Here is a 110,683-nt window from a genome sequence, read left to right on the forward strand (position 1 = left end):
TTTGCAAGGACTAAACCCTAGGCTATTTGCAACTTCTAGTGTATCTGGTGAAAAATACTGCCTATTCTTTTTTTCAACATTGTAGATATTGCATTCTTTTTGCTTGCAAGCTAGGTGATGTACAATTTTCAAATTCGTATCTCCTAAATAACCTGCTATTTTATTCCAACTCCAAAATTTTATGGCACATCATACATTCACGCTTGTTCATTAATTCAGGCATCTTTGCTGATATTGGATGCTGGCAAGTTTCTTGATTTAATTCCCAATATACCAAATTTATTTCTCCAAACGATTGTTAGATTTTTTGTGTTTTCTTTCATGCTGTAATATTTTAAAAAATGTATTGGGTTGCCCTTCCCAACTAAAGGAGCATTCTCTACAAGAATATTTCATTTCAGCCCTCTAAAAACGAATGGCCCTTGTTCGTTTTCATTAATTTTTTCTTTCGCATATCTCTTTCGTGAAAAGAGGATTTTATAGAATAATCATAACTTGGAAAGAGATGCTCAAATCTCTCTTCAATAATCTCATTATCCTGTATTGTTTCTGACAATAATTTTACCATCCTTGTGTTGGGTGACAATCACAAACGCACCCATTAGTACAATGCATCCTGGAACAATCCTCACATCTTTTACTTATTGTATAACTTCTTTTTTCCATCTGACTTTTTCTGTTAGGATTAGATAAATCATAAAGAAAAACAATGAGGAACTTGATTTTATCTAAAATAAAGTCAACTCATTAATGTCTTAAATAGCTAAAATTAATCGCTTTATTATGAAATGTCAGTGTACCTCTAATGTGTTATGTATGTTCCATTATATTCTGGCAAACCCTGATTCTATCAAGCCTAAAAATTGAAAATGATTCATGTTAGTCCTTTTATTCACTAAATCAAATGTTTTCAATATCTTAAAAACTCTAGTATGCGGTAACTACAAGTCTATATTGTGATTAAAGACGGAAAAATGACGTTTTTACAGTTATTAAAGGGGATTTTACTATGCCCGATATGCCTAGTCGTCAAGACCAAATATGGATCAGACTTTGGAAAGAGAATGCTCCAGAACTACGTGAACGTATTGTTGGCTGGCGTAAACAAAATGCAATTACTCGTATTGACAAGCCTAGTAGATTACAGAGGGCAAGACGTTTAGGGTACAAAGCAAAACAAGGCATTGTTGTTGTTAGAATGAGAGTAGGTACTGGTGGTATGAGAAAACAAAGACCTACTGGTGGAAGACGTCCAAAACATCTTGGTGTTACAAGAATCAAGGCAGATGACAATATGAAGACTGTTGCAGAGAGAAGAGTTTGTGAAAGATATCCAAACTTGAAACTTTTAGGTTCATACTTTATCTACAAAGACGGAAAACATTATTGGTTTGAAGTAATCTTGGCAGACCCAGATCATCCAAGAATTGCACAAGATAAAGAATTAACTAAACGAATATCTCAAACAGCATAAATTGAAAATAACATTATTCATTCCAATACTCTTACTTTTGATAGTATCTCCTGTGTTTGGTCAATTATCTGATAAAACAGGATTGCTTACTAGACTTGATGTTGATGTCAGTGGTCACACTTTTGAAGTTGTCACTGTCTCAAACTTTAAGATTTTAGATCATGAATTTGACAAAGATGAAAAACGTCTAACCATATTTGCAAACAGTGGTCTTGAAAACAATTTGGGCGAAGTAACAATTCCTAAAAATTTACTTGGTGGAAATTTTACTTTTTATCTTAATGATGTACAAGTTACTCAAGAATCAAAATCTAATAACAGAATCTCGTTTATCACTTTGAATTTTACTGGAACCGGTGATAATAAAATCGATATTATTGGAACTAATGCCTTGATTGGTGTAAAAGAGATTGAAATTACACTAACTGATAATGAGCAAGATAATTCTGATGATAATGCTGGTGGTGGTTGCTTAATTGCAACTGCAACATTTGGATCTGAGCTTGCACCTAAAGTACAAAAATTGCGAGAATTAAGAGATAACAAACTAATGCAAACAGAATCAGGTAAAAATTTTATGAATTCATTTAACCACTTTTACTATTCATTTAGCCCACAAATAGCAGACTATCAAAGGCAAAATCCAACATTCAATGAACTAGTCAAGGTGGGAATTACTCCTATGCTCAACTCTTTGTCTCTTCTAAATTATGCTGAAACAGAATCTGAGGTTCTAACTATTGGGTTATCATTAATCATACTCAATACTGGAGTGTATTTTGCATTACCTGCAATTGTAATTGTAGGAATCAAAAATCTATTTTTTAAACATAATCCATAATCTGGTTCCTACAAAAATCCCTACTGCTAATGCAATTAACAATGGAACAATTATCTGCCCTTCTTCCACATTTTATAATATTTTTGATTTGACTTAATACTTTTTACAAATCCTTAAAATTTAGATTTCAAAAATGACTTTTGTGGATAACTCAAAAATTGCAATTATTGGGGGATTCATTATAGTTGTTGTTCTTTCAATTACTGTTGTTTTATTCAGATAATCTAATCTTCTCTAAGTAACTTTTGAATCATTGATTCTGTTTGCCCGACTTGTCCAAATGAAACATCTCTGAGAATTCCTTTTCTATCCACTAAAATGGTAGAAGGTGTTCCTTGTAGTGCAAATTTCTCAAAGGTCTCAGCAGAATATTCTTTTGATTTCATATAGTCTTTGACTCTTTGAATTATTTGATTTTTGTATTCTTCAGGTTGCGAATCAAACTCTGGAATCTGTGGATAAATAAACTGCATAATTTTTTCTTGACTTATTTCACCTGTTGTCTTTACCAAATTATCCATTGCTAAAGGAAATGGAATTTTGTATGGTAGCTTGTTTCCCTCTTGTAATTGACCACTCATTTGAAATGCGCTTCTAGTTTCCCCTATTATCTCTCCGGTCTCTGCAAGCATCTTCAAATTATCCAGAGTGTTTTTATCAAAATCTTCAAAGGCAGTTGCAATTCCAATCACTCTAACACCTTCGTCTTTGTACTTGTTGTAAATCTCAATTGCTTCAGGTAGTGCATGCATAAAACATCCAGGACAATTTACTTGAAATACCTCAACTAAAACAATGTGGTCTTTTTCTTGGTCAAAATTTGTTGGTGCTCCTTGTACCCATTCTGATACTCCAAAATTTGGTGCTTTTTGACCAATTACAGCGCTCATGAGACGTTATCGTATTTTTTCCATTAAATACATACCTCAAGAAATTTTGAATTTTTCCTGATTAACTAAATATAGGAGCCAGAAATCTCAAAAAACGTTGCAAGTAGTTACTAATGATCGATTAACACTTTTTGCTGAAATGGAAAAAAAATATGAGCAAAAAGATACTGAATATTTTGTAAGCCTTTTAGATCATCCTGATTATGTAATACGAACAAGAGCTACATGTATCTTAGTTGATTTTGGTGGAGAAGACAAGGTACCATATATTGCCAAAGTTTTGAAAAATGATGATAATGAATTGGTAAGACATGAAGCTGCCTTCTCTCTAGGACAGATGTGTTATTCTAGTTCAGTTGCACCTCTAACTGATGCAACTCTAAATGATCCAAGTCTGTTTGTAAGACACGAGGCTGCAATAGCATTAGGTGTTGTTGGAAATAAAGATGCAAAAGATGCCCTAGAAAAGGCATTAAATGATCCAGAAAAACCAGTCGTCGAATCTGCAGTTGTAGCATTATCTAATATTGAATTTATGGAAAAGTTAAGTAAGAACGAAAAGTTTGCAAAGTTAACAGGTGGATGAGATGAATTTTTCTTATGGAATTATAGCTGTAGTTGGGGTTCTTGTAGCAATATCTCTTGGATTTATTGCAATGTCTCCAGATCAAATTATTCAGCCAAGAATAGTCGAAGACAAACCCACTATCTGCACCATGGAATGGGCTCCTGTTTGTGGTATTGATGGTGAGACTTATGGTAACCTCTGTATGTTGAATGCAGCTGGTGTAAAATTAGTTCATAAAGGCGAATGCAGCGTTGATGATCCTATAGTCAAACCTAGAGTTGAACCTAAACCCGAACCTGTTATGGAATCTAAAACAGAGCCAAAACCTGTAACATCAGCAGTTCCCGCATCTCCTCAAACTCATATTGTTGAAACTGCACAAGGTTCAGGAGGTCCAGGATGTGAGGAGACTAACGAATGTTATTTACCATATTCTATAGAAATTTTTGTTGGTGATACTGTCCAATGGGATAATGTTGATACTGCAGCTCACACTGTAACAAGTGGCACTATCCAAGATGGTGCTTCTGGAATGTTTGATTCAAGTTTGTTTATGGCAGGTGGTTCTTTTGACTTTACATTTAATGAAGCAGGAGCTTTTGATTATTTCTGTATGGTTCATCCTTGGATGACAGGTCAAGTAATTGTTTATGAAGCAAAAGAAATGGTAGTATTTGAAGAACCAACAGACGAACCAGTAATGATGGAACCAGAACCATTACCTGAACCAGAACCTCAATCTGAATCACCAATGTCCCTAACAATTTCAACTCCTGATGGAGTAGGAGTTCCTGGATGTGAAGATACTAACGAATGCTACTTGCCTTATGAGGTAACTGTAGCTGTTGGTACGACAGTTACTTGGAGTAATGATGATACTGCAGCTCATACCGTAACAAGTGGTAATGTGAATTCAGGACCAACAGGTGTATTTGATTCAGGATTGTTTATGTCTGGTGCAACTTTTGACTTTACATTTAATGAAGCAGGAGCTTTTGATTATTTCTGTATGGTTCATCCTTGGATGACTGGAATAGTTCACGTAAAGTAATTTCTGAAATTAACTCAATTTAACAATGCCACTTTACTTCCTTCTGTAGATGATTCAAACTTGTAAATTTGTTCTACTGTAGAGTCTTCAAAAATTTCTGCGTCATGTGTAATTATGATAAATTGCATAGGTGTCTCAGAATTTGAAATATTTGATAACTGAGATAGCACTCCTACCAAGGATTTCTTTCTTTCTGCATCTAGATGTGTTGTAGGCTCATCTAGTATCATCAAGTTGAGATTTGATGCACCAAGTAGACTCGCCATGCCCAATCTTAAGGCTAATGCCACGCTAACTTTTTCACCGCCACTTAATGACTCTAAATCTAGTTCTTCTGTTTTTGAATTACAAATAATTGAAATGTCTCTAGCTTTTTCTGTCAATTGGATTCTCTGAATTTTTGTGTTAAGTACTGCTAGATATTCTGATGCTTTGACTGAAATTGCATTTAATGCCCATGATCTTAGGCTTGTAGCAACAGGACCGTCTCTGCTAAAAATATTATTTTGAATTTGATCAAGATTTGTTACATATTCTTTAACAATCTTCAATTCTGTAATTGCGTTTTCAATAACTATGATCTGTTCCTTTCCTTTTGATATTTTCTCTAATATTGCCCCTATTTGTTGGTCAATACTTGATAATTCCATCTGTTTTTGATTAACTAATTTTTTCAAATCCAAAAATTCTTGCTCATCAAAACCCCTAGTCTCTGATTCTAATTTTGAAATGTTTTCAAAAATTGTTTTTGCATGAGAATCAATTTGTGAGATTTCAACTAAATTACCGTTACTTAGTGCTGGAATTTTTTGTATGTTTTGCTTTTTTGTTTCCATCTCTTCTTGAATTTTTTCTAATTGGTTTTTTGATGTAATGGAATGTGCTCTAAGTGTTGCCTCGGCATCTCTTGCAGCTTGTAGTTTTTCCGAAAAGTCTCTTCTTTTTTGATTATACATTTGATGTTCTTTTTCTTTTTGAATAATTTGTTCCTCTAAAGAGGATAATTCCTGTTTTAGGTGTTCTTCTTGGAATAATGGATTTAATTTTTCTACACTGGAATCACAAACTGGGCATTTGTTATTTTTTAATTGGAGTTTTGATGCAAGAAGTTGTTTTTCTTTAAGAGATGCAGTCAGGCTTTTCATCTCTTGAATTTTTTTTAATGTATCCTCAACTGCTTGCTCTATTTTTTGAATTTTAGATTCTAAATCCTCTTTTAGGCTTGCAGACTCAAAACATGCCTCACAATCTCGTATTTTACGCTCTTTTTCATTAATTTCTGACTGAATTTCATGAATTGCATTCTTTGCATATTCTACCAGTTCTTTTTTCCTTAATTCTAGTTGATTGATTTTGTCAATTTTTGGCGCTTCAATTTCAACTTTCTCTCTCAGGTTTTTAACTCCTATTTGTAATGTCTCTTGTTTTGCTTGTAATTGGTTTTTCTGTGGTTCTGACTCTGAAATTTCTTTTTGGTATCTCTCTAAATCTCTTGATAAAATTTCAATATGTGTATCATCATATCCAATTTTTTCCCTAATGTTTTGACGAAATTTCTTGTTTACTGCTTTCATTGACTCTGATGCAACATCAAGTTTGTCAATACCTATTATTGCGTTAAGCAACTCTTTGAATTCTTTTGGTTTTGCATTGATAATTGCATTAAGTTCACCTTGTTGAACAATTGATGCCACTTTTAATTTCTCAAAATCAAGACCGATTGCTTTTTCAACCTCATGAGTCATTGATTCTCCAAATTGTTTTCTTTCTCCTGCTGCTATCTCTACTCTTTTATCATTAATAATCTCAGTAAATTTTGCTGAAAGAGTACCTTTACTATCAATTTTTCTTGCAGCTTCAAAACTTCTTCCATTCACTGAAAAATTTATTTTTGCAAATCCCTGGTTTGAACCTCGTTTGATTAATCCTTTGTTTGATTTTCTTGTATGTTGACCAAACAACGCAAATGTTATTGCGTCGATGATACTTGACTTTCCTGCACCATTATGACCTACAAAAACTGTAACTCCATTATCAAAATCTAATTTTGTTTCTGAATGAGCTAAAAATTCCCCCAATTCAATTGATGTGATCATTGTTTTTTCTCCTTTTTGAATTTCTCAAAATTTTCAATTATTATTTGTGATGCTTCCTGAATCTCCCCTACTGATAGTGCTGGAAGAAGCTCTTTGATTGCAAAACTAGCAGATTTCTCTGAGCCAAGAACGTCAACTGAAAGTCTGAACATCTCATCATCAATCACATTTGGTCTGTCTAGAAAAACTGAAGAATCTGAAACTTTCTTTGTACTAATTCTCCAAAAACACCTCAAAACCATGGAATTTAGCCTTGAAATTTGTGTCTGAATGTGGTCTGTCTCTACCTTTTCTCCCTGAATATTTACCTCTATGATGGGCTTTTTTCTCAAATCTGTAATTTTTTCAGAAATTTCATCTATGATTTTTGGCAATTCTTGATACTGTGCTTTAAACGAAAATTGTGGTCTTGTGTCAAGTTCTATCCAATTTGGGATTGCTTCTTTTCCTGAAATGTCTACTTCAAAAAACCCTTTCTTTGCTTCTTTGATTCCTTCACTAGTTGTTAATTCAATTGAACCTGGATATGCAATTGGTCCATTCAGATGATTAAATTTTTTAATGTCAGTATCATGAAGATGACCCATTGCATAATATGTAAAATTTTTTGGGAGATCTGTTGATTGTAATTCTCCTGCAAATTTGTTAAACTCTGTTATTCCTTGATGTAACACCAAAATTTTATGACCTGAAAAGTTTTGTGCCCCTCTATCAACTTCGGTAAACTTTTCTTCATATTGTGGAATCTCAGTCTTTCTAATTTTGTCAAATCCTGCAAGAAGCACTCCTTTGTATTCAATAGGTTTTCCTTGGCCAATGTATTTTGAGAATTCTAAATTATGATAAACGTATGGAATTGGTGTTGTTCTAATTCTACTAATGTCATGTTCTCCTAGAATAAAAAACGAATCAATATTGTTTTGTTTTAGTCGTTTTAGTCCATTTCCCATCTGAACAATTGCTGTTCCATTTGGATTTGGTACATGAAAAATATCTCCTGCAAAAATAACAAAATCCATATGGTCTTTAATTGATGTGTCGATTGATTGATTAAACACATCATAAACATCTTGTGCACGTTCTTCTGAACCATATTGTACTAATCCTAAATGTGTGTCTGAAATATGAGAAAATTGCATTAGTCTAACAACAAATCTTTTTGAACAAGTCCTTGTGTTGATTCCACTGCAACCTCTTTCATTTTTTCTGCATTGGCCCATGCATTGACTGCACTTTGATCTGCCCCCATAATCTTCTCTTTGACTTCTTCAACATGTACAAGTGATGGCAAATTTGTCCATTGTCCGACCAGAACTGCATCTCCAACATTAAGTGACGTTAATTGGGCAATCAATTCACGGCTCGTTGATTCTGTTGCAGAGGCTATTTGGCGTTGATCGTCTTCTTGAATTATCTTCATTATTGCAAATGAGCCCATTTGGCTTAGAACATTAAGGTCTACGCTTCTTGGTCTCTGAGATACAACTCCTAATCCTAGTCCAAACTTTCTTCCCTCCCTGGCAATTTTTGCTGCCCAATATTTTGCACTTGTATCATGATCCTTTGGAATGAAGACATGTGCTTCTTCTATTATTACAAAAATTGGTGAATTGAATTTGTAATTTCGCTCTCTCTTACTTTTGCCGTGTCTTGCAATACTTGCATCTTTTCTGTCTTTGAGTAATTGCTGCAAGTAAAATGCTACTGCAACATTTGCTTGTTTTTCTGATAGTTCTGAAATGTTTAAGATATTTGTACGTCCTTCTTTGATAAAACTAATGGGATCTCCCATGTCTGGATCTAAAATATCTTCAAATCTCCTTTGTGCTTCTTCAATAATATCCTGAACTCTATATGCAGACGTTCTGATTTCTTTGAGCTTTTTATCTTCTGAATTTACAATAAAATCTATCTCATTTTCTAATTTGCTCCAAAACTCTTTTGATTCTTTGACATGTTTTGTGAATGCCATTCTTAAGACTCGTTGTTGTACATTTGCACCATCTCTTATTTCTAAAACTTCTGAGAGTTGGTCTGCATCAAGTAATCTTGGATTGATCTTTGCGTCTATCACGTTGATTCTTGGAATATTCAATGTTGTGTAATCATTATGATAATCAAAAATTATTACTGTCCCCTTTAATTTTGAAATTTGTTTTGTAACTAGTGATACAAGATTACTTTTACCCATTCCAGTCATTGCTAAAATTCCTAAGTGCCTTGAAACAATTTTATCCAAATTTACTTTGGCATCAATTGTTTTATTTCTCAAAAGATTTCCAATTTTTACCCAACCATCATTTTTTGGACTGAATATTTCTTCAAGATCTTGTTTGCTTGGTTGGGTGATTTCTGTGCCTGGAATTGGTGGTATTGCAGGTATGATTGATTGACCTTTTCTTAAATTTTCCAAAAATCCTAAAATTCCAATATGTGCAGTAAATGTTTTGTCTCTTTTGTTAATCTCTGCAATTTCTGTACTTTCAGATGCCTCATCAAAATTCTTGACATCTGCAAATGCTGCACTAGAGACTGATGATTTCTCCACTAGTCCTAAAATTTCTCCTTCATCTGTTCCAATTTTGATATATTCTCCAACTGATAACGCTCTTTGAGTGATTGCAGTTACAAATGTTGGTTTGGATTCTCCAACAACAAAACCTAGACTCAACCTAATACCTCACGTGAACCGATCTCATTACTTAGTCCTAACAAACTAACCATCTTCCCAAGTTCTTTATCAGATATTTTACAGTTATTATGTGCAAGCTTTAGTGCGTATGGGTATCCACCAATACTTGTTTTGTATAGTTTGTTCATGATTGATTTTATCTCAGCTTCATCATGTTGTTCTCCAAGAAATTCTAATTTAATAATTGGAGTAGAATCACTTAATCTTACAAATGTAGATGATATTACTTTGTCAGATCCATATTTTTTTTCTACAAATAACTTACTAAAACCAGAGCCATTTGTGACATGGTTATAATAAAAAATATCTCCTGCTAGAGAACCTAATTTTTCAAATTGTTTTTTTGTGTTTGATGTTTTTGCAATGAAAATTACATTGTTCTTTTTTCTCATAGTCCTAACCACTTGTGCATCTAACGTTGATTGTCTGGTCATAAACTGAGAATGTAGAGAACCATCCATCAATACCAAATCAACTTGATCTACCGTTTTTTCACAAGCATCAATTTCCATCTTACTTGCAATTCTGGAAAGATCCGTATCTGAGCCTAGCCCTGACTCATGTAAATCTACTAACACCTCTCCATCTGCTTTGATGGAAACTGCAGTAGTTGCCCATAACTCAATTCCTTGAAATTTTGTATTGTTAAAACTTGAATCAATTCCTGCTGTAACAACCTCTTCTTTTACAGGCGTAAATTCTACCCAATTCTCTCTTGCTTTTTGTAAAATTTGCTCAAATTTTGGACCTTTTAGAATAGACAACATCTTGTCTCTGTTAATGATGGCATCTTTGTATACTGTATTGAGCACAACAATAGTTCGTTGATTTGAATAAAATCTTTAGGTTATACTGAACTTTGACAAAACTGATCCATCTATCCAATCCTTCCTTTGAAAATCACTTTCTCTTCTGTTCCAGAAGGTGTACTTCTGTCAATGTATCTTATCTCATATTTGTCCCCGATGTGAATTGTTTTTCCATCTATCTCTCTTGGGATCTTTATCTTCACCTCAAATGTACTTGTGTTTGGACCCGTCTCAATTAATGAACCAGAGTTTGCATCAAATTTTGGGTTTGCAAGTGTAGTTCTAATCCCGCCATCTCCTCTATACTCAAACAAACTAAGTGGAATCTTGTCTTCATCTTTAGAATCTCTGTTTGCATCTGGTTCATAGATTCTTAATGTAAACTCATGGCCAATCCTGTGGCCCCCTCCAGATGTTTCAACTTTTGCAAATGTCTTACTTAGTGTAATTGATTTTGTTACTACTCTTTTTTCACCTGCAGCATCTGTTTCATCTAAATATCGAATTAAAATAACATCATCTTGACTGATAGGTTGTCCATTGATTGTATTTGGTAAATCTAATTTCAAATAAAACTTACCTGTATCTGTTCCAGTTTCAATCATAGTTTTTGGTCCCTGAATTGGAATGCCGTTAATTGTGAATTCAAAAAGCCCTTCAGTACTGATTGTATCTACTCCATTATGACTAGTATTTAGATCATCATCTGTAATGTAGAAATTTACCCTAGATCCTTGTGATGCAGGTATGGTTTCAATCTCTCTTTCCGCTTTTTCAAATTTCTGAATAATTTGTTTCCATCCTCTTTCTTCTAATCTCTCAGCAGAGGTTGGTTTTAGACATGCAGGCATCCCTGATGCCCTTAACATCAAAACAAAACCCTCCTCGCAAGTTATTTTTTCAGGCGAAATTCCAAATTTGATTTGTTTTCTAGGCGATTCTATATCTGCAAACACTGGTTGAATCAAAATTAAAAGAAAAACAATACTTGCTCCAAAAACTTGAAATAAATTCAATGATAATTTTTAGATTCTTTAACATAAATAATTTGATAATAAATTATCATTGTTAATATCAACTCAGAAAATCAATGACGAAAATTTAGAAATTAATTATATTCTATGACATGTTGACTCCATTATGATTAACTATTTTTTCATTCTTGGAGCAATTTTGTCTTTGTTAGTTTTGGTTCCAGTAAATGCATATGCAGAACATGTCTTAGACATTGAGGTATTTGGGCAATATCTTGATATCTCACAATTAGAATCTGAGAAAGTTACATTTGTGTTTGATGATAAATCATATGATCTCTACTATGGATATCATGGAAGTCTTGATGCTATTGGTTCTGAAAATACATTTCCAATTTTATCTTCAATGAATATCAATGAAGAAAACAAATCCATTGAAATTGTAATGGAAATGGTACCTGAAAAAACTGATTTTTGGGTTAGGATGCCTGATGATGTAATTTATGCTGAAAATGAAAAGTTCACTGTATTAGTTGATGGAATAGATACAAGATATGATTTGATGAAGTTTCCAAACGATCATGTGATTGGATTCTTAATTGATAAAGATACCAAAAATATTGCAATTATTGGTACTCAAGTGATACCTGAATTTGGAGCCTACTCTGTTCTAATTTTAGTAGTTTCTATTGTTGGGCTGGTACTTTTTACTAGGAAATACTCTTTTGGAAGCAATTTACCTAGAATTAATTAAGTCATATTTCCTAGTGATATTGTTTGAAACGAATAGCACTTTTGGGATGTGGTTCCATGGGAACTCAAATTGCTTTGACAATTGATTCTAATGATTTTCCTGCAGTTCTTACTCATGTATATGATGCATCAAAAGCAGCATCTTCATCTCTTGTAGAAAAATTGAACAACAAACCTGAAATTGTTGAAAATTCTCATCTGCTATCTTCTCAGCATATAGATATTGTTGTAGAGGCAGCATCTCAAGATGCAGTAAAAGATGTGGCGCTAAGTGTTTTACAAAACAAGAAGGATCTGATGATCATGAGTGTTGGTGCGTTACTTGATGAATCAATCTATGATATTTTATCTGATGCTTGCAAAGATTTTAAGAAAACAATCTATCTTCCTTCAGGTGCTATTGCAGGACTAGATGGAATAAAATCAGTCAAATCTGAACTAGAATCTCTTTCTATTACAACAACAAAACATCCTCGTTCTCTAAAAGGTGCAAAGTTTTTTGAAAATTCTGATATTAATTTAGATAAGATTGATTCTATCACTACTATCTTTGATGGAACTGCAAAAGAAGCTGTATCACTATTTCCTGCAAACATCAACGTTGCAGCGCTTTTATCATTAACAGGAATTGGCAGTAAACAAACTAAAGTTAGAATTCTTGCAGATCCTAATACTGACAAAAACACTCATCATATTGAGGCCTCAGGAAAATTTGGTAAAATGACATTCACGATTGAGAATTTTCCAGATAAAAATAACCCTAAAACTAGCAGATTGGCAATTCTTTCAGCCATTGAGACATTGAAGAAATATTGCTCAGATGAAATACAAATTGGCACGTAACATGGCAATTATTGCCACTATTGTTCACATGTATGAAAATTCTAGGCGAGATCCCATTCTTTAAATCCCCACAACTCAAATTTTCAATGGTTTATGCTCGTACAACAAACCTCTAAACTAAAAGAAGAGATACTTCGACTCAAAAAGGAAAAAGATGTGGTAATCCTTGCTCATAATTATCAGGTACCTGAAGTTCAAGATGTGGCTGATTTTACAGGAGATTCGTTAGGGTTATCCCGGCAAGCTGCTAAGGTTCCACAAAAGACAATTCTTTTTTGTGGTGTAAACTTTATGGCAGAAACGGCCGCAATTATCAGTCCCCAAAAAAAAGTAATCTTACCAGATTTGGAAGCAGGATGCTCGTTATCTGATTCTATTACTGTTGATGAATTAAGAGATTGGAAGAAACAACATCCAGGTGCTATTGCAGTGGGGTATGTTAACACAACTGCAGAAATTAAAGCAGAACTTGATTATTGCTGCACTTCATCAAATGCAGTAAATGTTGTTAAAGCAATTCCTGAAGACAACGAAATTTTATTTTTACCTGACATGTTCTTGGGTTCATATGTTGCAAAAATGACTGGAAGAAAAAATATGCACATATGGGCTGGTGAGTGCCATGTCCATGCAGGAATCACACCTGAAGATGTAACTAAAAAATTGGATTCAATGAAGGATGCAGAATTTGTAATTCATCCTGAATGTAGTTGTACCACTCCAATGATGTATGATGTTGCAGATGGAAGTTTTGATGATCAAAAAGTCTCGATTCTTTCTACAGAAGGAATGTTAAATCATGTAAAAGAATCAAAAGCTAAAAACTTTGTTGTTGCAACTGAAACAGGAATTTTGTATAGGATGAGGCAACAAAACCCTGGAAAAACATTCATTCCTGCTTCTGAAAAAGCTGAATGCCAATACATGAAAATGATTACTCTTGAAAAAGTGTATGATGCACTTGTTGATGAAAAAAATGTTGTGACTGTTCCAAAAGAGATTGCAGATAAGGCACGTTTGGCAATTAATAGAATGCTTACAATAAGCTAGTTTGAGTGATTATTTTGGTAGGGTTGTTTAGTAGGACTCCAAAGGACCCTAATCAAAAACGAAATGCTGAAAAGTTCAAAGAATTCAAAAAACTTGCAAAACAGAAAAAATATGATGAGGCCTTAAAATCAGGTACAGAATACCTTAGGATGGTCCCAAACAATCATGATGCATTGTTTACTGTTGGCGGAATTTATTATCTGAAAAAAAAATACAAAACTGCCATTTCTTACTTTGAGAAAGCACTTGATGTTGCTGAATTTGATGTCGATGTTTTGCTCCTGAAGGCATATTCTCATCAAAAACTAGGTGAAAACAAGCGTGCAATTCAATGCTGTGAAAAAATCAAAGAGGTTGATCCAAAAAACAAGGCTGTATCTGCATTGCTACCTGAACTAAAAATGAAAAAACAAGATTAATGATAATTAAAACTTGCTATTTCATAACAAGTATCTGGTAAATAGTTTAGACAATTTTTTACCATATGATGGAGCAAAAAACTACCATTTCACTATTATCTGTGTTATCTGTGGTGATTCTATTCTCAGGAAACACTGTATTTGCACAAAATGACGTATCTGAATTCGAATCTACAACTATTTCTGGAGATGAAATAAAGACTAGTTCTGTAGCAAAACAAATGCTTGAAAAAATCAAACAATCTAAAAAAATTCTCAAAGAACTTCAAGCTGGAACCCAACTAACAAAAACCCCTGAACAACTAGCAATTGATGAGCAAAGAAAACTTTCACAAGAACTTCTTCAAAAACAGCTTGATAGAATGAATAAAGATTATGAACCATATACTCCAAGAAATACATTTGCTACTTTTCTTACTGGGGTAAATGCCACTCATCATGGAATTTATTGGGATCAATTCAATTATGTTGAAAAAAAGATTCATCTTGGACGTGCAGCAAAACAAATGGTTCTTGATAATGGTGGAACATACCAAGAAGCACTAAAGGAATATGTAAAATTTGCATCTCTTACACGTGTAGAGATGATTCAATTCAATGAGGAACTCAATGTGAAATATGGATTTGCAGATGCAAAAACTCAACAAAATTTTGATATATATGGAAAGTTGCCTAGGTATGATTAGATTCTAAACTCAAATTTCTAAACTCATGTCAATTCCTTTAACAGAGTTTGTAATGCTGCCCACTGAAATAATATCTACCCCTGTTTTCCCATATTTAGAAATATTTTTAGAATTTATCCCTCCTGATGCTTCAAGTAAAACTTTATTTCGTAATTTTTGATTTTTGAGAACTTGTATTGTCTTTTTGATTTGATTTGGAGTAAAGTTGTCTAGCATGATAATTGTTGCACCTTCTTTTGCAACAAGTAATGCATCTGCAGTATTTTCAACTTCAACTTCAAATTTCTTGTGTTTTTTCTTTGCTTTTTTGATTAATGATTCTAATGAATTACTAACTGCAATATGGTTGTCTTTAATCATAACCATTTCATCTAGTCTTAGTCTGTGTTTTTTACCTCCTCCTATCTCTACTGCCTGTTTGTCAAAGTATCGTAGCCCTGGCGCTGTCTTTCTTGTAGCATAGATTTTTGTTTTTTTTGGAATTTTTTTTACTAACTCTTGTGTCTGAGTTGCAATTCCACTCATTCTTGTTAAAAGATTAAGTGCTGTTCTCTCACACGTCAAAATTTTTCCAGCATTACCTGAAATGGTCATCACTGTTTGATTTGGTTGTATTTTTGAGCCATCTTTTTTTAAAATTTTTACATTACATCCTTTAATCTTAAAAATTTCTTTTGCATGTGTTACTCCTCCTATAATTGCAGGTTCGCGTGAAATTATTTTAGCTGTGATTTTTTTCTTTGGTAAAAGCAAACTGGTGATATCCCCTTTGCCTATGTCTTCTGCTAGAAATTGTGCTAACTGCTTTTTTGAATTAAATGACAACATTATGGTAAAACATAAGTTTGATTTTAAAGATTTAGAAATTTTATGTTACCTTAATTGCATACTTGCCTTTTTGAGTAATACCTAAAGTTTTTGAAATCTCAGAATTTGTTGGATCAACTACTAGTACTACTCCATTCCAGTCTGGTGTCAAATCTGATGATTTGCATACTGGACAAACTTTTCCAACAGTTACATATTTGCATTTTCTGCATGCCATCTCTCGTGCCATCTTAACTTGCCTCTACTTTAGCTTCTTCTGCTTCACCAGAAGATTTCTTAATCTCTTCTTCAATCCATTCATCTGCACCAAGGAATGGCTGTCGGCATGTGATTCCAATCTTTCCCATTGCAGCTGCCTTACCTAATGATACCGCAGTAATTCTTGCACGAAGTGTTGAACCAACTTTTAATGTTCTACCACTTTGATTAGCTAAAATCATTCCTGATTTTACATCACTCTTAAGATAATCATCCATCACTTGTGATAAGTGAAGTAATGCATCAGTAGGACCAATTCTTACAAATGCCCCAAAGTCTGTAATATCTACAATTTCTCCTTGCACAATTTCTTGTAACTTTGGATAAAATGTCAATGCTTCAAATTGAACTCTGTGGAATGTTCCACCATCACCTGCAATCATCTTTCCCATTTCATCAACTTTAGCATCTAAAATCATAATGATGTAACCTAAATCTGCATTAATCATACTCTCGTACTTTTCTTTGAGAATATTCACTGCTGCCTTTTTGAGTGTAGTTCCAAACAAGCTTGGAGGAATCCTCACAACGTCAACTAGGGTAGATATAGAAAACAACTGTGCTGTTTTTCTTGAATTTCAATTTATGAATCTTTGGGTAATTTGGGCATGTTTTTCTAAAGATTTTGCTAATTTTTGAAAATATTGACAATTTCTTATGGCCTCCGACTTATGTTTAAATAATGTAGACGGGTTTTTTGACGCAATGGTTGGAATAGATCAAGTTCTTGAAAAACTCAGTACTGTCATTGATCCTGATTTGAAAAAAGATATTGTATCAATGGGAATGATTAAAGATTTAGAACTTAATGATGGAAATTTGAAATTTACCTTAGAATTAACTACTCCTGCTTGTCCTTTCAACGTGGAAATTGAGGATGATGTAAGAAAAGCAATTGGTGAACTTACTGAACTGAAAAATTTTGACATGAATGTAACTGCAAAAGTGATGGAAGGTCGTTCACTTGATGCAGATACTGGAATGGCTACAGTCAAGAACATTATTGGGGTTGCAAGTGGAAAAGGCGGTGTAGGAAAATCAACAGTCTCATTGAATTTAGCTTTGGCATTACAGCAAACAGGTGCTAAAGTTGGATTGCTAGATGCTGACATCTATGGTCCAAGCATTCCTTTGATGTTAGGAATGAAGGATGGTTATATGGAGGTTGAAGAGAATAAACTTCAACCCGCAGAAGCAAACGGTCTCAAAGTTGTTTCCTTTGGCTTCTTTGCAGAGCAAGCACATCAAGCCGCAATTTATCGTGGCCCAATTATTTCAGGCATCCTTAAACAATTTCTAGTTGATACAAACTGGTCTGACTTGGACTATCTTATTGTAGATCTTCCACCTGGAACTGGTGATATCCCATTAACACTTGCACAAACAATTCCTATTACAGGAATCTTAGTTGTTACTACTCCTCAAGATGTTGCAAGTAATGTTGCAGTAAAGGCCATTGGAATGTTTGAGAAACTAAATGTTCCAATTATTGGAGTTGTTGAAAACATGAGTCATTTCATATGTCCTAACTGTGATGAAAAACATTACATCTTTGGTGATGGTGGTGCAAAGAAAATTAGTGAACAATTTAAAATGCCTTTCTTAGGTGAAATTCCATTAAACTCTGGAATCATGTCTGGTTCAGATGTAGGAAAACCAATCATGATTACAAACCCTGATTCTCCAAGTGCTAAAGCATTTAGAATTGCTGCAAAAAATATTGCTGCACAATGTAGTATTCTTGCAGCAAAACTTCAAGAAGAGGTGGCATCAGAGGGCTCGAGCGAAGAATCTGCTCCAGAGGCAAGTTCAAACTAGAATCGATTTTTGTGAAGTTACCTAACGCTCTAAGAGAACAAATGAAAAATCCTTTAGGTTTACTTTTACCTGAAAATCAAACTGACAAGGAAAATATTCTCAAGCACCTTAATGAAAACACGTATCTCATCACTGTTGGTGATAGAACTACTGAAAAGATGATAAAATATGATTTGATTCCTTCTTTACAAATTGTAGATGGAATTGAGAAAAGAGAAAAAAGAGAACCCCCAAAACTTGCAAATGCAACTGAAATTACAGTGGATAATCCAGCATCCGAGATAACTTCTCAAAGTATTGATTTAATTAAAAAAGCATTCTCAATGGAATCTCCAGTAAGGATTCTTGTAAATGGTGAAGAAGACCTCTTAGTTTTACCAGTTTGTGTTTACGCTCCAAAAAATTCTGTTGTAATGTATGGACAGCCAAATGAGGGTCTAGTTATAGTCAAAATCACCTCAGAAATTAGAAATAAAGCACAAAGTCTACTTGATTTAATGGAATAACGGGGTATGATGAGACGGTGGCTGTATGATTTATGATTACACTACTAAAACCTCTGACCCTATTAATTCATAATTTTGAATAATGAAAATCAACTAACTTTCTTACAACAATTGACATTCCAAGATAAACACAGATTGCATGACTGGATTATGTGAAACTTGATCCTGAACTGAAATTGCAAATTCTAGAAAAAGTTGGGATTTACTCTAATAGATTTTCCATTTCTGAACCTACAATTCTATTAACCACGAAAGAGGTTCTAGATGCGCCAAAGGAGATGACAGAAGGAAGACGTACATCTGCTTACAAGTACTATGGAGTTTCTTACCTTCAGCACAATCTAGTTTTTATTAACGTGAGAAAAATTCCTGATGAGAAGACTCTTGAAAATACAATTGTTCATGAATTGATCCATATGAGATTCCCATATCTTGCACATGGTAAGAGATTCAACAAGCTTGTAAGGCAAGGCTTACGTGGTAAATCATTTTTGCCATATAGAAAAAGAAGCAAGATCTCTGCTATTTGATTTATATTTCCCAGATATGGGCAAGCGAGTATAACATGGAAATCTCTGAGATTCTGCCATTTATCGCAGGAATTGCATCATTTTTAGTCGCTGGATGTTTAGTTGCTTGGATTTCAAAGCAACCTTCCGGAACAAAAGAGATGATGGATATCTCAAATGCTGTTAAAGTTGGTGCTGCAGCATTTCTAAAAAGAGAAATGAAAATTATCATTCCTGTTGCAATTGCATTAACAGTAATTATTGGAGCATTTCTTACTCCCTCAAATGGTCTTGCATTTGCAGTTGGTGCAGCATTATCTGCAGTTGCAGGAATCATATCATTAAAAATTACAGTAAAAGCAGCAGTAAGGGCTGCACATCTAAGTAGTGATGGTTTAGGAAAAACATTTGCTATGGCCTTTAGAGGTGGCGCAACTGTAGGGCTTGCAGTACCTGCAATGGCATTAATGGCAATTGCTGGTTTATATGTCATTTTCCCTGATCCAATCACAATTGCTGGTGTAGGAATTGGTGCAAGTCTAATTGCATTATTCATTAGAATTGGTGGTGGTATTTTCACAAAGGCTGCTGATATGGGTGCTGACTTGGTAGGAAAAGTTGAGGCAAATATTCCTGAAGATGATCCTAGAAACCCTGCAACTATTGCAGATAACGTAGGAGACAATGTTGGAGATGCAGCAGGAATGGGCTCTGATGTTTACGAGTCTTATATTGTTACAATTTTAGCAGCATTACTAATTGCAGCATTAATTGGTGCACCAAACTATTTCCTTTATCCAATTCTTATTGGTTCATCTGGAATGATTGCATCAATCATTGGAGTTGTAATTGTTGGTTCAAAAGGAGTAACTGATGTAATGAAACCGCTTAATCGTTCATTTTATGTTTCAGCTGCAATTGCAATTGCATTAAACTATGTATTTATCACACAATTTATTGAACAATCTACAGCAGGAATTGCTTTATTCGGCACTACTGTGATTGGTGTTATTTTGGTTCCAGTAATTCAAAAAATTACAGACCAGTATACTAGTTACAAGCATGGCCCAGTAAATGAAATTGCAGATTCTGCAAAGTGGGGATATGCATCATTAACATTAATGGGTATCATCAAAGGAATGCAATCAACAGGACCATTCATGATTGCACTAGTTGTTGCAATTATCATCTCATACAGCATTTCAGCAGCTGCTGCACCTGAAGGCACAGACCCTGTATTGTATGGAATATTTGGAACTTCTCTTACTGCAATGGCGATGCTTAGTCTTGCAGGTATAGTACTAAGCATTGATGCATTTGGCCCAATTGCAGATAATGCAGGTGGAATTGTTGAGATGACTGGAATGGGAGAGGAAAACCGTAAAGTCACAGATGAAATTGATGCAGTTGGAAATACCACTAAAGCAGTTACAAAGGGATTTGCCATTGCAAGTGCTGCATTAGCTGCGTTAGCCATGATTCAGGCATTCCAGTTTGAAGCAGCTCATATCTTTGAAGGTGTTTTAGATTTAGATTATAGTTTAACAAACCCTGCAATTATTGTAGGTCTTTTAATTGGTGGTTTGATTCCATTTATCATCACAGGCCAACTAATCAATGGTGTATCTCGTGCTGCTGGAAAGATGGTTGATGAGGTTAGAAGACAATTCAAATCCGATCCAGAAATCCTTACTGGTAAATCTAAACCTGATTATGCAAAATGTGTAGACATTGCAACTGTTGCCTCTATTAGAGAACTTTGGAAACCTGCAATTGTTGCAATCATTGCCCCAATCATTCTAGGTGTATTGTTAGGTCCAACTGCAGTAGCTGGCTTGCTAATGGGTGCTGTAGTTACTGGAATTCTACTTGCATATCACTTGGCAAACACTGGTGGTGCATGGGATAATGCTAAGAAACTTGTTGAGATGAAAGGTGAAAAAGGTTCTGAAGTTCACAAAGTAGCAGTTGTTGGTGATATTATTGGTGACCCTTACAAAGACACTGCAGGTCCAGCACTTAACACTGTAATCAAATTGCTAAACACAATTGCAATTGTATTTGTCTCAGCATTTGTTGCAATTATCGCACTTTAATTTTCTTCAACAACTAGAGTCATATCTAATTCATCAATCTGAGCTTGAATTGCTTTTTTCAAAGTTTCATTATGTGCATCACAGAATTTGAAATAATTGTCTGCGGTTTGAAAACATCCGCAAATCCATCTTGTTTTTTTATCTCCTTCTACAGTCCACTTTGAATATTTTTGTTCATTCATACACAACAAATACTTGTTAATCTAAAAAATGTGTCTTATAGAAAAAGGAAAAAATGTTTAAGGACAGCCTTCCATTTTTTGGATAAAGTAGCCGTTTTCCTTAATTGCCTGTTCAACAGGCTCTGGTGCGCCTTGGGAGTGGCAGAATTGACATTCATTTTGTGTCATCACTGCGTTCTCTTCACCAATTGACTTTAACCACTCTTTACCATATGCTATGGCTTTTTCGTGATCTTTTTCACCAGTAATTACATCAAAGTGCATGGTATGACCGTCTGCTGCTTTGACATAAGTGTCGTATACGTGAATTTCCATAAATTTAATCAAAAAAAGGCATATTTAATTCAAAATGAATCTGTTAATTATTATCTGATCTTTATGGAGCGTCCAATTGCTTTTTTTGGAATTTTGATCTCTAGTATGCCTTTTTGAAATTTTGCAGTTGTTTTCTTAATGTCAATTTTACCTGGTAATGAAATTGATTTTTTAAAATACTCAAATTTTGTAACTTTGCCCAGTTTTTCTTCAGAGTACTTTTGTTTGAGTTTTGCTTCAACACTGATCGTATTTCCGTCAAAAGTGACCTTGATATCTTTCTTACTGACCATTGGAAGATCAAACTCTACTAACCAATAATTGTCAAATTCCTTTAGATATGATAACGGGGATAGAATTTTGTGTTCAATATCGTCAATTAGTGAATTGATGGTTGGAAATAATGTTCTAATCTCAAAACTGTCTTCCATATTATTACCTGTATATTTGCGGTGTATTTCCTTGTTTTTCTTGTTGTTGTCTTTGCAGAGTTCGTAAAGTTTCTTCCATTAACTTTCTGTGTTGAATACGTAATTTGTCAATTCTATTTTTAATATCTTTAATGTCAACTTTAACATCTAAAACTTTTGCTAGCGTTTCTATTGCCACAATTGAAGCTTCAGGATCCGGAAAGAATGGGTGACACTCTGCGTATAGTACAAGTGCTGGAATCTTTGTCTTTCTAAAAATTGAAATTATTGCAGCATCTGTTCCAAATATTGAACCCTCTAAGAATTTTGGAATTTGATTTTTGTAAAGTATGCTATCTAACACTGAATGTGTAATAAGCCCAAAAATCTTTGAACCATTTTTTTCTTTATTTACCGTTTCCATGCCACTAACAATAATGATCTTCTTTATGCTATTTTTTTTACAGAATTCATGTACTGCATGTGCAAAACTTTGTGCTAATAATTGGTTTAACGGAACATCTGAAATTATTACAAAAATATTTTTCTTCTGATATACTCTAATTGGAGTAAGAATTTCTCCATTTTCTATGAACAAACTTGATGGCAAGTCTGATATTTCAATTTCTCCAACCTGTCTCATTTTTAGGGAATGAATTAGATATGAAATTGCAAATGTTCCCACAAGTCCGTTACTTGGAAATCCGACAAGCAATGTTTTCTCTTGTATATTTGGTTTTACTATCTTCAAATCATCATCTCCTCAAACATTAAATTATTTTGTAATTAATACTGGTTTCTTTGATTTGTGGAGTACATAATTTGATGTACTTCCCAAGAACATCTCTTTTGCAGCTCCCATACCCCTTGAACCAATAACTATAAGATCAAACCCTTTCTTTTCAGCAATTTCCACTATTCGTTTTCCCTCATCTCCATATGAAATTCTTTCAAAAAATAAAATTCCTTTCTTAGCTGCATTTAGCTTTGCTTTTTTCATAATTTTTTGTGCATGTTTTAACAGAATTTTTTCTACAGGTGAGATTGGATCATTTGTTCTAGGTTTTGTAATTCCAAGTACATATAGGCCTGTAATTGTGGCATGACTTTCTCTTGCCATGTGAATTGCCATGTCTAAACCTCTAAAAGAATTTGAGGATCCATCAAGTGGAACAAGAATGCTCGAGATTTTATTTGTCATAATAATCTGTCTATGATTTTAAATTTAAAATAAATCATGATTATCTTTAATGATTTTCACTCTTGATATTCTAGAAGAGTCTAAAATAATGAATTGATGTAATGAATCTACAACATGACTGATGGGAAGAACATGACTATAGCAGATATTATGACAAAATCTGTAATCTCCGTAGATTCATCTATGAGTGTAAATGATGCAGCAAAAATGATGGAAGATGCAAAGGTTGGTGCAATAATTGTGATGGAAAACAATACTCCTGTCGGAATTGTTACTGACAGGGATTTTTCAGCCAAAATTGTTGCTCATGCTTATCCTATCACTACACCTGTAAAGCAGATAATGTCTTCCCCCATGTTTTCTGTTAGTTCTGGCGAATCTGTAAGATCTGCTGCTGATTTAATGCATGAAAGAGGGATTAGAAAATTACCTGTAATTGATAATGATACTGTAGTGGGAATTGTCACTGCCTCTGACATTGTTAATTTACTTGCAATCTCTACTGAGGATGATATCAAAGACATTTACTTTCATTCTGTTGCAAAGATTTTTACAAATTACAGTCCCTATAATTAACTAGAAATGGTTCTTCCAATTATAATACTCGTTGTAATACCTATATTTTTGGGACTCACGTATGTTGCTCCATTTGATCCTCCTGAAGAATTTGACGAACCGCCAATTCCTGAAAACTCTGGTGCAGGAATACTTTATTTTCTCCTAATGGGAATTTGGATTATATTTTTACTAAGAATCGTAATATTGATGAAACGAGGTACATACAAAATTACTCAGAGGTATTAACGTGAACACAGCACCATATTGGGACAAAAACATATGTTCTGATTGCAAACGAATGAAATGTCAAAAAGGTTGCATCTGTGATTGCCATAAATTACGAGATAGACTAAATTGAGTATTCTTATGTATGTCAAACCATTTACAACATTATGAAACATACAATTCATGTTGATGTAGAATCATCACAAATAATCTTAGAACTAGATGACACCCTTTCTCCAAAAACTGTAAATGAATTTCTTGAAAAATTACCCTTTACTGTAGATCTTAATGTTTGGGGTGATGAAATCTATTCATCAAAATCTCCAATCCATCAACCTGAAGAAAACGCAAAGTCGCCTGTTCAATTAAATGATGTTGCATATTGGCCAACAGGAAAAGCTATCTGTCTATTTTATGGTCCTACACCAATAGGAAAACCTGGGAAAATAACCCCTGCCTCTCCTGTGAATGTTCTTGGCAAAATAATTTCTCCAGACAAGTCTGTTTTGAATATGGCTGATGGAACAAAGGCCACTTTTAGAAAGGCTTGATTATTTTTCCTCAATTGGGATTTCTTTAATTTCTGACTCTAGAATATATGCTCTAAAATCCTTGTTTGCCCCTGAGTAAATTACCCATGCAACAGGATTGCTCTGCATGAATTTTTTATCTGTGTTTGAGGGATATGCCTCTGAATTTGGGTGTGAGTGAAAAATACCTATTACATCTACTCCTTTCTCTTCTGCAATCTTGTATCCTTCAATGAGTTGTTCATTTGAAATGGTAAAATTCACCGGAGATTCTTCAATATTTTTTGTCAAAAATATCTCTGATATTGCGTCATCTTTGCCAAATAATATGGCACATGATTCAATTGGCTTTTCATTTTCAGCATGTTCTGTTAGAATTTTTTTATCTGACCTTGATAAGATAATTTTCTGCAAATCTATTCTACGTTAACAGTTCCTACCATCCATGGATGGAATGTACAGTAATAATCATAACTTCCTGCTTCTGTAAATGTAAATTCGAAACTATCTCCTGCTGACATCATCTCAGAATCAAACAATCCTGTTGCATCTGTAGGTGGCATACCTGATGTTACAGTATGTACTGTGTTATCTGCATTATCCCACAGAACAGTGTCTCCTACAGATACTGTAATTACTTCAGGATCATAATAGATCTGACCTTCATCTAGAATTGCTGCCCCTTCTGGCATTACTACTTTGATTGGTTCTTTTGCACCTTCAATAGTTAATGTTGCAACCATCCAAGGATGCACTATACAGTAATATTCATACTCTCCAATTTCTAAATTAGTTGTATCAAGTGTGTATGATTCACCAGCTCCTAACAGTCCGGTATCAAATGTTTCCCCAAAGTCTGCAGCACTAGTTGCAGTATGTGCAACAGAGTCTGCATTTGTCCATTCAACAACATGTCCTTGTTGAACAATTGCTGCATCAGGTTCATAATCTGGATTTCCTTCTTCAACTGAGCCTTCTAGAATTTGTATTGCAAAGATAGGTCCTGTTGGTGCAACTTCTTCGGGACTTGGTTCTTCAACTGCAACTTCTTGAGGAATCATGTATGTATCAGGACTGACAAATCCAAATGCAACCCATGCAATAATTCCCGCAGCTGATGCCATTGCTACAATGGAACCAACTGGTTTCAAGTATACTGGATGTTTCATTGCAAGATATGCTATAATGATTGCTGGAAATGCAATTCCCATCAAAATTCCAGCTATTGTAACGGTATAAGCAGAAGTATTCATTGTAAATGCATATGCGCCAAATCCTAATGAAATAGAGGCAATTACCAAAACAGTTGCTTTTGCTCTATTACTGGTTGAAATACCTCCATCTAAAATTCCTGCAGCTAAGAAGATTAATCCCACAAACATGGTCAGGCCAGTCAAGGCATGCATTCCATCAATGAATGTATGTGCTATTCCTGCATACGATAAGACAATTCCCGCCAATCCTATGGATGTGAGTCCCATTCCTGGCATCATGAGGTCCCAATTACTCATTTAACGTAGCTGGTAGGACTGAGATACTTATTCCTTTTGAAATCATATGGATCAATAGACGAAGAAATTAAATGGCTTTGGACTAGGATAGAATGAGATTGGGATTTAATGAAATAATGGAAATATCCAAACCAAGGATAGTTGTTCTTCTAGTGATCACTGCAGTTACCTCCATGTATGCTGCAAGTAAATTAGTTCCAGGTACTCCTGAACTTGATTACTGGTCGTATCTGCATATTATAATTGCAGGAGCATTGGCTTCTGCAGGATCTAGTGCATTGAATCACTACTATGACAAAGACATTGATCCAAAAATGGAACGAACAAGTAAAAGACCTATTCCATCTGGGCGAATGGCAGCATCTCATGTTTTGATATATGGTTTAGCCGTTAGCTGTGTCTCTGTGATTTACGGATTTTTTGCATTAAATGCAGTCTCTGCATTCTTTATTGCAGTTGGAATTTTCTCTTATGTTATAATTTACACTGCTTGGCTCAAACGCCTAAACACCTCAAACATTGTAATTGGTGGTATTGCCGGTAGTGCAGCTGCATGGGCTGGATGGTCAGCAGCTACTGGGAGTATGGATCTTTTAGGATTCTTAGTTGGCTTCCTTGTATTTGTTTGGACCCCTTCACACTTTTGGTGTCTTGCAATGAAAATCAAAGACGAGTATGCTCAAGCCAAAGTTCCAATGTTGCCTGTTGTAATTGGAATGCAAAAAACGTCAAAGTATATTTTAGGAAACACAATAATTCTATTACCTTACTCTTTAATTCTCTCTTTTATACCTGATGGAATGGGTACTGTTTACACTGTAATTGCAGTTGTGTCTGGTGGATTGATGTTGGCATATCATTACAAACTAACAAAGACTCCAACGTCTGAATTTGCTTGGAAAGCATACAAAGTTACTGCGCCTTATCTTACAATAATATTTGTGGCAGTTGCATTAGATGCAGCATTTCATATTCCTTTATTTTAGGAATTATTTTTCAAAACCTGGAAAACTTGCTTCATAATCTTTTTCTATCATTTCTTTATTTTGTTCATCAACTTCGTCTACTTCCTCTTTAACTATGAAAACTTCTATTCTGCGTTCATCTTTTGTAATCCAAGAAACTTTGATGAGGCCTAGAATCTCTAAATCCAACAGTATTTTGTTGAATTTGTCTTCTGGCATACCAAAACCCTCTTTTGTTAAAATTTTGTAAAGTTCAATATCTGTTAATGAACCTGCTTCTTTTATTTTGTCAAATACTGTGTTTCTAATTGGTATTGTCATTTTTATCCGTAGAATGTTTTATCCCCTGTCTTTGGTACCACGTTAGATATACTTTCCTTAACTGATTTGTACCATTGATCTACTTCTTTAGTAATTGATGGTCTAACATGCTTTAGACTGTTTGCGAAGTCTTGACTGGAAATCTTTGTTGCATTATTTTGCATGGCTTGAACTGCTGCTTCTCTACATAATGCAGCCAAATCTGCACCAGTGTAATTTTGAGTTGCAACAGCAATCTCTTGTAGTTTTACATCATTTGTTAATGGCATTTTTTTTGTCAAAATTTTAATAATTTCTAATCTACCTTTTTCATCTGGAGGAGACACATACAAAACTAAATCCAATCTTCCAGTTCTTAATAATGAATTATCTACTACATCTGGTCTATTTGTTATTCCGATAACTACAACACGTGATGAAATTCCCTCTTCAATCTCTGTAAGTAATTGACTAAGTATATTCTCCCCTACTCCGCCTTCACCTGATTTGCTTCGTGCCAGCGAATCTAACTCATCAAAAATAACTACACATGGAGATGATGCTTTTGCTTTTCTAAAAATCTCTCTTACAGCTTTTTCAGATTCTCCAACCCATTTTGAAAGAATTTCAGGTCCTCTTACTAAAATCATGTTTGCACCTGTCTCTGTTGCAAGAGCCCTGCCAAGCAAAGTCTTTCCACAACCAGGTGGACCGTAAATTAACGCTCCTTTTGGGGGTTTGATTCCCATCTTTGTAAATTTGCTTGGCTCATTCATTGCTAAAATTAGATTATCTGTAAGTGCTTTTTTGATTTCATCTAATCCTCCAACATCTTGCCACCAAACTTTAGGTCGTTCAACATAGAACTCCCTCATTGCAGTGGGGACTACCTCGTGCATTGCATCATAAAAGTCAATTAACTTTATCTTCATTGATTGTAATACTTCTGAAGGAATCTTTTCTGTTTCAAGATCTATTTCTGGCAAATACCTTCTAATTGATTTCATTGCAGCTTCTCTACATAATGATTTGATGTCTGCTCCTGTGTAACCATGTAATTCTGATGCCAAATCTTTTAGATCTACATCATCATCAATCGGCATTCCTCGTGTGTGAATTTGAAGAATCTCTATTCTTCCATCCTCGTTTGGAACTGAAATCTCAAATTCTCTATCAAATCTACCTGGTCTTCTAAGTGCAGGATCAACACTATCTGGTCTGTTTGTTGCACCAAGTACAATTACATTTCCTCTGTCATTTAGACCATCCATTAAAGCCAAAAGTTGTGCGACCACTCTTTTTTCAACATCTCCATATGCTTCTTCTCTTTTTGGAGCAATAGCATCAATTTCATCAATGAAAATAATACTTGGAGAGTTGTCTTTTGCTTCTTTGAAAATGTCTCTTAACTTTGCTTCTGTTTCTCCATAGTATTTGTTCATAATTTCTGGACCGTTAATTGGAAACATGTTAGCTTCTGATTCGCTTGCTAAAACTTTTGCAAGCAAAGTCTTTCCACAACCAGGTGGACCGTAAAGCAAAATTCCACTGTGAGGTTCAATTCCTAATCTAGCAAATAATTCTGGATGTTTTAGTGGAAGCTCAACAATCTCTCTCATTGCTTTTACTTTTTCTCTGAGTCCACCAACTTCTTCATATGTTACCCTGACTTTTCTATCTACTGCAGTTTCAGTTGAAATGTTAAGTGTAGTTGAGCGATCAATCTTTACTACTCCTTTTGGTGTAGTTTTTGTAATTTTAAAATCCATTGAATTTCCTAAAATCATTACAGAAATTTCATCACCATGTGTGATTGGCAATCCTTTCAATCTGTTTTTAACAAAATCTGTAAATTCTTTGTCAACTGTAACAGTGTCGTTTACCGGAGTTAATGAAACTGATTTTGCAATCTTTGATGTCACCTTTCTAATCTTTACGATGTCATTAAGTGATGCTCCAACATTTTTCCTTGTTTGACCATCAACTCTTATGATATCTGGAAATTTTTCATCTTCATCAACTGGCCAAATTACTGCGCAACTGGTTCTTGAACCCATTACTTCGACAATATCTCCTGGAGTTACTTTGAGAAAGTCCATGGCCTCAGGACCAATTCTAGCTCGTTTTTTACCTACATCCCTTTGTTTTGCTTCTCCAATTCGCATTTGCAAAGGTTCTTCTTTGCGTACCAAAAGATCACCTATTTCATGTCAACTGACATTCGGCTCATATTTAGGACCTCGAATTCACTAACGCCCTCTATATTTTTAACAGCATTTTCTAAGGCATCGCTTTGACCTTCTTTGTCTTCTAATACAAATTCTGCTTTCAAAAATTCTAAACCAAATGCTAATGGTTCCTTTGCATGCCTTTTCATCACAATCCCTTCTGGCAGTGAAGTTTTGAGTGTCTCTGCTAGTTTGTCAAGATTAACATCGGTTCCTTGTGGGAGAATTTTTGTGATAAATAGTAACTGTGCCATTTTCTTAAGGTCCCTGTGTATTACATGAAGAACAAGTGTAGTTTCTTGCTGCCTCTCTGCAACTTTGACATCTCCAAATTAAATCTGCACCACAATTTGGGCAATTGAATTTTACACATTTATCATTAGGCATTATATGTCTGTGGCAACAACTACATGTTGGTAATGATATTGTTGATGATGACATATCACGATTTTCTGTAAACATCATTTATACCTTCCTTGAAATTTAGGCGTGTTTTATCCAAGTAATTTTTTGAATTCTCCGCCGATTAGAGTTTGAGCTGTTTTAATTGATCCTCTAAGCCCTAATAATTTTACAATAGAACCTGTATGAAAATCAAAATCATCTTTTTCTGAAATATCTTTGAGTATTTCTGGTGTAATCGATTCAAATAATTTGTTGATAGTGTTGTTGTCTAGTCTTTCTAAAATTTTTCTTGCCAAAATTTGCTTTTCAAACTCTTTTCCAAATCTATCTGTCCACTTGGTTTGATATTCTTCTAATCTTGATTTATCATTTGTTTTTAGAAATTCTACTATTGCTTGCCCTGCATAAATTCCTCCCATGCCGCTAGTAAAAATTCCGCCTGCTGTAGTTGGCTTTGCTTGCCCTGCAGCATCTCCTACAATCACTATGTTGTTTTCTACAAATTTTTCAATTGGACCTTTTATCCAAATTGGCGCAAAAATCTTTCTTATTGTAGAATAATTTCCCCTTTCTTCAAGAATTTTGTCTAGTGTTTCGGCAACATTGATTCCTTTTCCTGCGACTCCAACTTTTCCTTTTCCTTCATTAGATGGAATTATCCATGCAAAGAATCCTGGATACTTTTCTTGATCAAAAATCACTTCGACTTTTCCTTTTTTTATCCAATCTGCATAGATTTCATATTGTGCAGATGATAAAATGCCTGTTCTGTCTTTATGAATCAAAGATGACACTCCTCTTGCATCTACAAAAATCTTGCAATCCACATTTTCTTTATTTGTTCTAATTCCAGTGTCAGTAGTTTCCTGAAAACTAGTTCTGACTTTGATTATAGCTCCATTCTTTTGGGCTTGAAAAGCAATCTGTTTATCTAATTCTCTTCTACTGATTTCAATTACTTTTTGCTTCTTTGAATTAATCACAAAACTCTTTCCATTAGGACCGGTGATCTCAGCTGATTCTATCATATGATCAAATGTTTTTCTAAAAGGAACTATTCCTAACTCTTCTAATCCAGAAATACTTACTAGTCCTCCACAATGCTCTGGTGTTCCAATCTCGTAATCTTCTTCAATAACTAATACTGAGAAACCATTTGTAGCAATCTCTCTTGCACAAAGTAATCCTGCAACACTGCCACCTGCAACTACCACGTCAAAGTACACAGTTTTTGTTTCTTTGTCAATTATTTAATTCAATTATTTAGTGCACGAAGGGAATATAGTCGATTCATTACCATACTAAACATGAAAGAAAGGTCAATCCTCCACTTTGAGCATGGAATAAAGTCTCGCCAGACACTAAACAATTATTGCAACCATTTAAAAAATTTTAGAAACTTTGCAAAGTTTGATACATTCGACAAACTTGTCGCAAAGCCAGTTGAGGAAATCCAGACTCTTGTAAAAGATTACCTAATCCACCTAAAGGAGAACAGCCATCCAAACTCCATTCCAATACTGTTCCTTGGGGTGAGGCACTTTTTTGTTATGAACTTTTGTCATTACTGTGGCAAAAAGATAGAGTGTGAGGAGTACTCAAAATGAGATTTTTTACAAACAAGGTTCGATACAGCATTCTTGCAGGACTTGCAGCATATGGTACATACAAACTGGTCTTTGATGTTATTGGAATTGCTTCAACCTTGCAGAACTGCCATCTGTCTTCAGAAGGAACCATCTCCATACTTTGCTATCTTTTTGGAATGGGGTAAAAAATGAAAACTAGAATCCTGATAATTGTTGGAATAACTCTTCTGATATTGGGAATGATCTTGCTAAATTTTGTTTTAATACAACCGCCGTTTGGTTCTGAGCATTGCCCTGGATTGGAATTGCGTAAATCTTTGGGCTTGGTTGATCCTACATCTGCATGTCTTTAGATTTGTGCAAAAAACATTGTTCAAACATATGATAATCTGAACAAAGATTCGAAGTACTTATGAATATCATAATTTTAGCTTGAGTAGTTGAAAACAAGTGTTTTGATAGTCTTTGCAATGGTGCTGTTTTCTTTGTTTGGTACTGTCCAATACATACATGCCGAAGACTGTTTTTATGTGACTCGATACACCCCGTGCATCGATTCTAAATATTCCGATTATTTTACCACTACTTTTTCTGGCATTGATCCAAGTTTCACCCTTGCCAAACTGGACTGGAAAGAGGCTAGTTTTCCAATAAAGAACGGAACTGGTTTTGTAACTGTAATTCTAAAAGATCCTGATTTGAACCGTGATGTAAGCTACAAAGAAACAGCAAATGTGTTAGTATATTCTGACAGTGACTCTGAATTTCATGTTATTGAGCTACGCGAGACAGAATCTAATTCGGGGAAATTTGAGAGAACGTTTGGAATAAGCGACTCACGTTCTGCACCCAGTGTGATTTTAACTCGTGACGGTGACACAATTGGAGTGGTGTATGTTGATACGACAATGCCTCCTGATCATTTTGGCTCTGATGCTTATTTGATGTCTACTGCACTAATTGGAAGCACCGGCCCTCCACTTGAGCGAGCACCTGCATCAGATCCAAAAATTCTAGATGTATCTGGAAACTTGATTGACTCTACTGCAGTTGGAGAGCAGATACAGATTACATCTGACATTACAAACGAACAGAACAGGGAGCAAAAATTTGCATATATTGTAATGATTCATGATGACACTGAGACTGTTGTGTACTTGGCATGGATTGACGGGACCTTGAATTCCGAGTCTTCATTTAGCCCTTCTGCATCTTGGATTCCACAAAATGCAGGCAACTATGTGGCAACGATGTTTGTATGGGAGAGTATTACCAACCCCACTGCTTTGTCTCCTCCTATTCATATTGATTTTACGGTATCTGATGAAAATACAACTCATTCACTTCCTGATGATAAAATTATGTGCAGCGGTACTGCACTGTGCTTAACGGAAAAAATCTTGCGGATTGTAGATGGTGACACGATATATCTTAGCGGTGGTTATGAGGTACGACTCTCACTTACAAACACACCTGAAAGACACCAGATTGGATTCTATGATGCAAGCAGATTTACTGCAGAAATGTGTCCTGTAACAAGTACTGTAACAGTAGACCAAGATGACCTGCAGCCATACGACGCATATGACAGGCTACTTGGCAAAGTGACATGTGACCACAAAACACTCAACGCAGAATTGCTTTATGCGGGACATGCAAACATACTGACACAGTTCTGCTTCACAAGCGAATTTTCATCCGAGTTATGGGCACAGGAATTTGGATGCTGAAAGTTTTTCTGCAATGGTTTATGAATGTGAGCATGTAATGATTTTTTGATTTCTTATGTCTATTCAAAATAAAAAACTAAAACAGTTCATGGATGAATTGGTTGCACAACTTGTTGCAAAGTTTCCTGACGAGGTGATTTCATTTGTACTGTTTGGATCTGCAACAACTGGGGAATGGATTCGCGGAAAGTCTGACATTGATTGCATTGTCATCATCAAAAACAAAAAACTCTGCAGCCAAGTAACAGAATGCCTGAACAAACTCTTGCTGGAACTTGATTCAAAATATAACCTAAAGTTATCTGAGACGTGTACCTCGTACAAAAAGACGGACAATTTTGCACTTGACTTGATATTCAAGACCGAAAACAAGATGATGTTCGGACAGCCGTTTTACGTGGTGGCCTCAGATCAGCTAGACCTGAAGGGATTCAAAATAAGAAATGACATAAAAATTGAGATTGGCACAAGAACCATTGCGTCACTGGGACTGTTTCTGCAGAGAATAAAAAACACTGGAATTATCCTGTATGGAAAGGACATACGAAAGGAAATTCCAACCACGGTTCCTGCAATTGAGAAACTAAAGGCGTCATTTAATGCGATGCTACTGTTGATGATGAGCTTTGTGATATTTCCATTCAGCCCAAAGTCTGCATTCTCACATGCAATAAAGGCAAACTTTTGGGCATGCGATGACGTGTTGTTTGCATTAGACAAACCGCTGTCCACGACAAAACAGGAAGTAAAGGAAATCTGCAACCTGTTTAACAAAAAGATTGACTCTGATCATCTGTACCAGTCGCTTGATTTCAAAAAAACCAAGGACACCATGAATGCAGACAAGTGGTTTGTTTTGCAGTATGTGCTGAAAAGCACGCGATTTGTTTACGGACTGTACGGAATTGCTTTGAAAAAACTCTTCAAGTTTTGATTTTGTTTTAGAGTAAAAATAATGATGCCTTTATTTTTAGAGAGGCATTTTTGACTTTCCATCTGTAATCAGGTATGATTCGCCCCTGTTGGTCTTGTAGCTTCCTGATGAACCGCTGGTCTCATATGATCTGAGATGTGCAGGATCTATTCCCGTCTGACCCTGAGTTTTGTCTCTTTTTAGCTTTTTATTGCTTAGTACAAACATAGCTACAGCTCCAATTACTCCCAACATTGCCATGCCGTACAATGCAACTACAAGAAACTGATCTTCTCTGAATGCTTCATTTTCCCCTAATTTCTTAAGGCTTGTATGAAATACCTCTAGTTCTCCCACGTATGTAGAGTCCACATACCCTTCAATGGCAATAACTGCATCATCTCTGGACTCGATTATTCTGATTGTGTACTGTTTGTCAAGATCAACTTCTTCCATCCACTCTCTGTCATTGCATACGCCAATGATTATGGTACATTCGCCCATAGAATAATGAGTAATTACATTTTTGCCCGTATACTTGTACTCTATGGCCCCTGGCAATATTGCAGTGTTGTCAAAAAGAGAGTGCCACCTTGAGAGTGGAAGTTCCTTGATGCCGCCTGCATCTATCAATGGGATCTCCAAAATTTCTACTCCTTGAAGTTTCTCTGAAATATCTGGAATCATCAATTCAAGTGCAGATCTTGGATTGTTGATGTCAAATTCTCCGTATTGCGTTTGTATGATTGCTGGCCCCTCTATCAAAATTCCACGCCAGTTTGCATCAATTGTACTCTTTTGGTCTTCCTGATGGAATATGTGATTTGTAATTGTTGGAACAATTTGCAATTTGTATTCTATTACTGCAGAACTTGGATTGCCATGAAGCGTTGCCTGATACTTTAATTTTGCATCAGTAACTTTTGCATTGCTTGGAATTGATTCCAAGTTTTCATTGAGCAATGTCACAAGTTTTATTGTATCATCACCTTCTGCATCAAATGATATTGTGTCCATATCTCCCCGCAGTTGCTGTGCAATTTCCCCACCTTCTGGATATTCTATGTAAATTATTCTAAGAAATTCAAAGGATGGCTCTACAACTTGATCTTCATACAATATGGATGCGTCAAGCTGTGCAGCTGATGCAAATGGGACCAGTCCCGTTACAAAAATTATTCCCAATAGGAGATGTTTCATACATATATATCCATAGAAATGGATATATCCATTATTATCATATACATAAAGTATGTCGGATATATCCAGCTCTGCCCAGACCAGTTTGGATATATTCAGAGCAATAATGGACAATGGTCCTTTGACATTATACTCTGCAAACAGTAAGACTCGAATGTCGATTGGGACAATTCACAGGCATTTCAAACAGTTATCAGAAACAGGCAAGATACGGGTCTACGAGTCAAACAAAACGGGGAGAAAAAAGATAGAGTATGGTCCAACCCTTTCTGGAATGATCACATGTTATAGAAAAGACAAAGAGTTTGCAAAAAAGACTGAAAACTATTTTTTGATATGGATTGAAAACAAAGAGTTTCAAAAAGAACTCCTGTCTGAGGGATTTGACATATCTTTGGATAATCTTAGAAAATCAAAACACATCTTTAGAAAATACATGGATTACTTTAGCGCAGTAGAGGAGCAGATAGACAAAATAAGAAAAGGAGAAGACATTATCTCTCACAACATTCAGGTGTTTCTTGGAACCATCTTACTTTCATCAGAACCATACTATCAGAAACTTTGGACAGAACTGTACAACGAATTACCTGGAATGCAGTCAAGTCTTGATGAATACATGCAAAACATGATAAAGTCATACAGGAAATTCAAAAAGATCCGGTCACATACAAGATAGCAAGAGAGACTAGTATCACAGCAACTGGAATCAGGTAATAGAACCTGTTAATCTGCCGTGTCTTGTTTTTGAATGCAAGATAGACAATCATTCCGACTGCCACTGCCATGATCACGTTTAGTACATCATGTGTATCATTGATGATGCTACATTGTCTAATTCCCAACACGCAGTAAATGATCAGAAATGAAAAGTTCCAGCCAGAATGAAATGCGATTGCAAACCATCCCTTGCCGCTAATCCATGTCCTTATACTAAAAAATATGTGGGGAATACTGAGAAGAAATCCCCCATATGCTAATGTCTCAACGGAATAGACCCCGTAACTAAACAGATGTAGTGATGACCAAACCATCCCAGCTCCAAAAAGAATAACAGGATTTCCTGTCATAAAATACGGGATTCCAAAGAATACAGATTCCTCTAGCAGTCCTGCACTGAGAGCAAGTGCAACAGACACTGGAAAATCTGGTGTCTCGTAACCTGCAATAGTGCTTTTTGCCAAAAATGATCCCGTGTACATCAACGCCATGCTCAAAGCATGGTAGAATAATGCCATCATTGACAGATGCAAAATGTTGTTTCTCTTGTAGGGTTTTAGCCATGTTCGGGGATTAAAATCAGAAATTTCTACTTTCAACGATATATTTCAGTGAGTGTTGCCGTTTATGCATTGTTTTTCTATTCACTATGAAAATTATAGCCTTCTTAATTTCCTCTATCACAATAATTCTAATTCTGATTTGGAATAAAAGAAGATGAAAACTAGGAGAAAACAATAATGTTAAAAAAATTGTTTCATACATTATGTCAATTAAGATTGTTTCATGATTATCAACAAAATGAAAAAGGTGAAGAACGTTGTACATTTTGTAATAAAGAAAGAAATTATGACAATGTTGGAGGATTTTTACCCTGATGAAAACTAGATTTCTGATCAGATCGCTAAAATAAATAAGCTCGGAAAGTACAACACTTTAATTCAAAAGTTTTTCATTATGCCTATTTTTGATAATATCATGGGTGATATCAAACAGGTAATAGTTGTTAGAACTGACCTTGAAATGGGGAAAGGAAAGATTGCTGCACAAGTAGGACATGCTTGCGTTCTTGGAGCAGAACATGTGAGAAAATCCCATCCTGAATGGTATGAACAATGGTGGAGTGGACAAGAAAAAGTAGTGGTCAAAGTTTCTGGTATCAAAGATTTGCAAGAAGTAAAGAGACACGCAATTGATTTGAATTTACCTTGGTCTGAAGTTACTGACGCAGGACATACTCAAATTGCACCTGGAACCACTACGTGTATTTCAATTGGTCCTGCCCCTGAAAGTCTTATTGACAAAGTGACTGGAGATTTGAAGTTACTCTAGATATTTTGGAATAAGATATAACAAGGAAAATATTATTTTTATACAGTGAAAAAGCGAACTAAAGGAATTCTTGCATTTGCATTTTTAGGTGGAATTATGGTTACTTCAGGTGTTACAATTGCAATTCCTGGACTTGATCCTGGGGAAAACACTCCTGAGATAACAATTACTGGAACTCCTGCAGATAATTTCCCTGATGCAGATCGTCCCAGATTTTGTGGCTCAGGTAATGCAAAGTCTACTGATTTTGTAACAGAGTACTCGATTCCAACAGAATGTACTAATCCTCTGGCAATTGTTACTGATTATGATGGAAATGTTTGGTTTACACAAACAAATACTGGTAAACTAGCAAAATTTGATCCTAACACTGAAACATTTACTGAATATGATAATCCTACATGGCCAAAAAATGGCCGTTCAATGATGTGGGGAATTGATTATGCACCTGATGGCTCTGTATGGTTTACTGATGAAACATTTGACTCTGTATGGAAATTCTCAACATTTGATGAAAAGTATGATAGACTTGGATATCCTTCTGAAGGTGATTCTTTGCCTCAAAGGCTACAAGTTGATGGCTCTAAAATTATAATTAATGATTTTACAGGAAACAAGATTACCTTTTTGGATCCAAACCAATCAAGTGAGGATGTAAATTATCTTAGCATTCCTTCTCCAGTAGATGATTCTGTTACTGCTGATTTTGCAGTAGATGCAGAAAATAATGTCTGGTTTACAAACTGGTTATTCCAACAAGGTGGCATTCTAGTAAAATTTAATCAAAATGGATATTTTGATTCTGTTGCAAATTCTAATGAGCAACTTTTACCTTTACTTGACTTTATTGAAATCTATCAACTGCCTGTACAATTGCTAACACCAAATGGGGCTGTTGTATCTGATGATGGAAAAATTTGGTTAGCTGACACCACTTCATCTTCTTTCTTTAGTTTTGATCCAATAACAGAAGAATTTACACAATACTCTACTGCAGATCCACTGCTAAGCACATATGGAAATCAAACAGGAGTTATCAAAAGTCCTATCTCTAGACCTTATTGGATTGATACTGATAATCAAGGTAGAATTATTTTTAATGAACAAAATGCAAATAACATATCTGTGTTTGATCCAAAATCACAATCTCTTGTAGCATACCATGTTCCATCTAAGAATCCTTACTGGGGTGATTGTGATCCTGGAACTGGTATGATGCTTGCTGATTGTGGTCTTGCTCAAATCTTTGATTTTACTGTGCATGGGGAACAAATTTGGTTTACAGAGTGGGTGGAAAACAACATTGGAGTAGTTGATACATCTATCCCATTACCCTTAGAATTACAATTGGGCTCAGAAACATTGTCCCTTTCTAGTGGAGAAGTAGAACATGTCACTGCCTTGGTATATCCTAAAACAACTGCCTCTATTGGTGCCTCTGTAATTTTGGCTCCTACTCATGATTTCATAAAAACAGTTCTAACTCATGATAGTACTGAGACATTTCAATTAAATTCTAATGGGTCACAAACAATCCATTTTGATATAATTGCTACAGATGGTGCAGTCTCTGGAACCTACAAGATCTTAGTTGGTGTCCAGACATCTGATGTTGCTATTGGAAAATTCATTACAGTGACAATAGAGTGATACCTGATTTAGATTACCAAATAGGCATTTCTGTTTATAGCACAAAGTTTGATGGTATTGGAGGAAAAATACGTATTATTCCAGAAGATTTTGAAGTATCTGAAAAAATTTTAGAGAAAACTCAAAATGCAATTAACCAAGAAGAAGGCTATGCAGTTTACAAACTAAAAAAGAAAAGAATCGATACTAATCATGCATTATCTGATATATTTAGAAAGAAAGGTATCCGACTAAAATCTCTAGGATTAAAAGACGCATCAGCAATCACTGAACAATTTGTTTGCGCTGGAAACAAAGGAAAAGCAATTGAAAACTTTTCAACTGAAAAATATTCTTTGGAAAAAGTAGGTTTTGTAAAAAAACCCCTATCAAAAAAAGACATGATTGGAAATCATTTTAAAATTAAAATCTCTGAATGTGGTGATGGACTATCTTCTTTTGCAGAGTCTTATAAGGTTCTAAATTTTTATGGCTATCAGCGCTTTGGCTCAAAACGACCTGTAACCCATCTTATAGGAAAAGCAATTCTACAAAGAAATTTTGAGAAGGCAGTTGAATTGATTTTGTCTTTTACTTCTTCATATGATTCAAAAGAAAACAATGAAATTCGCCAAAAACTTGCTGACAAGCAAAATTACAAACAATACTTTGATCAGGTTCCTTCACAGATGGATATTGAAAGAATTGTTCTAAAAGAAATGATTGAACATAATGATTATTTTCGTGCAGTACGAGCAATCCCCTTATCCTTACGAAGATTTTACATCCAAGCATATCAATCATTTATCTTCAATCAATCCCTAAGTGCTGCATTTACTGATGGTGAAAATCTCTTTGAAGCAGAATCTGGCGATGTGTGCTTTGATTTTAAGGGAATTATCGGTAAATTTGTCAAAGGATTGGATCAAAATTTGGCACTACCTTTTGTTGGTTATTCGTATTACAAAAAAACCAGATTTGATTATCAAATATCTCAAATATTAAAACAAGAGGGGATAACTCCTAAAGATTTTTTCATAAAGGAGATGCAAGAAGTAAGTAATGAAGGTGGCTTTAGACAAGCAGCAATACATTGTACTGATTACTCCTCAAATGAAAATTCAGTAGAGTTTACCTTGTCCAGAGGCTCTTTTGCAACAATTCTATTGCGGGAGATAATGAAACCCTCTGATCCTATTTCAGCAGGCTTTTGAGATCTAATAGGTATATTTTCTTAGGTGTGTTTAAGTTGATGTATTTTTGAAATATTTTTAGTCATGGAGAAATCCTACATGCTAATTAGTTGTGAAATCGGAGAGGAGCAATCACTATTATCTCAACTAAAAGATATTCCCGAAGTCAAAGACTGTTTGGTAACTTTTGGTAGCTATGATGTGGTAGTTGAATTTGAAACTGAATCTCAGTCACAAATGAATGATGTAATCACTTCTAAAATTAGGAAATTAAAAAATATTCGGAGTACTATCACACTTCGTGCAATGAGCTAATCTCTCTTTATTATCCTAATAATTCCTCCTACTATTGCAACGACTACGCCAACAATTGCTGTTTGCATTCCATATGTTATCCAATCTGGATTTGAATACATGAATGACGATTGAGGTCCAACAATTGATTGCCCTTGAAGATGAAAAATTATTCCTAGTATTGCTATGATTCCCCCAATTATTACTAAAATTATGCCTCCTCTCATAACGTGATATCCTAAATTACCCTAAAAAGGGTAAAGAGAATTGATAATTTGACCAAATGATTTTTGGATTTGATCTTTAATGACTTTTTTTTGATTCAATCAAGTGTATAACTGGACAAATTCTTATGAATCAAATGAGCACAAATATCTGGGTCTGATTCTATTTGGAGGCTCAGCATCTTTAGCAGTAATACTATTCTTAATCTTTCATCCTCAAATTGATGAAATTAATCGACAATCTCCAATTATTATCAATATAATGTTCATCCCTGCAATGGCTGTTGGTTTTCTATATGGTGTAAAAATTACCGAGCGTGCAGTAAAGCCTTCTGAAATACGCAGTCCTCTAAAACGCTCAATTGTAAAAATTTTCTTGTTTTTCTTTGTAATTGGTGGAATGTTTAGTTCTGTAAACTTTGCAATCAATGGAGGTAGCATAATGCCAGAGGTTTCAATTTTCGAAGATGGATTACTAACCTGGCTCAACAGCTTTATTATTGCAAATGGCGGTGCCACATTTCTAATTATAACCAGTATTGCATTAATGGCAGCAGCTACTAAAAGAATAGTTGGCATGAATTCTGGATTCTTAAATAGAATGGTAACTTCAGTTGGAACTTTTATTTTCTTTACGATGTTAGTTCTTAGCTTTACAAAATCAGATCCTACTTCGTCAGGTGTCTTTTTGTATACTTTTTATCAAGCAGGAATTGTTGGTGGTGCATTTTTTGCAATGAATAGACTAACAAAGAACCAAAACATGTTAGAAGACTTTTCAAACGGATTTTAGAAATTATTCATCTAGATCTACATAAATTCCTGAGATTGGATTGTTAATTCTGTCCCAGTATTTTTCACAACCATTTGTCTTGAAATCATTTGCCTTGCATTCGTTAAAATGTGCTGTATTTGCTCTTTGCATATTGTCTGCAATTAACACGTCGTCTGCCATAAAAAGTCCCATTATTCCAATTACTGCTAGTGAAGCTGCAACTGCAATCATGGCATATCCTACTTGTGCATGATTGTGGGGATCTTTCATTTACAAAAAATCAATTACCCTTGAATTTAATCTTTTCAAGTTCATATTTTGCGATCAATTTTATATCACTAGGTAATTTTTTTGGAAAAGCTGAAAAGATAGTTCAACAAAATATCCTCATTGAGCATTCAAATTCTACAATATGAGTTCCTAGGCCCTATTCCACTTGATGAGTGGGGACCCCCTATGGAAAAATTGGTGTTTCTAGTAATGTCTAGAGATAAGGATAGATTCAATATTCTCTATGTTGATGACTGTGAAAAGACTAGTGATAAATCATTTTTTGTTCAGCACTCAGGATTTAAATGCTGGATTGAAAAATCTGGCTCTGAAAAATTACTTTATCTTGCAATATTGCCTTTGTTTGAGGCAAGTAGGGAGCACCGAGAAAACGTTCTAAATAAGATCAAAATGCATTATAACCCTCCTTGTAATGCTGGCGAAATTGTTGAACCAAAACCTGATTATGTTGTAAGGAAATCAAAAGACTCTACTGAAAAATTTTCTTGCCCTTGTTGTGGCTCTGACATGAAGGCAGAACAATTCTTAGAAAAATCTACACTGTATAGGTGCAGCAGCTGTGGAATTAGTGACACCAAACTTAACTCTTGACTTTATTTTGAACATCAAACAATTGAAGTGTTAACAAATCAATTGCTTTTTTCAAGTGCCCAAACTCGTTAATTGAGTGAATTTGACCTTCAACTAGTGCTCTCATGATTTTGATCGAATTTTTTTGAAAGTCATCTGACGCAACAATTTCCATGGCATTAATTTTTGATAATAAATTGTCTAATTCTTTTATCATCTCGTCAGATGGTTTGTGTTTTTCCATGAGTATTTGAAATTATTTTGATATATGAATCGTTACAATAACTCTTCATCAATTTCTTGTATTGGATCCAAATACTGCTGACAAGTACATGTGGGAATCTGACATTTTCCCATTTTAATTAATGAATTGCTTTGATCATTTGGAATATGTGCCTCATCTGTATGGTGACATCTCTTACAATTCATATCAACAACTCCCCGTTTTGATATTTAACTGTCTAAGGGATTAAAACTGCTCTAGCTTCAATTTTTGAATCTTTTAATTTTTTGAGAACTTCATTTGCCTTCTCTAAAGGAAATATTTCTGTAATAACTTCAATATTTTCTTCATCACATACCTTGATTACTTCTTCCATGTCTGCAGTTGAACCAATCAACGTCCCCCTGATGGTTTTTTCTTCAAATGCCATGAATGCAGGATTTTTGCCCACTGTTGCAATAACAATTAGTCCTCCTTTCTTTACTGACTTGATTGCAGTATCTGTAACCGCATCTGCAGGTGCAAAAACAATTGCTGCATCAAGCATTCCATGTTTCTCTTTTAATTTTTCTAAAAATCCCTCTTGATTTTCAGAAAATGTCATGGCATCAATTGCGCCCAATCTTTTTGCAATATCAAGGTGGTTTTGTGTTCTTGAAACTGCTATTACATCGCAATCTTTTATCTTTGCAAATTGCACTGCCATGTGCCCTACTCCCCCAATTCCAAAAATTCCAATTTTTTTATGAGATTCAGGCTCTGCAGCTTTTACTGCTTTGTATGCTGTGATTCCTGCACAAAATAATGGTGCCGCATATTCTGGTTTCATATTTTCAGGAACTTTTGTTGCAAAATCTTCGGTGACTGTAATGTATTCAGTATACCCTCCTTTGAAGGATTCACCCGTAATTGTTGATGATTCGCAAAGATACTCTTTTCCTTCTTTACAATACTGACATTTTCTACATGCTTCTAATAATGGGGTTATTCCTGCTCTGTCCCCCACTTTAAATTTTGTAACATTCTCTCCAATCTCTATTACTTTGCCTACAACTTCATGTCCTGGGACTGTTGGTAGTTGTGGGGGAATACCAATATCTTGCCAATCCCCTTCTATTCCATGAAGTTGTGAATGACAAACTCCACACGCTTCAATCTTTAATAAAATCTCATTTGGTCTTTGAATCTCATGTCTGTCAATTTGCGTTAATTTTAGAGGATTTTCCTCAATTACTCCGCACTTTTCAAGCACCATCGCCCGCATTGTATCCATAGAATTCTGATTTTTTTAAAGAATTTTAAGATTAGCTCTATTCATTAGAAAAATAAAGGACATTAGTTATCTATTTTTATGCCTAAAATCAGTGATGAGGATAGGGAAAGAGTAGAATTACTTCGTCTTGTGTCAAGTTCAAAAAATGAATTCAAAGAACTTACTCTTGAACAACTTAAACGATTACAAGAATTAGTTGAAAAGAAAGATTACAGCCATGATAAAAAAGCCCATAAATCCAAAGTAAAACTATTGGGAAAAATTAATGTCAGAATTTATGAATTAACAGAAGGAAGAGGAATTTGGGGTTGACCAATTAACTACAAATATCAAAACAAATCTGAAAAACCGTGGTAGAAAATAATTTAATTCATGAAACCAGTCCTTATCTTCTTCAACATGCCCGTAATCCTGTTGATTGGTATGGTTGGAATGATGATGCATTAAAAAAAGCCAAAGATGAGAACAAACCCATCTTTCTTAGTATTGGTTATAGCTCTTGTCATTGGTGCCACGTTATGGCTCATGAATCATTTGAAAATGAAGAAGTTGCACAATTTATGAATGAGAATTTTGTAAACATAAAGGTAGATAGAGAAGAACGTCCGGACATTGATGATATTTATCAAAAAGTTTGTCAGATTGCAACTGGTCAGGGAGGATGGCCTTTGAGTATTTTTCTAACTCCTGATCAAAAGCCATTTTATGTTGGGACATATTTTCCTGTATTGGATTCATATGGTCGTCCTGGATTTGGAAGCATTTGCAGACAACTTGCACAAGCTTGGAAAGAAAAACCAAAAGATATTGAAAAATCCGCTGACAATTTTCTTGATGCACTAAATAAAACTGAAAAAGTTTCACTCCCTTCAAAATTAGAGAGAACCACTCTTGATGAGGCCGCAATGAATCTATTCCAATTAGGAGATTCTACATATGGGGGATTTGGGTCTGCACCAAAATTTCCAAACGCTGCAAATGTTTCATTCTTGTTTCGTTATGCAAAACTGTCTGGGCTATCCAAATTTACAGAATTTGGGCTCAAAACTCTCAAAAAAATGGCAAATGGAGGAATATTTGATCAAATTGGGGGTGGTTTTCATAGGTATGCTACTGATACAAAATGGCTTGTACCTCATTTTGAAAAGATGCTTTATGACAATGCCTTAATTCCTGTAAATTATGCCGAAGCATATCAAATCACAAAGGATCCATTTTATCTAGATGTTTTGAAAAAAACTTTGGATTTTGTATTGCGTGAAATGACTTCTCCTGAAGGTGGATTTTATTCTGCATATGATGCAGACTCTGAAGGCGTAGAAGGAAAATTCTATGTATGGAAGAAAAGTGAAATTAAAGAAATTCTTGGTGATGATGCAGATATTTTTTGCCTTTATTATGATGTCACTGACGGTGGAAACTGGGAAGGGAATAGTATTTTGTGTAATAACTTGAACATTTCTACGGTTGCTTTTAATTTTGGAACTACCGAAGAAAAGGTTAGGGAAATTCTTCAATCGTGTTCTAAAAAATTACTTGATGTACGTTCCAAGCGAACTGCCCCTGGTTTAGATGACAAAATCCTTGTTTCGTGGAACTCTTTAATGATTACCGCATTTGCAAAAGGATATCGTGTAACAAACGATTCTAGATACCTTGATGCTGCAAAAACTTGTATTTCATTTATTGAAAATAACATGTTTTCAGGAGACAAGTTACTAAGAACATACAAAAACAAAACTGCAAAAATTGATGGTTACCTAGAAGATTATTCTTATTTTGTTAATTGTCTTTTGGATGTATTTGAAATTGATCCTGACCCAAAATATCTGAAACTTTCTATCAAATTAGGCCATCATTTAGTGAATCACTTTTGGGATCCCGAAAACAATAGCTTCTTTATGACATCTGATAACCATGAAAAACTAATCATTCGACCAAAGAGTAATTATGACTTGTCTTTGCCCTCTGGAAATTCTGTTTCTGCATTTATTATGTTGCGATTATACCATCTGTCTCAAGAACAAAAATTCTTAGAAATTACTACAAAGATTTTGGAATCTCAGGCACAAATGGCTGCTGAAAACCCATTTGGATTTGGATATTTACTAAACACACTTTCTATTTATTTAGAAAAACCAGTTGAAATCACAATTATTAACACTGAAAATTCTCAATTGTACCAATCAATTCTTTTAGAATATTTACCAAATTCTATTATTGTTGCAATACCAAATTCTAACCAATTATCTGCACTATCTCAATATCCTTTCTTTGCTGGAAAATCTTTTGAGGATGAAACTTCTGTATTTGTTTGCAAAAACTTTACTTGTTCATTACCACTGCACACAATTGATGAGATAAATTCACATCTTTAGATTTTTTTCAAATTCACTTCAATTGTATTTCCGACTTGAGGTCTTCCCATTCCTTCATATCTTGATTTTGGCATTGCAATTGTGATTTGGGTCTGTTGATATGATTTGATATTCACAGTTGGTTGTGCTTGTAATATTGCTTCTAACAATGGCATTACTTGCTCTTTTGTTTCTGAATCAAGCTTTTTTGAAACATTTTCAATGATCATTTGTTTTTGTGATATTGGTTCAGTTGAAACATTCTCAATTAATGTTAACTGTACTACTTGACCATTATCTACTATCTGTGTGATTCTAAATTCATTTGTTGCTGACAACACATTGCTAGATTTTCTTTGTGATTTATCTTTAACGAATTGAAAAATATAGTGCTACAACTGCCGTAATTACTGCCGAAGCTGTGCCTATCCAAAAAATTAACTTACTCCCATCTACTTTCATATTTCTGCAATTAGTACTCAGAATTAAATTGTATTGTTTTTTTAAAATATTTTTTTATAATCCTTAATCTTCATCTTTTAATGACTCTTCTTCACTAGTTTCTGCTTTTTTGGGCTCAATTATTGCCTTTTTTATTAATGCAGCTCGATTTTTCATAATCTCGTTAAATTCCCTCATGTCTTCCAAACTTGGTGTCTGTTGTTGGTTTTGATATGCTTGTAGAAATCCCGAGTATACGCACCCTGTGATGATTCCAAAAGATGTATCTGGTATAGATTCTACTTCGGGAACAAAATTTTCTGCAATCTGTGTATATGCTTCTGATTCACTAATGTAGTAATCAATTAGGCTGTCAATGAAATCTCTGTTCTCTTTTGAGATTGCCATGCTATTCTTTATCTCCTGTTTATTTAACTGTCGTTGGTTAATCGTTTATTTATTCATGGATTAATTTTTAGATGTTGTGGAATCTAGAACTAGATGAAGAATATTTTCGCATATACGATTCTAAAAAATTGATTGCTGGATATTTCGATCCTGACTATGGTGATATTTTTCCAAAAGAAAATTCTGAACAAATAATTTCAACAATGCTAAAAAACCATGACAAGATTTGCAGAGGCATGATGATGGTTCCTTTTGTAAAATTTGGATTGTTTGATAGAGATTTAGATACTAGTCTTTCAAATGTTCAAGAAAATGTCGATAGAGTGAATCAGCATTTACAAAAATGGAATGCTACTTTATCTGAACTAAACTGTAAATTTCATTCCGTCAGAATATCTCATACTGATCAAGATATGCTTACTATAACTTTTCCAATTTTGTTCTCACAACCAACTCCTCTCAAAAAAGAGGAATTAATCAAAGAACTCTTCCCTACTTTAGATTTGTTGCAGAAAAAAGGTTTGTTATAATTCTGCCTGAATATCTGGTAATTCCAATATATGCTGATAATGTAAGAATTAACAAAATAACTGTACCTATAGGAAACTCTGGCACTGCTGCATATTCTTCAGATTCTGCAATCAATGTATAATCATTGATTCCGTTAGTTTGAATTTTGTCTGGAACTGATAATAAAAAGAATGCACTATCTTCTGCTCGTAGATAATCTGGTTCGGGATTAACTTTTGATACTGCAACAACATTTCCCTGTTTGTCATAAAGTGTTGCAATCACAGAAATTGTGTTTGCTGTAATCTCTCCATTATTTGCAACAATTCCAGTAATCATGATATTATTATGATTGTCCCTTGTTAGCTTTGATTCAGTAATGTCGATGACCTGACTTTTTGGATGGCTAATCTCATAGTCTAATTCCAAAGAATAGGACTTCGTATTTTTTGCTTCATTGTTTGTTAAAATCAGATCAAATGGCCCTTTCATTCCTGGCATTACCGTATTTACCAACGACTTTGTCTCCTTTTTTTGAATTATCTTCTGGTTTTCATCAAACAAAGAAATTTGTACGTTAATTTGATTTAGAGGCACTTCTAAATTATTTACAATTTCTCCTACTATGTGAAATGAACCATCATCTCCAATGTATTGCTGGTCATTTTGTATGTAGACATCTGCAAACGCTAGTGGTATTATACTTGCAAAAATAATCCCAGTCATGAGAATTTTTTCCATAACTATTCTTTGTATAGTTCTTTAAAGTAGTTTTTGTGATTTTGATTTTTATCTAAGGAAGGTGGTCTATTTTCCACTTTTTAGCCTCGTTTATGCAGTTAAACCACTCTACTTCTGTTTCATCTGAATCAAATTCTCCTAAATCATTTTTGAATTCTTCATCACATTTACTTGCCATATTTTCTGCTACTTGGATGACCTTTTGTGTCAATCCACTTTGAGGGGCTTCAAACTTTGCATCTTCATCATAATTTTTGATACCTGTTTTTGCTGAATAAAATTCCACTAAACCTTGTAATTCATATTCAACTGACTCTTGGAACTGTGTATCTGATCTTACTTTAGCTGATTCATCCCCTGTTTCTATCCATTTGATATATTCTGAATCACTTGATAGTTGTGTTTCTGATGAAATCTTTAGTAATTCTACTGAACTCTCAAACAATTCTGGAGGTGAAAGTTCATCGTATTTTGAAATTATTTCCTTGAATTCTTTCAAGTGTTTATCATAAAACTCTAGCAACTCTTCTTTTGTTATGTCTCCTTCTTCCCATTTTGTTTTTTCAGAATAAAATTTAATTTGTAAATCTTTTACATCTTGTTGAATTTGTTCTAATTCTATTCCAAATTGTAATCCTTTTTGTTTATTCTGCTCAACTGAATAATTGTATCCTGCTATTGCACCAATAATGCTAATTGCAATTATGCCAATTATGATATTTTGAATTTTCTTTTTTTTCAAAGATAGTCTACATAATTTCCATTTTCGTCTAATTTTAACTCAATCGTAAATTCTGTGCCACTGATAAAAGAGTCATTACGAGTTGATCTTACCCGTCCTATCACTAATTCGTAAGGCCAAATCTCTACTACAATTGAGCCTATTTTTGCAGTTGGCGTCTCTGTTATTTCCATATCTTCTCGTTTTACTCCATGTCTTTCTAGCATGTGGATGGCATGGTCTAAAAGTGGTTTAGGATTATTGTAATTTAGAACCCATACTGGTGCCTTGTAATCAATTTTCTGCAATTTTAAACAATCCTGAATTATCTCATATAACAATTAATCGCCCATAGGTTTTTGATGAATTCTTTGCACAACCTAATCAAAATAAATCTTAGATTGATAAAAATATTTTCAAATTTCCCACAACAAAATAAACTATCAAAAAGTCTTGGAAATTTTGATAAAAACTAAATTTTATTTATTTAAAACACATAAAATCATCATGTTTAAAATTCGAGATTTACAATCAAAAAAATACATCTTGCTTGAAACATACAGAAAAAATGCTCAACCTGTAAGAACTCCTGTTTGGTTTGTTATTCAAAATGACTTGGTTTATGTGATAACCCGAGAAGATACAGGAAAGGTAAAACGCATTAGGCAAAACCCAAAGGTCAAACTTACCCTGTGTACCTTTAAAGGCAATCCCATTGGAGAGTGGATTTCAGGGGATGCAACTAAAGTAACTGGTGAAGAGGCACAGGTTGCCATTAATCTTAGAAAGAAAAAATATGGATTTATGGCTATAATTGCAGGTTTTGTAAGCCGAGGAAAAGGAGATTTGGTTGTTTTTTCTATAAAATTAGATTTATGATTTTTTGAAACCTTCTTAAGATAAAAAACAAAAACTGTCTATGATGGAAGAGAATCCCAAAGATTTTGTCCCTCGCTTTTTTAATCACACGTCAGGTTCCTACGATAAGATGGTGCATTGGACAACATTTGGAAAGGACATCTTATGGAAAAACAAGATCCTGGAACAGATATCTTCTGAAAAATCAGTGCTAGATCTTGCCTGTGGAACCGGAATTCTTACAAGACAAATAGCTGCTAAAATTCCACAAGCCAAAATAATTGGAGTTGACATCACCTCAACCTATCTACAGGTTGCAAGACAAAAATCAATTTCAAATAAAAACATCTCCTTTATAGATGGGGATGCTGAAAAACTGTCCTTAGATAGAAAATTTGATTGTATCACTTCATCATATCTTCCAAAATACTGTTCCTCTGAAATCTTGGTCAAGATCTGTTTTGATCACCTAAATGATGGAGGAAAGATTGTGTTACATGACTTTATTTATCCTACAAACAAATTTGTACAAAAACTCTGGAATTTGTACTTCAAAGTTCTACTTATGGTGGGAATTTTTATTCCAAGTTGGAATGATGTCTTTGAAAAATTGCCTTGTTTGATTAGGTCTTCGAACTGGGTAAAAGAGTGTGAAAGGGCCATGAAAAACTATGGCTTGAAAACTAATGTACAAAAATTAACGTGGGGTTGTTCCTCTATTGTCACTGGAACCAAGACTGTCTAGTCTAATCTCTTCAGAAATTATAAACCACACTGTTCCATCTACTGATATTTGATATTCTCTTGTAGTCTTGTTCTGACCATACTCCTTATCCAAAGATAATATCTTTCTTGTTGCACTAATATTATTTTGAATTAGAATTGAGCCTATTCCTTGCTTTTTTTTCAAAAGCTCATCTAGGATAACTTTTGGAAGTTGTCTTGAATCAAATTTTACCTGTGCTTTAATGACCGGCAATTGATTGGAAGAAATTGTTACTTTTCTCTCAAAATGGTGGGGAGCAACTGCAGATTGCTCTACTACTTGCAATTGGATATTGCTATCTAGAACTTTTCCTAAAACATTTACCACTTGACCTACGGGTGCTGCCAAAATTTTATTTAACAACTTCTCGGAACTCAACTAACTAATTTAATCTCTAAAGATGTATTAAAACAAAAAAGAAAATAGTACCTGCCATTACTGATAAGCTGGTAATTTTAAGAATTGTCTCCTTGCTATGAACTATTTTATGTTGTGTACCTTTCTGTTTGAGGGCTTTATACTTTCGCGATGTAGTGATCAAAATATAGCTTACAAATCCTGCAATTGCAGATAATATCACAGTCTCAAAAGATACACTGTTTGAGTGAATTGCAGCACCTGCAAAAACCGGTAATATCCCCCAAGATATCACAAATGATACATTATTGTGGAATTTTCCACCAAATAACTCTAGATTGTATACAAAAAGAAAAAACCCTTCAATTATCCCTATTGGGAATAGTAACCAAGAATCCAAAAATGCAAAATACAAACCAATTGAAAAAGACACACTCAACGAAATTATTGCAGCTGCCCACAGTTTAGTTTTAGATAACTGTCCCCAAGGTTTTTTCTTACTTCCCTGGGCATCAAGACAATGAGCCGCCACCCCAATTGCTAAAAAATAGAGCAGGGCAACTGATCCAAGCCTATCCAAGGTAAAATCAACTGAGAGTGATCCCCAAATAGCAAATGATATTACCATTCCAGTATATGGCAAAAACAAGATTCCCACAGATAATCTAAAATTTCTAGAGCCAAACTTTGGAACAAACCATTCAGACATCCTGTCGTTTTGCATTTAGATTACTAATGCAGTCTTACCTAATTAAGCTAAAAAGAAATAGTTTGAAAAAATCCTTCTTTACAAAAATAACTTCAAATCCTATTTAGGAGACCCAAACTTTTGTCCAAAAATGGTTCCTTTCATCGGTGGTTTTATAATGAGTGCTATGATACTGTTTCGCCACTATGAGAGAATTAGAGGTGAAAAAAGATTTTACAAATATTTACACTCGAAAATTTCCAAATTCATATTTAAAAGAAATGAAACGATTAGAGTATCGTATTCCTGATAAGACAAAACCACTGTATCTTTCAATTGCAAAACAGCTTTACAACAAACTTTCAAAAAAAATTAGTGTTATTGATATTGGAAGCTCTTATGGAATAAACTCTGCATTAATGAAATACGATCTTACTATGTCTGATCTTGATGATTTCTTTTTAAAAGAACCTTCGATAGAACAATCAAAACAATTCTTTGAACAACTCCCATCAGATGATTCACTTGACTTTTACCAAATAGATATTTCACAGCCTGCATTACGATTCTCTGAAAATGTAAATTTATGTAAAAAAGGAATTTGTGTAAATCTTGAGACTGGAAACCTACCATTACGAGAACTACCTAAATCTGATATGGTGATTGCTACTGGTTGTATTGGTTATATTGGTTATAAGGCATTTTCAAATATCTTTGAATTAATAAAAAAACAAAACTCTGAGGAGAACTTGGAAAATCCTAACAGAGATCCAGTATTTGCTTTCTCTGTTTTGAGGATTTTTGATATGACAGAGATTAAGAAAACTTTTGATCATTATGGCTATTCACTTGTAAAATCAGACGTTCACCCAATTCGTCAGAGACGATTCTCTGATTTGGAAGAAAAACACAAGACAATATCTCTTTTAAATGATAATGGAATTGATACAAAATGGCTTGAAGATGATGGTTACTTTTATGCTGATTTTTACATTGCTAGCCCCAAGAAACTTGAAAACCAACTTGTTATAATGTCTAAAGACCTGAAAAGACATGCAAGAAATTAAGTACTAGTATTTTCTGATTATACAATGGGTATGACTAATACTTGCTACACATATCTTGGTATGTAAATCATGTATAATTTTGATAGTTTTTACAAAACAATAACTGACAATCTAGATTAGATCAATTATTCGGGACGAATTACATTAAGTGTCATTGTACTCACAACTCTAGATAATTTTCTAATTGTCGCAATTGCTTTTTCAAATCCTTCTTGATTCTCTGTTTCTATTTCTGCAATTACATCATATGCCCCAAAAGTTAGATATGCATTGCTTACATCTTGCATCTGATTTAATTCATCTGCAATGTATTCTTCGGCCCCCAGATCACAATTTAATAAAATGAATCCTTTGTGCATTACTTTACCTTAAAATAATTACGTAGTTCAGGTCTTTAAGTATTACAGTTACCATTTACTGCGGCCGCCGTAACTATTTCGACTGCCTCCTCTATCATTGAATCTTCTTCTTCCACCTCTGTCATCTCTAGAATCTCGTCTGCCACCTGAACTGCCGTATCCTCCGGAGCGACCTCCTCTTGAATAGTTTGATCTTGATTGACCTCCATATCTTCTTGATGGCATTTGTCTTTTTAATGGATCTGGAATCGCAATTTCAATTCCCATCTCTTCATTCAAATCTTTGATGGGAACTTTGATTTGACGCTTAATTAAATTCCAATCTCCTACTGAAGAATACGAAACAAATGTAATTGCTTTACCTTTTGCACCTGCTCTTGCAGTCCTTCCGATTCTGTGGAAATATGCCATTTCTTGGTTTGGAACATCATAATTGATTACTAGTTCTACTCTTGGAACGTCAATTCCTCTTGATGCAACATCAGTTGCTACAAGAATATCTGCCTTACCGCTACGAAACTTTCCCATAGATTGCTCTCTTCTATGTTGTGACATGTCTCCTTCTATTGCAACTGCATCAAATTTTTCTTGATGTAAGAATTTAGCAACATCTCTGGTTCTATATTTTGTTGAACAAAACACAATAGATTGACCCTTTATTGGTTTGATAAAATCAATTAGATACTTGAATTTATCTCTGTCTTTAATGACTAGATAAGATTGGTCAATACCTTCTCCACTAAGGTCATCTGCATCCAGCAAGAATTGTTTTGGGTTTTTCAAGTATTCTTCAGATAATCTGAGAATCTCAGTTGGCATTGTTGCTGAAAACAATGACATGACTCTGTCTTCTGGTGCTAAATCTAAAATAAATGAAATATCGTCAACAAATCCCATGTCTAACATTGTATCTGCTTCATCAAGAACAATATGGGTGACATCTCTAAGTTCTATCGAACCTCTTTTGAGATGATCAATCAGTCTACCTGGTGTTGCAACAACAATTTCTACTCCCCTTTCAAGAGCATCTAATTGAAGCCCCATTCCTTGTCCTCCATAAACTGTTGCCACTCTGATTCCTGTATATTTTCCAAATTTCTTTATCTCATCTGTAATCTGCATGGCAAGTTCTCTTGTTGGTGCCATGATCAAACCTTGAATGCCATTTCTTGGTTGAATCTCTTGTAGCATTGATAATGCAAATGCTGCAGTTTTTCCAGAACCTGTGTGTGCTTGTCCTACAACATCTCTTCCTGTAAGTAATACTGGGATTACTGCTTCTTGAATTGGAAATGCATCATCAAAACCAAGATCGGTGATCCCTTTTAGTATCTCTTCTTTTAATCCTAATTCTTGAAATTTTGTCATTTTATTTTCTTCTCTTAAGCAATGACGAAAAGCTCATTGCTTTGACGTCATTATTCCGATGCGTAAAGTCACAGTTTAGGTCTAATAAACGCTTGTTATTTTTATGCCTCTAGTTGTGCATCAATAACTTTTTTGAAACTTTCAAAGGGTTGCGCTCCCTTTAATTCCACATAACCTATCTCGTCATTTCCTACAAAGAATCCTGGGGTTCCTGAAACTCCGTAATCTCTTCCATCTTGAAGATCTTTTCTAATTTCATCAATATGTTTTCCAGATGTTAAACATGAATCAAATGTATTTTGTTCTAATTTTATCTCTGTAGCATATTTACTAAATGTGATTAGCGCATCGGTTGTTTCTTGTTTGTTCCATTCATTTTGATTCTCAAATACCATATCATGCATTTCTTTGAATTTACCTTGATCATTTGCACAATTTGCTGCAACAGCCGCAGGCAAAGCATTTGCATGGATACTTTGAATTGGGAAATCCCTGTAGACAAGTTTGACTTTTCCTTGATCTATATATTCTTCAAAAAGTGATGGAAGTGTTTGTATGTGGAATCTTGCACAAAACGGACACTCAAAATCAGAAAATTCGATTATTGTGATGGGAGCATCTGGATCACCAAAAAATGGATCATCATCTGCTGAAATTTTTACAGGTGAAGGTGGTTGGTTTGTAGGAAGTTTATTTTGTAGAATTTTGAGTTCTAGATTTGCAATTGCATTATCTAGATCTTCTTGTGAAATTTGATCTGAATTTATATTAGAAGCATACATCCCTGCAAAAAACGCTGCTACCCCTACTGCAACAATTAATCCAATAATGGAACTATGTGATTTTGATTTATTTTGCATTACCTCCTTTTGTTTAATTTCATTGTCTTCAAAACTCATGTAAAGTCATTCCAAAACCCAGCATACTTAATCGTATTGCCAAATTATAATTGAAATTTTAAAGCCAATGATGGGATCTGAACCCATGACCTTTCGCTTACAAGGCGAATGCTCTAGCCAGGCTGAGCTACATTGGCACGAAGTAAAATGAAATTTTTGAAGGTTTAAAGTGTTACCTGTGTTCTTTTTGGAAGGGATCTTTTAAGAAATTTTCCTAACCGTCAGTTTATAATAATGCAATTTTTTGTTACCTGTTATGAGATACATTGAGCCAACCAGAGTCAAAGTTCTGATGATGATGTTCTTTGCAACTGGTGTTCTTGGTATTATAATTGGTTTGTCTCCTGTTGCTCCGCCCTCGACAAAGATGATTATTACTTTTATGGGCGTAGTTAATGTGAGTCTTGGGGCATTCTTTACATTTATCCTTTTGACCCAAGCAGAAAAAGCTCCTGACAAAAGAAAAAAGAAAAAGAAACGAGATTGATTTTTAAATTTAATATTTTTAAAATCGATGACAATTTATTTTCAAGATATTATTTGGCATATTGATTAAAGTTAAATAATATTCCATTTTCTAAAATTCAGAAATGCTGGATTTAGTTGCAAAGAAATTATTTCTTACAAAAGGAAAAGGCATACATGAAGATAGGCTGACTAGTTTTGAATATGCCTTGAGAGATGCAGGAATTGCAGGAACCAATCTTGTTTTAATTTCTAGTATTTTTCCACCAAAAGCAAAACTAATCTCCAGAAAAGAAGGACTAAAACAAATCAAACCAGGGCAAATTCTGTTTACAATATATTCAAAGAACCAAACAAACGAACCCCATAGAATGTGTGCTGCATCTGTAGGGCTTGCACAACCAAAAGATACCAAGAGATATGGGTATCTTTCTGAATACGAATCATTTGGTCAAAATGAGACTCAGGCCGGCGACTATGCTGAAGATATTGCAGCGCAAATGTTAGCTTCGTCATTAGGAATTCCATTTGATGTTGATAAAAACTGGGATGAAAAAAGACAACAGTGGAAAATATCTGGAGAAATTTATAATACTCATAACATTACTCAGTCAACACGTGGAGATAAGGACGGAAAGTGGACTACTGTCTTTGCTGCAGCAGTACTTTTGTTGTAACTATTTTCTATATCCTTTAAGATAGAATAAAGCAGCTGCAATTGCAACTATTGAAATAATTATTACAACTATAATTGATTCCATTGATGATTCTGATGGAGTTGGTTGTACATCACCTAATGAAAATTTCAGATTCTCCTTGTTGACTGAAGTCTGTTCTCCGAAGATATATTTTCCTTGAATTCTTTGCCCTTCTTGAGGATCAAAAACCCATCCCTCTTTTGAGATATCTGTTGGAATTTTCTCACCATCTGCCACTTGAGTTGGAACAATATTTCCTTTGATATTTGAAATGATTTCATTTTCAGGTGATAATATTACTACTTGAATAATTGAATTAAGTGGATAAAATCCAGCAGAAAAATAATTTGATCTGTTAATTTTGTCTACTTTTAGCAAATCCAAAGGACTAATTTCTGAAATTGTTGCTGCTTTACCTGGATAATCAACTGATAATTTTAACTGTAAAAGTGATTTTGATTCTAAAGGTATCACTGAAAATGTCATTTTTGCATTTTCTTCTGATGATAGTTTTTCTGCAATTTCGTAGAATCCTCCCCCATCTCTAATAATTTTTGGAATAAGAATTGCTGATATTTTTTCATACATCGAGTCTGTATCTTCTGGTGGCATTGTGTATACTGCTGAAATCATGCCCCTTCCTGAAATAATTCCTGATGTCTCAAGTGCCTTGTTGGATTCATCATCTGTATGCAAAAAAACAGAATGGAATTGGGCATCCGTATCAAAGACTTGATTTATCTCATCAATGTATGTATCGGCAACCTCTCTTGCAGCATCTTGAATCTCAAAAATTCCCTTTGCTGATGGATCTCTTAACACGTTTATCATTATACATGATTCATCAAATACACCTAAGACACATTGCTCTTGATTTGTTACAATTATTGCCTTTATCCTTTCATCCTCTCTAATTTTTTGTTCTAACTCTGCTGGAATTCTAATTTCCTGAATGCTTGTGCTTTGTAGGGTTATTGATGCAGTGACATTTTGTGATATGCTTCTGTCTACAATTATTTGTGCGGTCTCTTGAAATGTTGCCAGTCCCATTTCCTGTGAATATGCAAAATTCGTTGAAATTCCTACAAATGCAATTGATATTAAAATCCAAAGTAATTTCTGCATTGGTTGTTCCCTCTAATAATGAAATTATTAACTTTACTCTATTTTTGTATATTTTCTAAATGATTTTTTGATGAATTTTTTTTATTTTTTTACAAAAATTTGTCATCGACTAACTAATATCCTGTTTTGTATAAAATTATAACTAATATTGGCCCTAATCTCCTTTCTTGTTGATATATTTGAAGATCCAATTTTCTCTATAATTGCAGTAATTGGTGCATTTGGGATTGGATTGTTTCAAGGACTAATTTTGGGGCGTGCAATTCTTGTAAGATTTCCGCGTTTACAAAATCACCTAAAAACAGTATCAATTACGTTGTTTGTTTTGTTTTTGGTAAATGCTATTCTTAGTGTTCCTCGCTTTGCCTCTCCTGAAAAAATTGAACTATCTAATATTGTTGCTGGTAACCCTGGTGAACTTGCATCAACCTTGTTTCTTATTTTTGGAATGAATACTGGATTTCTGACAGTACTTGCAATTTCTGTAACTGTAATGACTTTTGTCATTTTGAAATTTACAAACATGCATGGAGTTGTAAAATTATTTGTATTCTTTTTCAGTTCTCTTTTGTTAGTACTTACTGGAATTAGTAGATTCACAGATCTTACTCCAAGTACATTTGAGGTTTTATTGTATTTTCTATACCAACTTGGATTGACAATAGGAATTTTGGGTGGAACCATTCGAAAGGTAAAACCTAAAAAATTAGACTTGAAATAATTTCAAACGTTTAAATCAGATAATCTGTGATGTGGTTTTGACATCGAATTCAAACCGTTCGGGGAACAAAGCTGGCAGTCCTTGCGTTGGACTGTCAGCCCCATTTATTAAAAATCTAATTTAATGATGATAGCGTTTTGACTTGCTCATTGACATAATCAAAACCTTCTTGCCAAAATTTAGGGGATCTTATATCAAGGCCATGTTCAGCAAGAAGTCTTTCTGGCTTTTTTGAACCTCCTGCTGCAAGAATGTCAATATATGATGAAACAAAATCACTCCCCTCTTTTTTGTATCTTTGAAATAATGACAATGCAAGCAGGTTTCCAAATGAATATGCATAGCAGTAAAATGGCGTGTGGTAAAAGTGTGGTATGCAACTCCACTCGATTGCAAAATCATCTGAGATCTCAACTGAACTACCAAACTGTTGTTTCAAGTTTTTTAGATATGTTTTTGAAATTTCATCTATTGTTGTTCCTTCTGCAATCTGTTTGTGAGCATCTACCTCAAAAATCGTGAAAAAAGACTGCCGTAGAATTGTTGCATACAAATCATCAATCTTTTCAGATAACATTATCTTCTTTTCATCATCTGAAATTTTATCTGAAATATTGTCATACAGCAATAATTCTGAAAACGTAGATGCCGTTTCGGCCAGTGGTAATGGTGCATCTTGAACCAGAATTGATCTATTTTGTGCTGCTTGACTGTGAACTGCATGGCCTAACTCGTGTGCTAAAGTAAAGACATCTCTTGATTTTCCTGTAAAATTTACCAAGACATATGGGGTAATTTTTGGTGTTAGTGTGCTACAAAATGCCCCGTCTCTTTTTCCTTGTCTTACAGCTGAATCTATATGATTTTCATTGAAAACCTTTCTTGCAAAATCTTCTAACGTACTACTAAATTTTCCAAGTGACTCAAAAACTAAATTTACAGATTTATTGTACGAATAATTTTTTTCTTTAATGTTGGCAGCAGCTGGTGCATAAATGTCATATCTTCTGAGTTTTTTCATTTTTAGCATCTTTGCCTTTTGCACAAAGAATTTTTGAAAGACAGGCGCATTTTTTTTACATACTAAAAGAAGAGATTCTATAGTTTTATCATCAACGTCATTTCCAATATTTCTCATTGAAATTGGTGTCTTGTAGCCTCGAATTTCAATACCTTCGTCTTTCCAATTGAGTACAATATTTTGGTAAATCTCTCCAACCACTCCCTTATTTTGATTGTATTTTCCAAGAATTGTTTTGTAAGCTGTCTCTCGAATTTTTGGATTTGTGTCTCTTACATAATTTGTAAGTTCTTCTCTTGTCATCTTTTTTGTTTTGTTTCCAACTTTCATCTGATATTCAAATGAGTTAGTTATTTTGTCATACAATTTTACAAGTGCAGAAATCCCTGTTACATCCAGTGTGTTGATAATTCTCTCTTCTGGTTCGCTAAGTGAGTATTTTGCAATTAGTCTTTTATGGGCCAAGTATTCTGAAATCTCTCCTGCATCTTTAATCAATCTCTTTGCATTTTTTTCATCAACTTGTGTTTTCCACCATAGATCAAAAAAGAGAATCTTGTTTGAAATCTCTGATCCTAATTTTGACATTCTAGTCATTAATGATGTTGCTTCATCTGATTGGGTGTCAGAAGAGTATGATAAAGATGCATATCCTCCGATCTTGCTCATTTTTTCAGAAATTTCTTCTACTTGCTTTAGTATCTCCATGAATTTTTTAGAAGACATTTTTGGATCTAGTTTTGATTTAATTTTTTCAAATTTTCTAGCTTGATTCTCTAACTCTCGAATTTGCTTTTGAAATGCTGGACTTTTTGGATTCTTTGCTAATTCAGAGAGATCCCACATTCCTAGTTGGTACTGAGACATCTACTAGTCGTAATTTTCTGACTATTAAAAAATCAATATGATAACATCTTTGTCCACTTTTAGTCCTCAACTGTTTTTCATTGATTTTAAAATTCTTTTAATTATTGAGTATAATGCTAGGCTAATACCAAAAATTATCCAGGCATAACTATATGCTGAAGTCTCTTCGATAAATTTAGGTGGGCCTTCCCCTGACAACAAAATTCCTAGGCTGATTCCACCAGCTATTAAAAACCCTATACCTATCCATAAAGCCCAATGAAATTTTTCTCTATTCAACTAACAAGTGTCTTCTAATGCATTAAAAAAATCAATAGTATTCTTTGTGATGATAACACCACTTCCAAATGTCTCCTGGAATTGCTTTCATTACCGGATGACCTGTCTCCTCAAAATGTTTTGTAGCATGTTTTCCAATAGATGAATCACAACATCCAACATGACCGCATGTTAAACACATTCGAATTGCAACAACTGGAAGATGCTCTTTTTCACACTCTTCACAGCTTTTTGTGTTGGGAGTAATTCCTCTTTTTTCTTCTAAAAAATGGTTACACTCTTTTGACATCTTAGTATTTTTTCAAAGTATTTTTGTATCTTTTAATTGATTCAACAATGATGCTTTTTGCTTCTTTTGCTGATTGCCATCCTAGAATTTCAACTTTTTTTCCTTCCAAGTCTTTATACACTTGGAAAAAGTGTGCAATCTCAGAGCGATAGTGATCTTCAATATCTGAAATATCTGTAGTATGTAAATACCTGGGATCATTTGTTGAGACACAAATAATTTTGTCATCCAAGTCCCCTGCATCCTTCATTTGAAGTAGACCTATTGGTCTTGCTTCAATTAAAATCCCCGGATATGTTGGATTTGTGACCAGCACCAACGCATCTAGTGGGTCTCCATCTTCAGATAGTGTTTGAGGAACAAGTCCATAATCTCCTGGATAATGAAATGGTGAAAATAATACTCTGTCTAGTTTTATCATGTTGTGTTTTTTATCGTACTCATACTTGTTCATAGAACCTTTAGGAATCTCTACTACTACATTGATAATTTCTGGAATGTCTGCACCTGATTCTATATCGTGCCAAAAATTTTTACTCATTTTCTAGCTAGCATTTTCTTGAATAGTATATGAATTCTGTGAAAAAATAAAGAAAGTTTAGACTAGCTGATTTTGATTAGGAATGACTCGGTACACCATTACAGTGTACTCTCCCTCAAAGGCTTTTTGCACATCTCCATTTTCATCAGTGCTAGAAACTCTAAACTTGTATTCATAAGAGCCGTCTCCTTTAACATCTACTTGAGCAACATGCACCAAATCATCTGCTTCGTCAAAGAATTGAATGATTATTGGATGTCTCTCGACATATTCTGAAGGACTACCTGTAACAAATCCCCATGGTAATGTGTTATCTTCTGGAACAATCATTGTTGTAACTGTCTTTTTGAGGCTTATCTCTTCATTGATGGGTGTAATTGTTGTCGACTCGGAAGTTTCTGCAATTATTTCTGATGGAAACATCAGAACTGCAAAAGATGCAATAATTGCTAGAAAAATACCTGACTTTGTTCTCATAAGTGAATATTTTCCAAAGTTACTTAAAAAATTTATTACAAATTTGTACTATGGTAATTCATCTTCCAAGTCAGAACATGCTTTGTGAACCCATTGTTCTTTGGAATTTTTTAGAATCTCTTTTCCCACTTTGATTGCCTCTCCACACTCTATGCATTTTCCTGGAAATCGTGCCTTCATATCTTTCTTTGATTGTTATCTAATTTTAAGTAGATGGATTGACATGTAGTCTAGGTATTTTTTGCTTCATTTTACTTTGAGATATTGATATCTTTGATTTACGAATTATATCTTTGTATGGTTATGGGTTTTCTTTCTAATCTGCTGATAATTCCCTTTATTTGATTTATACTAAATGGCTTGTTAATAACAATTGATGCCCCATATCTCTTTAGCATATCTTCCATACCTTTTGTAACATCTTCTGTTATCATGACAATTTTTGTTGTCGCATCTTTTTTTCTAATCTCTTTTAAGGCAATAATTCCATCTAATCTTTTTGTATGCCCATCAATGAATATGATGTCTGGATTGTATTTTCCCCTCATTTTAATGACATCGACTCCTTTGGAAAGAATTTTTATGCCTAACATTTCAAGTATTTTACAAAGTACTCTGACTACTAGATGATTATCACTAACAACTATTGCAGTCTTTGGCCTGCTATTTACAAAATTAGGGATATTATTTAAAAACCTGTTTTTTTCTTTGCTGTACTGTTCTGCATGTTCTCTTTTCTGCATGTTTCCTATTATTTTCAGGATTTTTTTGAAATTAGATGTTTTGTGTCTTACAAACTTTGAATTCTTGTATTTGTTTTGATATGACTTGGCTGTTTGTGCATCTGACTCTGATTCTGCAAGCTTGTTTCTTAACATGAAAATACCTATTAGAGTTATTGAAACTGAAACCATATCCATTGATGTGATTTCTTCAGAAAGGAATATTCCTGCAAAGATAATTCCAAACACTGATGTTGTAGAATACAACAAAACACTTCTTACTGCACCAATTTTTTTCAAGCCTGCTAAAAATAACAATGTTGACATTCCAGTACCAAGTATCGCAATTATCGCAATACTTGGAAGGTGTGATATTTCAAAGTCCATTGGTATCTGTAAAATAGCTATGAACAATAATGCTATACCCGCACATACAAATGATATGATTTGCGTTACTCTTCTGGAATCATACTTGTCTCCAATATACTTACATAATGTAATATCAATTCCATACAAAAATCCTGAAATGATAATTAACAAGTCTCCTGTCATGATGTTGTGAATATTCATCCCATTTTCAACAATGTTGTTTAGAATGGGGATCACCATCATTCCGATAACGATCATGGAAAATGGAATGCATTCCTTTATGTTTAGCCTCTCTTTGAAAACGACCATTGCAATTATTAGGGAAAAAACTATCTCACTATTGCTAAAAATTGATGCGTTTACTGCTGTTGAGTTTTGCAATCCAAAAAAATACGTTGCCAACGCTGCAACTTCTGATAAACCAATAAGTCCCATGAATAGAATGTCTTTTCGTGAAAATTTGCTAACTGAATCTGTTTTTCTTGCTATGGGTGTAAAAAATGCCCCACATATCATGTATACAAGAAATGTCATTACTATTGGATTTATCCCAATTGAACTCTCTCCAATCTCTAACATCGGTTTTGATACCACATGTACCAGAGATGATAAAGCTGCTGCAATAATGACTAAATAATATCCTAGATAATTCTTGTTTTTGACTAAACTACATCTCAATTGTTTCCATTTATGGAAATGACACCATCATTTAATAATATGATCCTTGTATTTTGTTCCTAAAACCGTATGGCTTTGATGAATAGGCTTTTCTCAGAATCCATCAACTGTAATTCTACACTCATTCTTTTGCCTTCTAAATTAATTCTTAGATTGCTGAACGCACATAGGTATTTGTTGATTTTTTTATTATCTCGTGAAATCTGTTCTGCTTTGTATAGTAACCCATTATCAATCAAATTGTTAATTTTTCTGTAACCTGATGTCTGTGATAGATTGCAATCCTCAATAATCTCTGAAATTATTTTTGGGGTTTCTGCAACTGACTCTAGAATTGCTTTTTTCTCTAAATCCCCAAATGACTGTAAAATCATTTGAGACATTTTTTCATCACGTAAAATGTACCACCCTTCTTTTGATTTTGACTTTGATTGAAAAATGTTTTCAAAGAATTTTCTCTCTAGACCATCTGCACCTTTTCCAAAAAACTCTCTTAACACCAAATCTAGTTTATCAAATTCTTCCATTGCCTGTGTAAATGAAATTCCATATTTTTCAAATAACCTGTCTTCAATTTTTTTGACCGTATTTTGTCCAAGATTTTTCCTGATAATTTCTTCTAATGATTTGGCAATAAGGTTGTCTAAACCTGGCATACTAGTGTATAATCCTGATCATTTATTAATTTTCTCTGTGGAAATGAGGGATATTTTTATTAAATACTATTCCCAAATTTGGTAATAATGACAATTCAACTTTTTGATGAAAATAATATGCGTCAGCTACCTGATGAAGAAAGATTTGAAATTTGTAATGATGTATTAAGAAATGAAACTGATGAATCAAAGAGATGGGATGCTGTATGGCTTGTAGGTGAATTGGCCGAAGATCAGGATGATAAAAATCTGTTACGAAATAGAGTAGCTGATCTTTTAGAGTGGGTCTTACGTAATGATACAAATGGTGTAGTAAAACATGAAGCAAGTTTTCAAATTGCTGCAAGAAACCTTAGACATAAAATACATGTTTTGACAGATATTGCACTTAATGATAAAAGTGTTCTTTCAAAACATGAAGCAATTGAAGCACTTGGGTTAATGAGGGCATTTGAGATCGAGGATGAAATTAAAAAAGCACTTGATGATCCAAGTATAGATGTGCGAGAAACTGCTGAGTTTGTTCTAAAGAGATTTGATCGTTTACGTAATAGTGGGGAGTATAAACCATCTGATATACTGTAGCGTTTGTTTATGCAAGAAAATCTAAACTCATCACATTGGAAAGGATTATGTGAAAAGTGTGATCACAAATCATGTTGTAATGATTATGTCACCCCTTTTGTTACTGCCTTAGAATATGAACAATTAAGTAAATTGAGTAACAAAGACTTTGCAGATCCTGTATTGATTAATGGAATTAATGGTTATGCTTTAAAAAAGAAAAAAAACTCTGAAGAATGCATCTTTTGGGATCGAGAAAAAGGATGCACTGTTTATGAAAAACGACCATTTGATTGCAAAGTTTTTCCATTTGACATATACAAAATAGATGGAAAATATACTTGGGTAGTGTATTCATGTAATCCTGAATCTGATTGGAGTTGGTCCGAAGGCTTACTCCAAGTTTTGGAAAAAGATGCAATTACTATGGATCTCTTAGAACACATTGATGCTTTTTCAGATTTGGGTAGATTAGAATCTTCAGACAAGTCTTATGATTTTGTAATTCTCAGGGAAGTAATTTTGCCAAAATAAACCCATCTTATAATTACAAGTACTATAGATATTAAATATGGACACCGTCCCAGAAAAACTTTCAAATCCTATTAGTCTTAGAGCAATCATACTTATTCTAAGTATTGTACTTGGATTCCATTTTTTGGTAAATTTTATTGAAGATACAGACTTGTTGGTTTATGGATTCTCTCTGATAATTCCTGGAAGTGTTTCTATTTTTAGTTTTATTGTTGCACGGAAGTATTCTGATTCCTTAGTCTTTTCCAGATCTTATTATTTTCTAGCATTTGGCTTTGCTAGTCTCTTTCTAGCTGAGTTAACTTACTTAATTTATGATCTATTTCTAGGAATTGATCCATATCCTTCAATTGCTGATGTCTTCTTTTTCATATTTTATCCCATGATTTCTTTATTCGTGTTCAAACACATACAGTTTTTCTCTTCCCCAACTAGTATTTCGGACAAAATCATTCTGGGAATTATTCCTGTGGCAATAACTACATTGTATCTCTCAATTACAATTTCTGAAGAATTTAATTTTGATTTTTTTTATGGAATCCTATTTGTTTCTGCCACTTCAATCTCTTTTGCCCTTTCTATTTATGCATTAAAAATTTTTCAGGGTAGCTTAGTGGGAACCTCTTGGATAATTATGGTTGCAGGCATCTTAATTTTGGTAGGTGGAGATATTTGGTATTATTATATTGAATTGTTTGAAGAATACACATTAAGTCATACTGTAAATGTTTTTTGGTACTTGGGATATCTTGTGATTTTGTATTCTTTAATTAAACATAGATCATCACTTTGATTTACTTCAATTGTATTGCAGTAGTTTGGAAAAATTTGAAAATAATTTCATCTATGATGTAAAAATTCCTAGTCTGCTTATTTTGAATAATTTGCTGATTTCAACCTAAGTATGATGCACCCTTAAATCTTATACCAACAATAATCTTCTATGGAAAATCCTTATACTGATTTTGTTGGAAAAGTATGGGAACAATTTCCACAACTTGCCCAATTGCATAACTTAGAAAATACGACTGTCCCAATGTGTAATCTAGATCAATTTGTTGAATCTACATATCATAATTTTATAACAAACAGAAAATTGTTTTGTTTACTGCTTCTTCAATATCTGATCATTTTGTAAATGAGTTATTGAGCAAAGGTGCTCACTCTTGTATACGAAAACCTGTAGACATCGATGTGTTATTAGAAAAGATTGAAAGGTTGAATGAATAATGGAAACAAAGGGAAAAAATCGGTAAAAATAGCAATAGGATTTTAGAACTAAGACTTTATTTCATATTCAACTCTATACTAAAAACAACCGACATATGGTTCAATTCCTTTACTTTTGAACCATATTTTCATATACTTTCATTATGCATTTACAATGATACTCGGGGGTAAATTCAATTGGTAGCTCACTTACTATCTCATTTTTATGATTAAACACTTGTAAACCACAAGCCAACGCTTCAAGTCCAGTTTTTGACCAAGCCTGTACAGGATCCCCATCAGAATATGTATAAATTTTGATATCTACTAACTTATTGTATTGGTTATAAAGTAATGGCATTTTATAAAATGGCAGTCCCGTATTTTTTGAACTATGAAAAGTGTCATCACCTCTATCAAACACTTCAATATCCCAAATACAATGTTTCATTAAATATTTTTGTACAGATGGAAAATCAACATATCTAATTTTTATGTAAAGTGCTTTCTCAGTTTTTTTTCTATTTCAGGCATTGGTCTGAATAATTCAGTGTCAATGGCATTACTGCAAACATATGGTTTTGGTAATTCTGGATGTTTTAATACGTGTTCTTCCAAGTCAGGTGTTGAACAAATTATAGCATCTGCATGACTAGAACATTCCACTAATTCTTTTTCATTGTTTGGTTTTATCAAGTCTGAGCCATGAAACTGTAATATTATTTTCTTGTTTGGAAATATCTTTTTGTATTCGGGAACTATTTTGTGGATACCATGAATGTGAATTATACCATAATCTTTGGCTTGTCGTTTACAATAATAAAGATATTCTTTACCTCCCATATCAACTGATTCTTGTTGATAATACTTAGTCATACCAAACGGATCATGTATTGTTCTCATAATTACATGGGATTCATAGCCATTTTTGTTAAGTTCGCGAGATAATAATGAAGCAACCCCTGCAGTATCCCAAATATGAAGAACTCTTTTGTAATTCTCTATGCCATTTACCTGACATTTATTATCTCTGTAAGTATTAACTCTAATGGATACTAACTTTATTGCATTCTTGATTTTTTTTGGTATTGTTTTTTTCCAATTCATTATATTCATACTTTATGTAATTCGTAGTTATACTATAAAAATAAATGACTAACTAATGTTTATGAAAATTATTTATAAAAAAAATGATAAAACATTACTTTATTGATATGTGCAAATAACCTTTGAGATTACACAAAAATCTTTTGAAATGTTACGATAATTAATTAATCGTTAAACAATTAAAACTCAAAGAAATTAAAAAGTAATTTGGATTCTGATACTGTAAAGTTTATGGTTGATGACTCATAAAAATTATGTATGATCAACTGCAGATTTGACAGAACATTCTACAGTAACCTTTTTAGTTGTAAATGGCATGAGTGTAGGATACGAAATCTAAGATATGACTGAAATTCCGGATAAAAAGTGGATAGCCAATTATAGCGAAGAGCCAACTCAAAAGCAACGTATTGCTCTTGATAAAAAAGATATTGATTCAAAATTAAGTAAATCCATATCTCTGGTTAGAGCTCTTCAAAATGAACTACTCTTAGAGTCCTATTCAAAAACTGACATTGAGAAAGGACTGGCCCAAATACTATTTGATCTGGAATGTGTCAAAAACGGATTTATGGACGTCTAATTTTTTTCTTTTTTTATTATGAAACTTTTGCAACTACTAAAGATCCTACAATTTCTTTAGATGGATTTTCTTATGGTGAATTTTTACCCTATTATCCATTAATTGCTGGAATAACCTGTGTGGGGATAGTTGTAATTCTTGGTATTAAATTATACAAAAGAAAATATAAAAAATAATTTTTTATTAAAATCAACATGACTGAACAAGAATCTTATGATGAAGAACGAGTTTCAGATGAGTTTAGAGAAGAACATCATATTGAAAAAGGCAGAAAAGTCATAGGCTATGTAGAAATTTTAATGACTGAAAAAAACGGCATACCCAGGATTTCATTTAATGGTGGAAGATTCTTTAAACATGAGTACGAAAAACATCTCGAGACTCCCATAGTAAAAAAAATTCATTGATTTTATGTATAAATTGTCACTTGAAAGTCCATTGTTTCATTTATCTGATGAAAACCTGTTTGGATTTAAGCTGCCAAAGAAATCATAATCAGATAATTTTTCTTAGATAAGATGGCAGAAATCTATTGGAGTACTTTTGAAACTCTTATCTTTTTTATTTTCTCTCAAGAGCAAACGATTCGAAGTACTTATGAATATCACAACTTGAAACCCAGACAAGATGAAGTCTATCATGATCTTGTTGGGTCTGACCATATTTTTGGTTCCGGCTTTTGCAATGGAACTTGTCCCTATAGGTACAACGATAATTGACTATGGCATATATGATTCGGATGGAAACGTCACGCACGAGTTGGTAGTGGGCCAAAAATACGAAATCAGGGCTCATTTTAAATCAGACTTGGATGAATCTGTCCCCTTTACGTATTTCATCCAAATACTTGACAAGGACCTGCACTGGACTGAAACTGTTGAAGAGTTTCACACCAATGGCGTCTTGCAATCCCATGAGGAAAAATCATTTACATTTGAGTGGATTCCTGAGTATGAGGGACGGTTCCGGACGTTTTCAGAAGTGGGGAACACTTTGAGCCAAACCACAATTGGAGGGGTTCCGCAATATGATTTCGTGGTGACAGGATACCAATATCCGCCAGACTCAAACTATGTTGATTTTCGTGATGCTGAAGGTAAAATAATCGAAGTCGGGTGCAGTGTTGGCTTGAGGGCATCTCCTGAGGGTCATTTTGGTGAGAGTTTTCTTGAATTTATAGAATGTGCTACGCTTACACCTTTGGTTTTGGCAATTGTGTTGCCTTTTGCAGGAATTGTGTCTATTTTTATTATTTGGAGAAAAAGAAAATGAATACCAGATTCAAAATTTTAACAATAGGATTTTTAATGCTTGCACTGGGAGTTTTACTGCATTACTCCAACAATAACTATGGATTTTTAATTCTACCATTGGGCTGTTTTATTGTGTTGCTGGGATTCACTTATCAAAGATGGTGGCGATTTAAAAAATGAAAACTAGATTGTTGAGTTTACTTGCAATTCTTTCACATAAAAATATGATATTATGAGATTAATATGGACCGGATGGGGTCTGATGCCACAGTGGGGGCAGATACCTTTCTGATGATTTTGCAAAATGATACTATGGCAGAAAGTTATTGGGGTACTTTCAAACTCCTACTTTTTTTATTTTTTTAGTTTTGTGACAATTCTACATAAGATAAGGACTTTAGTAGAACACTACACAAGCATCAAACAACAAAGAGTCATTCCATTACTTGAAACGTTGCTCTTGCAAATTCTGTATCCGAGTGTTCTGCAATTATGGTGTACGAGCCTATCTCCCATTGTGGATCAACGGCCAAACGAATTTCAAAATACCCATCATCGAAGGTTGCAGTTGGAATTGAAAAAAGAGTTTGATCTTGCTCATAATATATCACTAGATTAACCTCTGCAAAATCTGAAGAACCAAAATTCCCATTTACCATAAGCTCATGATACTCTGGATCGTTAGGCAATTTGATAACTTGTTCTGAAATATTTAGGGTTCCTCTAGATGTTGAAAAATCAGATACAGATTGTTCTTCTGGCTTCTTGTTGTTGTCAATTAGTTCAGAATTTGTGTTTTCTAGATAGTCGTCATTATCATCATCCTCATTTTCTCCAATAGGATACACATAGTCTTCATCAAGGTCGGAATATTCTTCATCAATTTCTTTAACTTTGATGGCATCCTCATCCCCGATTACAACAATTCCATTTGATACTAAGTATTGTATTCCATTGAGGAAATCCCTATCATCTATAGTGCCATCTGCCCACCATCCAGCATTGTTTCGAATCCAGTCAGGAATGCCTTCTACTGTACGTTTGGTTTGCTTTGACAAATCTGGAATGTAAATCATGTCCTCTTTGATCATGTATTGTATTCCAGATACAAAACTAGAATCATCAATAGAACCTTCTGCCCACCACTCTGCATTGTTTTTAATCCAATTAGGAATTTGAGGATTGTTTGAATCTAGTGTTATAATAAGAGAATCCCATTCTTCTGTATCAATTCTTTCTTTTGAGATTAAACCATCTTCTTTATTGACTATGATCTTGTTACCTTCCTCTAATTGCATAAGTGTATTTGTTGAAATAGGTATTACATCAATTTTTCCTTCATTGAGAAATATTGTGTCCGAATTTGTTTTAGAATTATGTTCTAGTACAAAATCAGTACCTCTAATAGTCATTGCCTCAACTGGAGTAAGTACTTTTGAATCCGTATGAGGGGTTAAAGTACCGCTAACCCATCTAAAAATACCTTTGATCACCTGTATTGTTTTTTCTTTTACTGTGTAATCATCACGATATACAAAAGAATCAATTGTAACTTCAGAATTTTCTCCTATTGTAAGATTGGTGTCATCTGCAAAATGAATTACTGCATTACTGTTTTCATTTGTGATTATTGTATCTCCTTTGTTGATTACATGATCTTTTGACAATACCTTAAAATCTGTTTCAGTAGGTTTTTTTATCTGAACATGACCTGTTAATTTTTCCACATATCCTACTGAATTTCCAGAATTTGCAGAGCAATTGATTCCATCATTTGGTTTCCAAGTCTTACTATATTCTTCCCATGACAAGAGATTTGATGTCTGGACATCAATTATGTCATGGTGCATATAATCAGGCAATCTCGTGTCTATTATCAAGTCTGATTTAGGGGCCCACCAATCAGGAGTTCCAGCGCTTGATGTGTAGGTTATCAGTACTCCTGCTTTATCATAGGTACATTGTTGACCATGAATTGCATTATTTTGTGTGTGCCACCATACAGACGTTCTATATCCATTTTCTGCATTAGGATGATGTTTTTTCAGTCCTAAATTGGATTGTATAAATCTCTTATCTGTTTTGATATCTTTTTCTAAACAAGGACAATGAGGTAGTGTTGTATGCCAATCAGATACTGTATTTTCAATGCATTGTGCAATTGCACGAGCTTCATCTACAGTAACAGGATCAACATACTCAAAGAACTTAGAATTAGGTGGATCTATAATGTCTTGAGGGCACTGAATCAAATTTAGTTTAAAAGATTCCAAGGATTCTTTAATTAGTAGAAGACCTGAACTATCAAATGCATCCTTTGGACTAGAATATTTTGCAATTTGCGTATCTAGCATCTCGACACACCCTATCAAACCCCATAACCTGTTGTTATTCACAATATTGTGAGCAATACAATAATCTGAAAATGCAAGAGTTGTTTCTGAATCTAAGGGAGTATAATTTGTGAAACTCTCTACTACATATACCAAGTTTCCATTTATGTTACTTGTGTAAGTTTTTAGAATTTCAGTATGGCAAGCATAGTACTCATTGTCATAAGTTTCAATACACCAATCACTAATCTCCTTTTTCATCTCTTCAAATGTGTTTACATCATCGTATTCATCAGTTATTGAAATATCAAAATACAATACAGGATCGTTAGCATATTCATCACCATAATTTTTACTTTCCACACCAAATACAAATTCCCATTTATCCGATGGATCATCGTAGTTGCTCTCTCGGAAACTTGTAGGATGCATAATTGTAAAACCATGTTCAATATCAGTATGGATATTCATTCTAATAGAGTCATCAATCGAAACATCATCTGGATTACATCCGCTTTCATTGGTAACTAAAAACGCTTTCTTATCTAAAGTAAATCCAAGTGCCACACTATCTCCGTATTTCCCATCCACTACATCTTGGATAAGAGATTCTGGTAGTTTTGGCTCTGTAATTGGAATTTGTTTAAAACAGTTGCCCACATAGAAAAGATATACTTGGCCTTTACCAAAATCTGGTTGAATAGTTTGCTTGGACTCGGATAAATCGTTTACTATATTTCGAATTTGTGCTTTGAACGCTCTATCACTGCCTACTAAATTATCAGTTAAACGATAATCATCATCTTTTGCCACTACGTACAAATTACCATCATCGAGTTTTACAAGAACATTTACAATTGACATAACATTAGTCGTAATTGAAAACATACTAAGATCATCTGCAATCACTTGACCCATCATAACATTGGACATTCTGATATCAACATGCCCCAAATCTTTTGCACCGTAAGCCAGATCTGAAAGAGAAAATCCAGAAAAAACCAGAATCAGTATAAAAATAATTCCATGGACTTTTTTATTTTTCACGTTCAACGTAAATTTAAGTTATTATTAAATTGTGAAAAAATGATAATAAGTAAACCTTGTTTTACAATTTTTGTACTTGATGGATTCGCAGAATAACATATGACAGAAAGCGACTGGAACGCTTACAGTATTCCTATCTCTATTTTTTATGCCTAAGATTATGTTTTATTCCAGAATGTAAAACAACCTGTTATTGCCTCTAGAATTTAGAGAAAAAATTACTAAAAAAGTCAGTTTTGTCTTAAAGAACAAGAAATTACCTGATGAATATATTAACAATAAACAAGAAAAAAGAACTAAGCGATTTGAAGGCACTCTAATAGATTTGTACTGTTAATCTAAGAAAAACTTACTCCGAAAATATCTGTGGCGGGTAACAGTTTTTGAAAATAATTAATGCTGAAAAACAATCCTCTTCATTTTACTGACATTCAGTGATCAAGCTGATACTATCTTGTTCCAAGACTGATTCTATGAATTCATATCCTTCTAAATTATCGATTAGCACTCTGCCGTTACCTTCTTCTGTCCATATGCCCTCAAATGAAATTTTGGTTTTGTTATCTTGCATATTTGTAATCATAATGTTTCTATCTGGTACATCAAATCTACGATCAAGTTCTTTAATCTCATTTAGCATTACTGTTCTAAATATTTCTTTGTCAGTTATTTTTTGAGGTACATAAATTACTATATGTGTTATGCATAATGAATCATTTTCAGGTAAGTCATATTCTGGTTGCCATGGAAACAAAACATTGTTAACTGTAATTCCTCCCATAACAATTGCTACTGCAATAACTGATGCAATACCTAAATTGACTGCCTTCATCTCTTCAACCTAATTCTGATCCTTATTATTTGGTATTGGTTTTAACTAATACTGTGACTATTACTCTGCCCATACCATTTTTCCTATATTTGCTTTGATTACATTCATGATGAGTGAGAAAAATATTTTGAATTAACGATTAATCGATCTATGAAAATATTGAGGCATATGCCCTATCTTGGATGTTCTATCGAAGACCTTTACGTAATATATCGTTTAAAATTTCTGAAAAACTTATGTGTGATGATGTCTTTGATATCATCCTTGCTTGGACATGTGGCTTTTGTCTGAGAAAAAATTCTTCTAATGGTGTCATTGTTGTTGATTCAAAATTTTGGTATTTAGCAATTCCTGATTCCTTATTAACCAATAGGCACGATTTGAAATTTTATCGGGTCGAACCTTTATTGAAGAACTGATGATATTTTGATTCGGGGCTTTGGAATTTCTAACAAAGTACAATATGATCACATCTGTGGACGAGAAGAACTAGAAGTTGTTCAGTATCAGAACTGGAAGAGAAAGAATCTTCCTAATCTGATGTAAAAGTGAGACGATGCAAAAGTGCAATACAAGGAATTTGACGAGTTTTGTAGAAAGGAATATTGCAAGAATTTATGAAATTGATTTGTAGGTAACACTTGAATACTCTCATACTTAATTTACGTCGTTGGAGGACGGAGAGTTCACTACGAAGGTTTTTACAAACGACGACCGCTCCCTGAAGCTGCTCGGAGAGCTTCTGAGCAACCAGGTCAGCAGGGACATAATCAGGCTGCTGATTGAAAAGGAGATGTACGCCAACGAGATTGCAAACAAGCTGGACATCCAGTTCAGCCTGATATCGCACCACCTCAAGAAAATGGGGGATCTGGGCCTCTTGTCTGTTAGCGAGAAGAGAATCGTCAAGAAAGGCCAGACGCACAAGTTCTACAAGATAAACCCGGGAATATTTCTCCTGCCGAGCCACACGGAGGACAAGGTCAGCGACGAGGGAATACTGAAAAAAATTTTCAAGGAAGGGATAAAGTTTGCCAGTATAGGAATTGTTGCTTTAGGATATTATCTTTTTACAAAACCCCCTGCTGTTTCTGATGAATATCTTACGTTAGCAAGTCAAAAAGAGATTAATCTGACAATTCCACTTTTAATAATTTTGGTAGGTGTGATATCTGAAAGAATTTTTACAGAAATAAAAAAGAAAAGAAAACCTTCGTTTAACCGAAAGTAATTCCATTGAAGTTGACTTGGATGAGATTGACAGGAGTATAATATCCTCTTGTAACTTCATTCTCATCTGGGTAGTTGCCAGTGATAATTCCCATGAACTCAGGAGTGCCTGAACCAAATTCCTCATACACTATACCTCCACTATCGCCTCCTACTACTTGTTCAGTTGTCTCAACAAGTCCGTAAAGGGTAACAACAGTAGATCCGAATTGTGCTTCTCTTACAGTGTATGTATCAAGAATACCTGAAATCTTTCCTTTAGTGATATGTCCTTCCATGTGAACCCAAGTATATTGGACTGGATTTTTTGTACCACTAATGGATTTGTTGCTATAGGCTTTGTCTGTAACACTCATACCTGAGTTGGATTCTTCAACAAATGCACAGTCACAAGATGTAACAGCTGCAAGTGTATTTTTTTGAACTTCTCCAACTCTGTTTACTGGCTCATCCCAAAAAATTTTATTTGGCTGATATACTTTCTCTCCTGTTCCTGTATTCTGCATACAGTGACCAGAAGTGATAAAGCCAGTTTTTTGCTGGAAGGTAGCTTTGTAACCTACGCTACATGGAGTAGAGTTTTCTGCGGTTATCTTAACTCCTCCTTCAATATCATGACAGTTACCTGTTTGACTACAGCTAGTTAGTTGGACAGTACCTGATTTGTGTAGTGTAATGTTAGTTTCATCGCCTACAATATTTCTAATCTCCTTTTCAAGTTCTGAGATTTGATTGTCAGTTAATTCCATATTGGTTATACCAACTCTGAGAGATTCATTCTCAAAGTCAGTTCCTATTGAAACTATCCTTGTATCAAATCTTTTTTCTAGGATCTCGTTGATTTTTGGAAGATTTTCAGCAAGTCTGTCGATGTTTGATCTAACGTCAGTTAATGCCTTATTCATTTGGGGAGCAACAGGAGCTTCAGCTACTAGGCTTTTCATTTGAGCCTCAAGTGCAGTTTTTGATAAAGCAGTTGTTGCCTTATCTTTCTCTGATTGCAAAGCATTCAACTTTTCTGATATTTCAAACATTTTTTTCTGCTGTGCGTTTGTATCGCCTACGAGAAGTTTGCCTTTTGTCTCACTGACAACCTCTTTAACAGTATCGTTTGATGCAGATACATCCATCATACTGAATGGAAGAATCATTGCACCGATCAATCCTGCAAAGAGAATTGTTTTGATGTCGTTTTTTGTCATTGAAGACACTGTAAAACAAAATGATAATAAGCAAATCTTCAATCCAGATTGATATTAATCCAAATTGATACTTTGTTACTTTATGTGAATATTAACTCAAGCATTATAACAAAGTATGAGGACGCATGAAACAGGACGTGACATCCATTCCTAACTCGTAATCTCGCAGAACTCCACTATCGGAACTTGTCTCAAGTTCTCGTACTGCTTCCTTGTCATCTTGTGTCTGTGGACTTTCTTTTCTCTCTTGAACTTGTGTCTGTGGACTTTCTTTTCTCTCTTGAACTTGTATCTGACCATAACCTCTCCGTCCGCCAAAAGTAGCCTTTTCATAAAGTATTATTTTTCTATTTATTCTTGGCTCACCATGATTTATTTTCCCAGAGTCTAATTCAATTTCATGTCGAAGAAAGAAGAAGATGACGATGAGGGCAAAGTCTTCGACCCTTTTTTTGAAAAGTCTGGAAACGGAAAGATTGTTTGGGACGACGGGTTCGAGAACGAAGTCAAGTTTTCAATCAAGCTGAATCGAAACGGCTATGCTCAGGGAAACTTAGAATGCCACAACATACCAGAACCTGGTGCTCTTCTAGAACATCTGAAAGGCAAACCGCAATACAAAACGCAACTCCTGAAGAATTTGGTCAAGTGCTAGAGGTGTTTGAGAAATTAAACATCGGCAAGACCGACCAAGCCAAAAAGTAGTTGCAAGCGAGGAAGTTGAAGAGTTCATTTCGGAAGGTTGGAAGTTCGTCGGGACACTGCCAAACGGAAAAGTTGTTTTGGAAAAGTAATCTAGAAGGGGTCTGAACCCACTGTGGGGGTGGACCGGATGGGATTTGAACCCACGACCTTTGCGGAGAATTATTTCTCTTACGCAGTGTGAGTGCGTCATCCAAACCAAACTAGACGACCGGTCCAACGATTCTACAAAAAGACGTGTTTTTTTGTCTTTAGGTTGTGGATATTTTGTAATTACCAATGCCTTTAGTACTGATTTTTCAAAGTTTTAACATGTCTTTACAGGAGTTTGATGCATTAATTGACAGAATGAAGTCGGCCTTTGAGTATGCAGAAAATCTTGGACAATATGTTGATGCTGCAAAGATTCTTTTTCAAATGAATGAGCAACTACCTAATGATCTTCAGGTTCCTTTAGAAGAACTTGACAATCCTGACTTGGCAAAGTCATTTGTCATGCGATACAATTCTGGTATAAGATCTGCAATAGTTGATTATAGGCAAAGATTGATGAATTTCTAATTCTACTTCTTGACGCCTAGATTTCTGTTCTTTAATCTCAAGTATGGATTTCTGCATTTTCTGCATCTGGTAGCGTCTATGTCATTTCTGCAACCACAATTAAAACAAATTCTCATGACAAGTCTTGCTTGCTGTGCAATTCGTTTCTTCTCTGGGTCTGTAATTGGCATTTGATTTTCTCCTCAATCTCTCTCTTTTATTCTAATCGGATTTTTCCATCTTTCCTGCTAGCAAAACAGGTACTTCTGCAGGTCTTTTTGCTACAGGAATGTTTGCCTTGTTAAACATTGATACTTTGGATTCAGCTGAGCCATAGGTTCCCATTACGATTGCACCTGCATGACCCATTCTCTTTTCTTTTGGTGCTGCCCTGCCTGCAATGTATGCTACAGTTGGTTTGTTAAATCCTGAATCAATTATTTTCTGAGCTAACATTTCTTCAGAGTCTCCACCTATTTCTCCTACTACTACCATTCCTTCTAAATCTGGAATATCCTTTACCATATCAAATGCATCAATTAGCCTTGTTCCATTTACTGGGTCTCCTCCGATTCCAATTGTAATTGATTGACCAAATCCTGCATTAGTTAAAGCATCTGAAATTTCATAAAGTAATGTTCCACTTTTTGATAACACTGCAATCTTTCCTGCCTTGAATGGCATTGGTGGCATGATTCCGATTTTAATTAATTCTGGAATCATTATTCCTGGTGTATTTGGTCCAATAACTATGGCGCCTTTTTGTTTTGCAAGCTCTAATGTTTCCATTGTATCTCTAATTGGAACGTGTTCTGGAATTGCAACTAGTAGTTTGATTCCTGCTTCTAGGGCATCTTTTGCAGCTCCCAAAAAGAATTTTGCTGGAACAAAGATAATTGAAATTTTGGCATTTGTTGCATCAACTGCTTCTTTCATTGTATTGTAAATTGGTATACTTTCATTCCATGTTTGACCCCCTTTGCCTGGGGTAACTCCTGCTACAATGTTGGTTCCATATTCTAACATTTTTCCTGCATGCAATGAGCCATATGATCCTGTGATGCCTTGAACTATAACTCCTTTATTTTCATAATCTGATTCTCCTTGTTTTCCTTTTAACAGTTCAAAAATGTCGTCCATTATTTCACTCCCATTACCGCTGAATTAATTGCCTCTTCTACTGAATCAAATATCTTGGTTTTGGAATTTTGAAGCATTTCTTTTGCTTTTTCTGATTCAGTACCTTTCAGTCTAGCAAATACTGGTAAATCAATAAGATTATCCTCATATGCTTTTAGAAATGCTTCAGCTACTACTGTAGTTTTTACAATTCCACCATAGAGATTTACTAGAATCCCTTTTACTCTATCTAATTTGCTAATCAAAGTTAATGCTTCATACACTGATTCAGTTGTTGCACCGCCACCAACATCTAAGAAACATGCTGGTTTTCCACCATTGTCTGATAACATGTCTAGTGTAGACATTACCAATCCTGCACCATTTCCTACAACTGCAATATCTCCATCTAATTCTACTAATGAAAACCCACTTTTTTCAGCTTGTTCTTCAATTGCTGTTTTTTCTTGATACTTTTCTAATTCTGGATGTCTAAAATTACTATTGTCATCTGTTACAAATTTTCCATCAAGTGCCATTATTGTATCATCTTGCATAATTGCAAGTGGATTGATCTCTACAAGTTCTGCTTCTTTTTCAATTGTAAGTTTTGATAATTTTTTTAAAGTATCTGCTACGCCTTCAGCATGTTTTCCTTCCAATCCCATTTCTTTTGCAACTTCTTTTGCAAGTTCATCTGAAACCTCCCCTAATCCTATCTCTTTAATGATTTGATTTTTTACTGATTCAATTTCAACTCCTCCCTCAGCTGATGCAATAATTGTGTAGCATCTTTTTGAGCGATTCAAAAATATTGAAAGATACAACTCTTTTTTGATATCTGCCATCTTTTCAAGAAGAATGGCTCTTGCTTTTTCTCCCTTTATTGTCAAATCCATAACTTGTGGATATTTTATCTCAAATTCGTCATCATTTTGACATTTTTGGATTCCTCCTGCTTTGCCTCTGCCCCCTACAGGCACCTGGATTTTAATTACAAATGGATATCCTAACTTTTTTGCATGCTTTCGACCTTCTTCTATATTTGTTGATGAAATACTGTCTAGAAGGTTGATTCCGTATTCTCGAAATAATTCCTTTGCCTGAAACTCTAGTAATTGCATGCAAAAATCCTGAATTTTACGGTCTTTATTAACTATGATATTATCTTAATTGTTCATCAAGAAAATCAATCATTTCCAAAAAGCGATCTTTACTTTTTCTCAATAACTCTTGCGGGTATTCTTCAATGGTAAAAACAAACTGTTGATGAAAACTTGGAACTAGGATTCCCCCTGATGTTACCATCTGCTCAATTACGTATCCTTTGGTAAGCGTACATACAATTTCTTCATAAGATTCCTCTTCTTCTTCAAGTGTCTGTCTGTACAAAACAATTGGTCTGTTGGTTTTCTCAACAATCTTTGAACCCTTTTCAAGCAAATCTGCTAAATGCTGAATCTGCCATGCATCAAGACTGATCTGCTTTACCATGTTAATTAATAGGTGATTTTTCTATTTAACCCTGATAAAACAATTCATCTTCACACTTTGTCTTCAATGAAATCAACATTTTAGGAATAAAGAAAGAAAGTGATTTGGCATTTATGCCATATCTAGTGCTCTAGAGTGTTTTCTAGTGTGTGGTCTCTCACCCGCAAATTTTCTTCTCATGTGCCCTGATGGTCTTCCGTAGATTAGCTCTAGGAACCAAGACTCATGTTCGATCTCTTCAGCTAGAATATCTTTGGCAATATCGTATGTTGCAGGATCTTTGCCTAATGTCATCTTGCAAATTTTATCCCAGTTTACTATTGCTCCTTGTTCTGCTTTGAGACACTTTTCTAGAATTGCTTTATGATCTGTTGGATTTGCTGGAAGTTGTAAGAACTCACAACCAGAAATTTTGATAAATTCTGTTGCGTCATTTGGAAGGGCCCCTCCTAATTGGTAAATTCTTTCAATACATGACTCAAAATGACTTAGGTCTTCTAGCCTTGCATCTTCAATAATTCCTTTTAGTCCCTCACCTTCTAAGCCTGTACAATGTGCTCTGAGATTGGTAAAATAGTAATATGCAGTAAATTCCACTGCCGCATTTTTTATCAATTCTTTTACCAATTCATCCACATCAAGACCGTTTTGTTTTAGAACGTTAATCCCAACAACATTTGGTGCCTTTGATTCGGACATTTCTCTATATCTGTTATGATTGTAATAAAAATATTACATATGCTCCAAAAATTAATTCTCAGAAGAGATGTAGAAAATACTGGTGGGGGGGATCTAGAGGCTACTCTCTTCTGGAATGTGATTTTGCTTTTCAATTTTAATTAATAAAAAGTGAGTCTGCACTGCACTATAATTTTTTAAAAATTATTCTATTGATATTCTAATCTTTAGTCCATCAATATCGTCATCTTTGTATTCCTTGCAGGATTCTGTAAAGTTTACTTGTTTTACTCTGACCAAAAAAGCCAAGTCATCTGCTTTTTCTCTTATCATTTCAAGTGATTCATCATCTAGATCAAGAATTGATGCTACATCCAAAACATCAGTTGGATTGTATCCTCTCTCTTTTCTTAGGGTTTGAAGTCTTCTTGCAACATCTTTTACCAACCCCTTTGCCATCATCTCTTTGTTTCTCAATGTTGAAATGAATACAATGTAGTTGTCTCTTTTAGATACTGCAAAATTTTCATCTGCATCAAAGTCTACAACAAAGTCTTCATTTTCAAGTGATATGGTTTCACCATCTACATCAAAATTAAATTTTGAATCTTTTTGTAAAGATGAAATAATTTCTTTAGGGTTGGTTTCAGAAAACATTGCTACAAGTTTTCCCATATGTTGTTTGGCTTTAGGTCCAATTCTCTTTCTCTCTAATTCTATAATTGGTTTTATGGGTAATCCTAGTTTTTGTAATTCTAAAGTCTGCTCTAATCCTGAATCTTTTTCTGTTTCAATTATATCAAATTTTTCTACGTTTAACTGAGATTGTAGTAGTTTTGATAATGATTCAAGTTTCATCTTTTGTCCTTTCTTGACACAAATTTTTGCCTCATTTAATGGCCATCTTCTCTTCAACTTTCCTTTCATTCTTGCAGCTGATGAAACTGATACTACGTCTTTCATTATGTCAAATGATTCCTCAATTTCTTCATTGACAAGTGATTCTTGTGGTTTAGGCCATCTATCAAGTAGTATGCTTTGTTTTCCATCAAAAACTGATTGATACAAGTATTCGCTAGTAAATGGGCAAAATGGATGAATCAAAATGTCTAGTGCTTTTAGAACCTCTCCTAGGACTGCATAAATTGCTAGCCTTCTGTTCTTTTTTTCTTCATCTTCGTCCCATAATTCTCCTCTTGTAATTGGGATGTAAATTTGACTAAGATTGTTAATGATAAAATCATCAATTGCCTTTGCACTCTCGTGAAATTTACATGAATCATTTCTGTCTGTAATTTTGAGAATTAATTTTTGAAGTTTTGATAGTAGCCAAATGTCTGGTGATGTTAGCAAATCATTTTGTTTTGCCCATTCTACAGTGTTGGATTTATCAAAATTATCATACTGGCTATTTTGTTTAAAGTACAAGTGCAGATTAAATAATGTGTTAATTACTTGATAAGGTCTTGACATTAATTCTTCAGTACTGAAACTTAGTGGTTCAATTGGACTTGCTTTCCACATAAAATAAAATCTGATCAAATCTGCAGGATATTTTTCTAGCAACTCTATTCCTTCCAAAACATTTCCCTTGCTTTTGCTCATCTTTCCTCCTTTCTTATCCAGTACATGCCCTTGGAACAAAAACGACTTGTATGGCGGAGTTGGACCGTTGTTTAAAATTACATTCTCAATAAGTAATGTGTATGCCCATCCTCTAGTCTGATCAATTCCTTCAGTAAAAAATGGGGCTGGAATGTCTCTTGAATACTCTTCATCAGTTAATGATGAATATGGTGCCGAACCACTATTGTGCCAAGTATCTAATACGTATTCTTCTCTTTTTGTTTTTGTGCTTCCGCATTTTTTACACTTGATGACAATGTTGTCAATCCATGGTCTGTGCAACTCAAAGTCTGGGCCATCAGGAAGTTTGTCTGCAGATTCAACAATATCTTTTCTTGTAAAAAACCAATTTCTTTCATTACAATCTTCACACGTCCACACAGGTAATGGACATCCCCAAATTCTCTCTCTTGAGATACACCAAGGATGTCTCTCTTTGATTATTCCTAAGAATCTGTTTTTAGGTTGCTCAAAATAATATTCTACGCTCTCAGCTGCATCAATTGCTTTGTTATCTAGCCTATCTAGTTTGTAAAACCAACCTTTTCTTGCAAGCCATACTATTGGATGGTGTGATCTCCAGCAAAGTGGATATTTGTGCTTGATTTTTCCAATTTTTACTAAAGCATTGCACTCCTTTAGATCTTCTACTATTTGCTTGTCTGCATCTCTGACAAACGTTCCTTGGTATTTTCCTGCCTGTGAAGTGAATTTTACCTCGTCATTAATGGGGCTGAAAATTTTGACTTTTCTTTTATTGGCAATTTTGATGTCTTCCTCACCATTTGCAGGAGACAGATGTACAAGACCGCTACCAGTACTTGCATCTACAAATGATTCTGATACTGCTACATGGAAGTTTTCATCTTTTGAACATTCTTTTAATTCTGGAATTAAATCTAATAATGGATGAATGTATTTTTTTCCTTCAAATGTTAAACCTTTTACTGTTTTTTCAATTTCATAATCTTCAATTTTTAATTCTGTCATGAACTCTTTTAGTCTTGTTTTTCCAATAACCCATGTTTCATTTTCCATTTTGACATAAGCATAATCTTCTTCTGGTTGCAATCCTACCATAGCATCAGTAACTAGTGTAAATGGCATTGTTGTCCATACAATCAAAAATGCATCTTCGTCTACTAGTTTTACTTTATAGTATAATGATGGGTCTTTGACCTCTTCGTATCCTTGGTTGACTTCTGCATGACTAAGTGATGTCTGACAACTTGGACAGTACGCAATTACTGTAAAGTCTTCTTCTAAAATTCCATTTTCATGTGCTTTTTTTAGTATTTGCCATTCTCTTTCAATGAATTCGTCTCGAAAAGTCCAGTATGCCTTTTCATGATTAAATGACATTCCAAGCAGTGAATCAACTTCAACCCATGTCTTGTTGTATTTCTCAACAACTTTCTTACATTCTGAAACAATTCTCTCCACTCCAAATTGCTTTATTGCCTCAGTTTTTCCTCCTGTAACTCCTAACTCTTTTTCTACCTGCAGTTCTACGGGTAATCCTTGGGTGTCCCATCCTCCGTTAAACTCTATCTTCTTTCCCTGAAGTGTGTTGTACCTGTACCACAAATCCTTGATGACTCTGCCTCTAAGATGTCCTGCATGTGGAATCCCATTCATTGTTGGTGGACCTTCAATGAATCTAATTTTTTCAGGCTTGTCTGATGCAAAAATTTGTTTTTCTAAATCAATTGATTTTGTATATTCTCTAATTTGTGATTCAATTGCTTTTGCATCAAACTTTGTGGATAATTCCATCTGGCTTTTGGTAGATCTGTGGCATTATAAAGCTAAATTGGTTTTCTGAGACTTGGATTATATAATTGAGCAAAAAATAATTTGTATTGGTAAATGTACTTGTGATTGGTTCTGGGGGGCGAGAGCATGCTTTATCGTGGAAATTATCTCAGAGCTCAAAAGTTGATACTGTTTTTACTGCACCTGGAAATGGAGGTACAAAAAATAATGTGTCCATTCCAGTTGATGATTTAGATGGCCTAGCAGATTTTGCTGAAAAAAATAATTGCTTTACAGTAGTTGGCCCAGAAGCACCTTTGGCTGCAGGCATTGTTGATAAATTTAATGAAAAAAATCTCAAAGTTTTTGGTCCCTCAAAAAATGCAGCACAACTTGAATCAAGTAAAATCTGGGCAAAAAATTTCATGAAAAGAAATGACGTCCCTACTGCTAGATTTGAAATATTTGATGATGCTAAAAAGGCACAAGATTATGTAAAATCACTTGATTACAATGTCGTAGTCAAAGCTGATGGGTTGGCTGCAGGAAAGGGAGTAATTGTTTGTAATAGCTCTGATGAAGCAATTTCTGCAATTCAAACAATTTTGATAAAAAAAACATTTGGTGATGCTGGAAATCGAATAATTATTGAAGAGAGAATTGATGGAATTGAGGCCTCATACATTGCGCTTTCAGATGGCAATATTGCTATCCCTATGGCCTCTAGTCAGGATCACAAGCGAATATTTGATGATGATAAAGGCCCTAACACTGGTGGGATGGGTGCATACTCTCCTACTCCAATAATTGATGATTCTCTTGCAAAAAAAATTCAAGAAAAAATTATTGATAAAACTATACAGTCTATGAAAAATGAGGGCATTGTTTTCAAAGGCTTTCTTTATGCAGGAATCATGCTAAAAGATGGTGAACCCTATGTTTTAGAATATAATGTTAGAATGGGTGATCCTGAATGTCAGCCAATCACAATGAGAATGGATTTTGATTTGTATGATTACTTTGTTGCAAGTGCAACTGGTGAATTATCTTCAATGCCTCCAATATCTTGGAAAAACCAATACGCAGTATGCGTTGTTTTGACTTCTCAAGGATACCCTGAATCTTATCCAAAAAATGAAGAAATTACTGGATTTGATTCTATTCCAGATGGTGCATATGTTTTTCATGCTGGCACAAAGAATGTTGATGGCAAAATATTCTCAAATGGCGGACGAGTTTTAGGAGTTACTGCCTTGGGTGATTCCTTAGAGTCTGCAATTGCAAATGCCTACAATGCATCTGATATGATTTCTTGGCCACACAAATTTTGTAGAAAAGATATTGGCAAAAAAGGACTAGATTATTTTTGAGTTTCTACAATTCTGTCTTCAGTTACAATCCAATCAATTAACATATCATGATCTGATTTTGGAATATTTTTTACAACTTGTTTTTCCAAAGTCAAAGAAATTGTGGTTGTCTTGTGTTTAGCTAAAAACCTATCATAAAATCCATGACCGTATCCTAGCCTGATTCCTTTGGCAGTTATCCCTACTGTTGGCACTAAAATCACATCCAAGTTATTTTCAGTTTCACACTCTATCTTTGGCTCCATTATGTCAAAACTGCCCTTCTCCAGGCTCGAAAAATCAGTAATTTTCTTAAATTCAATATTCTTGTCTGTTATTCTTGGAAGAAATACATCCTTTCCATTACTTAGTAATTCTTGAATGATGTCCTGAGTTAAGATTTCACTTCCAATTGGATAATATGCTCCAATTTTTTGTGCATCTCTGAACTCTTTGATTTTTTTTAATTTTTTATTGATCTTCTGACTTGCAATTTTCATCAAATCAAATGATGTGGCATCCCTTTTTTCTAAAAGAATATTCCGAATTGATTTTTTCCCGCGATTATCTTCCAATTTGACTACTCAGTGATGCTGCAGTTATTGTATTTTTTAAAAGCATTGCAACTGTCATTGGCCCAACCCCTCCTGGAACTGGCGTTGCAAAAGATGCTTTTTGAATGATATCTTCAAAATCTGTATCTCCTGCTAATTTTTCTTGGAATCTTGATATGGCAACATCAATAACAACTGCTCCATCTTTTATCATATCTGACGTCAGCGTGAATTTGCTTCTGTCCCCAACTGCTGTGATGATAATATCAGCTGATTTGCACAACTCTGCCAAGTTTTTAGTTTTAGAGTGACATGTAATGACAGTTGCATTTTTGTCTAGCAACAAATGGTACAGTGGTTTTCCTACAAGATTACTCCTGTTAATTAAAACAATATTTTTCCCTTCTAAATCAATTTTATGATAATCAAACATCTCCATTACTCCTGATGGAGTACATGCTACAAGTGCTGCTTTTTTCATAGCCAACAACCCTGCATTATGTGGAGTTAATCCATCTACATCTTTTAATGGTGAAATTCTTGACGTTGTGATAAATTCATCTAGTTGTTCTGGAAGTGGGAGTTGAACGAGAATTCCATGAACTGAATTATCATTGTTTAAATTCTCAATAATTTCGTTGAGTTGAACTTGGGTCGTATTTGAATCAAGCTTGTGATCTTTTGTGGCAATTCCAACTTCCTCACATGATTTATGCTTGTTTTTGACATATGTGGCAGACGCTGGATTGTCGCCTACAAGAACCGTTGCCAGGCATGGGCTGATACCTTGAATCTTTAGTTCTTCTACTGCTTTTTTCACCCTGTCTTTTACAGATTGAGCAATTACTTTTCCATCAATCTTGATTCCTGTCATGGTATGTTTTTGATTTGAAGATATTTAATTCTTGGAATTTCATATCTGAAATCTTAGAAAAGAAATTTAATGCCATTTTTACTAGTCATGATATGTTTGTAATGATAGCAGACGTTTCACTCAAAGAAGGTGCTGAAGATGATTTTAAAAATTGGTTTTCAGAATCAAACAAAGTTCTATCAAAATTCCCTGGATTTGTATCTAGAAAATTTCTAAAATCTGCTGATGGTAGTTATAGAATTGTGGTAGAACATGAAAGCAAAGAATCTTTTATCAAAATGCATAATAGTCCTGAACATGAAAAACTTCACCCTCAAGGACATTCTTTCATGAGCGAACCTCCACAAAGAAAAACATACACAGTAGCTGCTGAATAAATTGAAACTAGAATTTGATTTAGACACATATCTAGAGAAAATTAAAAACGGCAGTAACTATTTTCATACTTTTATTAATAGAGAAAGTTTGGCTGCTGGAGTTTTAGTTCTTCAACCTGGAGAAGAGGATACTCAAACCCCTCATGATATTGATGAAGTCTATTATGTCATATCTGGTAATGGCTCTTTAAAAATTGGAGATAAAAATTACAAAGTTTCAAAAAATAAATTGTTTTTTGTTGCAAAAGATGTTAAGCACTATTTTCACAGCAATACAAAAGAACTAAAGGTTTTGTATTTTTTTGGTGGTACTGACTCTTAAATGATAATTGTTCTGCGACCCGAAACCTTGATCTTTTTTCTTGCAAAGAGATTTACAGCTTCAGGATAAATTCTGTGCTCTTCTTTTAGAATTCTTTTTGACAGTGAACTTTCAGTATCGTTTTCTTTTACTTTGACTACAGACTGAATTATCACAGGACCTGTATCCATTCCTGCATCCACAAAATGTACTGTGCAGCCTGAAAATTTTGCTCCATATTCTAGCGCCTGTTTTTGTGCGTCAAGACCTGGAAATGATGGTAATAATGCCGGGTGAATATTAATAATTCTGTTTTTGTATTTTTTTACAAATTCTGGACTAATTATTCTCATAAATCCTGCAAGACATACTAGCCCATTTCTTGGTGTTACTCCATATTTTGTTAAGACTGTTATGATCTTTTTATCATATTCTGCCCTGTTCCCTTTGAATCCCTTGCTTTCAACAACTTCGGTGTTGACTCCAAGTTTTTTTGCAATTTTTAGACCCCTTGCATCTGGTTTGTTTGAAATTACTATTGAAGGATTTATTGGGATCTTTTTTTTCTTAATTGACTTTAGGATAGATTCCATGTTGCTCCCACGACCTGAGATTAAAATTCCAAGATTTAGCAACTAGTCAATAGTAGATCAAACCTGCAATTAATGTGTGTGGATCGTAGATTAATTACTTGTGTGTTCTATGTATTGGCATGCAAAGATCCCTTTTACTTTTCCAAAACAGCATTCACAGCAAGGAAACCTTGCGAGTTTACCAATACTCTTTGGATAAGTTTCTGAAATACTTCAAGCTTCGTGATTATGACAGCTTGGCTGGTATGGATTCAAAGATGCTTCAGGAGATGGTTGAAGACTATGTGATGGAGAAAAAGAGTCAGGGCAAGGCACGAAGTACTATCAAGACACCTGTTTCTGCATTGGAACTGTTCTGTGATGCCAATGATCTTACAATCAACTGGAAGAAAATTAACCGATTGCTTCCTGCACAAAAGAAAAAGTCTGGTTCCAAGGCATACACAACTCAACAAATCCAAAAAATGCTTCAGGCTACAACCAACATTCGCAACAAGGCAATAATCCACTTTATTGCCTCCTCTGGTGTACGCATTGGCGCATTACCTGAACTGAAATTGAAGCATGTCAGAAACATGCCTCAGGGGTGCAAAGTGGTAACTGTCTACCCTGATGACGTTGAAGAATACTATACTTTTCTTACTTCAGAAGCATCAAAGGCACTTGACGATTATCTTGAGAAACGAGTTCACGATGGCGAGCATCTAGATCCTGAACATCCGTTGTTTAGACAAAACTATGCAATTGGAATTGCAAAACCTAAACATCTGGCCAAGGTCAGCATTCAGGCCATTATTGATAGAATTCTGAGACGAGCTGAATTGAGATTTGGCAGAGATGGTTCAAGACGTGATGTACAGCTAGATCATGGATTCCGAAAACGATGGAATACAATTGTGAAAACAACTGATGGTGTAAAGATAATTCTAGCTGAAAAGATGTTTGGTCACTCTACTCCCACAATCCCCTTGGATGAAACATATGTTGATGCCTCAATTGAAAAACTCTTTGAGGAATTCAAAAAGGCAATACCTGAATTGACAATTGATGATTCACAACGTCTCAAGTTCAAAAATGAACAGCAATCTCAAAAGATCACACAACTTGAAGAAAAGATTGCAAGAATTGAAGACTTGGAAAGACGAATGAGAGTTATGGAAAAATCAACCCAATAGAAATCATTTTTTATTATTTTTATCTTCAAAATCAAACAAGGACATTATTTTCTCTTTTTCTGATTGTTTTATTGCACCAAATTCTTCTGGATATTGATTTTCCAATTCTTTAAACATAAGATCTAATTTTTCATTGTTCTTGTTTGCTCTAATCATTTTCTTGGTCTCTGCAAAAAACTTTTCCCATCCTTCAGTTGCTAATGTCATTAGCATATCTTCACTGAATAATTCTTGTTTTGTTCTTTGATCCACAAAAATAAAATCTAATATGACCTTTGCAAGATCTTCAAACATTCTTTTTGTGTCTACAGCATCTATCCAATTTTTACCCGTTTCTAGGCTTTTCAACATGGTATACAAATAAAATATTCCAATTTTTTTATTGATATCTTCATATGCTTGAGTGGGGGTTTGATATGCTTCCTCTCCCCTTGGCCATGACCATTTTTTTTCTAAGTAACTAGTATAGTTTGATGAAAAAATACCTATTTTTCTTTCCCATGTATAAAATGCTGTCTTACTTAGTGAATAATATTTTTCACGTCCTTTTTTTTCAAATTCAATTGTTTTTTCATTTATTAAAAAAGTCAGATTGTTGCTTACTGCTCTGTCTGTTATTCCTAATTCTTTTTTGATTTCTGAGTATCTTAGCTGTTTATTTTTTGCAAGTAGTCCTACAATCATTTGTTTTGTATCGTCTATTCTGATCTTTTTCACATATTCTATTGCTTTGTCTTATATCTATACATGACTATAGTAAAGTATATAGGAATAACTATACTTAGTATAGTTATGAGAATTCAGATGAATATTTTGATGGATAAAAAAGATCTTAAAAAGATTAGAAAAATTGCCCTCACACGTGGACAAGATTACCCAGATTTTGTGAGATTTGTTTTGAAAAAAGAATTGGCAAATTTGGGATTTTTGACTCGTGATGAAATTAAGACATTGGGGTTATCGCAATGAAAAGGAAATGTCTTGACGACAATCCAAAAACTGTCAAACGATATTATGATTGGGATGGACAGCAAGTAGAAATTTCATTATGCGATTCACATCAACATGATCCTGATTTCTCTCATTTTGTTTCTGAGGAGAAAATACAATGAAATCCAAACGTAAACCCAAATTTCTGCTTGATGAATGTGTACAAATTGCAGATAAAGAATTGAGAAATCATCTTGGGTTTATTAATGCTCGTGATATTGTGGCTACTGGTACATCTGATGACAAATTACTTTCTTCTGCAAAAAGAAGAAATTTGATAATTATTACTAAAGACATACAATTTATTCTAAATACAATTCTTACTGGAAACAAAATAGTTTTTCATAATAAAAATACAAGGGTGTTAATCATCCCAAAAATAAAAACCATAGATTCTGGTTGTAACCATTCCAAATACAAAAGCATGCTGACTTACTATCTTCAAGAACATGAGGAGATTATTGTCCCATGAGATTGTTTTTATTTTATGAAAAAATAAAACTTGAGAGTTTTAGCTTGGCGGCCATCTCAAGTTTAACTACTCAAACTAAGGTGATTGATATTTTTGATACGTAACAATCTCCCAATAAAGGATTCCATACGTGGCTTCCTGCTTTGTGGCATATGTCTCAAAATCAAAAACAGATCTAGAAAATTTCATAGCAAACATGCCTTGAAATGGCATGTCACACATGAACATGGAGATGAAATTAATCCATGAGTCTGGTCTTTCGTTATACGTGCCCTGTTTTGGGATGCAAACATAACACTCGTCCTGTCTATGCAGATTCATCTCAGATCAAAAACCATCTAAAGTATGATCATGACTATCGTGAAAAACAGGAAACCGCATTTAGGCTAAGTCTGACTGCCTCTCCAAATGAAAGACGTAGTCCTATGTGGTTTGTTGACGCATTAGCTGAATTCTCCAAAATTTCTAGTAAAAGAGGAATCTGAATTTGAATACTGGTAACAGATCTGGTAATTTAGGCACTGCAAAGGACAATTTGTTTTATTGCAAAACTTGTAATTCGGATCCATTTACACGAACTCAAAAATGTCTTAACTTTGATAAAACGTTAGAACAATTTCATGCAGAACAAGGCCATAGCATATTTCCTTACAGCAAAAGAGAGCAGTCCATCACTGATCTATTTACGCAGAAAATGAATGATTGTTTGCCACAAAGCATCGACGAATTAAAAAACATGTTAAAAACTTCTCTGGAATTTCATGTAGATAAAGAGAAAACCATTGATTCTGATTCCAATGAGTTTCGCAATAACACTAAAGGTGGTTTTTACGTGTATGAGGAAAAAAACCTGTCCCAACATTTTGCAAAAGACTTTGTTTCTGACATTATGCTGCCCGGGCATGTTTATGATGGGAAAGAATCGTGCGGTAAATGGAAAATTAACGGTTGTCTGGAAAGTGACTTGCATTCTCATGGTGGAGGATACGTGAAAAAAACCATTCAGCGTTGCAATTACAAAGGATGTAAAAAATGTGCCACAAACTCAATACAGCGTGAAGCAAATTCCATTACAAACAGATTGATGACTTTTTGCAATTTGAAAAATAACAGAAAAGTTTACCTGAAAGAAAACAGATCCCGAATATTACTTCATAATATTGTTTCAATACCTTTTGAAGAACATTCTCTTTATCTTACCAAAGATGGAAGAAAGAAATTAAGAGCAAAGGCAATCAAGTATCTAAAAGAATTTGATATTGATGGTGGTGTGATGATTGATCATCCATATAGATTTTCAAAAGACTTAGAGTCTGCAAGGCTTAGTCCTCATCTCCATCTGATAGTTACTGGTTGGTTGGATGGCCAGAAAGTCAAGGAATTGTATGAAAAGACAGGGTGGATTGTAACTAATGTTTCTACGATTGAAACGTGGAATGACTGTTACAACCTATCAAAGTATCTGTTATCCCATTCAGCTGTATTTATGAAACAGGATGGCAAGCGTTCAGCAGAACACAGTGTTAGGTATTTTGGAGAATGTCACAACAAGAAATTCAAAGTTGAAACTGTTCTAAAATATTCTGTCACAGGCAAGGAACAGCTTGATTCTGTCTTCCTAAAAAGAAAAGAAATCGAAAAGGAGAATATTGTTTACAAGTTGCAAAAGGTATTATACACTCATTCGATTATTCACGAAGAAATCAAAGATGTGACTAATGAGTACTTTGAAAATTATGTGGACACTTCCGACCACCACCATGTCAATGTTTTGAAATTATCTCGATTATTGAGACGATACATCATCCCTCAAACTGACTTCCCTAAAGATAATCCTGCTATTCCGCAAAGTGACCCTCCGAACATGGAATTTCTGCAGATGAGATTTGATTATGGACATTCACACTGTGATATAGTGCAAAGTGTGTATGTCAATGTCATCTTTGATGCTAGTCTGGATGAGTTATGCCCCGAATGCTCCATCAAAATGCAGACTTTGGCGCCTCCAAATGATGGATGGTCAGAAAAACAAGCAGAGATTATTGCCAGTATGTTAATGGACATGCCTGAAGACGTTACATTACCTATTGATAATGTGGAACAATTTGATTATCTGAGAAATACTGGAATCTCCTTGTTGGGAATTCCCTATTTTGACTTTGATGGAATATTGCAACATGACACAGGCATCTATGAAAGGCCTGAGAATTTGGATTTGTTGAACCCGAAACTGTATTGGACTGTGATAAAAAATACTGATGCACAAAAGGCCAGGTATATGTTCAAGTTAGAAAATGGTCGTGCTCCTACTGTTGAGGAATTACATGAAAGAATAACATTCACAAAATCACATGTTTCCAACAAATCAGATTCAATTATGAATTACTTGTAAGTTTAAACATTCATTCCTTTCTGTTATTTTCTCTCTTTCAATATCTGATATACATTCTATATTTTCCAGATTTAGTTTCATCTTTTTTTGTTCCTCTTCAGATATTGTGGTGTACCATGTATCTACTATCTGTGTTGTTTTCCATCCTCCTGCATGTGCTATTTTGTCTGATGAAACTCCAGAATTTTTTAACAATTGTGCAAAAGTATGTCTTAGTAGATGACCTATTCTTTTTTTAGCATATTCTCTTGTATTAGGATCCACTTTGGATTCAATTTTTAGGAAATGTTCTTTTAGTTTTGGAATGACTCTGTTTCTGATTCGTGTCAATTCTTTGAGGTTTTCAGCATCTGTCTTTTGATCTTCAAACCATACAAATTTTGAATTATTTGTAATTGATCTCCAAAACAATAACACTTGCCTGAGATCCTCTGGAGGGTATTTCTTCTTCCACTCACCTTTTTGTGTCATATGTGTTTGACCCCGTTTGTCCTTTATCTCAAATTGCTCTAACCAGAAATTATCCTTGTCCAGATTGATTCTCTCCCATGTCATTGAAGATATGGCACTACTTCTAGCACCTGTCCTGAGTCCAATACGAAACCATACGTAGGATTCAAAATCTCTTTCATGCATCATTAACGATCCCATCTTTGTTATGGAGTCAATGTCAAGACATACGCCTGCATGTGTCGCATATCTATCGTGTTCTGAGCCTAGACCATACTGTTTACCCATACCAAATGCAAAAATTATGTCATGGCTGGCAAGAAAATTCCTCATGGCTACTCTTCTAGAACCTGTTGTTTTGTTTGGATGGTTCAATTTGAAATGGATCATGTAATTTTTCCATATTTCTACTGCCACTCTTTTTGATATTATCATTTGTGCAGGAGTGACTTTTAATGTATCACAAACATCTTTGACTTGATTAATCATGTTACGAATATTGCTAATCTTAACATCTCGTAAAATGCAGTCATTAAACCACTTTTGAATTTCTGGCTTTTTTACAAATTCCTTTTTGCTTACAAATTCGTATTCATCTCTGTTCTTTTTCTCAATTGTTTTTAGCAATCTGCCTTTCTGATTAAATTCTATTAGTCCCCTTGATTCCATTTCAATCATTATTCGCCTGATTTGTCTTGGTTGTTTGCCTATGCGCTTTGAGAGTTCGCATGTTTGAGTTATTTCTTCATTATCGATCAATTTTTTGATATAGTTGTGTAGTTCATCTTTTGATATTCTTCGTCCAAAAAGCCGTATTGGCCTTCCTGAACTATGACATTTTACGGTCATGGATTTGATTTGTTTTTCAAAGTTTCTTTTTTTGCTTACATGTTGATGTTTTTTGTTAACTTGTAAAAAGACTGAAGTCTGGCATGCTGTGTTTGGTTAACATCATTAAGAAAAAGGTACTGTGAAAAATATTGATACATGGATGTATTGTACAATAAACATCTTCTGTGTTATTGAATGTCCTAAGTCCTAACATGGCTCAAAACTCATTTGATCATGCTGTTTTTGATATGGTGTATTGGATCTTTTATGATCTTACTAAAACTACCCCCTCATTCCCTGCTTTACTATTGCATGTTGAAGAATAATTCTTTGAAATTCATAACTATGCATGAATTCCATATTTTCAGTAATTCATGCCTGAATGAATTGAATGTAAATGATTTTTCATAAATTCTGAAATAATTGTAAATTAGGTTGTTTCTTTTATTTTGCAGTTTCATTCCTGAAAAAACTGATATTTGCCTGAATTCTTGCAAACATGCCTGAATGATTTCATTATCTATTTAATTCCTGTAATTCATACCTGAATTCAAGGTTTAATTCATTCCTGTAAAAGGCGGTTGTGTTTTTTTAAATCAAGTCTGCAGAAATATATGATTCAATAATGTGAATGTGATGTGAATTGTTTATCGGTTCATTTTCACTCAGGGAAAAAAGTTCAAATTGATATAATCAGTTCAAACGTACTTTTCACTAGTGAAAACACTTGTTCATAATCTCTTTTTTATTAGTGAAAAAAGATATTGCAAATACTTTATACTTAAAAAAACTTTTGAACAAAATTTTGAACAACTGAACCAACAAGGATCAATTGAAAAAGACACCTGGCTACTTTTAATAATTCTGAAGAATCTAATTCGTAATCCTATGATATATTACGCATTTTGTAATGAAAATTCATAATAATTATTCTATAATGTGATTATTCATAATTTTACAAATATTGTAACTTTCATATTAATATGTGAATATCATATTTAACATGATAGTTTATTTCGATTTCAATGACTAGAAAAACAACAATACTGACAATGACATTCCTAGCCGGAATGATGGCAATTGTTCCAATTAGTGCAAGTGCAAACATCAATGATGACCTTGTAGCTCATTTTGGATTTGATGGGAATGTAAATGACTATAGTGGAGGATCAAATGATGGTACAGTATCAGGTACAGAAAGATACAGTACTGGTCCTATGGATACTTCATTCAAGTTTGATGGTTCTACATACATATCATTAGCAAATGAATCAAACTTTGACTTTGATGAAACCACTGAATTTACTTTAGCATCATGGATAAAACGAAGTGCAAATGGTTCAACAAACACATGGTTTGGGAAAGGATCTAATCATGCAGATTCTACATACGGTGGATTGTATTTTGAGACAAACGTCAATAATACTGAATGTTGGTTGGATGAACCTGGAGAAAGTAGTGGTGCAAAATCTGCAAAAAGTACAAACTATACAAGCTATGATCTAACTGATTGGCATCATATTGCATGTACTAATGATGGCAGTAATCTTACAATATACGTAGATGGTAAAAATATGACTACGTCAAGAACAGACACATTAACTGGTTCCTCTTTGAATAATTTCAATTTAAGATTAGGAGATAGAGGTGATGGAGCTACTAAAGTGTGTACAGCTATTACATCCCCGGATTGTGGAATGGACGATGTTAGGATATACGATGTCAGTCTAACTACTACACAAATTCAAGAAATCTATGAATTAAGTCCATTTGTACAGATTGAAATTATTCAAGCTGAACAAACATCACTTCAAAATCAAGTTACGTCAGTAAATGCAACAGTACAACACAACATAGAAGAAATTGATGACTTGTATGACTTCTGGGATGATCTCCGGGCAAGTATCATAACATGGTTGGCTGCAAGGCCATAACCTTCTTTTTTATTTTTAACTAAAATTTCATAATCCTAGTAGAGATTACGCATTTTGTGGTGTATGAAGTAACTTTAGTAATTTTTTGGGTCGACCTTTTTTTGATACCCTTTTCTCAATCATAATCTCTGGGAAGATTACGAAGTATTAAGTAAAATTAAAATCATATTCTGAATTCATTAATCATGCTCTTATTTGCAGAAAAAATCAACATACTCAGCATTATCTGAAATATTTTTAATATACATAGCGTGTGTGGAAGTGGTTTTAAACGAATATGCTCGAGATCTGCATGTTTCATGCTCCAATTCCGAAATGTCTGAATCACTCAACAACTCATGTGGGATTGAAACAGAAATCATCCCAGTTGTATTAGGGATGATATGAAAACGTATTTTGTTATCGATTTTGCTAACATTTTCCAAAGTTGCACCATAAAGATGATAGCGTACAATAGATTCAGAAGTGTCATCTAGTCTGTAAATGTTTGAAAATGGAAGAGAGAATAGTGATGTTGCAGAATATCCTCTTTCAAGTAGTTTGTCCACACTATCTGATTTGACACATGCAGGTTTATTAGAAGAAACACTAAAAATCAAAACCAAGTCTTCTTTGCATATTACATCATTTACTAGAAATCCTATCTTCGTTTGTACATATGGTTTTAGATGTTTTCCATCATCAAGTGTTTTGCAAAAATCAGCATATGTTGAAGAATATGTATGCAGTACAAGGATATGCGATGAAAGAATCTCTATTTTTTGGGCATTTTCAGAGAGATTGATTCGAATGTGGTTGCCATTACTAATTTCACGATGTACTTCCTCTCCATCAACTAAGACAAACATAGAATCAGCATTTACAGTACAATCAGAATTAGCTGAAATATGGTGAGCGTTTGGAATTACCACATAGCCATCTTTATTCATATCAACCTGAAGAATCAAATATTTATGTTCATTTTCTTTGATTTCTATTAGAGAACCTCCTTTAACAACAATATCCGAATGATTCCACATTGATTCTAATGCATGTACTTGAATGTTTGAATCTGACAAACTGATTCCAAGACCCACTAATACCAACAATGCAATCCAAACCAGATACACAGTACTAGTTTTTTTAACTATTTCATAAAATGTTCTATTTTTCATAATCTGTAGTTAGATTATGAAGCATATTGCATATACATTATGAATTATTTCTGATTTGGGGCTGACGATCATAAACATATCCCTTTAACCTTACAGATGGTCCAGATAGTGTTTTGTATGTTAAGCTACTTCTAGAATCCAAAATATATGTCACTTTTGCTCCGTTTGCAAGTTGTATTTCTAACTCATCCATTTTTTCTTGCCCCCTTCTTTTGTATTCAAATGTATTTTCGCTAATTTCATAAAAATCGGACGCTGATTCCATTTTTGGGATTATTTCTGAGTAAACTAATTGTTCATTATGTATTTCAACTAGATCCTTTACCATATAATGTGATTTTTGAATTTGTTTAAAAATATGATCATTGTATTTTCTTACTTTCGTAATACTTGGATGGATTATGTAACGTGTTGGTGAATTTTGTAATTTTTAAAACAAAGGTTTTACAAATATTGTGATTATTTAATGAAATTATGAATATCGTATTTAACATAGTATTTTTTTCAAATCTCAATGACTAGAAAAACAACAAAACTGATGATTACCTTGACTGCAATTTTGATGATTGCTCCATTGATTATGAATGTTGATGCAATAACAACTCCGCCTATTGTACATCTAACATGTGATAATACAAGCCATACAAATCCTTCTGATTTTGGTTCACGAGCAGGTACAACTACAACAATAGGTGTATTGGAATATAGAGCATCACCATTAATCAATAGTTGTTATTTTGATGAAACAAATGACCATATAGATTTGTCTGATGAATCTGATTTTGATTTCACAAACACGGATGATTTTTCAGTGGCTTTTTGGGTAAAAGTTGATGGAACTGAAACTGGTGGGAATGACATAATGGTTTCAAAAGGTGCTGATTTACTAAACGTAGGCTGGTATGTTCACACAAACGATAATGATATTGTAAGGTTCGAAATTGATGATGGTTCAAGTAATAACCATGTAATATCAACTACAACAATCACTGATGATGAGTGGTATCATGTAACAGTAACCTATGATGGCAGTTCAAATCAAAGCGGAATGAAAATTTACATCAATGGTTCATTAGATGCTACTGGAATAGGCAACACAATAGTGGGATTTTTGAATAATAATGTTGTTGTAATTGGTGATGATGACAACGGTTCGAACAGATTCAAAGGAGATCTTGATGACATTAGAATTTATGATTATGCGTTAACATCTGATCAAGTTCAAGACCTTTATCGATTTAACCCATTGATTCATACTGAACTTTTGGAAGCAATTGAAGATCTTCAAAGTCAGATCACGTCAATTAATGGAACAGTACAAGACAATGTCGCAGAGATTGATGACTTGTACGATTTCTGGGATGATCTCCGGGCAAGCATAATCACATGGTTGGCAGGTCGACCATAATCTCTTTTTTTATTTTTCATACTTCTATACAAGATTATGAAATCTTCTTGTGGTTCCAAATTTAATTTTGAGCCTGAAAAATTGTGTTATCTGAAATTTACAAACATTCCTGAAATTTCTTATCCCTTGATCTAAAACAATTTTTGTGATTCTTGCTTATGCAGAAGTATGCATGAATATATTGCAGGAGTATGCAGGATAAATTTGTTGAAGAAAATTACTCATTCATGCAGGAAAAATTTACTGCAGGATCTATTAGAATGCAGGAGAATGCAGGATAGATGTTAGTACAAGAAAGAATTTTAGATTCACGAAATATCAAGCGTCAAAAAGATGCCAAATACATTGTAAGTTATGGTGGTGGAGTAAACTCTACTGCATTAATTGTATTTTTGCTCAAAAATAAATTCCCATTAGATTATGTTGTATTTTCAGATACTGGAGACGAAATGCCTGAAACATACGAGTATCTTGAGGTAATGGAGAGATATCTCAAGAGAAGAGGAATTGCATTTGAGATTGTAATGAATAGAAAAAAAGTAGCACTATCAGACAAATGCATTTCACGAGAGGTGATTCCTTCCCAAGTATGGAGATGGTGTACTCGTGACTTTAAAGTCACTCCAATTCATGCATTTTATCGTAAATTAGAATCTCATATCTATCAATACATGGGAATTGATTATGGGGAAGTCCACAGAATGAAACCTGCCAGAGAAGATTATGTTACCAATCTATATCCATTAATTGATTACAAAATAAATCGAGACGAATGCATCAATTTAATCAAAAAAGCACGATTACCAATTCCAGTTAAAAGTGGCTGTTATTTCTGTCCATACAATAACATGGATAGATGGGCAGAGATTCATGAGAACCATCCAGATCTATTCAAACGTTCTATGAAAATAGAGGAACATAACAAACACTTTGAGACTCAGAGATTAGCTCCAAAAGGATATTCACTTCGTGAAATTGATAAAATGATGAAAAAGAAAAAGAAACTACCCATGGTTGAAGTTGATAGTCCATGTGGTAGTGAATGTATGATCTAAGTAAAATATTTCTATAATATTCATAATTTATTGACTAAAAGAGAATGTCCCTTTTGTAAAATTAAGATATCAGACTTTGCTCATCACATAAGCATAAAGCACAATATAAGAAATGAAGAAGAATATCGTAAAAAAATTGACGAAATACAAAATAACAAATTAAGACAAGAGGATTTTTCAAATTATGTCGATCAATTAAAAAAATCGATGCGTGAAGGAGAAATCACTCCAGAAAAATACAGAGAATTAATTACCCAGTGGAGAAAAGAACACGGTGAGATATAATTGAAACATGTAACAGTCAAAAACTTTCGTAATGATTTACCTCTAAGTAAAATCGAAGTGTCTGAAGACAATGTTAGACGCACAAAACAAAAAGCAGGTTTAGAAGATCTTAAAGGCAGTATTAAAAAATACGGATTAATTCAACCAGTGGTTGTAATTGAAAAAAATGGAAAATATGATCTGATTGTTGGACAAAGACGTTATTTGGCATTTTTGGAATTAGGTAAAACATCAATACCTGCATTTATCATTGAACCATTAGATAAAACATCCCGAAAAATCGTTTCGTTTGGTGAAAATATTCAAAGAAGGAAATTACCCTATCAAGATACTATTGAAGCGTGTGATTTTCTATATGACAAATTTACTGGTTCAGGATCTCAAAAAATCAAAAAAATTGCAGAAGATATGGGAATCTCTGAAACAACCGTCAAAAAATATCTGGCACGTAGAATTATGCCAAAAAAAATTCAAAAATATGTAGATGATGAAGTAATCTCTGATGATATTGCATACAGAATTACATCAGCCCATTTTCCAGATACTACAAAAATTATTTCTATTATAGAGAAAATTCTAAAATTAACCAATAGTGAAAAAGATAGAGCCGCAGATTTTGGTAAACGAAATCCTGAAGCTAGTGTTAAAGAGATATTAGATTATGCAAAAAACCCTCCAAAATTCTTTGAAATTACGGTGTATGTTGATCCTGAAACAAATAGTGACTTGGAAGAATTATCTTCAAAGAAAAAGAAGAAAATTTCAACCCTAGTCAAAGAAGCAATTTTCAATTACATTGATGAGGAGTTTGAAGAATAATTGGAAAATGAAGATGATGTCTTTGCAAGATTGTACATCAATCTAAAAGGAAAAAAAAGAAAAGACGAGGATTGGATTTCAATTGCAAAAGATTGTCAAAAATTAGAAAAAAAATACAATTCTCAAAAGATTCTTGCAGATAAACTTGGCGTATCTTATCAATTAATTCGTTCAATTTTGAGTTTACTAAGTCTTCCAAAAGGAATTCGTGAAAAAATCCAAAAAGGTGATATTCTTTTTGATGCAGCTCAACGATTAAATACAATAGAGGACAAGAAGAAACAAGCGGAAGTAGCTGAAATAATTTCAGGTTTACCTTCACATAAACAGCGTGAAATTATTCTACATGCAAAACGTTTCAATGATTCTGATCTTTCGAAATTCAAAAAAAGAGTTTTGAAAAAAACCAAAACTGAAAAAGTGCATGTTGCAATTATTCCATTAAATGAAGACCTTCAATTAAAATTAAAAAAAGAAAGTAAAAAGAACAAAAGTACCTTACAACAAACGATTCTCAACATACTTGAAAATTGGGGATCTAAAAAATGACTACAGTAATTGCAGCTTTAGGAAGTGATTTTGTAGTTCTAGGAGCAGATAGTCAGGGAACATTAGATGCAGGTGGAGCACGAACTGAATCAAAAGATCTAGTAAAATTAAAAAGAATTAATGATAAAGTTGGAATTTTATATTCCGGCGATGTTAATGCAGCTGAATATTTGATTGACAAATTTCAAAATAAATTAAAAAGCACAAATTCTGATAATGTAACAAAAATCGCTACTGATTTTAGACATATGTGCATAAAGGAATACAATGAACATGCAGGTTTGGAAGCTACATATCTTCCAGACTTTAATTTTATCATTGCAGGGTTAGATACTACAGGAGGAATTACCCCCAAAGTCTACAGTATGGGAAGTAGTTCTGGATTCAAAATGGGGAAATACCCTTCAGGATATGGAATTGGAGGAAAACCCTTCATAGCACGTTATTTGTTTAGACAGAAGTATAATGAAAACAAATCAAAAGATGACCTCTGTAAATTAGTGGGTCAATCTATCTATGACACAAAAAAAGTAGACGGAGATGTGGGAGGACAAATTCGAATGGCCATCATTGATTCTGAAGATGGTTTTAAAGATGTTCCAGAGAATGATGTGTATGATGAATACATTACTAAATGGGATTGAGAATAATCCTTTCTACAACTATTTTACAAATTGTTGCTTCTCTATTGCATTTCAGACAATCTCTTAATTTTATCTTCGGTGGATTCTGTCATGATTGATAACTGAGTAAGACTAATCTAATAAATTAGTGATTAGTAATTTTCTGAGTAGTAAGTAGTGTTTGTTCAACTTTTGTTTCATTAATTAAAAATATCTTGATTAAATTCTGTTAATTTTCAAATTTGGTACAAACAAGATTGAATATTCTATTCGGATCACATGTGTAAACGTTAAAGATTCGACTTACAATGTATGTGTAGTAGACATTATGCCTGATTTTCTTGTTTATATGAAACAAACGTGACTGTAAACCTTGATTGACATGCTCAAATATTGTATACCTGTTGGTTTTGTCAAAAAAGAGATTGATCTACGGTCCACATTGATTAAACCTGCAATTTATATCAAATCTTATTTTCTTCAAACTCATTGCCTAGAAAAGTCAGGATGACAAAAAATGGTATCCTGTGTGAGGTAAATGGTAAACGTGTTTGCTTAGATCCAAAAAATACTGATACTACGGGAGTCAATTTTGTTTCCCACGCTCATGCTGATCACCTTCCCTCAAAAAATGGTGGAACAATTTTGTCTTCTATTGAAACTAGTGAAATTGCTAATTTACGAGGATTCAAAATGGAAAATCATGTTGAATCCCTTGATGACTTTTCATTAATTGATAGTGGCCATATTCTTGGTGCAAGAGGACTACTTTTTGATGATATATTCTACACTGGAGATATCTGTACCAGAAATAGGGGATTTCTTCAAGGTGCAAAAATTCCAAAATGCAAGACGCTAATAACTGAGTGTACTTTTGGTTTACCCGAATTTGTATTCCCAAAAATGGATGAAATTCAAAAACAAGTAAATGAATTGATCTCAGAACTTTATGGAAAAGGAATACCTGTTATTCTGATGGGGTATCAATTAGGAAAGGCGCAAACTATCACTCAACTCTTTGGACATTGGGGTCCACTTTATTTTCATGATTCTGTAAACGAGATGAATAATTTGCACCAAAAATTTGGTGTTAAATTAAAGGATGGGATTGGACATTCTGAGGCTCAAAAAAGTGGATTATTGGAAAAAAAACCTTGGATAATGGTTGCCCCTATGATGTCAAGTAAAAGCAAATTCATTCAAGATATGAAATCAAAATACGGCGCAGTGACAATTGGATTTAGTGGTTGGGCCCAATCGACAAAGTTTTCTTTTGGTAGAAGAACTGATTACTCTATTCCTATGAGTGATCATTGTGATTTTAATGAACTTGTGGATTTGGTAGTAAAATCAGGTGCTGAGCAAGTATACACAATACATGGATTTGTTGAAGAGTTTGCAGAGCACTTGAAGAAAAAACTTGGAATCAGTGCTCAACCATTACTTGAAAATTCTTTAGATGAATTTACTTGATGAATTCATGACAATCACATTCAGCAACTAGACAAGTCTCTGCGTTTCTAATGTGATCATGGGAAAAATGTTTGCATTTTTCATTCTTACAAATTCTTCTTTGCGCTTCTTTTTGTATCACTGCTTGCGCAATCTCATTTGCTTTTTCCTTGGAATATCCTTTCTTATCCATATAGAAATGAACTACTCTGTTGTACAGTATCTCTGGGTTGAATTGTTTTTCTAACAATTTAATTCAGCATAAAATACGTCATTATAATATTAAAAGATCAGTTATTTCCTAATTCCGTAATTTATCTCAAAATTACGCCTATATCCATGAGATTTGTATGTGTAAAATCTGTAATTATGCTTCCTTTTTGTTTTTGAAAGAATCTTCCTGAATCACTGTTTTTCAAAAATTCCTTCATGGTATTCAGATCTACTTTGATGTTTTCAGTAATGGCCCCTGCAAATACCGAGTTGCCATCGATTCCATCAGTTCCCATTGATGCAACAACTATTTTTTTAAATTTTTGAGTATTTTTTAAAATTCTCAAAACTAACTCTTGATTTCTTCCTCCCATACCTTTTCCTAAAACTTTCACTGTTGTCTCCCCTCCAAAAACTAAACAAGTTTTCTGATCTTCTGAAATATTTTCACGAATTTTTGTTACTGCCTCTTTGATATCCCCAAAAACTTGCATTGTTTGTACTTTGTAACCTTTCTTTTTTGCTTCTACTTTCATTGCTTTGAGGCAATTTTCGTTGTTTGCTGTGACTTGGTTTTCAATTTTAGATTTTTTTGGTGTTTCTAATTTTTCGTTTTCTAATCCTTTTTCTAAAACTTGTAAAACCTCTATTGGTGTTTTTCTTTTCAGCTTGTATTTTTCTAAAATTTCTAATGCATCTGAAAATGTTGTACCATCCATGTATGTTGTACCTGATGCAATAGATGAAAGATCGTCTCCTTCCACATCTGACATTATCAAACTAACTCCTTGGCATTTCATGTTTTCAACTAATTTTCCTCCTTTGATTTTTGAAAGATGTTTTCTAACACAATTAAATTCTTGAATGGTGGCCCCTGATTTTAGTAGCAACTTTGTTACAAAGATTTTGTCATCTAGGGTTATCCCATTTGGCATGGCTAAAAGTGATGAACCTCCACCTGAGACTAGAAAAATAATTAGTTCATCACTCCGTTTGTTTTGTACAAATTTCATTACTTCTTTTGCTGCCTTGACACTAGTTTTATCAGGTTCAGGATGTCTAGAATTAAAAATCTGAAATTTTTTGCCTTTGATTATTGATTTTGAGCCTTTGGGGATTACTATAATTCCACTTTTTATTGGAATTATTGCATTTAATGCCCTAGTCATCGAGTCTGCGGCTTTGCCAAATGCTATGGAGTAAATGTTGGAGAATTTTGTAATGTCTATGGTTTTTCCATTAATTTTGATTTTTTGGGGAGTTACGTACTTTGGAATAATATTTTCAGGATTTGCTGCACTAAGCCCTGCTTCTAAAATCTCTAAACACTCTTTTTTCTTATCAGTCGTTGCTAACTCTTCAAAATTTTGAATGATCATACTCTTTCTCAATAATGCAAGATATAATAATAATCAATGACGTTGGTGATTTATGCAAACAGTACGCATTCCAAAAGTTATCAACTTTGGAGAAAATGCCCTTGGTGAAACAGAATATCCTAAAAATGCATTAATTGTCACAACAGTTCCTCCCGAACTCTCTGACAAATGGATTGCAAGAATGGGAATTCAGGATTATATGCTGTATGACCAAGTAAAACCTGAACCATCAATTGATGATGTCAATGCTGTTATTTCACAATTCAAAGACAAGAATCCATCTGTCTTAATTGGATTGGGTGGCGGAAGTTCAATGGATGTAGTAAAGTATGCTGCACCAGAGATGAAAAAAGAAAAGATCTTAATTCCAACAACCTTTGGAACAGGAGCTGAAATGACAACTTATTGTGTTCTCAAATTTGATGGTAAAAAGAAATTGTTACGTGAAGACAGATTCTTAGCTGACATGGCAGTAGTTGATTCATATTTCATGGATGGCACTCCTGAACAAGTCATTAAAAATTCTGTCTGTGATGCATGTGCTCAAGCTACTGAAGGCTATGATAGCAAACTTGGTAATGACTTGACTAGAACTCTGTGTAAACAAGCATTTGAGATTCTTTATGATGCAATTATGAATGACAAACCAGAAAACTACCCATATGGTTCAATGTTGTCTGGTATGGGCTTTGGTAATTGCTCTACAACCCTGGGGCATGCATTGTCCTATGTGTTCTCAAATGAAGGTGTACCTCATGGTTACTCACTTTCATCATGTACCACAGTAGCTCACAAACATAACAAATCAATCTTCTATGATAGATTCAAAGAGGCAATGGAAAAACTTGGATTTGATAAATTAGAACTCAAAGCCGATGTTTCAGAAGCTGCTGACACCGTAATGACTGATAGAGGACATTTGGATCCTAATCCAATACCAATATCAAAAGAAGATGTTGTAAAATGTCTTGAAGATATCAAAGCAGGTAATTTATAAAAAATTCACAAATTTTTTACCTTTTTTCTATTTTCTTGATAAACTGCGAAATTGGCAGCTTGATTAAACTTTTTATTCTAATGATTCGACGTAAATGTACTTGGCTCAAAATAAACTCAAATTTGGTATTCAAAACGGCCTAAATGTTGCAAGAGCTGGATATACTGAGGATCAAATTTTAACAGCATGTATGCTTGCCGACAAGACTGGCTATGATTCTATCTTCTATATGGACCACACAAATGTCCCTCAATGGAAAAATGCTATTGTATTAGATCCTTGGGTAATGCTTTCAGCAATTGCTGCAGTAACTAACAATGTTGAGCTAGGAACATGTGTAACTGATGCAATTAGAAGACACCCATCAAACATTGCACTTGCTGCAATTACTCTTGATAGAGTTTCTAAGGGTAGAGCAATTCTTGGAATTGGTGCTGGTGAAGCACAAAATCTAAAAGAATTTTGCATTCCATTTGAAAAACCTGTTTCAAAATGGGAAGAACAAATTGAAACTATTCATACATTATACCAATCAACTCCTGATAACACTGTAGATTATGATGGAAAGTACTACAAACTTGAGGGTGCGTGTTTGCAAGCACCTCCAATTCGAAAGCCACGTCCACCAACATACATGGCATCTGGTGGTAAGAGAACATTAGCATTGACTGGAAAACTTGGTGATGGTTGGCTGCCAATCGGTTATACTCCAGAACTTTTCGAAGATCATGCTGCACAAATTAAAAAATCCATGGATGAAAACAATAGAACACAGGAGGAAAAAGATAACTTTGAATATGCACTTGATATTGATGTTTACTTTTCTGAGGATGCAGAAGAATCCTGGGCAAGAATGAAAGAAGCAGTCAAGGTCAGCTTGTTCAAACCTGAAATTTTACGTGTTCATGGCCTCAAAGAAATCGAAGGCTTTGACTTTAGAAAATACTTTACAGAATATTCAATGTCTAACCAAGATTGGATTGTAAAGATGAGAGAGGCTGCAACCAAAATTCCTGAGCCTGTTGCACGTTCTTCAACTGCAGTTGGAACTCCTGATGATATCATTCCAACATTTGAGAGATTCATGGATGCCGGTGTTAATCACTTTGTGATTAGATTCTGGGGTAAGAACTATTTTGGCTCTATTGACAAGTTTGCAAGCCATGTGATGCCTGCATTGAGAGAAAAAGCCAAACAATAAGGTATTCTATTCTAATACATACAGAAAATCATTTACTGTACTGCCATTTACAATATAATGATGGATGATGACCTTCCTGAATCTGTAAAAAAATGCCTTGATGTTTTAGATGAAAATGTAGAAATTTTGGCAAACATAGAACTGGCCTTAGAAGATGAAAAAGAAGATGTTTTGACACCTGGCATGGAGCTACACCAACTATATGACATGACTGAAGATGTTGCTGAATCATCAAAACTCAAACGAGCAGAAGCCAATTTTGCAAGAAGGCAGACAGAAGATTCTCTATGATTTGTGAGGTCTCTTGTTTTTTGCTTTTGTAAATGATTTTGCCCGACGTTTGTTTCTTTGTTTCTCTAGTCTTTTTCTAGTTCGCTCTGTTGCCTTTGTGGCACCTGCAATTATCTTTGTTTTACTTCCGTCTCTGAGCATTATCTCTTTTCCCTTGAATCTAAATTCCACATCTCTGCATTTGATGTAATACTTCCTAAGACAAAAAAATATTCTGTTGTTGGTTCCATGCATCTCTTTGATTTCTTTTGATTTTTTTAATTCATTGAGAATGTTTCGTAACAATCCCTTGTCAATATCTGTAATTCTGTGCAGTTCTCTAAACCATATGAATTTTGATTCTGCGCCCCACTCCTCAAGGACATCTAATACTTGATTGGTGACATCCTCGCGCTCTTCATCAATTTCTACCATGACGCTAGTAGGATTTTCTCTTAAATTAAGTGATTTTATTTAATAAAAAATTAAATGAAAAGTCAAGTTTTAGGACGTTTCTATTTTTTTTGATATTTTTTGCAATATTGTCACATGACAAAATATGAGACTGAATGCAATGAATTATCTTGTAGGATTTTAGAAATTAAAGCACTAGCTAAAGAACTTGATAAAGAAGATTAGGTTATTTTTTTGTGCGTCTTTCTTTGATTCTTGATCTTGTCACCTTGGTAGATTGTTTTTGGTTGTTTTCCATCTGTTTTGCGATGATGTCTATTTTTTTGATAATTTTTTCCTGTTCTTGTAGGGAATCTGTTTTTAGAAGTTTCTTTCTTAATTTTTTCAAGTCACTAGTATAGTTGTTAAAATTATTCTTTAATTCATCAAGGTATGGGTCTCTCATAATTTTTGGCATATTTTGTTACATTTAGTTTATTAGATCAATTCCCAAATTACAACTGATTTGAAATTAGTGGGGCGTCTTGAGATAAAGTCCTATGAGAAAATTAAGGAATTTCTTTCTGAAGAACACGTTGGACGTATCGCAAGTATTGATGAGAATGGCTATCCTCAGATAATTCCTATGAATTTTGCATTTGTTAATGATTCAATTTACATGCATTCGTATACTAGAGGTGAAAAATTAGATAACATTTTGAGAAATCCTAAGACTGGGTTTGAAGTGGATAGGGAATTAGAATTTTTGCCATCATACTTTTCACATCCTACTGATGCATCACAAGCTGATACTTTGTACATTAGTGTGGTAATCAAAGGCAAAGCAGTAATTGTTGAAGATGATGATGAAAAAACTCTGGCACTAAATGGGCTAATGAAAAAATATCAGCCTGAGGGAAATTATATTCCAATAAAAAACAATGATTTAGTTTTAGATGAGGTTGCAGTTATCAAAATAGTACCTGAATCAATTAAAGGAAAATACAAAATTGGACAACACTTACGAACTGATTCTAGATTGGTTTTGGCCAAAAAAATTCTAAAGAGAAACTCACCTACATCTAGGCAGACTCTAAAAGTTATGGGGTTTGAAGAGACTCCTGATGGTCTAAAAATGGTAGATGAACCTGTCTGGTGATTTTTAATATCACCATTGCTTTAAATTCAGTTTTTAGGGATTGTACATGTTGGAGCAAACAACACAATTTGAATTGGAATCTGAATATGGCCCTACAGGTGATCAGCCCCAAGCAATTGATCAGCTAGTCCAAGGTGTTAAAAACAAGACAGTTCAAACATTGCTAGGAGTTACTGGCAGTGGCAAGACTTTTTCTGTTGCAAATGTAATTGCAAGAACAGGAAAAAATACACTTGTAATTTCTCACAACAAAACCCTTGCAGCACAACTTTATTCAGAACTAAAACAATTCTTTCCAAAAAATAATGTTGGGTACTTTGTTTCATACTATGACTATTATCAGCCTGAAAGCTACCTGCCTCAAACTGATACCTATATTGAAAAAGATACTCAAATAAATGAAAAAATTGAAAAATTAAGACTTGAGGCTACTGCAATGCTGCTCTCAGGTGAGCCAACAATAATCGTGTCAACTGTCTCTTGCATCTACTCTCTGGGAAACCCTCAAGATTGGGAGGATTTGGCAATAACTGTAAACACTGGTGATGAAATCAAAAGAAATGAACTCATCAGGCAGTTAATAGACGCACGATATGAAAGAAATGATACTGAAGTCGCTCCTGGAAATTTTAGAGTAAAGGGGGACACCATTGACATTACCCCTGCATATTCTGAAGATTTGATAAGAATTTCGATGTTTGGTGATGAGGTTGAAAAAATATCTGTACTGGATCATGTTTCATTAAAAGAAAAAAAGAAAATTAATCAAATGAAAATTTTTCCTGCAAAGCACTATCTTATTGCCAAAGATGTTAGAAAAAAGGCAATACAATCAATTAAAGACGAACTCAAAAAACGTCTTCCTGAATTAAATGAATTAGAAAAACAGCGACTAGAGATGAGAACAAAATATGACCTGGAAATGATTGAAGAATTAGGGTATTGTTCTGGTATTGAAAATTACTCTAGACATTTTGATGGACGAGAACCTGGACAAAAAGCATTTTGTTTGATGGACTTTTTTGGAGATGACTATTTGCTAGTAATTGATGAATCCCATGTAACATTGCCTCAATTACATGGCATGTACAAAGGTGATCATTCGCGAAAAAAAGAATTGGTAACATATGGATTTAGACTGCCAAGCGCATATGATAATCGCCCATTAAAATTTGAAGAATTTGAAGAATATATTCAAAACACAATATTTGTTTCTGCTACTCCTGCTGAA

139 protein-coding genes and 2 tRNA genes (1 of these 141 cut by a window edge) are annotated in these 110,683 nt (G+C 34.1%); 69 read left to right on the top strand and 72 right to left on the bottom strand.

From position 1 onward, the window contains the following. The first annotated feature begins 1,018 nt into the window (after window positions 1-1,018). Window positions 1,019-1,474 (top strand): 50S ribosomal protein L15e, encoded by a 456-nt coding sequence (locus NPIRD3C_RS04270; protein ID WP_148704121.1) that lies wholly within the window; start codon window positions 1,019-1,021, stop codon window positions 1,472-1,474. Window position 1,475: 1 nt separating this feature from the next. Next, a complete protein-coding gene (locus NPIRD3C_RS04275; RefSeq protein ID WP_425338877.1) occupies window positions 1,476-2,315 on the top strand; it encodes a CFI-box-CTERM domain-containing protein in 840 nt (279 codons plus the stop codon). Between the two features lie 224 nt (window positions 2,316-2,539). Here NPIRD3C_RS04275 and NPIRD3C_RS04280 read toward each other — a convergent pair whose 3' ends face one another. Then, window positions 2,540-3,205 carry a TlpA family protein disulfide reductase gene (locus NPIRD3C_RS04280; protein ID WP_148702985.1) on the bottom strand — a complete coding sequence of 222 codons (666 nt, stop codon included), beginning with the start codon at window positions 3,203-3,205 and terminating at the stop codon, window positions 2,540-2,542. A 139-nt stretch (window positions 3,206-3,344) separates the two neighbouring features. Here NPIRD3C_RS04280 and NPIRD3C_RS04285 point away from each other — a divergent pair, with 139 nt between their 5' ends. After that, window positions 3,345-3,791, top strand: coding sequence for a HEAT repeat domain-containing protein (locus NPIRD3C_RS04285; RefSeq protein WP_237087722.1), 447 nt, complete (start codon window positions 3,345-3,347; stop codon window positions 3,789-3,791). A 1-nt stretch (window position 3,792) separates the two neighbouring features. After that, the gene (locus tag NPIRD3C_RS04290; RefSeq protein ID WP_237087723.1) at window positions 3,793-4,824 is read left to right on the top strand and encodes a plastocyanin/azurin family copper-binding protein; all 1,032 of its coding nucleotides are present in this window, start codon (window positions 3,793-3,795) and stop codon (window positions 4,822-4,824) included. Window positions 4,825-4,838: 14 nt separating this feature from the next. Here the strand turns inward: NPIRD3C_RS04290 and NPIRD3C_RS04295 are convergent, their stop codons facing one another. The 5 genes from NPIRD3C_RS04295 to NPIRD3C_RS04315 all read right to left on the bottom strand — a co-directional run bounded on the left by NPIRD3C_RS04295 (window position 4,839) and on the right by NPIRD3C_RS04315 (window position 11,437). Beyond that, window positions 4,839-6,920: an AAA family ATPase gene (locus NPIRD3C_RS04295; protein ID WP_148702988.1), complete on the bottom strand. Its 2,082-nt coding sequence runs from the start codon at window positions 6,918-6,920 to the stop codon at window positions 4,839-4,841. After that, window positions 6,917-8,059, bottom strand: coding sequence for a metallophosphoesterase family protein (locus tag NPIRD3C_RS04300; RefSeq protein ID WP_148704123.1), 1,143 nt, complete (start codon window positions 8,057-8,059; stop codon window positions 6,917-6,919). Before NPIRD3C_RS04300 ends, NPIRD3C_RS04295 begins: the two co-directional genes overlap by 4 nt. Continuing rightward, window positions 8,059-9,591 (bottom strand): ATP-binding protein, encoded by a 1,533-nt coding sequence (locus NPIRD3C_RS04305; protein ID WP_148702989.1) that lies wholly within the window; start codon window positions 9,589-9,591, stop codon window positions 8,059-8,061. The genes NPIRD3C_RS04300 and NPIRD3C_RS04305 overlap by 1 nt, the downstream gene beginning before the upstream one ends. Beyond that, window positions 9,588-10,379, bottom strand: coding sequence for a DNA double-strand break repair nuclease NurA (locus NPIRD3C_RS04310; protein ID WP_148704124.1), 792 nt, complete (start codon window positions 10,377-10,379; stop codon window positions 9,588-9,590). Before NPIRD3C_RS04310 ends, NPIRD3C_RS04305 begins: the two co-directional genes overlap by 4 nt. Window positions 10,380-10,489: 110 nt before the next feature. Next, complete coding sequence (locus tag NPIRD3C_RS04315) at window positions 10,490-11,437, bottom strand: hypothetical protein (RefSeq protein WP_148702990.1); 948 nt, start codon at window positions 11,435-11,437, stop codon at window positions 10,490-10,492. Window positions 11,438-11,561: 124 nt separating this feature from the next. On the opposite strand from NPIRD3C_RS04315, the gene NPIRD3C_RS04320 reads away from it, so the two are divergent. From NPIRD3C_RS04320 to NPIRD3C_RS04340, 5 genes are all read left to right on the top strand, one after another. Next, a complete protein-coding gene (locus NPIRD3C_RS04320; protein ID WP_148702991.1) occupies window positions 11,562-12,149 on the top strand; it encodes a PEFG-CTERM sorting domain-containing protein in 588 nt (195 codons plus the stop codon). Between the two features lie 23 nt (window positions 12,150-12,172). Continuing rightward, window positions 12,173-12,991: an aspartate dehydrogenase gene (locus NPIRD3C_RS04325; RefSeq protein WP_148702992.1), complete on the top strand. Its 819-nt coding sequence runs from the start codon at window positions 12,173-12,175 to the stop codon at window positions 12,989-12,991. Between the two features lie 93 nt (window positions 12,992-13,084). Beyond that, the gene (nadA, locus tag NPIRD3C_RS04330; protein ID WP_148702993.1) at window positions 13,085-14,041 is read left to right on the top strand and encodes a quinolinate synthase NadA; all 957 of its coding nucleotides are present in this window, start codon (window positions 13,085-13,087) and stop codon (window positions 14,039-14,041) included. A 5-nt stretch (window positions 14,042-14,046) separates the two neighbouring features. Then, window positions 14,047-14,460, top strand: a complete 414-nt coding sequence (locus NPIRD3C_RS04335) for a tetratricopeptide repeat protein (RefSeq protein ID WP_148702994.1) — start codon at window positions 14,047-14,049, stop codon at window positions 14,458-14,460. A 65-nt stretch (window positions 14,461-14,525) separates the two neighbouring features. Next, window positions 14,526-15,146 carry a hypothetical protein gene (locus tag NPIRD3C_RS04340; protein WP_237087725.1) on the top strand — a complete coding sequence of 207 codons (621 nt, stop codon included), beginning with the start codon at window positions 14,526-14,528 and terminating at the stop codon, window positions 15,144-15,146. A gap of 9 nt (window positions 15,147-15,155) precedes the next feature. Here NPIRD3C_RS04340 and nadC read toward each other — a convergent pair whose 3' ends face one another. Genes nadC through NPIRD3C_RS04355 form a run of 3 tightly spaced genes read right to left on the bottom strand, consistent with a single transcriptional unit; the run spans window position 15,156 to window position 16,789 of the window. Further along, window positions 15,156-15,974 carry a carboxylating nicotinate-nucleotide diphosphorylase gene (nadC, locus tag NPIRD3C_RS04345; RefSeq protein WP_148702995.1) on the bottom strand — a complete coding sequence of 273 codons (819 nt, stop codon included), beginning with the start codon at window positions 15,972-15,974 and terminating at the stop codon, window positions 15,156-15,158. Window positions 15,975-16,014: 40 nt separating this feature from the next. Beyond that, window positions 16,015-16,203, bottom strand: coding sequence for a transcription elongation factor subunit Spt4 (gene spt4, locus NPIRD3C_RS04350; protein WP_148702996.1), 189 nt, complete (start codon window positions 16,201-16,203; stop codon window positions 16,015-16,017). A 1-nt stretch (window position 16,204) separates the two neighbouring features. Continuing rightward, entirely contained in the window at window positions 16,205-16,789 is a 585-nt protein-coding gene (locus tag NPIRD3C_RS04355; protein WP_148702997.1) for a DNA-directed RNA polymerase, read from the bottom strand. Between the two features lie 148 nt (window positions 16,790-16,937). Between NPIRD3C_RS04355 and NPIRD3C_RS04360 the strand changes: the two genes are divergently transcribed. The 4 genes from NPIRD3C_RS04360 to NPIRD3C_RS04375 all read left to right on the top strand — a co-directional run bounded on the left by NPIRD3C_RS04360 (window position 16,938) and on the right by NPIRD3C_RS04375 (window position 21,161). Then, entirely contained in the window at window positions 16,938-18,050 is a 1,113-nt protein-coding gene (locus NPIRD3C_RS04360; protein ID WP_148702998.1) for an Mrp/NBP35 family ATP-binding protein, read from the top strand. Between the two features lie 41 nt (window positions 18,051-18,091). Then, window positions 18,092-18,556 carry a GTP-dependent dephospho-CoA kinase family protein gene (locus NPIRD3C_RS04365; protein ID WP_148702999.1) on the top strand — a complete coding sequence of 155 codons (465 nt, stop codon included), beginning with the start codon at window positions 18,092-18,094 and terminating at the stop codon, window positions 18,554-18,556. Window positions 18,557-18,708: 152 nt separating this feature from the next. Next, window positions 18,709-19,086, top strand: a complete 378-nt coding sequence (locus NPIRD3C_RS04370) for a hypothetical protein (RefSeq protein ID WP_148703000.1) — start codon at window positions 18,709-18,711, stop codon at window positions 19,084-19,086. Window positions 19,087-19,121: 35 nt separating this feature from the next. Next, window positions 19,122-21,161: a sodium-translocating pyrophosphatase gene (locus NPIRD3C_RS04375; RefSeq protein ID WP_148703001.1), complete on the top strand. Its 2,040-nt coding sequence runs from the start codon at window positions 19,122-19,124 to the stop codon at window positions 21,159-21,161. Here the strand turns inward: NPIRD3C_RS04375 and NPIRD3C_RS04380 are convergent. Genes NPIRD3C_RS04380 through NPIRD3C_RS04400 form a run of 5 tightly spaced genes read right to left on the bottom strand, consistent with a single transcriptional unit; the run spans window position 21,158 to window position 23,269 of the window. Continuing rightward, on the bottom strand, window positions 21,158-21,343 hold the full coding sequence (locus NPIRD3C_RS04380) for a hypothetical protein (RefSeq protein WP_148703002.1): 186 nt from the start codon (window positions 21,341-21,343) through the stop codon (window positions 21,158-21,160). The two genes, NPIRD3C_RS04375 and NPIRD3C_RS04380, sit on opposite strands and share 4 nt — an antisense overlap. Before the next feature lie 57 nt (window positions 21,344-21,400). Then, on the bottom strand, window positions 21,401-21,658 hold the full coding sequence (locus tag NPIRD3C_RS04385; RefSeq protein WP_148703003.1) for a DUF2024 family protein: 258 nt from the start codon (window positions 21,656-21,658) through the stop codon (window positions 21,401-21,403). Window positions 21,659-21,708: 50 nt separating this feature from the next. Beyond that, entirely contained in the window at window positions 21,709-22,089 is a 381-nt protein-coding gene (locus NPIRD3C_RS04390; RefSeq protein ID WP_148703004.1) for an Hsp20/alpha crystallin family protein, read from the bottom strand. 4 nt (window positions 22,090-22,093) lie between these two features. Then, window positions 22,094-22,819 (bottom strand): proteasome assembly chaperone family protein, encoded by a 726-nt coding sequence (locus NPIRD3C_RS04395; RefSeq protein ID WP_425338878.1) that lies wholly within the window; start codon window positions 22,817-22,819, stop codon window positions 22,094-22,096. A 24-nt stretch (window positions 22,820-22,843) separates the two neighbouring features. Then, complete coding sequence (locus NPIRD3C_RS04400) at window positions 22,844-23,269, bottom strand: universal stress protein (protein ID WP_148703005.1); 426 nt, start codon at window positions 23,267-23,269, stop codon at window positions 22,844-22,846. Window positions 23,270-23,383: 114 nt separating this feature from the next. Here NPIRD3C_RS04400 and NPIRD3C_RS04405 point away from each other — a divergent pair, with 114 nt between their 5' ends. From NPIRD3C_RS04405 to NPIRD3C_RS04415, 3 genes are all read left to right on the top strand, one after another. Then, window positions 23,384-23,845, top strand: coding sequence for a CBS domain-containing protein (locus NPIRD3C_RS04405; protein ID WP_148703006.1), 462 nt, complete (start codon window positions 23,384-23,386; stop codon window positions 23,843-23,845). A gap of 48 nt (window positions 23,846-23,893) precedes the next feature. Continuing rightward, window positions 23,894-24,073 carry a hypothetical protein gene (locus NPIRD3C_RS04410; protein WP_237087728.1) on the top strand — a complete coding sequence of 60 codons (180 nt, stop codon included), beginning with the start codon at window positions 23,894-23,896 and terminating at the stop codon, window positions 24,071-24,073. Window positions 24,074-24,219: 146 nt separating this feature from the next. After that, a complete protein-coding gene (locus NPIRD3C_RS04415) occupies window positions 24,220-24,603 on the top strand; it encodes a cyclophilin-like fold protein (RefSeq protein ID WP_148703008.1) in 384 nt (127 codons plus the stop codon). Here the strand turns inward: NPIRD3C_RS04415 and NPIRD3C_RS04420 are convergent, their stop codons facing one another. Beyond that, window positions 24,604-24,996 carry a M67 family metallopeptidase gene (locus NPIRD3C_RS04420; protein ID WP_148703009.1) on the bottom strand — a complete coding sequence of 131 codons (393 nt, stop codon included), beginning with the start codon at window positions 24,994-24,996 and terminating at the stop codon, window positions 24,604-24,606. Window positions 24,997-24,998: 2 nt separating this feature from the next. Further along, window positions 24,999-26,093: a plastocyanin/azurin family copper-binding protein gene (locus NPIRD3C_RS04425; protein WP_148703010.1), complete on the bottom strand. Its 1,095-nt coding sequence runs from the start codon at window positions 26,091-26,093 to the stop codon at window positions 24,999-25,001. Between the two features lie 116 nt (window positions 26,094-26,209). Here NPIRD3C_RS04425 and NPIRD3C_RS04430 point away from each other — a divergent pair, with 116 nt between their 5' ends. Beyond that, complete coding sequence (locus NPIRD3C_RS04430) at window positions 26,210-27,079, top strand: heme o synthase (RefSeq protein ID WP_237087729.1); 870 nt, start codon at window positions 26,210-26,212, stop codon at window positions 27,077-27,079. A 3-nt stretch (window positions 27,080-27,082) separates the two neighbouring features. Here the strand turns inward: NPIRD3C_RS04430 and NPIRD3C_RS04435 are convergent, their stop codons facing one another. Genes NPIRD3C_RS04435 through NPIRD3C_RS04455 form a run of 5 tightly spaced genes read right to left on the bottom strand, consistent with a single transcriptional unit; the run spans window position 27,083 to window position 31,217 of the window. Continuing rightward, entirely contained in the window at window positions 27,083-27,379 is a 297-nt protein-coding gene (locus NPIRD3C_RS04435) for a hypothetical protein (protein ID WP_148703012.1), read from the bottom strand. 2 nt (window positions 27,380-27,381) lie between these two features. Continuing rightward, on the bottom strand, window positions 27,382-29,550 hold the full coding sequence (locus tag NPIRD3C_RS04440; protein ID WP_148703013.1) for a CDC48 family AAA ATPase: 2,169 nt from the start codon (window positions 29,548-29,550) through the stop codon (window positions 27,382-27,384). Window positions 29,551-29,558: 8 nt separating this feature from the next. Then, window positions 29,559-29,840, bottom strand: a complete 282-nt coding sequence (locus NPIRD3C_RS04445) for an elongation factor 1-beta (RefSeq protein WP_148703014.1) — start codon at window positions 29,838-29,840, stop codon at window positions 29,559-29,561. Between the two features lie 4 nt (window positions 29,841-29,844). Beyond that, window positions 29,845-30,051 carry a zinc finger domain-containing protein gene (locus tag NPIRD3C_RS10865; protein ID WP_148703015.1) on the bottom strand — a complete coding sequence of 69 codons (207 nt, stop codon included), beginning with the start codon at window positions 30,049-30,051 and terminating at the stop codon, window positions 29,845-29,847. Between the two features lie 29 nt (window positions 30,052-30,080). Continuing rightward, on the bottom strand, window positions 30,081-31,217 hold the full coding sequence (locus NPIRD3C_RS04455; protein WP_148703016.1) for an NAD(P)/FAD-dependent oxidoreductase: 1,137 nt from the start codon (window positions 31,215-31,217) through the stop codon (window positions 30,081-30,083). Window positions 31,218-31,298: 81 nt separating this feature from the next. On the opposite strand from NPIRD3C_RS04455, the gene NPIRD3C_RS04460 reads away from it, so the two are divergent. The 5 genes from NPIRD3C_RS04460 (at window position 31,299) to NPIRD3C_RS04470 (ending at window position 34,244) form a co-directional block, all read left to right on the top strand. Next, complete coding sequence (locus NPIRD3C_RS04460) at window positions 31,299-31,598, top strand: hypothetical protein (RefSeq protein WP_192827868.1); 300 nt, start codon at window positions 31,299-31,301, stop codon at window positions 31,596-31,598. Continuing rightward, complete coding sequence (locus NPIRD3C_RS10420; RefSeq protein WP_160272855.1) at window positions 31,595-31,765, top strand: hypothetical protein; 171 nt, start codon at window positions 31,595-31,597, stop codon at window positions 31,763-31,765. Before NPIRD3C_RS04460 ends, NPIRD3C_RS10420 begins: the two co-directional genes overlap by 4 nt. A gap of 3 nt (window positions 31,766-31,768) precedes the next feature. After that, window positions 31,769-31,933 (top strand): hypothetical protein, encoded by a 165-nt coding sequence (locus NPIRD3C_RS10425; RefSeq protein WP_160272857.1) that lies wholly within the window; start codon window positions 31,769-31,771, stop codon window positions 31,931-31,933. Between the two features lie 87 nt (window positions 31,934-32,020). After that, the gene (locus tag NPIRD3C_RS10870) at window positions 32,021-33,310 is read left to right on the top strand and encodes a thermonuclease family protein (RefSeq protein WP_237087730.1); all 1,290 of its coding nucleotides are present in this window, start codon (window positions 32,021-32,023) and stop codon (window positions 33,308-33,310) included. A 55-nt stretch (window positions 33,311-33,365) separates the two neighbouring features. Then, window positions 33,366-34,244 (top strand): nucleotidyltransferase domain-containing protein, encoded by an 879-nt coding sequence (locus NPIRD3C_RS04470; RefSeq protein WP_148703017.1) that lies wholly within the window; start codon window positions 33,366-33,368, stop codon window positions 34,242-34,244. A gap of 36 nt (window positions 34,245-34,280) precedes the next feature. On the opposite strand, the gene NPIRD3C_RS04475 is transcribed toward NPIRD3C_RS04470, so the two are convergent. Next, window positions 34,281-35,423 (bottom strand): hypothetical protein, encoded by a 1,143-nt coding sequence (locus tag NPIRD3C_RS04475; RefSeq protein ID WP_237087731.1) that lies wholly within the window; start codon window positions 35,421-35,423, stop codon window positions 34,281-34,283. Window positions 35,424-35,529: 106 nt separating this feature from the next. Here NPIRD3C_RS04475 and NPIRD3C_RS04480 point away from each other — a divergent pair, with 106 nt between their 5' ends. Further along, complete coding sequence (locus tag NPIRD3C_RS04480) at window positions 35,530-36,102, top strand: ArsR family transcriptional regulator (protein ID WP_237087732.1); 573 nt, start codon at window positions 35,530-35,532, stop codon at window positions 36,100-36,102. Here the strand turns inward: NPIRD3C_RS04480 and NPIRD3C_RS04485 are convergent. After that, window positions 36,074-36,742: a CAAX protease gene (locus NPIRD3C_RS04485; protein WP_237087733.1), complete on the bottom strand. Its 669-nt coding sequence runs from the start codon at window positions 36,740-36,742 to the stop codon at window positions 36,074-36,076. The genes NPIRD3C_RS04480 and NPIRD3C_RS04485 overlap by 29 nt on opposite strands. Before the next feature lie 379 nt (window positions 36,743-37,121). Between NPIRD3C_RS04485 and pth2 the strand changes: the two genes are divergently transcribed. The 4 genes from pth2 to NPIRD3C_RS04505 all read left to right on the top strand — a co-directional run bounded on the left by pth2 (window position 37,122) and on the right by NPIRD3C_RS04505 (window position 40,612). After that, window positions 37,122-37,475, top strand: a complete 354-nt coding sequence (pth2, locus tag NPIRD3C_RS04490; RefSeq protein WP_148703019.1) for a peptidyl-tRNA hydrolase Pth2 — start codon at window positions 37,122-37,124, stop codon at window positions 37,473-37,475. A gap of 45 nt (window positions 37,476-37,520) precedes the next feature. After that, a complete protein-coding gene (locus NPIRD3C_RS04495) occupies window positions 37,521-39,125 on the top strand; it encodes a Vgb family protein (protein ID WP_148703020.1) in 1,605 nt (534 codons plus the stop codon). After that, entirely contained in the window at window positions 39,122-40,318 is a 1,197-nt protein-coding gene (gene truD, locus NPIRD3C_RS04500; protein ID WP_148703021.1) for a tRNA pseudouridine(13) synthase TruD, read from the top strand. Before NPIRD3C_RS04495 ends, truD begins: the two co-directional genes overlap by 4 nt. Before the next feature lie 63 nt (window positions 40,319-40,381). Continuing rightward, complete coding sequence (locus NPIRD3C_RS04505) at window positions 40,382-40,612, top strand: Lrp/AsnC ligand binding domain-containing protein (protein ID WP_182126530.1); 231 nt, start codon at window positions 40,382-40,384, stop codon at window positions 40,610-40,612. Here NPIRD3C_RS04505 and NPIRD3C_RS04510 read toward each other — a convergent pair. Next, window positions 40,609-40,818: a hypothetical protein gene (locus tag NPIRD3C_RS04510; RefSeq protein WP_148703023.1), complete on the bottom strand. Its 210-nt coding sequence runs from the start codon at window positions 40,816-40,818 to the stop codon at window positions 40,609-40,611. The genes NPIRD3C_RS04505 and NPIRD3C_RS04510 overlap by 4 nt on opposite strands. A 103-nt stretch (window positions 40,819-40,921) precedes the next feature. Between NPIRD3C_RS04510 and NPIRD3C_RS04515 the strand changes: the two genes are divergently transcribed. Continuing rightward, window positions 40,922-41,608, top strand: a complete 687-nt coding sequence (locus NPIRD3C_RS04515; protein WP_148703024.1) for a hypothetical protein — start codon at window positions 40,922-40,924, stop codon at window positions 41,606-41,608. Window positions 41,609-41,611: 3 nt separating this feature from the next. Here the strand turns inward: NPIRD3C_RS04515 and NPIRD3C_RS04520 are convergent, their stop codons facing one another. Then, the gene (locus NPIRD3C_RS04520) at window positions 41,612-41,860 is read right to left on the bottom strand and encodes a hypothetical protein (protein WP_148703025.1); all 249 of its coding nucleotides are present in this window, start codon (window positions 41,858-41,860) and stop codon (window positions 41,612-41,614) included. Window positions 41,861-41,980: 120 nt separating this feature from the next. Between NPIRD3C_RS04520 and NPIRD3C_RS04525 the strand changes: the two genes are divergently transcribed. Further along, window positions 41,981-42,472, top strand: a complete 492-nt coding sequence (locus NPIRD3C_RS04525) for a hypothetical protein (protein ID WP_148703026.1) — start codon at window positions 41,981-41,983, stop codon at window positions 42,470-42,472. Here the strand turns inward: NPIRD3C_RS04525 and NPIRD3C_RS04530 are convergent. Genes NPIRD3C_RS04530 through NPIRD3C_RS04535 form a run of 3 tightly spaced genes read right to left on the bottom strand, consistent with a single transcriptional unit; the run spans window position 42,462 to window position 43,947 of the window. Further along, complete coding sequence (locus tag NPIRD3C_RS04530; protein ID WP_148703027.1) at window positions 42,462-42,695, bottom strand: hypothetical protein; 234 nt, start codon at window positions 42,693-42,695, stop codon at window positions 42,462-42,464. The two genes, NPIRD3C_RS04525 and NPIRD3C_RS04530, sit on opposite strands and share 11 nt — an antisense overlap. 32 nt (window positions 42,696-42,727) lie before the next feature. Beyond that, window positions 42,728-42,880, bottom strand: a complete 153-nt coding sequence (locus NPIRD3C_RS10605) for a hypothetical protein (RefSeq protein WP_182126533.1) — start codon at window positions 42,878-42,880, stop codon at window positions 42,728-42,730. A 32-nt stretch (window positions 42,881-42,912) separates the two neighbouring features. Further along, a complete protein-coding gene (locus NPIRD3C_RS04535) occupies window positions 42,913-43,947 on the bottom strand; it encodes an alcohol dehydrogenase catalytic domain-containing protein (protein WP_148703028.1) in 1,035 nt (344 codons plus the stop codon). A gap of 78 nt (window positions 43,948-44,025) precedes the next feature. Between NPIRD3C_RS04535 and NPIRD3C_RS04540 the strand changes: the two genes are divergently transcribed. Then, the gene (locus NPIRD3C_RS04540) at window positions 44,026-44,259 is read left to right on the top strand and encodes a hypothetical protein (protein ID WP_148703029.1); all 234 of its coding nucleotides are present in this window, start codon (window positions 44,026-44,028) and stop codon (window positions 44,257-44,259) included. A gap of 38 nt (window positions 44,260-44,297) precedes the next feature. After that, window positions 44,298-46,325, top strand: a complete 2,028-nt coding sequence (locus NPIRD3C_RS04545) for a thioredoxin domain-containing protein (RefSeq protein ID WP_148703030.1) — start codon at window positions 44,298-44,300, stop codon at window positions 46,323-46,325. Here NPIRD3C_RS04545 and NPIRD3C_RS04550 read toward each other — a convergent pair. Both NPIRD3C_RS04550 and NPIRD3C_RS04555 read right to left on the bottom strand, forming a co-directional pair. Next, the gene (locus NPIRD3C_RS04550) at window positions 46,322-46,642 is read right to left on the bottom strand and encodes a hypothetical protein (protein ID WP_148703031.1); all 321 of its coding nucleotides are present in this window, start codon (window positions 46,640-46,642) and stop codon (window positions 46,322-46,324) included. The two genes, NPIRD3C_RS04545 and NPIRD3C_RS04550, sit on opposite strands and share 4 nt — an antisense overlap. A gap of 187 nt (window positions 46,643-46,829) precedes the next feature. Further along, entirely contained in the window at window positions 46,830-47,153 is a 324-nt protein-coding gene (locus NPIRD3C_RS04555; RefSeq protein ID WP_148703032.1) for a hypothetical protein, read from the bottom strand. 71 nt (window positions 47,154-47,224) lie between these two features. On the opposite strand from NPIRD3C_RS04555, the gene NPIRD3C_RS04560 reads away from it, so the two are divergent. Beyond that, window positions 47,225-47,683: a hypothetical protein gene (locus NPIRD3C_RS04560; RefSeq protein WP_148703033.1), complete on the top strand. Its 459-nt coding sequence runs from the start codon at window positions 47,225-47,227 to the stop codon at window positions 47,681-47,683. On the opposite strand, the gene NPIRD3C_RS04565 is transcribed toward NPIRD3C_RS04560, so the two are convergent. The 3 genes from NPIRD3C_RS04565 to NPIRD3C_RS04575 all read right to left on the bottom strand — a co-directional run bounded on the left by NPIRD3C_RS04565 (window position 47,646) and on the right by NPIRD3C_RS04575 (window position 49,433). Continuing rightward, window positions 47,646-48,389, bottom strand: coding sequence for a DUF3426 domain-containing protein (locus tag NPIRD3C_RS04565; RefSeq protein ID WP_237087734.1), 744 nt, complete (start codon window positions 48,387-48,389; stop codon window positions 47,646-47,648). The two genes, NPIRD3C_RS04560 and NPIRD3C_RS04565, sit on opposite strands and share 38 nt — an antisense overlap. 67 nt (window positions 48,390-48,456) lie before the next feature. Then, window positions 48,457-49,146 carry a hypothetical protein gene (locus NPIRD3C_RS04570; protein WP_148703035.1) on the bottom strand — a complete coding sequence of 230 codons (690 nt, stop codon included), beginning with the start codon at window positions 49,144-49,146 and terminating at the stop codon, window positions 48,457-48,459. Next, window positions 49,143-49,433, bottom strand: a complete 291-nt coding sequence (locus tag NPIRD3C_RS04575; RefSeq protein WP_148703036.1) for a 6,7-dimethyl-8-ribityllumazine synthase — start codon at window positions 49,431-49,433, stop codon at window positions 49,143-49,145. Before NPIRD3C_RS04575 ends, NPIRD3C_RS04570 begins: the two co-directional genes overlap by 4 nt. A gap of 199 nt (window positions 49,434-49,632) precedes the next feature. Here NPIRD3C_RS04575 and NPIRD3C_RS04580 point away from each other — a divergent pair, with 199 nt between their 5' ends. Continuing rightward, window positions 49,633-50,004: a PPOX class F420-dependent oxidoreductase gene (locus tag NPIRD3C_RS04580; RefSeq protein WP_148703037.1), complete on the top strand. Its 372-nt coding sequence runs from the start codon at window positions 49,633-49,635 to the stop codon at window positions 50,002-50,004. 109 nt (window positions 50,005-50,113) lie between these two features. Next, a complete protein-coding gene (locus NPIRD3C_RS04585) occupies window positions 50,114-50,728 on the top strand; it encodes a class I SAM-dependent methyltransferase (protein WP_237087735.1) in 615 nt (204 codons plus the stop codon). Here NPIRD3C_RS04585 and NPIRD3C_RS04590 read toward each other — a convergent pair. After that, entirely contained in the window at window positions 50,681-51,112 is a 432-nt protein-coding gene (locus NPIRD3C_RS04590; protein ID WP_237087736.1) for a hypothetical protein, read from the bottom strand. The two genes, NPIRD3C_RS04585 and NPIRD3C_RS04590, sit on opposite strands and share 48 nt — an antisense overlap. Window positions 51,113-51,143: 31 nt before the next feature. After that, entirely contained in the window at window positions 51,144-51,830 is a 687-nt protein-coding gene (locus NPIRD3C_RS04595) for a UbiA prenyltransferase family protein (protein WP_148703040.1), read from the bottom strand. A 245-nt stretch (window positions 51,831-52,075) separates the two neighbouring features. Here NPIRD3C_RS04595 and NPIRD3C_RS04600 point away from each other — a divergent pair, with 245 nt between their 5' ends. After that, window positions 52,076-52,861: a hypothetical protein gene (locus NPIRD3C_RS04600; protein WP_237087737.1), complete on the top strand. Its 786-nt coding sequence runs from the start codon at window positions 52,076-52,078 to the stop codon at window positions 52,859-52,861. A 125-nt stretch (window positions 52,862-52,986) separates the two neighbouring features. Here NPIRD3C_RS04600 and NPIRD3C_RS04605 read toward each other — a convergent pair whose 3' ends face one another. The 4 genes from NPIRD3C_RS04605 to NPIRD3C_RS04620 all read right to left on the bottom strand — a co-directional run bounded on the left by NPIRD3C_RS04605 (window position 52,987) and on the right by NPIRD3C_RS04620 (window position 55,624). Beyond that, a complete protein-coding gene (locus NPIRD3C_RS04605) occupies window positions 52,987-53,220 on the bottom strand; it encodes an Lrp/AsnC ligand binding domain-containing protein (protein WP_148703042.1) in 234 nt (77 codons plus the stop codon). Window positions 53,221-53,268: 48 nt separating this feature from the next. Next, window positions 53,269-54,588 (bottom strand): DEAD/DEAH box helicase, encoded by a 1,320-nt coding sequence (locus tag NPIRD3C_RS04610; RefSeq protein WP_148703043.1) that lies wholly within the window; start codon window positions 54,586-54,588, stop codon window positions 53,269-53,271. A gap of 101 nt (window positions 54,589-54,689) precedes the next feature. Beyond that, entirely contained in the window at window positions 54,690-55,487 is a 798-nt protein-coding gene (locus NPIRD3C_RS04615; RefSeq protein WP_148703044.1) for a DsbA family protein, read from the bottom strand. Between the two features lie 62 nt (window positions 55,488-55,549). Continuing rightward, a tRNA-Thr gene (locus NPIRD3C_RS04620) sits at window positions 55,550-55,624 on the bottom strand. A 119-nt stretch (window positions 55,625-55,743) separates the two neighbouring features. On the opposite strand from NPIRD3C_RS04620, the gene NPIRD3C_RS04625 reads away from it, so the two are divergent. Together NPIRD3C_RS04625 and NPIRD3C_RS04630 are read left to right on the top strand one after the other, a co-directional pair. After that, a complete protein-coding gene (locus NPIRD3C_RS04625; RefSeq protein WP_237087738.1) occupies window positions 55,744-55,974 on the top strand; it encodes a hypothetical protein in 231 nt (76 codons plus the stop codon). Window positions 55,975-56,077: 103 nt separating this feature from the next. Further along, window positions 56,078-56,629: a pyruvoyl-dependent arginine decarboxylase gene (locus tag NPIRD3C_RS04630; protein WP_148703045.1), complete on the top strand. Its 552-nt coding sequence runs from the start codon at window positions 56,078-56,080 to the stop codon at window positions 56,627-56,629. On the opposite strand, the gene NPIRD3C_RS04635 is transcribed toward NPIRD3C_RS04630, so the two are convergent. Further along, window positions 56,630-57,775 (bottom strand): hypothetical protein, encoded by a 1,146-nt coding sequence (locus NPIRD3C_RS04635; RefSeq protein ID WP_148703046.1) that lies wholly within the window; start codon window positions 57,773-57,775, stop codon window positions 56,630-56,632. It abuts the gene before it with no gap. Window positions 57,776-57,923: 148 nt separating this feature from the next. Here NPIRD3C_RS04635 and NPIRD3C_RS04640 point away from each other — a divergent pair, with 148 nt between their 5' ends. Beyond that, window positions 57,924-58,496, top strand: coding sequence for a hypothetical protein (locus NPIRD3C_RS04640; protein WP_148703047.1), 573 nt, complete (start codon window positions 57,924-57,926; stop codon window positions 58,494-58,496). Between the two features lie 115 nt (window positions 58,497-58,611). Here NPIRD3C_RS04640 and NPIRD3C_RS04645 read toward each other — a convergent pair whose 3' ends face one another. The 8 genes from NPIRD3C_RS04645 to NPIRD3C_RS04675 form a co-directional block, all read right to left on the bottom strand. Continuing rightward, entirely contained in the window at window positions 58,612-60,384 is a 1,773-nt protein-coding gene (locus NPIRD3C_RS04645; protein WP_148703048.1) for a M3 family oligoendopeptidase, read from the bottom strand. A gap of 66 nt (window positions 60,385-60,450) precedes the next feature. Continuing rightward, window positions 60,451-60,663, bottom strand: coding sequence for a hypothetical protein (locus NPIRD3C_RS04650; RefSeq protein ID WP_148703049.1), 213 nt, complete (start codon window positions 60,661-60,663; stop codon window positions 60,451-60,453). 31 nt (window positions 60,664-60,694) lie between these two features. Beyond that, window positions 60,695-60,952, bottom strand: a complete 258-nt coding sequence (locus NPIRD3C_RS04655) for a UBP-type zinc finger domain-containing protein (protein WP_148703050.1) — start codon at window positions 60,950-60,952, stop codon at window positions 60,695-60,697. A gap of 1 nt (window position 60,953) precedes the next feature. After that, a complete protein-coding gene (locus tag NPIRD3C_RS04660) occupies window positions 60,954-61,493 on the bottom strand; it encodes an inorganic diphosphatase (RefSeq protein ID WP_148703051.1) in 540 nt (179 codons plus the stop codon). 57 nt (window positions 61,494-61,550) lie between these two features. Then, window positions 61,551-61,970, bottom strand: a complete 420-nt coding sequence (locus NPIRD3C_RS04665; protein WP_148703052.1) for a hypothetical protein — start codon at window positions 61,968-61,970, stop codon at window positions 61,551-61,553. Window positions 61,971-62,018: 48 nt separating this feature from the next. Continuing rightward, window positions 62,019-62,150 carry a hypothetical protein gene (locus NPIRD3C_RS10965; protein WP_255464650.1) on the bottom strand — a complete coding sequence of 44 codons (132 nt, stop codon included), beginning with the start codon at window positions 62,148-62,150 and terminating at the stop codon, window positions 62,019-62,021. A 98-nt stretch (window positions 62,151-62,248) separates the two neighbouring features. Next, window positions 62,249-63,655, bottom strand: coding sequence for an EamA family transporter (locus tag NPIRD3C_RS04670; protein ID WP_237087748.1), 1,407 nt, complete (start codon window positions 63,653-63,655; stop codon window positions 62,249-62,251). A 143-nt stretch (window positions 63,656-63,798) separates the two neighbouring features. Next, window positions 63,799-64,395, bottom strand: coding sequence for a hypothetical protein (locus NPIRD3C_RS04675; RefSeq protein WP_148703054.1), 597 nt, complete (start codon window positions 64,393-64,395; stop codon window positions 63,799-63,801). Window positions 64,396-64,482: 87 nt separating this feature from the next. On the opposite strand from NPIRD3C_RS04675, the gene NPIRD3C_RS04680 reads away from it, so the two are divergent. From NPIRD3C_RS04680 to NPIRD3C_RS04690, 3 genes are read left to right on the top strand one after another with little or no spacing between them, the layout of a single operon-like run. Then, window positions 64,483-64,980 carry a HEAT repeat domain-containing protein gene (locus NPIRD3C_RS04680; RefSeq protein WP_148703055.1) on the top strand — a complete coding sequence of 166 codons (498 nt, stop codon included), beginning with the start codon at window positions 64,483-64,485 and terminating at the stop codon, window positions 64,978-64,980. A 9-nt stretch (window positions 64,981-64,989) separates the two neighbouring features. Beyond that, the gene (locus tag NPIRD3C_RS04685; protein WP_148703056.1) at window positions 64,990-65,493 is read left to right on the top strand and encodes a YkgJ family cysteine cluster protein; all 504 of its coding nucleotides are present in this window, start codon (window positions 64,990-64,992) and stop codon (window positions 65,491-65,493) included. 37 nt (window positions 65,494-65,530) lie between these two features. After that, window positions 65,531-66,286 (top strand): histidine kinase, encoded by a 756-nt coding sequence (locus NPIRD3C_RS04690; protein WP_148703057.1) that lies wholly within the window; start codon window positions 65,531-65,533, stop codon window positions 66,284-66,286. 546 nt (window positions 66,287-66,832) lie between these two features. Here the strand turns inward: NPIRD3C_RS04690 and NPIRD3C_RS04695 are convergent. Together NPIRD3C_RS04695 and NPIRD3C_RS04700 are read right to left on the bottom strand one after the other, a co-directional pair. Continuing rightward, window positions 66,833-67,153 (bottom strand): hypothetical protein, encoded by a 321-nt coding sequence (locus NPIRD3C_RS04695; protein WP_148703058.1) that lies wholly within the window; start codon window positions 67,151-67,153, stop codon window positions 66,833-66,835. A 41-nt stretch (window positions 67,154-67,194) separates the two neighbouring features. Beyond that, entirely contained in the window at window positions 67,195-67,809 is a 615-nt protein-coding gene (locus NPIRD3C_RS04700) for a glycosyltransferase (RefSeq protein WP_148703059.1), read from the bottom strand. Window positions 67,810-68,152: 343 nt separating this feature from the next. Here NPIRD3C_RS04700 and NPIRD3C_RS04705 point away from each other — a divergent pair, with 343 nt between their 5' ends. From NPIRD3C_RS04705 to NPIRD3C_RS04715, 3 genes are all read left to right on the top strand, one after another. Then, window positions 68,153-68,392 (top strand): hypothetical protein, encoded by a 240-nt coding sequence (locus NPIRD3C_RS04705; protein ID WP_148703060.1) that lies wholly within the window; start codon window positions 68,153-68,155, stop codon window positions 68,390-68,392. Window positions 68,393-68,586: 194 nt separating this feature from the next. Continuing rightward, window positions 68,587-68,799 carry a hypothetical protein gene (locus tag NPIRD3C_RS04710; RefSeq protein WP_148703061.1) on the top strand — a complete coding sequence of 71 codons (213 nt, stop codon included), beginning with the start codon at window positions 68,587-68,589 and terminating at the stop codon, window positions 68,797-68,799. A gap of 277 nt (window positions 68,800-69,076) precedes the next feature. Further along, on the top strand, window positions 69,077-69,664 hold the full coding sequence (locus NPIRD3C_RS04715) for a hypothetical protein (protein ID WP_160272859.1): 588 nt from the start codon (window positions 69,077-69,079) through the stop codon (window positions 69,662-69,664). 415 nt (window positions 69,665-70,079) lie between these two features. Here the strand turns inward: NPIRD3C_RS04715 and NPIRD3C_RS04720 are convergent, their stop codons facing one another. Both NPIRD3C_RS04720 and NPIRD3C_RS04725 read right to left on the bottom strand, forming a co-directional pair. After that, window positions 70,080-73,025, bottom strand: coding sequence for a FecR domain-containing protein (locus NPIRD3C_RS04720; protein ID WP_148703063.1), 2,946 nt, complete (start codon window positions 73,023-73,025; stop codon window positions 70,080-70,082). Window positions 73,026-73,446: 421 nt separating this feature from the next. After that, window positions 73,447-73,857 (bottom strand): hypothetical protein, encoded by a 411-nt coding sequence (locus tag NPIRD3C_RS04725; RefSeq protein ID WP_148703064.1) that lies wholly within the window; start codon window positions 73,855-73,857, stop codon window positions 73,447-73,449. Between the two features lie 670 nt (window positions 73,858-74,527). Here NPIRD3C_RS04725 and NPIRD3C_RS04730 point away from each other — a divergent pair. Then, window positions 74,528-75,088 (top strand): ArsR/SmtB family transcription factor, encoded by a 561-nt coding sequence (locus tag NPIRD3C_RS04730; protein WP_148703065.1) that lies wholly within the window; start codon window positions 74,528-74,530, stop codon window positions 75,086-75,088. On the opposite strand, the gene NPIRD3C_RS04735 is transcribed toward NPIRD3C_RS04730, so the two are convergent. Then, window positions 75,075-76,289, bottom strand: coding sequence for a chymotrypsin family serine protease (locus tag NPIRD3C_RS04735; protein WP_148703066.1), 1,215 nt, complete (start codon window positions 76,287-76,289; stop codon window positions 75,075-75,077). The genes NPIRD3C_RS04730 and NPIRD3C_RS04735 overlap by 14 nt on opposite strands. 400 nt (window positions 76,290-76,689) lie before the next feature. Between NPIRD3C_RS04735 and NPIRD3C_RS04740 the strand changes: the two genes are divergently transcribed. Continuing rightward, the gene (locus tag NPIRD3C_RS04740) at window positions 76,690-76,944 is read left to right on the top strand and encodes a hypothetical protein (RefSeq protein WP_148703067.1); all 255 of its coding nucleotides are present in this window, start codon (window positions 76,690-76,692) and stop codon (window positions 76,942-76,944) included. 169 nt (window positions 76,945-77,113) lie between these two features. Here the strand turns inward: NPIRD3C_RS04740 and NPIRD3C_RS04745 are convergent. After that, window positions 77,114-77,209: transfer RNA gene (locus tag NPIRD3C_RS04745), tRNA-Val, on the bottom strand. 94 nt (window positions 77,210-77,303) lie between these two features. Between NPIRD3C_RS04745 and NPIRD3C_RS04750 the strand changes: the two genes are divergently transcribed. Further along, window positions 77,304-77,552 (top strand): hypothetical protein, encoded by a 249-nt coding sequence (locus NPIRD3C_RS04750; protein WP_148703068.1) that lies wholly within the window; start codon window positions 77,304-77,306, stop codon window positions 77,550-77,552. A gap of 2 nt (window positions 77,553-77,554) precedes the next feature. Here the strand turns inward: NPIRD3C_RS04750 and NPIRD3C_RS04755 are convergent, their stop codons facing one another. The 6 genes from NPIRD3C_RS04755 to ileS all read right to left on the bottom strand — a co-directional run bounded on the left by NPIRD3C_RS04755 (window position 77,555) and on the right by ileS (window position 84,224). Beyond that, on the bottom strand, window positions 77,555-77,722 hold the full coding sequence (locus tag NPIRD3C_RS04755; protein ID WP_014963595.1) for a 50S ribosomal protein L40e: 168 nt from the start codon (window positions 77,720-77,722) through the stop codon (window positions 77,555-77,557). Between the two features lie 31 nt (window positions 77,723-77,753). Continuing rightward, complete coding sequence (locus NPIRD3C_RS04760) at window positions 77,754-78,671, bottom strand: succinate--CoA ligase subunit alpha (RefSeq protein ID WP_148703069.1); 918 nt, start codon at window positions 78,669-78,671, stop codon at window positions 77,754-77,756. After that, window positions 78,671-79,774, bottom strand: a complete 1,104-nt coding sequence (locus NPIRD3C_RS04765) for a succinate--CoA ligase subunit beta (RefSeq protein ID WP_148703070.1) — start codon at window positions 79,772-79,774, stop codon at window positions 78,671-78,673. The genes NPIRD3C_RS04760 and NPIRD3C_RS04765 overlap by 1 nt, the downstream gene beginning before the upstream one ends. Window positions 79,775-79,814: 40 nt before the next feature. Next, entirely contained in the window at window positions 79,815-80,144 is a 330-nt protein-coding gene (locus NPIRD3C_RS04770; RefSeq protein ID WP_141978020.1) for a hypothetical protein, read from the bottom strand. A 111-nt stretch (window positions 80,145-80,255) separates the two neighbouring features. Further along, window positions 80,256-80,843 (bottom strand): DNA protection during starvation protein, encoded by a 588-nt coding sequence (gene dps / locus NPIRD3C_RS04775; protein WP_148703071.1) that lies wholly within the window; start codon window positions 80,841-80,843, stop codon window positions 80,256-80,258. 183 nt (window positions 80,844-81,026) lie between these two features. After that, complete coding sequence (gene ileS / locus NPIRD3C_RS04780) at window positions 81,027-84,224, bottom strand: isoleucine--tRNA ligase (RefSeq protein WP_148703072.1); 3,198 nt, start codon at window positions 84,222-84,224, stop codon at window positions 81,027-81,029. 86 nt (window positions 84,225-84,310) lie between these two features. Here ileS and purD point away from each other — a divergent pair, with 86 nt between their 5' ends. Then, entirely contained in the window at window positions 84,311-85,573 is a 1,263-nt protein-coding gene (gene purD / locus NPIRD3C_RS04785; RefSeq protein WP_148703073.1) for a phosphoribosylamine--glycine ligase, read from the top strand. Here the strand turns inward: purD and NPIRD3C_RS04790 are convergent. Beyond that, window positions 85,564-86,127 (bottom strand): 5-formyltetrahydrofolate cyclo-ligase, encoded by a 564-nt coding sequence (locus tag NPIRD3C_RS04790; protein WP_148703074.1) that lies wholly within the window; start codon window positions 86,125-86,127, stop codon window positions 85,564-85,566. The genes purD and NPIRD3C_RS04790 overlap by 10 nt on opposite strands. Beyond that, on the bottom strand, window positions 86,117-86,980 hold the full coding sequence (locus tag NPIRD3C_RS04795) for a bifunctional 5,10-methylenetetrahydrofolate dehydrogenase/5,10-methenyltetrahydrofolate cyclohydrolase (RefSeq protein WP_148703075.1): 864 nt from the start codon (window positions 86,978-86,980) through the stop codon (window positions 86,117-86,119). Before NPIRD3C_RS04795 ends, NPIRD3C_RS04790 begins: the two co-directional genes overlap by 11 nt. A 14-nt stretch (window positions 86,981-86,994) precedes the next feature. Between NPIRD3C_RS04795 and NPIRD3C_RS04800 the strand changes: the two genes are divergently transcribed. Next, a complete protein-coding gene (locus NPIRD3C_RS04800; protein WP_237087739.1) occupies window positions 86,995-87,357 on the top strand; it encodes an antibiotic biosynthesis monooxygenase family protein in 363 nt (120 codons plus the stop codon). A 1-nt stretch (window position 87,358) separates the two neighbouring features. Next, on the top strand, window positions 87,359-87,679 hold the full coding sequence (locus tag NPIRD3C_RS04805; RefSeq protein WP_148703076.1) for a cupin domain-containing protein: 321 nt from the start codon (window positions 87,359-87,361) through the stop codon (window positions 87,677-87,679). Here NPIRD3C_RS04805 and purN read toward each other — a convergent pair. Further along, the gene (purN, locus tag NPIRD3C_RS04810) at window positions 87,676-88,293 is read right to left on the bottom strand and encodes a phosphoribosylglycinamide formyltransferase (protein WP_148703077.1); all 618 of its coding nucleotides are present in this window, start codon (window positions 88,291-88,293) and stop codon (window positions 87,676-87,678) included. The genes NPIRD3C_RS04805 and purN overlap by 4 nt on opposite strands. 149 nt (window positions 88,294-88,442) lie before the next feature. Here purN and NPIRD3C_RS04815 point away from each other — a divergent pair, with 149 nt between their 5' ends. Then, window positions 88,443-89,426 carry a site-specific integrase gene (locus tag NPIRD3C_RS04815; protein ID WP_160272864.1) on the top strand — a complete coding sequence of 328 codons (984 nt, stop codon included), beginning with the start codon at window positions 88,443-88,445 and terminating at the stop codon, window positions 89,424-89,426. A gap of 3 nt (window positions 89,427-89,429) precedes the next feature. Here NPIRD3C_RS04815 and NPIRD3C_RS04820 read toward each other — a convergent pair whose 3' ends face one another. Beyond that, entirely contained in the window at window positions 89,430-90,143 is a 714-nt protein-coding gene (locus NPIRD3C_RS04820) for a winged helix-turn-helix domain-containing protein (protein ID WP_148703079.1), read from the bottom strand. Window positions 90,144-90,218: 75 nt separating this feature from the next. Between NPIRD3C_RS04820 and NPIRD3C_RS10435 the strand changes: the two genes are divergently transcribed. Genes NPIRD3C_RS10435 through NPIRD3C_RS04825 form a run of 3 tightly spaced genes read left to right on the top strand, consistent with a single transcriptional unit; the run spans window position 90,219 to window position 90,888 of the window. Continuing rightward, a complete protein-coding gene (locus NPIRD3C_RS10435; protein ID WP_160272866.1) occupies window positions 90,219-90,395 on the top strand; it encodes a hypothetical protein in 177 nt (58 codons plus the stop codon). After that, window positions 90,392-90,538: a hypothetical protein gene (locus tag NPIRD3C_RS10440; protein ID WP_160272868.1), complete on the top strand. Its 147-nt coding sequence runs from the start codon at window positions 90,392-90,394 to the stop codon at window positions 90,536-90,538. Before NPIRD3C_RS10435 ends, NPIRD3C_RS10440 begins: the two co-directional genes overlap by 4 nt. Next, window positions 90,535-90,888, top strand: a complete 354-nt coding sequence (locus tag NPIRD3C_RS04825) for a DUF5615 family PIN-like protein (RefSeq protein WP_148703080.1) — start codon at window positions 90,535-90,537, stop codon at window positions 90,886-90,888. The genes NPIRD3C_RS10440 and NPIRD3C_RS04825 overlap by 4 nt, the downstream gene beginning before the upstream one ends. A 75-nt stretch (window positions 90,889-90,963) precedes the next feature. On the opposite strand, the gene NPIRD3C_RS10445 is transcribed toward NPIRD3C_RS04825, so the two are convergent. Beyond that, complete coding sequence (locus tag NPIRD3C_RS10445; RefSeq protein ID WP_160272870.1) at window positions 90,964-91,101, bottom strand: hypothetical protein; 138 nt, start codon at window positions 91,099-91,101, stop codon at window positions 90,964-90,966. A 32-nt stretch (window positions 91,102-91,133) separates the two neighbouring features. Between NPIRD3C_RS10445 and NPIRD3C_RS04830 the strand changes: the two genes are divergently transcribed. After that, on the top strand, window positions 91,134-91,373 hold the full coding sequence (locus NPIRD3C_RS04830) for a hypothetical protein (RefSeq protein WP_148703081.1): 240 nt from the start codon (window positions 91,134-91,136) through the stop codon (window positions 91,371-91,373). Between the two features lie 2 nt (window positions 91,374-91,375). Beyond that, window positions 91,376-93,280, top strand: a complete 1,905-nt coding sequence (locus NPIRD3C_RS04835; RefSeq protein WP_148703082.1) for a hypothetical protein — start codon at window positions 91,376-91,378, stop codon at window positions 93,278-93,280. Here the strand turns inward: NPIRD3C_RS04835 and NPIRD3C_RS04840 are convergent. Continuing rightward, window positions 93,260-94,579 carry a tyrosine-type recombinase/integrase gene (locus NPIRD3C_RS04840; protein ID WP_148703083.1) on the bottom strand — a complete coding sequence of 440 codons (1,320 nt, stop codon included), beginning with the start codon at window positions 94,577-94,579 and terminating at the stop codon, window positions 93,260-93,262. The two genes, NPIRD3C_RS04835 and NPIRD3C_RS04840, sit on opposite strands and share 21 nt — an antisense overlap. Window positions 94,580-95,586: 1,007 nt before the next feature. On the opposite strand from NPIRD3C_RS04840, the gene NPIRD3C_RS04845 reads away from it, so the two are divergent. After that, window positions 95,587-96,495 (top strand): LamG domain-containing protein, encoded by a 909-nt coding sequence (locus NPIRD3C_RS04845; RefSeq protein WP_148703084.1) that lies wholly within the window; start codon window positions 95,587-95,589, stop codon window positions 96,493-96,495. A gap of 191 nt (window positions 96,496-96,686) precedes the next feature. Here the strand turns inward: NPIRD3C_RS04845 and NPIRD3C_RS04850 are convergent, their stop codons facing one another. Continuing rightward, window positions 96,687-97,649 (bottom strand): hypothetical protein, encoded by a 963-nt coding sequence (locus NPIRD3C_RS04850; RefSeq protein WP_148703085.1) that lies wholly within the window; start codon window positions 97,647-97,649, stop codon window positions 96,687-96,689. 37 nt (window positions 97,650-97,686) lie between these two features. Beyond that, window positions 97,687-97,977, bottom strand: a complete 291-nt coding sequence (locus NPIRD3C_RS04855) for a hypothetical protein (protein WP_148703086.1) — start codon at window positions 97,975-97,977, stop codon at window positions 97,687-97,689. Window positions 97,978-98,163: 186 nt separating this feature from the next. On the opposite strand from NPIRD3C_RS04855, the gene NPIRD3C_RS04860 reads away from it, so the two are divergent. The 7 genes from NPIRD3C_RS04860 to NPIRD3C_RS04890 all read left to right on the top strand — a co-directional run bounded on the left by NPIRD3C_RS04860 (window position 98,164) and on the right by NPIRD3C_RS04890 (window position 103,861). Continuing rightward, a complete protein-coding gene (locus NPIRD3C_RS04860; RefSeq protein ID WP_148703087.1) occupies window positions 98,164-99,057 on the top strand; it encodes a LamG domain-containing protein in 894 nt (297 codons plus the stop codon). Window positions 99,058-99,338: 281 nt separating this feature from the next. Continuing rightward, a complete protein-coding gene (locus NPIRD3C_RS04865) occupies window positions 99,339-100,112 on the top strand; it encodes a phosphoadenosine phosphosulfate reductase domain-containing protein (protein ID WP_148703088.1) in 774 nt (257 codons plus the stop codon). A 30-nt stretch (window positions 100,113-100,142) separates the two neighbouring features. Further along, window positions 100,143-100,397: a hypothetical protein gene (locus NPIRD3C_RS04870; protein ID WP_148703089.1), complete on the top strand. Its 255-nt coding sequence runs from the start codon at window positions 100,143-100,145 to the stop codon at window positions 100,395-100,397. Beyond that, on the top strand, window positions 100,398-101,216 hold the full coding sequence (locus NPIRD3C_RS04875; RefSeq protein WP_148703090.1) for a ParB/RepB/Spo0J family partition protein: 819 nt from the start codon (window positions 100,398-100,400) through the stop codon (window positions 101,214-101,216). Continuing rightward, window positions 101,217-101,765: a hypothetical protein gene (locus NPIRD3C_RS04880; RefSeq protein ID WP_148703091.1), complete on the top strand. Its 549-nt coding sequence runs from the start codon at window positions 101,217-101,219 to the stop codon at window positions 101,763-101,765. Continuing rightward, window positions 101,762-102,409, top strand: a complete 648-nt coding sequence (locus NPIRD3C_RS04885) for an Ntn hydrolase family protein (protein ID WP_148703092.1) — start codon at window positions 101,762-101,764, stop codon at window positions 102,407-102,409. Before NPIRD3C_RS04880 ends, NPIRD3C_RS04885 begins: the two co-directional genes overlap by 4 nt. Window positions 102,410-102,895: 486 nt before the next feature. After that, window positions 102,896-103,861, top strand: a complete 966-nt coding sequence (locus NPIRD3C_RS04890) for an MBL fold metallo-hydrolase (RefSeq protein WP_148703093.1) — start codon at window positions 102,896-102,898, stop codon at window positions 103,859-103,861. On the opposite strand, the gene NPIRD3C_RS04895 is transcribed toward NPIRD3C_RS04890, so the two are convergent. Both NPIRD3C_RS04895 and NPIRD3C_RS04900 read right to left on the bottom strand, forming a co-directional pair. Then, on the bottom strand, window positions 103,854-104,090 hold the full coding sequence (locus NPIRD3C_RS04895; protein ID WP_148703094.1) for a hypothetical protein: 237 nt from the start codon (window positions 104,088-104,090) through the stop codon (window positions 103,854-103,856). The two genes, NPIRD3C_RS04890 and NPIRD3C_RS04895, sit on opposite strands and share 8 nt — an antisense overlap. Before the next feature lie 64 nt (window positions 104,091-104,154). Further along, window positions 104,155-105,432 carry a glycerate kinase type-2 family protein gene (locus tag NPIRD3C_RS04900; protein ID WP_148703095.1) on the bottom strand — a complete coding sequence of 426 codons (1,278 nt, stop codon included), beginning with the start codon at window positions 105,430-105,432 and terminating at the stop codon, window positions 104,155-104,157. A 52-nt stretch (window positions 105,433-105,484) separates the two neighbouring features. On the opposite strand from NPIRD3C_RS04900, the gene NPIRD3C_RS04905 reads away from it, so the two are divergent. The 3 genes from NPIRD3C_RS04905 (at window position 105,485) to NPIRD3C_RS04915 (ending at window position 107,921) form a co-directional block, all read left to right on the top strand. Beyond that, entirely contained in the window at window positions 105,485-106,429 is a 945-nt protein-coding gene (locus NPIRD3C_RS04905; protein ID WP_148703096.1) for an iron-containing alcohol dehydrogenase, read from the top strand. A 94-nt stretch (window positions 106,430-106,523) separates the two neighbouring features. Further along, on the top strand, window positions 106,524-107,630 hold the full coding sequence (locus tag NPIRD3C_RS04910; RefSeq protein WP_148703097.1) for an LLM class flavin-dependent oxidoreductase: 1,107 nt from the start codon (window positions 106,524-106,526) through the stop codon (window positions 107,628-107,630). A 60-nt stretch (window positions 107,631-107,690) separates the two neighbouring features. Continuing rightward, window positions 107,691-107,921 (top strand): hypothetical protein, encoded by a 231-nt coding sequence (locus NPIRD3C_RS04915; protein WP_148704132.1) that lies wholly within the window; start codon window positions 107,691-107,693, stop codon window positions 107,919-107,921. On the opposite strand, the gene NPIRD3C_RS04920 is transcribed toward NPIRD3C_RS04915, so the two are convergent. Both NPIRD3C_RS04920 and NPIRD3C_RS04925 read right to left on the bottom strand, forming a co-directional pair. Continuing rightward, window positions 107,916-108,335 (bottom strand): hypothetical protein, encoded by a 420-nt coding sequence (locus tag NPIRD3C_RS04920; protein ID WP_148703098.1) that lies wholly within the window; start codon window positions 108,333-108,335, stop codon window positions 107,916-107,918. The two genes, NPIRD3C_RS04915 and NPIRD3C_RS04920, sit on opposite strands and share 6 nt — an antisense overlap. Before the next feature lie 205 nt (window positions 108,336-108,540). Continuing rightward, window positions 108,541-108,759 carry a hypothetical protein gene (locus NPIRD3C_RS04925; protein ID WP_148703099.1) on the bottom strand — a complete coding sequence of 73 codons (219 nt, stop codon included), beginning with the start codon at window positions 108,757-108,759 and terminating at the stop codon, window positions 108,541-108,543. A 69-nt stretch (window positions 108,760-108,828) separates the two neighbouring features. Between NPIRD3C_RS04925 and NPIRD3C_RS04930 the strand changes: the two genes are divergently transcribed. Further along, on the top strand, window positions 108,829-109,452 hold the full coding sequence (locus NPIRD3C_RS04930) for a pyridoxamine 5'-phosphate oxidase family protein (RefSeq protein WP_237087749.1): 624 nt from the start codon (window positions 108,829-108,831) through the stop codon (window positions 109,450-109,452). 46 nt (window positions 109,453-109,498) lie between these two features. Beyond that, window positions 109,499-110,683, top strand: partial view of an excinuclease ABC subunit UvrB gene (gene uvrB / locus NPIRD3C_RS04935; protein WP_182126849.1) — the 5' portion only. Its footprint extends 771 nt past the window's final position; 1,185 of the gene's 1,956 nt are visible here — the first part of the coding sequence; it begins with the start codon at window positions 109,499-109,501; the stop codon falls past the right edge of the window.

The organism is Nitrosopumilus piranensis (assembly GCF_000875775.1).
GTDB lineage: Archaea > Thermoproteota > Nitrososphaeria > Nitrososphaerales > Nitrosopumilaceae > Nitrosopumilus > Nitrosopumilus piranensis.

Bases quoted from the DNA above. Each gene is read 5' to 3' on its own strand.
- NPIRD3C_RS04270 (WP_148704121.1), top strand. From the start codon at position 1,019: ATGCCTAGTCGTCAAGACCAAATATGGATCAGACTTTGGAAAGAGAAT.
- NPIRD3C_RS04280 (WP_148702985.1), bottom strand. From the start codon at position 3,205: ATGAGCGCTGTAATTGGTCAAAAAGCACCAAATTTTGGAGTATCAGAA.
- NPIRD3C_RS04285 (WP_237087722.1), top strand. From the start codon at position 3,345: ATGGAAAAAAAATATGAGCAAAAAGATACTGAATATTTTGTAAGCCTT.
- NPIRD3C_RS04290 (WP_237087723.1), top strand. From the start codon at position 3,793: ATGAATTTTTCTTATGGAATTATAGCTGTAGTTGGGGTTCTTGTAGCA.
- NPIRD3C_RS04295 (WP_148702988.1), bottom strand. From the start codon at position 6,920: ATGATCACATCAATTGAATTGGGGGAATTTTTAGCTCATTCAGAAACA.
- NPIRD3C_RS04300 (WP_148704123.1), bottom strand. From the start codon at position 8,059: ATGCAATTTTCTCATATTTCAGACACACATTTAGGATTAGTACAATAT.
- NPIRD3C_RS04310 (WP_148704124.1), bottom strand. From the start codon at position 10,379: ATGTTGTCTATTCTAAAAGGTCCAAAATTTGAGCAAATTTTACAAAAA.
- NPIRD3C_RS04320 (WP_148702991.1), top strand. From the start codon at position 11,562: ATGATTAACTATTTTTTCATTCTTGGAGCAATTTTGTCTTTGTTAGTT.
- nadA (WP_148702993.1), top strand. From the start codon at position 13,085: ATGCTCGTACAACAAACCTCTAAACTAAAAGAAGAGATACTTCGACTC.
- NPIRD3C_RS04340 (WP_237087725.1), top strand. From the start codon at position 14,526: ATGATGGAGCAAAAAACTACCATTTCACTATTATCTGTGTTATCTGTG.
- nadC (WP_148702995.1), bottom strand. From the start codon at position 15,974: ATGTTGTCATTTAATTCAAAAAAGCAGTTAGCACAATTTCTAGCAGAA.
- spt4 (WP_148702996.1), bottom strand. From the start codon at position 16,203: ATGGCACGAGAGATGGCATGCAGAAAATGCAAATATGTAACTGTTGGA.
- NPIRD3C_RS04360 (WP_148702998.1), top strand. From the start codon at position 16,938: ATGGTTGGAATAGATCAAGTTCTTGAAAAACTCAGTACTGTCATTGAT.
- NPIRD3C_RS04365 (WP_148702999.1), top strand. From the start codon at position 18,092: ATGAAAAATCCTTTAGGTTTACTTTTACCTGAAAATCAAACTGACAAG.
- NPIRD3C_RS04375 (WP_148703001.1), top strand. From the start codon at position 19,122: ATGGAAATCTCTGAGATTCTGCCATTTATCGCAGGAATTGCATCATTT.
- NPIRD3C_RS04380 (WP_148703002.1), bottom strand. From the start codon at position 21,343: ATGAATGAACAAAAATATTCAAAGTGGACTGTAGAAGGAGATAAAAAA.
- NPIRD3C_RS04385 (WP_148703003.1), bottom strand. From the start codon at position 21,658: ATGGAAATTCACGTATACGACACTTATGTCAAAGCAGCAGACGGTCAT.
- NPIRD3C_RS04390 (WP_148703004.1), bottom strand. From the start codon at position 22,089: ATGGAAGACAGTTTTGAGATTAGAACATTATTTCCAACCATCAATTCA.
- NPIRD3C_RS04400 (WP_148703005.1), bottom strand. From the start codon at position 23,269: ATGACAAATAAAATCTCGAGCATTCTTGTTCCACTTGATGGATCCTCA.
- NPIRD3C_RS04405 (WP_148703006.1), top strand. From the start codon at position 23,384: ATGACTGATGGGAAGAACATGACTATAGCAGATATTATGACAAAATCT.
- NPIRD3C_RS04415 (WP_148703008.1), top strand. From the start codon at position 24,220: ATGAAACATACAATTCATGTTGATGTAGAATCATCACAAATAATCTTA.
- NPIRD3C_RS04425 (WP_148703010.1), bottom strand. From the start codon at position 26,093: ATGAGTAATTGGGACCTCATGATGCCAGGAATGGGACTCACATCCATA.
- NPIRD3C_RS04430 (WP_237087729.1), top strand. From the start codon at position 26,210: ATGGAAATATCCAAACCAAGGATAGTTGTTCTTCTAGTGATCACTGCA.
- NPIRD3C_RS04435 (WP_148703012.1), bottom strand. From the start codon at position 27,379: ATGACAATACCAATTAGAAACACAGTATTTGACAAAATAAAAGAAGCA.
- NPIRD3C_RS04445 (WP_148703014.1), bottom strand. From the start codon at position 29,840: ATGGCACAGTTACTATTTATCACAAAAATTCTCCCACAAGGAACCGAT.
- NPIRD3C_RS10865 (WP_148703015.1), bottom strand. From the start codon at position 30,051: ATGATGTTTACAGAAAATCGTGATATGTCATCATCAACAATATCATTA.
- NPIRD3C_RS04460 (WP_192827868.1), top strand. From the start codon at position 31,299: ATGAAAGAAAGGTCAATCCTCCACTTTGAGCATGGAATAAAGTCTCGC.
- NPIRD3C_RS10420 (WP_160272855.1), top strand. From the start codon at position 31,595: ATGAGATTTTTTACAAACAAGGTTCGATACAGCATTCTTGCAGGACTT.
- NPIRD3C_RS10425 (WP_160272857.1), top strand. From the start codon at position 31,769: ATGAAAACTAGAATCCTGATAATTGTTGGAATAACTCTTCTGATATTG.
- NPIRD3C_RS04470 (WP_148703017.1), top strand. From the start codon at position 33,366: ATGTCTATTCAAAATAAAAAACTAAAACAGTTCATGGATGAATTGGTT.
- NPIRD3C_RS04475 (WP_237087731.1), bottom strand. From the start codon at position 35,423: ATGAAACATCTCCTATTGGGAATAATTTTTGTAACGGGACTGGTCCCA.
- NPIRD3C_RS04480 (WP_237087732.1), top strand. From the start codon at position 35,530: ATGGACAATGGTCCTTTGACATTATACTCTGCAAACAGTAAGACTCGA.
- pth2 (WP_148703019.1), top strand. From the start codon at position 37,122: ATGGGTGATATCAAACAGGTAATAGTTGTTAGAACTGACCTTGAAATG.
- NPIRD3C_RS04505 (WP_182126530.1), top strand. From the start codon at position 40,382: ATGGAGAAATCCTACATGCTAATTAGTTGTGAAATCGGAGAGGAGCAA.
- NPIRD3C_RS04510 (WP_148703023.1), bottom strand. From the start codon at position 40,818: ATGAGAGGAGGCATAATTTTAGTAATAATTGGGGGAATCATAGCAATA.
- NPIRD3C_RS04520 (WP_148703025.1), bottom strand. From the start codon at position 41,860: ATGAAAGATCCCCACAATCATGCACAAGTAGGATATGCCATGATTGCA.
- NPIRD3C_RS04530 (WP_148703027.1), bottom strand. From the start codon at position 42,695: ATGGAAAAACACAAACCATCTGACGAGATGATAAAAGAATTAGACAAT.
- NPIRD3C_RS10605 (WP_182126533.1), bottom strand. From the start codon at position 42,880: ATGAATTGTAAGAGATGTCACCATACAGATGAGGCACATATTCCAAAT.
- NPIRD3C_RS04535 (WP_148703028.1), bottom strand. From the start codon at position 43,947: ATGGATACAATGCGGGCGATGGTGCTTGAAAAGTGCGGAGTAATTGAG.
- NPIRD3C_RS04540 (WP_148703029.1), top strand. From the start codon at position 44,026: ATGCCTAAAATCAGTGATGAGGATAGGGAAAGAGTAGAATTACTTCGT.
- NPIRD3C_RS04555 (WP_148703032.1), bottom strand. From the start codon at position 47,153: ATGGCAATCTCAAAAGAGAACAGAGATTTCATTGACAGCCTAATTGAT.
- NPIRD3C_RS04560 (WP_148703033.1), top strand. From the start codon at position 47,225: ATGTTGTGGAATCTAGAACTAGATGAAGAATATTTTCGCATATACGAT.
- NPIRD3C_RS04565 (WP_237087734.1), bottom strand. From the start codon at position 48,389: ATGACTGGGATTATTTTTGCAAGTATAATACCACTAGCGTTTGCAGAT.
- NPIRD3C_RS04580 (WP_148703037.1), top strand. From the start codon at position 49,633: ATGTTTAAAATTCGAGATTTACAATCAAAAAAATACATCTTGCTTGAA.
- NPIRD3C_RS04585 (WP_237087735.1), top strand. From the start codon at position 50,114: ATGGTGCATTGGACAACATTTGGAAAGGACATCTTATGGAAAAACAAG.
- NPIRD3C_RS04595 (WP_148703040.1), bottom strand. From the start codon at position 51,830: ATGCAAAACGACAGGATGTCTGAATGGTTTGTTCCAAAGTTTGGCTCT.
- NPIRD3C_RS04600 (WP_237087737.1), top strand. From the start codon at position 52,076: ATGAAACGATTAGAGTATCGTATTCCTGATAAGACAAAACCACTGTAT.
- NPIRD3C_RS04605 (WP_148703042.1), bottom strand. From the start codon at position 53,220: ATGCACAAAGGATTCATTTTATTAAATTGTGATCTGGGGGCCGAAGAA.
- NPIRD3C_RS04610 (WP_148703043.1), bottom strand. From the start codon at position 54,588: ATGACAAAATTTCAAGAATTAGGATTAAAAGAAGAGATACTAAAAGGG.
- NPIRD3C_RS04615 (WP_148703044.1), bottom strand. From the start codon at position 55,487: ATGAGTTTTGAAGACAATGAAATTAAACAAAAGGAGGTAATGCAAAAT.
- NPIRD3C_RS04625 (WP_237087738.1), top strand. From the start codon at position 55,744: ATGAGATACATTGAGCCAACCAGAGTCAAAGTTCTGATGATGATGTTC.
- NPIRD3C_RS04630 (WP_148703045.1), top strand. From the start codon at position 56,078: ATGCTGGATTTAGTTGCAAAGAAATTATTTCTTACAAAAGGAAAAGGC.
- NPIRD3C_RS04635 (WP_148703046.1), bottom strand. From the start codon at position 57,775: ATGCAGAAATTACTTTGGATTTTAATATCAATTGCATTTGTAGGAATT.
- NPIRD3C_RS04645 (WP_148703048.1), bottom strand. From the start codon at position 60,384: ATGTCTCAGTACCAACTAGGAATGTGGGATCTCTCTGAATTAGCAAAG.
- NPIRD3C_RS04655 (WP_148703050.1), bottom strand. From the start codon at position 60,952: ATGTCAAAAGAGTGTAACCATTTTTTAGAAGAAAAAAGAGGAATTACT.
- NPIRD3C_RS04660 (WP_148703051.1), bottom strand. From the start codon at position 61,493: ATGAGTAAAAATTTTTGGCACGATATAGAATCAGGTGCAGACATTCCA.
- NPIRD3C_RS04665 (WP_148703052.1), bottom strand. From the start codon at position 61,970: ATGAGAACAAAGTCAGGTATTTTTCTAGCAATTATTGCATCTTTTGCA.
- NPIRD3C_RS10965 (WP_255464650.1), bottom strand. From the start codon at position 62,150: ATGAAGGCACGATTTCCAGGAAAATGCATAGAGTGTGGAGAGGCAATC.
- NPIRD3C_RS04675 (WP_148703054.1), bottom strand. From the start codon at position 64,395: ATGCCAGGTTTAGACAACCTTATTGCCAAATCATTAGAAGAAATTATC.
- NPIRD3C_RS04680 (WP_148703055.1), top strand. From the start codon at position 64,483: ATGACAATTCAACTTTTTGATGAAAATAATATGCGTCAGCTACCTGAT.
- NPIRD3C_RS04685 (WP_148703056.1), top strand. From the start codon at position 64,990: ATGCAAGAAAATCTAAACTCATCACATTGGAAAGGATTATGTGAAAAG.
- NPIRD3C_RS04690 (WP_148703057.1), top strand. From the start codon at position 65,531: ATGGACACCGTCCCAGAAAAACTTTCAAATCCTATTAGTCTTAGAGCA.
- NPIRD3C_RS04695 (WP_148703058.1), bottom strand. From the start codon at position 67,153: ATGAAACATTGTATTTGGGATATTGAAGTGTTTGATAGAGGTGATGAC.
- NPIRD3C_RS04700 (WP_148703059.1), bottom strand. From the start codon at position 67,809: ATGAATTGGAAAAAAACAATACCAAAAAAAATCAAGAATGCAATAAAG.
- NPIRD3C_RS04705 (WP_148703060.1), top strand. From the start codon at position 68,153: ATGACTGAAATTCCGGATAAAAAGTGGATAGCCAATTATAGCGAAGAG.
- NPIRD3C_RS04710 (WP_148703061.1), top strand. From the start codon at position 68,587: ATGACTGAACAAGAATCTTATGATGAAGAACGAGTTTCAGATGAGTTT.
- NPIRD3C_RS04715 (WP_160272859.1), top strand. From the start codon at position 69,077: ATGGAACTTGTCCCTATAGGTACAACGATAATTGACTATGGCATATAT.
- NPIRD3C_RS04725 (WP_148703064.1), bottom strand. From the start codon at position 73,857: ATGAAGGCAGTCAATTTAGGTATTGCATCAGTTATTGCAGTAGCAATT.
- NPIRD3C_RS04735 (WP_148703066.1), bottom strand. From the start codon at position 76,289: ATGACAAAAAACGACATCAAAACAATTCTCTTTGCAGGATTGATCGGT.
- NPIRD3C_RS04740 (WP_148703067.1), top strand. From the start codon at position 76,690: ATGTCGAAGAAAGAAGAAGATGACGATGAGGGCAAAGTCTTCGACCCT.
- NPIRD3C_RS04750 (WP_148703068.1), top strand. From the start codon at position 77,304: ATGTCTTTACAGGAGTTTGATGCATTAATTGACAGAATGAAGTCGGCC.
- NPIRD3C_RS04755 (WP_014963595.1), bottom strand. From the start codon at position 77,722: ATGCCAATTACAGACCCAGAGAAGAAACGAATTGCACAGCAAGCAAGA.
- NPIRD3C_RS04760 (WP_148703069.1), bottom strand. From the start codon at position 78,671: ATGGACGACATTTTTGAACTGTTAAAAGGAAAACAAGGAGAATCAGAT.
- NPIRD3C_RS04765 (WP_148703070.1), bottom strand. From the start codon at position 79,774: ATGCAATTACTAGAGTTTCAGGCAAAGGAATTATTTCGAGAATACGGA.
- NPIRD3C_RS04770 (WP_141978020.1), bottom strand. From the start codon at position 80,144: ATGGTAAAGCAGATCAGTCTTGATGCATGGCAGATTCAGCATTTAGCA.
- dps (WP_148703071.1), bottom strand. From the start codon at position 80,843: ATGTCCGAATCAAAGGCACCAAATGTTGTTGGGATTAACGTTCTAAAA.
- ileS (WP_148703072.1), bottom strand. From the start codon at position 84,224: ATGGAATTATCCACAAAGTTTGATGCAAAAGCAATTGAATCACAAATT.
- NPIRD3C_RS04795 (WP_148703075.1), bottom strand. From the start codon at position 86,980: ATGACAGGAATCAAGATTGATGGAAAAGTAATTGCTCAATCTGTAAAA.
- NPIRD3C_RS10435 (WP_160272866.1), top strand. From the start codon at position 90,219: ATGAGAATTCAGATGAATATTTTGATGGATAAAAAAGATCTTAAAAAG.
- NPIRD3C_RS10440 (WP_160272868.1), top strand. From the start codon at position 90,392: ATGAAAAGGAAATGTCTTGACGACAATCCAAAAACTGTCAAACGATAT.
- NPIRD3C_RS04825 (WP_148703080.1), top strand. From the start codon at position 90,535: ATGAAATCCAAACGTAAACCCAAATTTCTGCTTGATGAATGTGTACAA.
- NPIRD3C_RS10445 (WP_160272870.1), bottom strand. From the start codon at position 91,101: ATGCCATTTCAAGGCATGTTTGCTATGAAATTTTCTAGATCTGTTTTT.
- NPIRD3C_RS04830 (WP_148703081.1), top strand. From the start codon at position 91,134: ATGAGTCTGGTCTTTCGTTATACGTGCCCTGTTTTGGGATGCAAACAT.
- NPIRD3C_RS04840 (WP_148703083.1), bottom strand. From the start codon at position 94,579: ATGACCGTAAAATGTCATAGTTCAGGAAGGCCAATACGGCTTTTTGGA.
- NPIRD3C_RS04845 (WP_148703084.1), top strand. From the start codon at position 95,587: ATGACTAGAAAAACAACAATACTGACAATGACATTCCTAGCCGGAATG.
- NPIRD3C_RS04850 (WP_148703085.1), bottom strand. From the start codon at position 97,649: ATGAAAAATAGAACATTTTATGAAATAGTTAAAAAAACTAGTACTGTG.
- NPIRD3C_RS04855 (WP_148703086.1), bottom strand. From the start codon at position 97,977: ATGGTAAAGGATCTAGTTGAAATACATAATGAACAATTAGTTTACTCA.
- NPIRD3C_RS04860 (WP_148703087.1), top strand. From the start codon at position 98,164: ATGACTAGAAAAACAACAAAACTGATGATTACCTTGACTGCAATTTTG.
- NPIRD3C_RS04865 (WP_148703088.1), top strand. From the start codon at position 99,339: ATGTTAGTACAAGAAAGAATTTTAGATTCACGAAATATCAAGCGTCAA.
- NPIRD3C_RS04885 (WP_148703092.1), top strand. From the start codon at position 101,762: ATGACTACAGTAATTGCAGCTTTAGGAAGTGATTTTGTAGTTCTAGGA.
- NPIRD3C_RS04890 (WP_148703093.1), top strand. From the start codon at position 102,896: ATGACAAAAAATGGTATCCTGTGTGAGGTAAATGGTAAACGTGTTTGC.
- NPIRD3C_RS04900 (WP_148703095.1), bottom strand. From the start codon at position 105,432: ATGATCATTCAAAATTTTGAAGAGTTAGCAACGACTGATAAGAAAAAA.
- NPIRD3C_RS04905 (WP_148703096.1), top strand. From the start codon at position 105,485: ATGCAAACAGTACGCATTCCAAAAGTTATCAACTTTGGAGAAAATGCC.
- NPIRD3C_RS04910 (WP_148703097.1), top strand. From the start codon at position 106,524: ATGTACTTGGCTCAAAATAAACTCAAATTTGGTATTCAAAACGGCCTA.
- NPIRD3C_RS04915 (WP_148704132.1), top strand. From the start codon at position 107,691: ATGGATGATGACCTTCCTGAATCTGTAAAAAAATGCCTTGATGTTTTA.
- NPIRD3C_RS04920 (WP_148703098.1), bottom strand. From the start codon at position 108,335: ATGGTAGAAATTGATGAAGAGCGCGAGGATGTCACCAATCAAGTATTA.
- NPIRD3C_RS04925 (WP_148703099.1), bottom strand. From the start codon at position 108,759: ATGAGAGACCCATACCTTGATGAATTAAAGAATAATTTTAACAACTAT.